The organism is Ruegeria sp. AF7 (assembly GCF_056541885.1).
Genome location: NZ_JBQFYX010000004.1, coordinates 110,773 through 223,263 on the forward strand (window position 1 = coordinate 110,773; position 112,491 = coordinate 223,263).

A 112,491-nucleotide genomic window follows, 5' to 3' on the forward strand; every position below is an offset into this window, starting at 1 on the left:
AACCAGATGTGGGGCGGCCGCTTTGCCGCCGGTCCAGACGCGATCATGGAGGCGATCAACGCCTCGATCGGGTTCGATCAGCGGATGGCAGCCCAGGACATCGAAGGCTCGCGCGCCCATGCGGCCATGTTGGCTGCTACAGGCGTCATAAGTGATAGTGATGCGCAGGCCATTCGGGAAGGGCTGCTCACCGTTTTGTCAGAAATCCAGAGCGGCACGTTTCAGTTTTCAACTGCGTTGGAAGACATACACATGAATGTCGAGGCGCGGCTGAAAGAGATCATCGGCGAGCCTGCTGGCCGTTTGCACACAGGGCGTTCGCGCAATGATCAGGTGGCGACGGATTTCAAACTGTGGGTCCGGGATCAGCTAGACGCGGCTGAAACTGGTCTGCTGGCTCTGATTCGCGCGCTTTTGGCACAGGCCGAAGCAGGCGCCGATTGGGTCATGCCCGGCTTCACCCACCTGCAAACTGCGCAACCCGTAACATGGGGCCACCACATGATGGCCTATGTCGAGATGTTCGGCCGCGACCTGAGCCGAGTCCGCGACGCCCGTGCCCGAATGAACGAATCCCCGTTGGGGGCCGCCGCACTGGCGGGTACATCTTTCCCCATTGATCGCCATATGACGGCGCAGGCGTTGGGCTTTGATCGCCCCGCCGCCAACTCGCTGGATGCCGTCAGCGACCGCGATTTCGCGCTGGAGTTCCTGTCGACCGCCTCGATCTGCGCTGTGCACCTGTCGCGCTTTGCCGAGGAGCTGGTGATTTGGTCGTCGGCCCAGTTCCGTTTCGTGTCCCTGTCCGACCGGTTTTCGACCGGCTCGTCGATCATGCCGCAGAAAAAGAACCCGGATGCAGCCGAACTGATCCGCGCCAAGGTTGGGCGTATCTATGGGGCCAATACCGCGCTGATGATGGTGATGAAGGGCCTGCCGCTGACCTATTCAAAGGACATGCAGGAGGACAAGGAACAGGTCTTTGATGCCGCCGACAACTGGATGCTGGCACTGGCTGCGATGGAAGGGATGGTCAAGGACATGACCGCCAACCGCGACAGCCTTGCCGCCGCCGCCGGCTCGGGTTTCTCGACCGCTACGGATCTGGCCGACTGGCTGGTGCGGGTGCTGGGCCTGCCGTTCCGGGATGCGCATCACGTCACCGGATCACTGGTGGCCATGGCCGAAGGCAAGGATTGTGATCTGCCCGACCTGACGCTGGATGATATGCAATCGGTCCATGGTGATATCTCGGATGATGTCTACTCTGTCCTTGGCGTCGACAATTCGGTAAACTCGCGGCAGTCCTACGGTGGTACCGCCCCCGATCAGGTGCGGGCCCAGATCGAACGATGGAAGGCAATGGTATGACAACCGCGCTACGTGCGATCCTGATTGCGGTTTCCGGTCTGGTGCTGGCCGGGTGCGGGGCTGATGGCGAGCCTGATCAACCAACTGCCCCTCAACCCACGGTCAGTGCCACCATTGGGGTTGGATCAAGCGGCGCGTATGTTGGCGGGGGTGTCGGCCTAAGCCGCGGACCGCTGGGCATTTATCTTGGATTCTGATCCTTTTGAATGTTGCGCCCATGGTCCCGGCACCTCATGTTGGGTCCACGTATCGATTACCTGTCACACAAAGAAATGGTATTGAAATGAAAATTCTGGGATTGGTTTGTGCTCTTGCTGTTTTGGCGGCTTGCGAGCCTTCGTCAGCGCGACGTCCGGAACCTGCGGCCGAACCAAAACAATCGGGCACCGGCATTTCAATCTCGGGCTATGGCCGAGTTGGTGTTTCAACGCAAAACTAAACCGGGACTAAGGATACAGAATCCATTGATCCGAAGTCCTTTTATGGTCTAAGCGCGCAAGCATGGATCACTTTTTGTACCGCGACGGCGCGCTTTACGCCGAGGATGTCCCCGTCTCCGAAATCGCAGCCGCGGTTGGAACACCGTTCTACGTCTATTCCACGGCTACATTGCTGCGGCATTTCAAGCTGTTCGATGACGCGTTGGACGGCACCGATCATCTGGTCTGCTACGCGATGAAGGCGGCCAGCAATCAGGCGATCCTTAAGACATTGGCCCAAGCAGGTGCGGGGATGGACGTGGTCTCGGGCGGAGAATATCTGCGTGCGAAGGCGGCTGGTGTTCCCGGTGACAATATCGTGTTCTCAGGTGTGGGGAAAACAGCGGACGAGATACGCATGGCGCTGAGCGGCGGCATTCGCCAGTTCAATGTCGAATCCGAGCCCGAAATGGAAGTGATCAACGCCATTGCGCTTGAGCTTGGCGTGATCGCGCCGATTACCGTCAGGGTGAACCCGGATGTTGATGCCAGGACGCATGCCAAGATTGCCACGGGCAAGTCCGAGAACAAGTTTGGCATTCCGATTGCCCGTGCCTCGGAAGTTTACGCCCACGCCGCCAGCCTGCCGGGGTTGGAGGTGATCGGCATCGACGTTCATATTGGTTCGCAATTGACCGAACTTGAACCGTATGAGCTGGCCTACACAAAGGTGGCCGAGTTGACCGAGCGCCTCCGCTCTGAAGGTCACAACATTAGGCGCCTCGACCTGGGCGGTGGTTTGGGCATTCCATACACCCGGTCGAACGACGCACCGCCCTTGCCGATTGAATATGGTGCGCTGGTCAAGAAAACACTGGGCCATCTGGGTTGTGAGATCGAGATTGAGCCGGGCCGCCTGATCGCGGGCAATGCCGGGATCATGGTCAGCAAGGTCATCTATGTGAAATCAGGCGAAGGTCGCGACTTTTTGATCCTTGATGGGGCGATGAATGACCTGATCCGGCCTGCAATGTACGAAGCGTACCACGATATCATAGCGGTGCAGGAACCGGCGGCTGGCGTGGAACAGCAAGCCTATGACATCGTAGGCCCGGTCTGCGAATCCGGGGATACCTTTGCCAAGCAGCGCAATATGCCACCGTTGAAATCGGGTGATCTGGTCGCATTTCGCAGCGCGGGTGCATACGGTGCGGTGATGTCCAGCGAATACAATACCCGTCCGTTGATCCCTGAAGTTCTGGTGAATGGCGATCAATTTGCAGTCATTCGTGAACGGCCAAGCTTTGACGAAATCATAAACCGCGATACCATACCATCGTGGCTTTGACGCGATAACCGCGCGGGCCCGTCCCGGAGGCCCGTCTTGACCAACAGAACGAACCTGCCCATTCCGCGCCTGTCCCTGTGGCTAACCCATCTCGGCATGGTGGCTGAACAGGTGCTGCGCGCGTTCTGGCCTGCGTTCTCGATTGTTCTGGCTTTGCTCGCCGCTCTGATTCTGGGGTTGCAGGATCATCTGCCCGTTGAAATCGTCTGGGGTGCTGGTGCGCTGTCGTTGATTTCTTTTGGTGTGGCATCCGTCCGGGGTGTCACGAAATTCAAACTGCCATCCCGCGCTGATGCGCTGGCGCGGCTGGATGAGGCTCTGCCTGGCCGGCCGATTCAGGCTTTGCTGGATGAGCAGGCAATCGGTGCCAATGATGGGGACTCGGTTGCCTTGTGGCAGGCGCACAAGGAACGCATGGCACAGCGTGCGGCCACTGCTGAGGCCGTGAAACCTGATCTTCGGCTTGCGTCGCGTGATCCGTATGCGCTGCGCTATGCCGCTCTGCTGGCATTTGTTGTGGCGCTGATCTTTGGTTCATTGTGGCGCGTGGGTTCAGTGGCGGACATGGCCCCGGGCACAGCCGTCGCTGGACAGGGCCCAACTTGGGAAGGATGGGTAGAACCCCCCAGATACACAGGTTTACCGACCTTATATCTTGCTGATCAGACAGGCGCGGCGCTTTCTGTTCCCAAGGGCAGTCGCATCACCTTGCGACTTTATGGTGAAGTTGGCGCACACAGTCTGTCCGAGAGCAGTTCTGCTAGCGGAACCGAGGCGGCAACAGACCCGGAACAGGAGTTTGTCGCCGAACGCTCGGGTCAGTTTCGCATTGATGGACCGGCGGGGCGGGAGTGGTCGGTGCAGGTCATTGATGACGTGGCTCCGAAGATCGAAGTTTCCGGTACCGCCAAGTCTGAAGCGGGCGGGCAGATGAAGCTGCCATTTTCCGCCAGCGACGATTACGGAGTGGTCTCGGGTCTGGCCCGGATCGAGCTGGATCTGGCGGCGATTGACCGTCGGTACGGACTGGCGGCCGAGCCAGAGCCGCGCGAGGTGATCGAAATCGAATTACCTATGCCGATCACCGGTGACAGGGCGGACTTTACCGAAGACCTGATCGAGGATTTCTCGCAGCATCCGTGGGCGCATCTGCCGGTCAGAATAACCTTGATGGCGACGGATGCAGCGGATCAGCAAACGTCTTCGGATCCCTATGCGACAGCATTGCCAGCCCGGCGCTTCTTTGATCCGCTGGCGGCAGCCGTGATTGAACAGAGGCGCGATCTGCTTTGGTCGCGATCAAATGCACCTCGTGTCTCGCAGGTCCTGAGGGCTGTGTCGCACCGCCCCGAGGATTTGTTTCGCTCTGACACAGCCTATCTGCGCCTGCGGGTTGTGCTGCGGCGATTGGAAACGTTTCACCGATACGGGTTGAAGCCCAAACAACAGGAAGAGATTGCGCAGGCCCTGTGGGACCTTGCCGTGCTGATCGAGGACGGGACGCTGGCGGATGCATTGGAACGGATGCGCCGCGCGCAGGAACGTCTGACCGAAGCGATGAAGAACGGGGCCAGCGATGAAGAAATAGCCGAACTGATGCAGGAGTTGCGCGAGGCGACGCAAGATTACCTTCAGCAACTACAACGCCTTGCACAGCAAGATGGCGAAGACGGCGAACGTCAGCCCGGCCAGAATGGTGATTCTTTGCAAATGACGCAGGATGACCTGCAGCGCATGATGGACCGCATTCAGGAACTGATGGAACAAGGCCGCATGGCCGAAGCCCAGCAGGCGTTGGAAGAATTCCAGCAGATGATGGAGAACATGCGTGTAACTCAGGGTCAGGGCCAAGGGCAGCAATCCGAAGGCCAGCAGGCCATGGAAGGTCTCGCCGAAACCCTGCGCGAACAGCAGGGTCTTAGCGATCAGGCCTTTCGTGATTTGCAGGAACAGTTCAACCCAGGCGCGCAATCAGGTGAAAGCCAAGGGAACGAAGGCCGCAACGGCGGGCAAGGTCGGGGGCAAAGCCACGAAGGTCAGGGCGGTCAGGGCGAAGGCTCGGATCAGGCTGGCGAAGGCCAGCAGGGTCAAGGCTCACTTGCGGATCGGCAGCAAGCGCTGAGAGATGAACTGAGCCGCCAGCAACAGGGATTGCCCGGTGCCGGCACGCCCGAAGGTGACGCCGCACGCGAGGCGTTGGATCGGGCCGGGCGCGCCATGGACGAGGCCGAGCAGGCCCTGCGTGGCGATGATCTCGCCGAAGCTATCGACCGCCAGTCCGAAGCGATGGAAGCTCTGCGCGAAGGGATGCGGTCGCTGGGTGAAGCCATGGCGCAGGAACAGCAGAACCAACCGGGGCAGGGAACGCAGGACGGCGATATGCAGGCCAACAACCGCGATCCGCTGGGCCGAAACCCAGGCGCTGCGGGTTCGATTTCAACCGATGAAAACCTGTTGCAGGGCGAAGACGTTTATCGCCGTGCGCGCGAGTTGCTGGATGAAATCCGCCGCCGGACCGGTGAAACAAACCGTCCCCAGATCGAGCTGGAATACCTCAAGCGGTTGCTGGAACGGTTCTAGCCCTCAGTTCTGCGCACCGGATCCTGCCTGAGTTTCGAGCCAGATTCGCGCCTGATCCACCAGCGACACATATGAGCTGAGCAGCGGATCGGCCTGTGGTACAGCCTCGCTGATCTGGCGGGCATTCCCGTAGATCAGGTACAGGACCACGCCGATGATCAGCATCAGCGCAAAACCGCGCAAGAACCCACCGGACTTGCCGGGCGCTTGCGCCTCATCTTCCGCCGGGTCGGAGCGCATGCTCGAGTTGATGGCATCGACATCCGGCAGTGCATCCTTTTGCCCGGCATCTACAGCGGTTTCCGAAGTTGCAGGGCGTTTGGGCCTGACCTTTGGCTCTGGCGGGGCTTCCAGGCCCAGATCGGGCTGGCTTTCCAGACCACCGCCTTCCTGCGCACGCAACTCCGCTTCTCGTGCGGCTTCTTCTTTCAGGATGCTGGCAACTGATGGGGCGACATTTCCTGTGGATGCCGCAGGTTTTTCAACCTCTGGCGCTGTTTTTTCTGCGGGCTCGGCGTCCTTCTGGGCCTCGACCTCGGTGTCCGATGTATCTGCCTCAACAGGCTTGTCCTCGGGCGCGTTCGGTTCATCCGTCTGCTCGGATGGATGCTTGGCCTGAAACCAAGTCTGATCGCAGTTCGAACACTGCACGTCGCGGCCTTCCTCGGGGATGACCTCGTCAGGAACTTCGTACTGCGCAGTGCAATTCGGACATGTAAGACGCATACTGCCTCCTCGGCCGGATGAAGGGCCGATAATAGTTTTTTCAGGGATGATATTCCGTTAAGACCCAACAGCAAAGGGCGTTTTCGGTTTCATAGGTCAAGTGTCACCAATTGGACTCGGTAGAGCCATTGAAACCGTCGCCCTGCTCGGGCAAGAAGAGCGGCAAAATATTGGGGGCACGTGTGATCGAGCTGGAAAATGTCAGCTATACCTACGGTGGCGGCGAGTTGCTGAGCGATGTCTCGGTTCAACTACAGCCGGGGTCGTTCCACTTTCTGACCGGTCCGTCAGGAGCGGGAAAGACGACATTGCTCAAGCTGTGTTACGGGGCACTGTTACCAACCTCTGGACGTCTTAGCGTATTTGATCAAGATATCTCGGCCCTTGATCGGGATCAGCTGGCCGTGCTCCGCCGACGCGTCGGCGTTGTTCATCAGGATTGCCAGTTCCTTGACCATATGACGCTTGCCGAGAATGTCGCCTTGCCACTGATGGTCTCCGGGCGCGGGGAGTCGTCTGGGCAAGACAATTTGACCGAACTGCTCAGCTGGGTGGGGCTTGGTGCACGTCTCGAAGCGCGGCCACCGGAATTATCCGGCGGTGAACGTCAACGGGCGGCTCTGGCGCGCGCTGTCATCCTGTCGCCTGATGTCATATTGGCGGATGAACCCACCGGCAATGTAGATTGGGAGATGTCGCAACGTTTGTTGCACCTGCTGGTCGAGCTGAACCGTATGGGAAAGACCGTTCTGATTGCCACCCATGACCTGAGCCTGATCCGCGCGGCAAAAAGTCATGTTCAGGCACGTGTTTTGCGGATTTCGCAGCGAAAGCTGCATCTGGCGGGGGCAGACCTGTGACTGGGGCTGATATCCGAAACTTGCTGCGCGGCGATACCCGTGCTGACCGTGTTGTTCCGCCAACCGGCTACACCGCGCATCTGACGCTGTTTGTCGCTGGTGCTATGGCATTTCTTGCTGTTTTTGCTTTGGCTTTGTCCCTCGCCTCTGGCCGCATCGCGGATCGGTGGGCCTCGGAACTGGCGGGCGCTGCAACCTTACGCATCAACGCACCGGCCGAGCAGCTTGCTGCCCAGACAGAAGCGGCATTGACCGTCCTCAGCCAGACACCCGGTGTCGCATCCGCCCGTTCGCTTAGCGCAGATGAACAAGCCGCGTTGCTGGCACCATGGTTCGGGCCGGACCTGCCGTTGGATACTTTGCCAATCCCGCAGCTGATCGAGATCATCGAGGGCGAACCGGGACTGGATGCGCTCGGGCTGCGATTGCGATTGGGGGCCGAGGTACCCGGCGCGGTTCTGGATGATCATACGCGATGGCGCGAACCGCTGGTTGATGCTGCGATGTCCCTGCGTCGTTTGGGGTGGATCTCTATCCTGCTGATCGGTGGCGCGACCGCTGCGATGATTACCCTTGCGGCCAACGCATCACTTGCGGCCAATGCGCAGATTATCGAGGTCCTGCGATTGGTTGGCGCACAGGATGGTTTCATCGCAGGTGCTTTTGTACGGCGGTTTACCTATCGCGCGTTTTTCGGCGCCTCGGTTGGGACCCTGCTGGGAATGACAGGTGTCTTGCTTTTGCCCGAAGCTTCGGACGCGGGCGGATTTCTGACCGGAGTTGGATTTCAGGGCAAAGACTGGGTATTGCCGGTTCTTATCCCCGTCCTTGGGGCAGCCGTTGCCTTTGTTGCCACATGGGCCGCGGCCCGACGCAAGTTGAAGGAGCTTTCCTGATGTTGACGGCAATTCAGTGGGTTCGTTCCCTCATCTTCATGATTGTGATCTATGCCTGGATGCTGATCCTTGGCATCGCGTTTCTGCCTTATGCGCTGTTTTCTAAAAACGGTGCGCTGAAAGCGTGCAAAACCTACGCCAAAAGCACCATGTGGCTGGCACGGTGGATGGTTGGTATCCGCTGCGAGGTGCGGGGCAATGCCCCAACGAATGAAGTGGTCATCGGGGCCAAACATCAGTCGTTCCTTGATATCATCATGATTTTCGACGCCATTCCGCACGGCAAATTTATCATGAAGCGCGAGCTGTTGTTCACACCTGTCATTGGCATGTATGCACGACGCCTTGGTTGTATCCCGGTCAATCGCGGCAAGCGCGGTGCGGCTGTGGCAAAAATGGTCAAGGACGTCTCAAAAGAGTTTTCCGAACCCGGACAGCTGGTGATCTATCCGCAGGGCACGCGTGTGGCGCCGGGTGCAAAGAAACCCTACAAGGTTGGTACAGCGATCCTGTATGAAGGCCTCGGTTTTCCATGCGTTCCGGTTGCGACGAATGCTGGCGTGTTCTGGCCCCGCACAGGCGTGATGCGTAAACCCGGCCTTGCCATTGTAGATTTTCTGGAGCCGATCAAACCGGGTGTTGCCCGCGATGAGTTCCTCGCGCGGTTGGAGGAAGTGATCGAAACACGTTCGAACGAATTGATGCGCGAAGTGGGGTTTGATCCTGATGGAATTCATTGAAAAAGTAGAAGATCTCGAGGCGTTGTACGGAACGCCGGGTGCTGCTTCGTTGCGAAAGGTCGTTCGACACTTAACTCCGCTCTATCGCAAGTGGATTGAAGCCGCGCGCCTTTGTGTTCTCAGTACAGTTGGTCCCGAGGGTGTGGACGGAAGCCCACGTGGGGACGACGGTGCTGTTGTGCGTGAGTTAAACCCAAAAACGCTGGCGTTGCCTGACTGGCGGGGAAACAACCGCCTGGACAGCTTGCGCAACATTGTTCGGGACCCGCGCGTTTCGCTGATGTTCTTTGTGCCGGGTTCTGACAATGTCGTTCGGGTAAACGGAACAGCCCGATTGACCGCAGACGCGGCATTGCGCAACCAGTTCGAAAAGGCTGGCAAGGTTCCGGCGACGGTTATCGTTGTGCAGATTGACGAGATTTACAGTCAGTGCGCGCGTGCACTGATGCGCGCCCGCACTTGGACTTGTGGCGACGAAAGCAAGGACCTTCCGACGATTGGGCAGCTTTTGTCGGAGGCGTCAGAGGGTGAAGAGGGCGGCGCGCAATATGACAAAGACTGGGCTGCACGCGCCGCCAAGACAATGTGGTAGGTAGCGGACGGTTGTTCAGTCAAGCTGCGGCGGCTCCGATTCTGGACACTTTTTTGATCCAGCGATCAACGCTGCCCGGTTTGGGATAGCTTGCGCCTGCAAAGTAAGTGAATCGCGTTGGTTTGAAGCCAACAAAACCGAGGATCTGGCCCCGAACCTGTCGAATAAGCGCTTGCCTGTACATCAGGCGCATGAACCAGCCCGGCGTATCTGAGGTCAGGATAACGCGTGCCGTGCGTCCGGTCAGCATCGGGGCTGGCAGGCCAGCCATCGTCGTGTTGCGGGTGTCGAATGTCCGCCCCGGTATGAACATCCGGTCAATCAATCCCTTGAGTTTTGCAGGCAGCCCGCCCCACCACATAGGTGTGGTCAGGACCAGATGGTCGCTCCATTCGAAGTCCTGCAACACGTGTTCCAGAACCGGTTCAAGCGGCTTGAAGTCGTGATAGTTGCCCTGACCGAAATCAAAATCGAATTGCAAGTCGCTCAGATGGACTATTCGGACATCATGTCCGTTTTTGCGGGCTGCCTCGCCATAGGTTTCTGCGAATGTGCGTGACAAGCTGCTTTCTGCCGGATGTCCATCGAGGATGAGGATTTTCTTGGGGTGCATTGGGGTTCTCCTGAAAATGACCGTGGTCAGTTTATAGAATCAAAAAATGACCACGGTCAATATAAAATTTGACCACGGTCAAAAAATGTGCGACTGAGCGGTATGCAAAAAACGATCCAGAAACGTACGATCAAGACCCGCGCCAAGCTTCTATCAGCTGCGGAAGAGGTTATCCGACATGGCGGATATGAAGCATTGCGGGTGGAAGAAGTTGTAAAGGCCGCGGGAGTTGCCAAGGGGACCTTCTTCGCGCATTTCCGCGACAAGGACGCACTGATGGAAATCCTGATCGCGGACAAGCTGAATGCCTGTCTGGATCAGGCCCAATCCGAAACTCCACCCAAAACGGTACCAGAGATCATCGCATCGCTGGAACCGGTCCACGAATTCATGACATCCGAACGGTACGTGTTCGATCTGTTGATCAGATACTCGGGGGCAACGGCCATCGCAGATATTGGGCCGATTGCCTATTGTTTTGAACGATATTTTCGGGTCGTGATGATGTGGCTTGAAACCGCAGAGGTACGCAAGGATGTACCATCCGAGCTGTTGGCAGAAGGCGTGCAGGCCTTTGCCATTCAGGCCATGTCCTTACAGTATTGTGCGTTGCATTCAGCGACAACGTTCACAGACAGGCTGGAAACATATCTGGATGCGTGGTTGACCCCGGCAGGCTGATCGCTGCCAGGGTCAAGGTTGTCAGCTGTGGATCGGGCCGTCCCCGCAGGCCAGGGCAGCCTCGCGCACCGCTTCGGAATACGTCGGATGCGCGTGGCAGGTGAGCGCCAGGTCCTCGGCAGAAGCACCGAATTCCATTGCCACACAGACCTCGTGGATCAGATCACCCGCGCCGGGGCCGATGATATGGGCACCCAGAATGCGATCAGTTTCCTTGTCGGCCAGAATCTTGACGAACCCGTCTGCCGCAAAATTCGCCTTGGCACGCCCATTGCCCATGAACATGAACTTACCGACCTTATAGGCACGACCCTGTTCCTTGAGCGTCGCTTCGGTTTCACCGACATTCGCGACTTCTGGCCAGGTGTAGATCACGCCCGGAATCACGCCGTAGTTCACATGACCGTGCTTGCCTGCAACCTGTTCGGCAGCGGCCATTCCTTCGTCTTCGGCCTTGTGTGCCAGCATCGGGCCTTCGGTCACGTCGCCAATTGCATAGATGCCCGGCACGTTGGTCTGCCAGTCGGCACCAACCTTGATCTGACCACGTTGGGTCATCTCGACGCCCAAAGCGTCCAGCCCCAGACCATCCGAATAGGGTTTGCGGCCTGTGGCAACCAGCACAGTGTCGGCGTCGATCACATGTTCACTGTCGTCTTTGAGCAGCTTGTAGGTAACTTTGGCCTTGGTCTTGGTCGCTTCGGTTTTCTGCACCGCTGCACCCATGATAAAGGTCAGGCCCTGTTTTTTGAGAATGCGCTGGAAGGTTTTTTGCACCTCAGGGTCCATGCCCGGCGTGATCTCCTTGAGGAACTCGATCACGGTAACTTCAGCGCCCAGGCGGCTGTAAACCGATCCCAGTTCCAGCCCGATCACACCCGCGCCGATCACAACCATTTTCTTCGGGACCTTGTTCAGCGACAAAGCACCGGTTGAAGTCACGACAACCTTCTCATCAACTTCAACACCGGGCAGCGAGGACGGTTCGGAGCCTGACGCAATGATGATGTTCTTGGTTTCATGGATTTCATCGCCGACCTGAACTTTGCCGGCCGCAGGGATCGAGCCCCAGCCTTTCAGCCAGTCGATCTTGTTCTTCTTGAACAGGAACTCGATGCCTTTGGTGTTGCTGTCGATGACCTCGTCCTTGTAGGCCTGCATCTGCTTCCAATCGACTGAAGGCGCTTTGCCCTTCAGGCCCATCTTGGCAAAGTTATGCTCGGCCTCGTGCAGCTGATGGCTGGCATGCAGCAGCGCCTTGGAGGGAATGCAGCCCACGTTCAGGCAAGTACCGCCCAGTGTTTCGCGCCCTTCGACCACGGCGGTTTTCAAACCCAGTTGAGCGCAGCGGATCGCGCAGACATAGCCGCCGGGTCCGGCGCCGATTACGATGACGTCATAATTTGCCATTACATTCTCCTAAATCGACCGGACGCACCGGCGCTTCCCCGACCCGATTTGGCGGGTCGGAAATAGTCATTGTCAAACAGGTTCCAGCAGCTTGATCGAGATATGGGCAATTCCGCCCCGCTCGTGATGCATCGCCAATTCTTCCGAACCAAAGAAGGCTTTGGCCTTGTCCAGGTTTGTAACCTCGAACATCGCGATGGCGTGGTCTTTTTGGTCGGGGTCGCGCCAGACGTGCAGGTCGCGGATACCCGCGGCCTTGCGCATCGGTTTGTCCTCGCGGAACACTTTCAGCCAAGCGTTGAAATCGGCCACGTCGGCTTGCCAAAGTACATGCGTTGCCATGCTTACAGGTCCATCAGCAGGCGGCGCGGGTCTTCCAGCGCCTCTTTCACACGAACGAGGAAGGTAACGGCACCTTTGCCATCGACGATCCGGTGGTCATACGACAGGGCCAGATACATCATCGGGCGGATCTTGATCTCACCATTGATGACCATCGGGCGGTCCTGGATCTTGTGCATGCCCAGAATACCCGACTGAGGGGGGTTCAGGATCGGCGAGGACATCAGCGAACCATAGACACCACCATTCGAGATGGTGAAGGTGCCACCCTGCATCTCAGCCATGCTCAGCTTGCCGTCACGGGCGCGCTTGCCCTTTTCGGCGATGGCTTTTTCGATCGCGGCAAAGGACATGCTGTCGGCATCACGGATCACGGGAACGACCAGACCCTGCGGCGTACCGGCGGCGACGCCCATATGCACGAAGTTCTTGTAGACGATGTCGGTTCCATCAATCTCGGCATTGACCTCGGGCACTTCTTTCAGCGCGTGGCAGCATGCCTTGGTGAAGAAGGACATAAAGCCCAAACGCACGCCATGCTTCTTCTCGAACTGGTCTTTGTACTGATTGCGCAGGGCCATGACCTCGGTCATGTCCACCTCGTTGTAGGTGGTCAGGATCGCAGCGGTGTTTTGTGCGTCCTTGAGACGTTTGGCAATGGTTTGGCGCAGGCGGGTCATCCGCACGCGTTCTTCGCGGGCCTCGTCCTCGGCAGCCACAGGGGCGCGTGGGGCTTGGGCCACAGGGGCGGGCGCAGCCGCCGCAGGTACCGGGGCTGAAACTGCTGCAACGGCTTTGGCTACGTCTTCCTTCATGATGCGACCGTCGCGGCCTGTTCCGGTGACCTGATCAGCCGACAGTCCGGCTTCGGCCATTGCTTTCTGGGCGGACGGTGCGTTTGCGACGTCTTTTCCGGTGCTTGTTGCTGCGGGCGCCGCCGCTGCTGCCTGGGCCGGCGCGGCTGCTGCACCAGCGGCAGCTCCGGAGATGACAGCCAGCTTGGCAGCCGCATCCACGGTCGATCCTTCTGGAGCAACGATTTCCGCAAGAACACCCGAAGTCGGTGCGGGAACTTCAACCGAGACTTTATCGGTTTCCAATTCGCACAGCATCTCGTCCTGCGCGACGTTGTCGCCAACCTTCTTGAACCACGTCGAAACGGTTGCCTCCGTCACAGACTCACCAAGTGTCGGAACCATCACGTCAACCGACCCACCTGATGCGGCAGGTGCCGCTGCCGGGGCTGCGGCTGGCGCCGGGGCTGCGCCTTCGCCCGCCGCAATCGTTGCCAGCAAGGCGTCAACACCAACGGTTTCGCCTTCGGCTGCCACGATTTCACCCATTACACCCGCTGCGGGAGAAGGAACCTCGACGGTGACCTTGTCTGTCTCCAGCTCACACAGCATCTCATCCATGGCGACCGCATCACCGGGCTTTTTGAACCAGGTTGCAACTGTGGCTTCGGTGACCGATTCGCCAAGCGTGGGAACACGAACTTCAATCGTCATCGCTTACTTTCCTTCAATGCTCAGCGCTTCGTTAACCAGCGCTTCTTGTTGGGCTTTGTGTTGGCTGGCCAGCCCCGTTGCGGGCGAGGCCGATGTGGCGCGACCGGCATAGGTCGGGCGAGTGTGTTTAGCATCGATACGGGACAGGACCCATTCGATGTTGGGTTCGATAAAGGTCCACGCACCCTGGTTCTTGGGCTCTTCCTGACACCAGACCATCTCGGCATTCTTGAACCGTTCGAGTTCGTTGATCAGTGAATGTGCCGGGAACGGATAGAATTGTTCGATCCGCATCAGGTAGATGTCGTCGATGCCACGCGCATCGCGTTCCTCCAACAGGTCGAAGTAGACTTTGCCGGAACACATGACGACGCGCTTGATCTTGTCATCGGCCACCAGCTTGGTGTCAGAGTTGCCCTTCTGCGCATCATCCCACAGCACCCGGTGGAAGCTGGAACCAGTGGTGAAGTCATCCGCCGTGCTGACGGCCAGCTTGTGACGCAGCAGTGACTTCGGTGTCACCAGGATCAGTGGCTTCCGGAAGGTCCGGTGCAACTGACGGCGCAGGATGTGGAAATAGTTCGCCGGTGTCGTACAATTCGCCACGATCCAGTTGTCCTGACCGCACATTTGCAGGAACCGTTCCAGACGCGCTGACGAGTGTTCCGGGCCTTGCCCTTCGAACCCGTGTGGCAGCAATGTGACCAGACCGGACATCCGCAGCCACTTGCTTTCACCCGAGCTGATGAACTGGTCGAACATGATCTGCGCACCGTTGGCAAAGTCGCCGAACTGCGCCTCCCACAGAACCAGAGCGTTCGGTTCTGCCAGCGAATAGCCGTATTCGAAACCCAGCACCGCGTATTCGGACAGCATCGAGTCGATAACATCGTATTGGGATTGCCCGGCACGGATGTTGTTGAGCGGGTAATACCGTTCTTCGGTTTCCTGATGAACAAACCCAGAGTGACGCTGGCTGAACGTGCCCCGCGTTGCATCCTGCCCGGCCAGACGCACGGGATATCCTTCGGTCAGCAACGATCCAAACGCCAGTGCCTCACCTGTGGCCCAGTCAAATCCTGCACCGGTCTCGAACATCTGCTTCTTATGTTCCAGCAACCGCCCAACGGTTTTGTGCATTGCGAAATCGTCAGGAGCTTTGGTCAGCGCGGCTCCGATTTCCGCCAGTGTCTCTGCCGAGATCGCTGTTTCACCCCGGACATAATCATCCTTGTTCTTGTCAAGATGCGACCAGCGCCCATCCAGCCAGTCGGCCTTGTTGGGTTTGTAGTCTTTCCCGGCCTCGAACTCGTCGTTCAGGTGGGCCTGAAAGGCGGCCTTCATATCTTCGATCTCACCCTCGGGGATCAGCCCGTCCTTGACCAGCCGCTCGGTATACAAGGAAAGCGTTGTCTTATGGGTCTTGATCTTCTTGTACATGATCGGGTTGGTGAACATGGGTTCATCGCCCTCGTTATGGCCAAACCGGCGATAGCAGAAGATGTCCAGAACCACGTCTTTATGGAACTTCTGGCGGAACTCGGTCGCCACCTTCGCGGCGTGAACTACCGCCTCGGGGTCGTCACCGTTCACATGGAAGATCGGGGCCTCGACCATCAGCGCGATATCGGTGGGATAGGGGCTTGAGCGGCTGAAATGCGGCGCGGTTGTGAACCCGATCTGGTTGTTCACCACAATATGCATGGTGCCTCCGGTTCTGTGCCCTTTCAGGCCGGACAGGCCAAAGCCCTCGGCCACAACACCCTGACCGGCAAAGGCCGCATCACCGTGCAGCAATATCGCCATGACCCTGGTACGGTCCGTGTCGCCCAGTTGGTCCTGCTTGGCGCGAACCTTACCCAGAACCACCGGGTTTACCGCCTCAAGGTGAGAGGGGTTGGCAGTCAGTGACAGGTGCACACTGTTGCCATCGAATTCGCGATCGCTAGAGGCGCCGAGGTGATATTTCACATCGCCAGAGCCATCCACGTCTTCGGGTTTAAAGCTGCCGCCCTGGAATTCGTTGAAAATCGCGCGATAAGGCTTGCCCATCACATTGGCCAGAATGTTCAGGCGACCCCGGTGCGGCATCCCGATGACGATGTCACTGAGGCCAAGTGCGCCACCGCGCTTGATGATCTGTTCCATCGCCGGGATAAGCGCCTCGCCACCGTCCAGACCGAACCGCTTGGTGCCCATGTACTTGACGTGCAGGAACTTCTCAAAGCCCTCGGCCTCGACCATTTTGTTCAGGATCGCCTTGCGGCCTTCTTTGGTGAACGCGATTTCCTTGCCATAGCCCTCGATCCGCTCCTTCAGCCACGCGGCTTCCTCGGGGTTCGAGATATGCATGTATTGCAGCGCAAAGGTGCCGCAATATGTGCGCTTCACGATCTCAACGATCTGCCGCATCGAAGCGACCTGCAGACCCAGCACGTTGTCGATAAAGATCGGGCGATCCATGTCGGCATCGGTGAAGCCGTAAGTCTTCGGGTCCAGCTCAGGATGTGTGCTGGCGGCGCGCATGCCCAGCGGGTCCAGATCTGCGGCCAGATGGCCCCGGATGCGATAGGCCCGGATCAGCATCAGTGCCCGTAAACTGTCCAGCACCGCACGCTTGATCTGGTCATCGCTGACCTCGACCCCCTTGTCAGCCGCCTTGTCCTTGATCTTCTTGCCCGCCGCTTTGGCGTCAATCTCGGCCCATTCCCCGGTCAGAGCGCCCGTGAGGTCATCTGCAGGCATCGGCGGCCAGTCGGTGCGCGCCCAGGACGGACCGTCGGCTTCGCGTTGAACATCAGGTGCGGCATCGCCCATGGCATCAAAGAACGCGCCCCATGCGGCATCCACCGCCCCGGGGTTCTTTGTGTATTGCGCGTAAAGCTGCTCCAGATATTCGGCATTATGCCCCTGCATGAAGCTTGAGGCATGAAAGGCGGAATTGGGCGAATGTTCGGTCATAGGGCTACCTCTGTTGGGTTGGGACCGTATTGATTGGTGCCTGGCTGGCTGGGGCGTGTCAGCCACCATAGAACCAGGAGGGGCGACACCACCAGTACCAGTAGTGTCGGAAGAACGATGAGCAACGTGGCGCGGGTGAACAGGATATCCAGCCTGCCGCCATGCTGGAAATGAGAGGCCAGGCCGATACCGAAAACGAGCACGGCTCCGGCGCCAAGGATCAGCAGGATCGGCAGCAGAGCATACAGCCCGCTGCGACCGGTATCGTGCATCCGCCGGAAAGCAACTGCCAGATGGGGAAAGAAGACGATCAGGCTGACGATGCCCTGCACTGGTTGCGAGGACGTGGCCAAAACGGATTTCGAGGTTTCGGTTTCCGTCACCGCGACCTGCGTGAAGAACTGCCAGTCGATGATCCCGGCAATGATGTTCCAGATCACGATGAACAGGAAAAAGAACCAGTATTCGGGGCGTGATGCGCGACCTGAGAAGGTGAAAAACTTGGAGAAGCAGGTGCGGATGGCGTCGGAGAAGGTCATGCGGTCACTTCTCCATTTGGTACACCAAACCGGTTGTTCCCCGGCTCAGACGCGACCAGCATCATTCCGATGATATTTGCTGTTACCATCACACTCGCGACGAGTGCCGCTAGAAACATCGGCCCAAGGGTCAGGAATGCCAAGATCAGCCACAAAATTGGCCCACCTATCAATAAACTGTACAACAAGAAGACCTGGTGCCCAATCCAGATGAGTATAATTGGCATGAAAGGATACAGGGCCTGGTGACCATCTTCTCCAGTCTCTTGTAACCGTCGGCTCATAGCCGCGAGCAAAGGGATAGAGGTTGCCATCACCACTATCAACCGCCCGATTCCCCAGCCGAAGGAAACACGCCAGTCAAGATGCAGAGTTACAATTATTGGCAGCATAGCCGCCAAAGGTGCGAACCACCAAAACTCGGCGCGCGTAGCCCTGCATGAAAAGACGAGTGCTTTTCGAATTCCAGTCGATATGGCTTGTTTCGGCCCCATTAACACTCACTTACTCGGCGGCACTGCCGGGGCAGCGCCCGACCGCCCCATGGGCGGGTGCGTTGCACCCACCCGCAGTCGGGCGCTGCCCTCTGCACACATGTGCGACCGGCAGCCATCACTTACCCAATCGCTTCCAACACAGCCTCACCCAGCTGCGCCGGGCTTTCGGCCACGACGATACCGGCTGAGCGCATGGCTTCGATCTTGTCCTCGGCACCGCCTTTGCCGCCGGCGACGATTGCGCCCGCGTGGCCCATGCGGCGGCCCGGAGGGGCCGTGCGGCCTGCGATGAAGCCTGCAACCGGCTTTTTGCGGCCTTTCTTGGCCTCATCTGCCAGGAACTGTGCGGCCTCTTCCTCGGCCGAGCCGCCGATCTCGCCAATCATGATAATCGACGTGGTTTCGTCATCTGCCAGGAACCATTCCAGCACGTCGATATGTTCAGTCCCTTTGATCGGGTCGCCGCCAATGCCCACACAGGTGGACTGGCCCAGTCCTACATCCGTTGTCTGTTTCACGGCTTCATAAGTAAGCGTACCCGAGCGGGAAACGACACCCACGCTCCCGCGTTTGTGAATATGGCCGGGCATGATGCCGATCTTGCAGGCGTCAGGCGTGATGACACCGGGGCAGTTCGGGCCGATCAGGCGCGACTTACTGCCTTCCAGCGCGCGTTTCACCTTCATCATATCCAGAACCGGGATACCTTCGGTGATGCAGACAATCACTTCCATCTCGGCATCAATCGCTTCGAGGATCGAGTCCGCCGCGAATGGGGGCGGTACGTAGATCACCGATGCGTTGGCTTCGGTCACGTGCTTTGCCTCGTGGACCGAGTTGAACACGGGCAGGCCTAAATGCTCCATCCCGCCTTTGCCGGGGGTTACGCCGCCAACCATCTTGGTGCCATAGGCAATGGCCTGTTCGCTGTGGAATGTACCTTGCGAGCCGGTAAAGCCCTGACAGATCACTTTGGTGTTTTCGTCGATGAGGACTGCCATTTTGTCCCTTTCTCTAGGCGGTGTTGGATTGATAGGGTTCTGCCGCTGGAAGAACCTGCGGCGCATAGGTAATTTTCTGAAGCGTGGCGCGACCAAGGACCAGGTTGGCCATCGTGCGCAGGCCGCTGCTGATTTCGGCGACACCGCGCCTGATTTTTTGTCGGACCAGCGGCCAGCCCGTAGGGCGTGCGCGGGGGGCACCCATCTGGATTTCGCCCGGCGCTTCGTTGCCTTGCTCGACCATCGCAGGAACCACCTGATAGACATTGACCCGACGCGCCGCAGCCGAGGCTGATGGGTTGAACAACAGGCCATCCAGCGTGATGTCATAGGGCTTTTGCGCCAGGAAATGTTCTGCCGCATTTCGGGTCAACGCATATGCGGCACCGCCGGGGTGGCGTGAGTGCATCAGGCGCAGTTCCCGACCCAGATGGGATGAGTTTTTGCGCTCAAGTGCGAGGTAAAGCTTTGTGCTGCGCCAGCGTTCGAACCGCACGATATCGGCATCCTCTGGCCACCAGGATGCATCGTTCAACCAATCCGCCAGTTCTGGCGACAGGAAAACATCATCCTCAAGTATCAAAGCCTGCTCCGCGCCAGAGGCGACAACGGCCTCCCACGCTTTAGCGTGACTGAGGGTGCAGGCCATGTCCTTGGTATGGAAATAACCCCAAGGTCCCTCAGACCGGCATTCACGCAGGAATTCCTCACGGGTGGCGGCGTCGCAATCAACAGCGTTGATGCGCGTTGCCGACAGGCCTGCCTTTTGCAGCTCCTGCGCCATCAAACGCGCCCGCCCGGTGGCGCGTTCTAGGCCTATGAGGAAGATGGGGATGGTCATGGGGTTACATTTCCAGTCAGATCAGGCAGTCTGTACCAACAGCGATTTGGTCCGCGAGCCGGTAGAGCCCTGACAGATCACTTTGGTATTTTCGTCGATGAGGACTGCCATTTTAGTGGCTCCTTCGCTTGCTATCTTATCTGTTGAAGTTCGATGGACGAGTATTGCTGTCCAGCGGGTTGTTTCGGAGGTTGCCCGGAGACGATGTAGACATTTCGCCCTGCAATGGGTTTGTCGGCTCTCAGCGTAGTTCTCGAAGAGCTTCTGGTCGTCTGATAAGTAGATGAACCATCGATGTGCTTTGCAGCCATCCGCTTTTGTATTTCTTCTACGTCAGTGGAAGTTAGGTTTTTCGACGCGATATAGCAGTAGTCATACTCGACCCTGCCCCTGGTTCCAAAATCAGAAGTTCTGGTTCCGGTGACTGCATAGATCCAATTCGGCTCACTGAAGAACCGAGTTCCTCCCTCGGACGTGTTAGAAATACGTTCAAGGCCTGAGTTCTCCAGCGTTTGAGTTGCTTGAGAAGGATTACCCAAGCTGGCCATGCAGACCGTTTCAAACAGCACACTCGCTTCTTCAATTGCACTGCTTCGTGTTACCGGCGCGTTCGTGCAACCAGCTAAAAGAATTGCGGTTGCCAAGGAGATCTTCTGGAAATTCATTCAATCGGCCTTTGAAAGTGATACTCATCCCGAGGACAGAGGAAGGTTTGCATTTCTGCAAATCTTCCTCCCACTCTGCTCAACCCTTAACCGCCTTCACGATCTTCTCGGCACCGTCTTTCAGGTTGTCCGCCGCGATCACGTCCAGACCCGAATTGTTGATGATCTCTTTGCCTTTCTCGACATTGGTGCCTTCCAGACGCACGACCAGCGGAACTTGCAGCCCGACCTCTTTCACCGCAGCCACCACGCCCTCGGCGATGACGTCACAGCGCATGATGCCGCCGAAGATATTGACCAAAATGCCTTTGACCTGCGGGTCCGAGGTGATGATCTTGAACGCTTCGGTCACCTTCTCTTTGGTCGCACCGCCGCCCACGTCGAGGAAGTTGGCAGGCTCGGCGCCATAAAGCTTGATGATGTCCATCGTGGCCATCGCCAGACCGGCACCGTTCACCATACAGCCAATCTCACCATCCAGTGCGATGTAGTTCAAGTCGTATTTGCTGGCTTCCAGTTCCTTGGGGTCTTCCTCGGTCGTGTCGCGCAGTTCAGCGATATCTGGGTGGCGGTAGACTGCGTTGCCATCAAAGCCAACTTTGGCATCCAGCACTTTCAGGTCGCCGCTGTCGGATACGATCAGCGGGTTGATCTCCAGCATCTCCATATCCTTCTCGACGAAGGCTTTGTAGAGGATGCCCATAAGCCTGACACATTGCTTGACCTGCGCGCCCTCAAGCCCCAGCGAAAACGCGATGCGGCGACCGTGGTAGGGTTGGTAGCCGGTGGCCGGGTCAACCGAGAAGGACAGGATTTTCTCGGGCGTCGCGGCAGCAACCTCTTCGATGTCCATACCGCCTTCGGTCGAGCAGACAAACGAGATACGGCTGGTCTGACGATCTACCAGCAGAGCCAGGTACAGTTCACGCTCGATGCCGGAACCGGCTTCGATATAGATGCGGTTGACCTGCTTGCCTGCCGGACCCGTCTGATGGGTGACCAGAGTGCGCCCCAGCATCTTCTTGGCTTCTTCTGCCGCTTCCTCGACCGATTTCGTCAGCCGGACACCGCCTTTTTCACCAGCATCGGCTTCTTTGAACGAGCCTTTGCCGCGGCCACCCGCGTGAATCTGCGCCTTGACGACCCAAAGCGGCCCATCCAGTTCACCGGCTGCGGTTTTGGCTTCCTCGGCGCGCAATACGGCGCGACCATCGGAGACCGGAGCGCCGTAGCTGCGAAGAAGAGCCTTGGCCTGATATTCGTGAATGTTCATCGAAATTGTCCCGTCTGACTGCGTTTAACCGTTATAGGCGTGTCTAGCGGGCAAATTTAAAGGGTTTTTTGACCTGCGACGGGAAATTGTCGAAGATTTTCGACATTTGTGATCACGGGTTTTTAGGGTGTGATCACAAAAATTCGAGTGTCATCAATTGATTCGATATTTCTGCACAGTTTTTTGAAATCACATTCGAAAAAAGGGATTTGGGACGTTTGCGCCAACATATGCGGCCGGGTTCCGCGGTGGCAAATGAAAACCGGCCCAGAATTGGGCCGGCCTCAAATTCGGATTGTCTGGCAGTTTTATGCCAGTGAACTGTCGATACCCTTGCAAGCCTCGATCAGGCCTTTCACGGCGTTGACCGAGTTGTCGAAGCCGGCTTGCTCGTCTTCGTTCAGCTTGATGTTCACAATGCGCTCGACGCCACCAGCGCCGATGACTGTCGGCACCCCGACATAAAGGCCGTTAACACCCAACTCACCGCTGCAGTACGCCGCACAAGGCAGAACACGCTTCTGGTCTTTCAGATAGGCTTCGGCCATTTCGATCGCCGAGGTGGCGGGCGCGTAATAAGCCGATCCGGTTTTCAGCAAACCGACGATTTCGGCGCCACCGTCACGGGTGCGCTGTACGATGGCATCCAGCTTTTCTTGCGAGGTCCAGCCCATTTCAACCAGATCAGGCAGCGGGATGCCAGCAACGGTCGAGTAACGAACCGACGGCACCATGGTGTCGCCGTGGCCGCCCAATACGAACGCGGTTACATCGCGCATCGAGACGTTGAACTCTTCCGACAGGAAATGCGCGAAACGTGCTGAATCCAGCACGCCAGCCATGCCGCAGACTTTGTTATGCGGCAGGCCCGAGAATTCGCGCAGCGCCCAGACCATGGCGTCCAGTGGGTTGGTGATACAGATCACGAACGCATCGGGCGCGTGTGCTGCGATGCCTTCGCCGACCGATTTCATGACTTTCAGGTTGATGCCCAGCAGGTCATCGCGGCTCATGCCCGGCTTGCGGGCTACGCCTGCGGTCACGATGCAAACATCCGCCCCGGCGATATCAGCATAGTCGCTGGTGCCTTTCATCGTTGCGTCAAAGCCTTCGGACGGGCCTGACTCGGCGATGTCGAGCGCCTTGCCCTGTGGCAGCCCGTCAGCGATGTCAAACAGGACAACGTCACCCAGTTCTTTGACAGCTGCAAGATGCGCAAGCGTGCCGCCGATGTTCCCCGCGCCGATCAGCGCAATCTTGGGTCTGGCCATTTGGAATATCTCCAGTCGGTTTTGAAATCGCGGCCGTGCTAGTCGCTAAAACGGCATTAAGCAAGAGTTCTGCGACGTGGCATACAACCGCATACCGTTTGCGAGACCCTATGTGGTTGCGCTAAAGGGCCTTTGAGACAAGCCAAAACCGGGACCGGTGCATGTTTGAATTAAACTTGATGTTTTTTGCAGTGGCGATCCCGGCGGTGATATTTGCGGGTATCTCAAAGGGCGGTTTCGGCTCGGGCGTGGCTTTTGCGTCATCATCGATTCTGGCCTTGATCCTAACGCCCGGGCAGGCCCTGGCCCTGATGCTGCCGATTCTGATGGTGATCGATGTGGCCACTTTGGGCCCTTATTGGAAGCGATGGAGCTGGAGGGATGCGCGCCTGCTGATCCTGGGTGCTGTACCCGGTGTGGCAATGGGGGCATGGCTTTACCGCTCAACGGATGATGACCTGCTGCGCCTGCTGATCGGCGGCATCTCGGTCGGGTTCGTGATCTGGCACATCGCACAGTCAAAAGGCTGGGTGCGCGGGTTTGCCAGACGGTTGCCACCCTCCGCTGGCCTGTTTGCAGGGCTGGTCGCGGGCTTCACCAGCTTCGTCAGCCATGCCGGAGGCCCTCCAGCTGCCGTTTACCTGTTGTCCCAACGGCTGACAAAGACCGAGTTTCAAGCCAGTACGGTATTGGTTTTCTGGGTGATTAATATCGCGAAGTTTGTACCCTACGCTTATCTGGGCATGTTCACGTGGCAGACGGCATGGGCCGATATGCTGTTAACACCGTTTGCTGTTCTCGGTGCGTGGCTGGGCGTCCGCGCACATTTCATGTTGTCCGAACGCCTGTTCTTTGGAATTGCTTATGTGCTGCTGACCCTCACAGGCAGTAAACTGATCTGGGACGCACTTACCTGATCAGGCGTTCGGGGGCAGCGCTTCGGCTACAGCCTCAAAAGCTTGCCCCGAAGCGACGAGACAGGTGACCCCGTTGGGCAAGGTCACCGTGATGGTCCAGCTGCCGCTTTGAGCTGAGGCGAAAAGTTCCATGACTGCGCCTTGCTGGGCCAGACCAAAGCCCCTGCGCGTTTCGCCATAAGTGTCGGTCAACCTTCTTAGCACATCCTCTCGCGGTGCGCAGTTTTGCCCCTGGGCCTGTGCCTGTTGTGCCGCCAGAACCATGATCCCAAGTCCCATCGTCATCTTGAACATTGTCTTTCGCATCCCGAATCCTTTCGGTTCCCTCTGCTGGTCAGGGTGCGGCGTAGGGGCCGAAATTCAGTTAAGGCAAAGCACGTTGCGCCCTGTTTGCTGCGGTGCGGCAATTTTGGGGTTGAACTTTCCGGTAAAAAATGCCCCATTCCGCGCAACTTTATTTCAATGGGAGTGGTCCATGGATCCTCGTCAGCGCCCCTATCGTTCGGTTCTCTATATTCCTGGGTCCCGGGATAGGGCTTTGGAAAAGGCCCGCACTCTGCCGGTAGATGCAATCATCTTCGATCTGGAAGATGCGGTCGCGGCCGACGAAAAGGACAATGCGCGCGAAACGCTTAAGGCGGCCTTGGCTGCCGGAGGTTACGAGTCACGCGTCAAGATTGTCCGGATAAACGGGTTGGACACCGAATGGGGCCGTGCGGATGCCGAGGCTGTGCGCGAAATGGATGCCGACGTAGTCCTGTTGCCTAAAGTGAATTCGGCGGCTGACGTGGATGCGCTGGCTGCGATCACCGGAGATTTGCCGATCTGGGCCATGATGGAAACCCCGCGTGGAATTCTGAACGCGGCAGAAATCGCCGCGCATCCGCTGATGGCCGGATTCGTGATGGGAACAAATGATCTGGCGAAAGAGCTGCAAACCCGCTTCCGCCCAGATCGCCTGCCTATGATGACCTCGTTAGGGCTGTGCTTGCTGGCCGCCAAGGCCGAAGGGCTGATTATCATCGACGGCGTTTACAACGCCTTCAAGGATGTCGAAGGTCTGACTTTCGAATGTGCGCAAGGCCGCGATATGGGCTTTGATGGTAAAACGCTGATCCACCCGGCCCAGGTCGAAGTGGCAAATACCGCCTTCGCGCCATCGGATGACGAGATCGACCTGGCTCGCCGCCAGATTTCGGCCTTTGAAGAGACCGAGGCCCTTGGCCAAGGGGTCGCTGTTGTCGATGGCAAGATTGTCGAAAATCTGCACGTTGTAACTGCCCGCGAAATTCTGGCAAAAGCAGAGGCGATATTAGCTTTGCAAGCGGGGTAGGCCAGCATGGGCTTTGTTCTTCTGATCTTGGGTGTGGCGCTGTGGTGGGGGGCGCATCTGTTCAAACGTGTGGCACCTGAACGCCGCGCCGCAATGGGTGACGCGGGTAAAGGCGCTGTTGCCCTGGCTTTGCTCGCGTCGATCCTTCTGATGATCTTCGGGTATCGCATGACCGACTTCATCCATGTTTGGGCGCCGCCAACCTTTCTGGTTCACGTCAACAACCTGTTGGTTTTGATCGCGATTTATATGATGAGCCCTGCGGGCACAAAAGGCCGGCTGCTGAACAAGCTGCGCCACCCGATGCTGGGCGGGTTCAAACTGTGGGCTTTTGCGCACCTGTTGGTGAACGGCGATCTGGCCTCGATCATTCTGTTTGGTGGCCTTCTGGCCTGGGCGGTGGTCGAAGTCATTGTAATCAACAAGTCTGAACCCGAGTGGACCCCGGCAGAGCCTGGCACTTACGGCAAGGATGCGATGTTCTTTGTGGCTTCGATCGTTCTGATGGGAATTATCGGATACATCCACGGGCTGGTTGGCCCATCTCCGTTCAGCTCATAAGGATTTGATTTGATGTCGAAACTTTATCGCTTGCTGACCGAAGAAGACACTTCGGCCTTCTGTCACAAGGTGTCCGACGCCCTGTCAAAGGGATGGGAGCTGTATGGCGACCCGGCTTACGCCTTTGATGCCAACGGCAACGTAATGCGTTGTGCGCAGGCCGTGACCAAAGAGGTCGAGGCCGACTATTCCCCCGACATGAAACTGGGACAGCAGTAATGGCGAAAACAAATCCGGGCCGATTTTTCGAGGACTATTCTGTGGGGCAGGTGTTGCAGCATGCAGTACCTCGCACCGTGACCGAGGGAGAGCGCGGCTTGTATCACGCGCTTTATCCCGCACGTCATGCGCTTTACTCTTCGGATGAGTTTGCTCGGGACTGTGGGTTGCCGGAAAGCCCGATTGATGATCTGGCCGCGTTCCACATCGTGTTCGGCAAAACCGTGCCTGACATTTCCTTGAACGCGGTTGCCAATCTTGGCTATGCCGAAGGCCGTTGGCTGAAGCCCGTTTATGCTGGCGATACGCTGCGATCCGTATCAGAGGTTATCGGCCTGAAGCAGAACTCCAACGGAAAAACCGGTGTTGTATGGGTTCGTACCCGCGGGTTGAACCAATTGGACGAGGTGGTTCTTGAATATGTGCGCTGGGTCATGGTGCGCAAGGCAAACATGGATGCACCCGCGCCCGAGACGGTTGTTCCTGATTTGAAGGCTGTACTTGATCCGCAGGACCTGACCGTGCCGGAAGGGCTCGATTTTGCAAACTACGATTTTGCCCTCGCGGGCGAGGTGCATCGCTGGGGCGATTATAAGATCGGTGAAACCATCGATCATGTGGATGGTGTCACCGTCGAAGAGGCCGAACATATGCTGGCCACACGTCTGTGGCAGAACACCGCCAAGGTGCATTACGACCTGACGTTCCGTCCGGAAGGCAGGCTCATTTATGGTGGGCATGTAATCTCGATGGCGCGGACATTGTCCTTCAATGGCCTTGCAAATGCACAGATGATTGTCGGCTTGAATGGTGGCGCCCATACTAACCCTTGTTTTGCGGGTGATACGATCAAGGCATGGTCCGAAGTTCTGGACAAAGCGGAAACCGGGGTACCCGGCATAGGCGCTGTGCGATTGCGTTTGGTCGCGACCAAAGGCGGTGATCCGTTCAAGCTGAAGAACGAAGAAGGGCGGTACCTGCCAGACGTTCTGCTGGATCTCGATTATTGGGCTTTGATGCCCAAATAGGTGATCTGACGGATATGTGACGCCACGGCTTGCAAGGCGTGATAGGTTTGCACAATGAACCTGCTACGCGCAATATTGGCCAGCGTCACTCTGGCACCGGCGGCTCAGGCCTGCGATCTGGCCTTGGCTTTAGCCGTGGATGTTTCTGGTTCAGTCGATAGCAGCGAATATCGCATCCAGATGGATGGGTTGGCCGCAGGTTTGCGCGACCCGATCGTGTCCGAGGCGCTGGTGCGGGGGCAGGCGCGGCTGATGCTGGTGCAGTGGACCGGCTCATCGCGCCAGCGGATCACTATTCCCTGGACCCGTATCGATAGCTTTGCCACGCTGGATCAGTTTTCAGACCAGGTCGCCGCCGATCCGCGCATCTGGCGGAATTTTTCGACGGCTATCGGCGAGGCGCTTCAAATGACCCTGAGTTCATTCGATTCGGTTTCCGACTGCCGACGGCATCTGATTGACCTGTCAGGGGACGGTGTGTCCAATGAAGGGATTGAACCGACGCGGGTTCATGCGGCCCTGCGCGCCGAAGGGATCGTTGTCAACGCGCTGGCTATTGAGGAAAGCGAACCGGACCTGACGGCATATTTCTTTGAGAATGTCATCGTGGGCGAAGGTGCCTTTGTCGTTTCTGCCACCGGGTTCGCTGATTACCCGGAACGAATTCGCCGAAAACTGCTGCGCGAAGTGACGCGGCAAACGGCAGACCTGAAATGACGGTTTGAGAGATTCGTGATCACATCTCTTTGGCCTTGAAAACGCTAACATTGACAGCGCGGAATGTGATATGTGATCACGAGATTATTTTGTGTGATCACATATTTGAATTATCCGTGTAATTGAGCGCAATTTGATGGTTTTTGCACTCGCAGCACGTGACAGTGTCGCAAAAACCAGTAAAACGTTCTGTAGCCAACCGAAAAGGAGCCGCCATGGCCGATGTAAATCGGGGCAATCGCCCACTTTCGCCGCATCTGTCGATTTATCGCCCGCAGCTGACGTCGATCACGTCAATCCTGACGCGCATCACCGGTAACGCCCTTCTGCTCGCAGCTCTGTTGATCGTCTGGTGGTTTCTGGCCGCAGCAACTTCGCCCGAGGCGTTTGCCGTAGCGAATGGGGTAATAACCTCGATGCTTGGAGACCTTGTGATGGCGCTGTCCGTTTGGGGGCTTTGGTATCACACGTTGGCCGGTGTGCGGCATCTGATCTGGGACAATGCGGTTGGTCTGGATATTCCGACGGCGACCAAACTGGGTTGGGCTGTTGTCATCGGATCGGTCGTTTTGACCCTTCTGACCCTTGTCCTCGTCGCGTGATTGGAGGCCTGACATGCGTTATCTGACCGACCGCAAACGCGCCGCTGGACTTGGCTCGGCGAAATCCGGCACTGCCCATTTCTGGGCGATGAAAGTCAGCTCGGTTGCGTTGCTGATCCTTGTGCCGTTGTTTGTATTCACCTTTGGTCCGATCCTGGGCCAGCCATTCGAAGTCGTTCTTGACTACTACTCGCGACCTTTCCCTGCCATCGTGGCAGCACTGACGCTGGCGGTTGGCTTTAAACACTTTGCGGACGGTGCGCAGGTGATGCTTGAAGACTATGTTCACGGCACGCTTGAGAAGGTCCTGATCATTCTGGTGACCTGCCTGTCCTACGGTGCGGCTGCGGCCGGCATCTTCGCCATCGCGCGCATTGCCCTTTAATTCCCGGAGCTGAAAGAAATGGCTGCATACGAATACGAAACGCATGAATATGACGTGGTCGTTGTCGGCGCCGGTGGGGCCGGTCTGCGGGCGACATTGGGTATGGCGGAGCAAGGTCTGCGCACGGCATGCGTGACCAAGGTTTTCCCAACCCGTTCTCATACCGTGGCCGCGCAGGGTGGCATTGCCGCGTCGCTGTCGAATATGGGCCCCGACCATTGGCAGTGGCACATGTACGACACTGTGAAGGGCTCGGACTGGTTGGGCGACACCGATGCGATGGAGTATCTCGCACGGGAAGCACCCAAGGCTGTTTACGAACTGGAACACTATGGCGTTCCGTTCAGCCGAACTGAAGAAGGTAAGATCTATCAACGCCCATTTGGTGGTCACACCACTGAATTCGGCGAAGGCCCGGCAGTACAGCGCACCTGTGCCGCTGCGGACAGGACCGGCCACGCGATCCTTCATACGCTCTATGGCCAGTCGCTGAAGAACAATGCTGAGTTTTACATCGAGTACTTCGCCATCGACCTGATCATGTCCGATGACGGCCAGTGTCAGGGTGTTGTCTGCTGGAAACTGGACGATGGTACGATGCATGTCTTCAATGCCAAGATGGTTGTGCTGGCGACCGGCGGTTATGGCCGCGCCTATTTCAGCGCGACCTCGGCCCATACCTGCACCGGCGATGGCGGCGGCATGGTGGCCCGTGCTGGGCTGGCCTTGCAGGATATGGAATTCGTTCAGTTCCACCCCACCGGCATCTACGGTTCGGGCTGTCTGATCACTGAAGGAGCGCGTGGCGAGGGTGGTTACCTGACCAACTCGGAAGGTGAACGGTTCATGGAGCGTTATGCGCCCCAGTACAAGGACCTTGCACCGCGCGATTACGTCTCGCGTTCGATGACCTTGGAAATCCGCGAAGGTCGTGGTGTCGGAGCGGAAGGGGATCATATTCACCTGAACCTCAGTCACCTGCCAGCCGAGGCTTTGGCAGAACGTCTGCCCGGCATCTCGGAAAGCGCCAAGATCTTTGCCGGTGTGGATGTCACCAAGGAACCGATCCCGGTTCTGCCAACCGTGCACTATAACATGGGCGGTATCCCCACAAACTATTGGGGTGAAGTTCTGAACCCAACGGCCGAGAACCCGACAGCTGTGGTGTCGGGCCTGATGGCAGTGGGCGAGGCAGGTTGCGCCTCGGTTCACGGCGCGAACCGGTTGGGCTCGAACTCGCTGATTGACCTTGTGGTCTTTGGCCGCGCGGCAGCGATCCGGGCTGGCAAAGTCGTAGATGCAGAAGCTGCGAACCCGGTTCTGAACCAGGCATCGATCGATAAGGCCTTTGACCGGTTCGACGCGGTGCGCAACGCCAGCGGTTCCATCCCGACCGCAGAATTACGGCTTGAAATGCAGAAAACCATGCAGGCGGATGCTGCCGTGTTCCGTACCGCCAAGACCATGGCCGAAGGCGTCGAGAAGATGACGGCAATCGCTGCCAAGATGGACGATCTGAAAGTCACCGACCGGTCGCTGGTCTGGAACAGTGACCTGATGGAAACGCTGGAGCTGACCAACCTGATGCCCAACGCGCTGGCCACGATCGTCGGCGCAGAGGCGCGCAAGGAATCCCGTGGTGCCCACGCGCACGAGGATTTCTCTGCACGTGATGACGAAAATTGGCGCGTCCATACGGTTAGCCGGGTCGAAGGCAACCAGGTCGAGCTTAGCTATCGTCCCGTGATCGTCGATCCGCTGACGACCGAAGACGAAGGTGGCATCAGCCTGAAGAAAATCGCGCCCAAGGCACGTACGTTCTAAAAGGCTCGGACAGCAGGCAATGGTGAGCAAGCGCCAAATACCCACGAAGACCGCAACGGCCATTGGCCAAGGGTCGGTCCGTGTCCGGTGTTTGTCATGACGGTCGAGGTCCTGCAATCCGGTTCAGGCGATCCCAAGATCATCCTGATCGGGCTGAACCGCTGTGCGACGACCTCGTTTCACAGGCTGTTTCAGAAAAGCGGGATACCGTCGGTTCATTGGGAAGATGACCAGGGTCGAAATCTTGCGCACCGCATGCTGACCAACATTGCCATGGGGCGACGACCACTGGACGGGTTCGGAGCGGTGCGGGCCTTCACTGACATCGCTTTTGTCAGTTCGCGCTTCATGTTGGACGGGGCGCGTTTCTTCCGTGAATTGCATGCTGCTTACCCGGATGCCTATTTCTTGCTGAACACACGGGACAAGGATGACTGGATTGTTTCGCGTGCCAACCATTCCGGTGGCGGGTATCTGGATCGGTGCTGCAAAGCCAATGGCCTGAGTGTGGATGAAGTGAAACACGGCTGGGCGCATATGTATGATGTGCACCATGCCGAGGTAGAAGCCTATTTTAACGGCAACCCGCGCTTCCTGCGCTTTGATATCGACTGTGATGATCCGCAACGCGTTGCGGACTGGCTCGCGCCGGATTTTGACGTGAACATCGCCCATTGGGGGCGTTATAACCAAGGGGCGTCCCAGCGCGCCCGGACAGGCTGAAAGGCGGCCTTGTGCTGAATGGAGAATTGACATGGTTCAACTGACCCTGCCCAAAAATTCCCGGATTACGACCGGCAAGACCTGGCCAAAGCCGGATGGCGCGACCAATGTGCGCAAGTTCCAGATCTATCGCTGGAACCCGGATGATGGTCAGAACCCCCGTGTCGATACCTACTTTGTCGATATGGACACGTGCGGGCCGATGGTTTTGGACGCGCTGATCAAGATCAAGAACGAAATCGACCCGACCCTGACATTTCGCCGTTCATGCCGCGAGGGTATTTGCGGCTCGTGCGCGATGAATATCGATGGGATCAACACGCTAGCCTGTATCTATGGCATGGATGAGATCAAGGGCGACGTGAAGATCTATCCGCTGCCGCATATGCCTGTGGTCAAAGATCTGATCCCTGATCTGACCCATTTTTATGCCCAGCATGCGTCGATCATGCCGTGGCTGGAAACCAAGACCAACCGTCCTGCAAAGGAATGGAAGCAGTCGATCGAAGATCGGAAAAAGCTGGATGGTCTCTATGAGTGTGTGATGTGCGCCAGCTGCTCGACCTCTTGCCCCAGCTACTGGTGGAACGGCGACCGGTATCTTGGCCCAGCTGCTCTGCTGCATGCTTATCGCTGGATCATCGACAGCCGGGATGAGGCCACGGGCGAGCGCCTGGACGAGCTGGAAGACCCGTTCAAGCTCTATCGCTGCCACACCATCATGAATTGCGCCAAGACCTGTCCCAAAGGCTTGAACCCGGCCAAGGCGATTGCCGAGATTAAGAAGATGATGGTCGAACGCGCGGTTTAAGCACCTGCGCCGCATTGCAGTAAGCGCATGTCGATCTTGCAAAATAAGGCGATGTAGCCCCGGCTGCATTGCCTTATTTTTTGGTCAGGGAGGAGTGATGAGTTCGAGTCAGGATCACTCCGATGAATACAAACACTTCCAAACAAAAAATCGACGCCAAAGAGGCCCTAAATCTGCTGGAGCGGGCATGGGCCTACTACACGCCGGAGCCGGTTAAAGCCGACAAAGAGCCCGAGCTGTTCGAATACGCAAACGCGGCCTGATCAAATACGACAGCCCTTGAAAAACTTTGGTCAATCGGCAAAGCAGAGGAATGCCTGTTCTTCTGCTTTTGTTGGCCGCCGCAGTGTTCGCCTATTTTTTCTGGCGCTCGCGCCATTCAACGCTTTCACGTGATTGTCGCTGGCGGCAGGACAGACGTCAGGGCATCTGGCGGTGCAGCTTTTGTGGAGCGGAAGACGCTGCGACGGACCAACCTATGCGCTGTTTTAAGGGAAGTGAGCGTTGAATAAAGGGCTTTTCGCGAGCCAGAGAATCCGCCACTCTGCACGCCATGACCGGTTCTGAGAATATTGCCCGCCCTCCCGAAGATGCCGAAGCCCGCCGTTCGGTCGCCCCTGTCATTTGTTATCCGAACGATGCATTGCCGCGACCAGATTTGCACTGGATGAGATCTGTGCGCCAACGGGCAGCCAAAACCGGCGAAGTCCTGGTTCCTCCGCGTGAGGCGCGCTGCTTTGATGTACCTGCCGGGCATTTCTTTCGCATCACATCGGTTGAAGGCCCGCAGGTTGGCGATTTGAATTTGTGGAACCGCAATGATTTGTCGGAGCGCTTTTATTCCGGAAAGACGCGGGCTCTGCATGGCACGCACCTGACCACCGGAGAGCGGATGTGGTCCAGTTTCCCACATCTGCGCCCGATGGCCATCATCATAGCGGATACACTGGAGTGGTACGGGATCGATGCCTACGGGGGATCAGTTCATGACGTGATAGGCACGCGTTGTGATCCATATACGGGCAACTTGTTGTCCGGCACGCAGTATCACCATTGTTGCCATTCCAACCTGACCCGCGCGCTGGCGGATCATCTGAATATCCCGATGGATGAGGCCGAACCCGCGGTGCACGACGTTCTGAACGTCTTCATGTGTACCGGCTTCACTCGGGATACAGGTCAGTATTTCATGAAAGCATCACCCGTTCGCCCCGGCGACTATCTGGAATTCTTTGCCGAGATCGATTTGCTTGGCAATCTCAGCGCCTGTCCGGGTGGGGATTGTTCCTCGGAACATTCCTCTGACACCGCCGCGTGTTATCCCTTGTTGGTCGAAACATTTGCCGCGACGGCCACAGACCTGGATGGCTGGGAAAGCCCGGCGCGCAATGGCTATGATCGCACGCACGGGCGTTAGGATCTGCGGGCACCCACCTTACTGCTAGTTGCCCGGGAATGCGGCCTGTAGCGCGATTTCCACCATGTCTCCAAAGCTGCTTTCACGTTCCGAGGATGGCAGAGCTTCTCCCGTCAGAAGGTGATCGGAAACAGTGAGAACTGCCAGAGCACGACATTTGTGGCGCGCTGCCAGGATATAGAGCTCGGCCGCCTCCATTTCGACGCCAAGAATCCCGTGACGCACCATCTGTTCATTCAGGTCCGGGCGCTCATCATAGAAAACGTCCGAAGAATAAATCCCACCGACATGGGTAGGAGTCCCTTTGGCAGCCGCCGCCTTTGCTGCCGCCTGCAACAAACTCCAATCGGCGCAGGGCGCAAAGTTCAGTTCTTTCATGATACCGCGTGACGGCGTGCTCAGCGTTGTCGAGGTCAATGCCAGAATGACGTCTCGAATTTTGACACTGTCCTGCATTCCGCCACACGACCCAATTCGGATCAGGGTTTTTGCACCGTAATCACGAATTAACTCATTTACGTAAATAGAGAGCGAGGGCATTCCCATGCCGCTACCCTGTATCGTTACAGGATTTCCCTTCCAATTTCCGGTAAACCCAAGCATTCCCCGGACGTTATTGACCTGTTTCACATCGTCCAAAAACGTCTCGGCTGCCCATTTCGCCCGATAAGGATCTCCGGGTAATAGGACAGTGTCTGCAATTTCGCCTTTTTCAGCGCCGATATGAATTGTCATTGTTTTGATCCGCCCTGATCAGATTTCAAGATCGGAGATATCGGTACCCGCCTGCAACGCATCGTGCACCCATTTCGGCTTGCGGCCGCGACCTGTCCAGGTTTGTTCCGGATTGGCAGGATTGCGGTATTTTTCTTTTGTTTTCTTCTGCTTGGATGCGCGGGGTGCGTCGCCTGAAAGCTCGGATAGCGAATACCCGAATTCCGCGGCGGCCTTTTCAGCGGCTTTCAATGCCTCACGGCGCTCGCGTTTTTCGGCTCCTACCAAGGCTTTTTCGACATCGTCACGCAGTGCCATAAGGTCTTTACGCGACATCTGTTCAAGATTGATCCCCATCATTCATCTCCGAAGGATATATTTACGGTGCACTTGAACGCGCACCGTAATTCTAACGAATGGTTTATTCCATCCCAAATATCCAATGGGAAGAAACGGAGAATTAGGAGTCTAAAACCTCAGTTACTCGGCTGCGAGGTTTTTGGGGTCTACCAGCGTTACGATATCGCTCATGATCGCATTAAGTTCAAAGTTTTTGGGGGTGTAAACCTTGGATACACCCATGGCTTTCAATTTTGCGGCATCTTCATCAGGAATAATTCCGCCGACAACCACGGGAATGTGAGACAGCCCAGCCTTTTGCAGCCGATCCATTACATCTTCTACCAACGGCAGATGGCTGCCGGACAGGATCGACAGCCCGATGACATGTGCGTCATCGTCACGGGCTGAGGTGACAATTTCTTCTGGGGTCAACCGGATACCCTCATAGCTGATATCCATGCCGCAGTCGCGGGCACGGAACGCGATTTGTTCAGCGCCGTTGGAATGGCCGTCCAACCCCGGTTTCCCAACCAGGAATTTCAGGCGCCGTCCCAGTTTGTCGCTGACGGCATCAACCGCCGTGCGCAGGTCCTCCAACCCTTCGGTCTTGTTCGAGACCGATCCGGAAACGCCGGTCGGGCCACGATAAGTGCCGAAGACCTTGCGCATCTCTTCGGCCCATTCCCCGGTTGTCACACCCGCCTTGGCAGCGGCAATGGACGGCTCCATGACGTTCGCTCCTGTCTGAGCAGCCTGGCGCAATGCGGCCAAGGTCGCTGCAACAGCCGCTTCGTCCCGCTCAACCCGCCACGCATTCAGGCGGTCAATCTGTTCCTGTTCCACGGCAGGATCTACGACCATGATGCCGCCATCTTCGGTCTGCAAGGGCGAAGCCTCGCCTTCCATCCATTTGTTCACGCCGACGACGACGGTTTCGTTGCGTTCGATCCGGTTCAGACGTTCAGCGTTGGAATCCACAAGGCGGGATTTCATATACTCGATTGCCGCAACCGCACCGCCCATCGAATCCAGGTTCGCCAGTTCTGCGAGTGCACCTGCTTTCAATTCTTCGACCTTGGCATCAACAGCCGGGTTGCCATCGAACAGATCATCGAATTCCAGCAGATCAGTTTCATAGGCCAGAATCTGCTGCATCCGCATGGACCATTGCTGATCCCAAGGGCGTGGCAGGCCAAGCGCCTCGTTCCAGGCGGGCAACTGCACCGCACGGGCGCGTGCATTCTTCGACAGGGTTACGGCCAGCATCTCGATCAGGATCCGGTAGACGTTGTTCTCAGGCTGTTGCTCAGTCAGACCCAGAGAGTTCACCTGCACGCCATACCGGAATCGGCGGAACTTCGGATTTTCAACACCATAGCGTTGTTGCAGAATCTCATCCCAAAGATCCACGAAGGCACGCATTTTGCACATTTCGGTGACAAAGCGGATGCCAGCATTCACAAAAAAGGAAATCCGGCCGCAGAGCGCCGGGAAATCCTCGGCAGGTACTCGTGGGCGCAATTCGTCTAGCACGGCGATGGCAGTGGCCAGGGCGTACGCGAGCTCCTGCTCTGGCGTCGCGCCCGCCTCTTGCAGGTGATACGAGCACACGTTCATCGGGTTCCATTTCGGAACATTGGTATAGCAATACTCGGCCACGTCCGCGATCATCTTGAGCGACGGTTTTGGCGGGCAAACATAAGTGCCCCGGCTCAGATATTCCTTGATCAGGTCGTTCTGAACCGTGCCCTGCAACTTGGAAACGTCAGCGCCCTGTTCCTCGGCAGCTGCGATGTAAAGGGCAAGCAACCAAGGGGCGGTGGCGTTGATCGTCATAGACGTGTTCATCTGTTCTAATGGAATCTGATCAAACAAAACTCGCATATCGCCCAGATGGCAAACGGGCACCCCGACCTTGCCAACTTCGCCACGTGCCAACGTGTGGTCACTGTCATATCCGGTCTGGGTGGGCAGATCGAAGGCAACCGAAAGACCGGTTTGCCCTTTGGCAAGGTTGCCACGATAAAGCGCGTTCGAGGCCTTGGCGGTAGAATGACCGGCATAGGTCCGGATGAGCCAGGGGCGATCTTTCTGCATCTGCGTCATGAAGGGGCCTCGCGTTTCGGTGGGCAATAAAATTACGTCTACGGGTTCTAAAGCGCAATTTTCGGGACATGTCAATTCGCTGCGTTGCGGCATCCTGCAATTGTTCAGATTGTGAGTAGCTGCGTTTGGTGGCAAGGTGCGGCCATGACGCAAACCGTGGAACTTCCGCTTTGGCTTTTTGTGCTGATCGTGGTCTTTGCCATGGTTACTTTCGCTTCACATTTCCTGTTCCCGTCAGTCCGGTGGTTCTTCCGCCGCCGGTTGGAACGTGCCGTGGCGCGTTTGAACCAGCGCCTGCAACGTCCGATCCAACCGTTCAAGCTGGCCCGTCGGCACGACATGATTCAACGGCTGATTTATGATCCACAGGTCGGAAAAGCGGTCCAGCATCACGCCCTTGAAACCGGAATACCCGAAGCTGTCGCGTCCGAGCAGGCACGCCGCTATGCCCGCGAGATCGTGCCGTCCTTTTCCGCCTTCGCCTATTTCAGTTTTGCGATCCGGCTGGCCCGGCTGCTAAGCAACACATTCTACGAAGTGCGGCTTAGCTACGAAGACGAAGACGCGGTCAGGACTATCGACCCTGATGCAACCGTTGTTTTTGTGATGAACCACAGAAGCAATATGGACTACGTGTTGGTTACATATCTGGCGGCCCCGCATTCTGCTTTGTCCTATGCAGTAGGGGAATGGGCGCGGGTTTGGCCGCTGAGCCGGTTGATCCGGGCAATGGGGGCTTACTTTATCCGACGCAAGTCGGGCAGCGAGCTCTACCGGCAGGTTCTGTCCACCTATGTGCGCCATGCGACCGAAGCCGGTGTGACGCAAGCCATGTTTCCAGAAGGTGGCTTAAGCCTGACAGGAGCGCTCGCCCGCCCAAAGCTTGGGTTGCTCAAATACATAATGGATGGGACGACGTCGCAGGGGCGTGATGTCGTATTTGTTCCCGTCGCTTTGAATTATGACCGTGTGCTTGAAGACACTATTCTTACCCGTGCGGCACTGGGAAAAGAGCGTCGTTTTCGGGCGCGGATCGGGGTCATCGCGCGATGGATTTTCAAGCAGTTCTGGCGGCGAGTAATCGGACGCTACAAGCGGTTTGGGCTGGCATCGGTCCGGTACGGAATGCCGATTTCCCTGAAAGAGTTCCGGGCCGAAGGCAGTGACGACATGATGACCGATCTGGCGCGCACATTGATGCAACGTATCCAGAACGCGATCCCGTTGGTTCCGGCCCCTGCGGCCTGTTTGCTGATACGTGACAATGGGCCGATGGCGGAACTGGATCTGCGGTCCTGTATTCAGACGATGATGGAACGCGACGGTAGGCAGACCCAAGACAATGCGCCGGCCATATCAAGCGCTTTGGACCAGTTGATTGAACGACGGATACTCAAGCGGCAGGGAGATATTCTTTCTGCATCTGGGCAACGCGGTGATCTGCTGGAGTATTATGCGGCATCTGTACCGGTTTCCGCGCGCCCCTAAAATTCTGCGTCTGCAAAATAATTTCTGCAACTGCTGGGTCATAAAATTACAATTTTTCACCGAAACAGGTTGCAATATTTCGCAGCGGCCAATATTTCATCTGATAAAGCACGCGATTCTGCGTCGCGGCAAAAGCATTGAAAAAGGAGGCCAGCATGGCTTTGGACACCGAAACCGGTATCGCGTCGTATGAGGCACCCGAAAAAGACCTCTATGAAATGGGTGAGATCCCTCCGATGGGATATGTCCCGAAACAAATGTACGCTTGGGCCATCCGAAAGGAACGCCACGGCGAGCCAAATACTGCAATGCAGCAGGAAGTGGTCGATGTACCCACGCTGGACAGCAATGAGGTGCTTGTTCTGGTGATGGCGGCAGGTGTTAACTATAATGGTGTCTGGGCTGCTCTGGGCCAGCCGATCAGCCCCTTTGATGGCCACAAGGCACCGTACCATATCGCTGGCTCTGATGCATCGGGCATCGTTTGGGCCGTTGGCGACAAGGTCAAGCGGTGGAAGGTTGGCGATGAAGTCGTCATCCACTGCAATCAGGACGATGGCGACGACGAGGAATGCAACGGCGGTGACCCGATGTATTCGACCAGTCAGCGGATCTGGGGTTATGAAACGCCTGATGGTTCGTTCAGCCAGTTCACGCGCGTTCAGGCTCAACAGTTGATGCCGCGCCCCAAGCACCTGACTTGGGAAGAAGCGGCCTGCTACACGCTGACACTCGCGACAGCTTATCGTATGCTGTTTGGTCACGAACCGCATGACCTGAAACCGGGTCAGAACGTTCTGGTCTGGGGTGCCTCGGGCGGTCTGGGATCTTATGCAATCCAGTTGATCAACACAGCCGGGGCAAACGCGATCGGGGTGATCTCGGACGAAAGCAAGCGTGATTTCGTCATGGGTCTGGGCGCAAAGGGGGTTCTGAACCGCCGCGACTTTAATTGCTGGGGTCAACTGCCCACGGTCAATACGCCCGAATACGCCGAGTGGTTCAAAGAGGCCCGCAAATTCGGCAAGGCAATCTGGGACATCACCGGCAAGGGCAACAATGTCGACATGGTGTTCGAGCATCCGGGCGAGAGCACCTTCCCGGTCTCGACTTTCGTGGTGAAAAAAGGCGGCATGGTTGTGATTTGTGCGGGGACGTCCGGGTTCAACTGCACATTCGATGTGCGTTACATGTGGATGCACCAGAAACGCCTGCAGGGTTCGCATTTTGCCCATCTGAAACAGGCGGCGGCGGCGAACAAGCTGATGGTCGAGCGCCGCCTGGATCCCTGTATGTCCGAGGTGTTTGCCTGGAACGACCTTCCGGAAGCACATATGAAAATGCTGCGGAATGAACACAAGCCGGGCAACATGTCTGTGCTTGTTCAGGCGCCGCGTACCGGGCTGCGCACTCTCGAAGAAGTTTTGGACGCAGGCTGATAAAGTTAAGGACGTTAGACAAAAACCACCCGCGAATCGCACTGCCGGTTCGCGGGTGGTTTGCTGTTTGCAGACCTTTTTCATGGTTTCAAATGCTTGCGATTCTTACTCCCGCTATTTTTGGGGAGTAGAAACCGGTGAATAGGTCGAAAAAGATCATACATGTTATGGTTGTGTTAACGCTTCGTTAACTGTTTCAGAGAGACCCTGATGGCGCAAAATGAGTGGATATTGGACGTACTATCGGACCTCAATGCGTTCGCCGTTGCGAATGGGTTGAGCGCGCTTGCAGAACAGCTTGATGATACAAGACTGATTGCCGCGGCCGAGATTGCGTCCCTGAAGAACGAGGCACGGGCGCCCGCGGATGGGAACGAAAACCGATTTGGGTCAAATCCTACAGGATTTGGAAAACACCAGCACGCTTGAAGAGCTCAGCATCGTTGCCGAGTGTCTGCGAGACACTTTGAAGGTCGCACATCTGACATATCATTGGGTTGACGGCGCGGGGGACCAATACGGCTATACGACATACTCAGACGCCTGGGATGAACGATACAGGGAAAAAAACTATCATCGTATCGACCCTGTAATTCTGGGGTGTTTCCAGCGATTTCACCCAGTTGACTGGAAGTCTCTGGACTGGTCCAGCAAGGTGGCCAAATCATTCCTTCAGGATGCCCACGACCATGGGGTCGGCAATCAGGGATACTCGATCCCGATCCGAGGGCCAAACGGTCAGTTCGCTCTTTTTACCGTTAACCACAGCTGCGACGATCAAACCTGGCAGACCTTCATCTCGACCTACGGGCGTGAGTTGATTCTTGTTGCGCACTACATCAACCGCAAAGCGCTGGAGTTTGAAAAGGACAGGCAACCGGATGCCACGCGCGGCCTGTCACCCCGTGAAATCGACGCCATTACCCTTTTGGCACTGGGTTACAGCCGTGCTCAGGTGGCGCATTCCCTGTCGATTTCCGAACACACGCTACGCGTTTACATTGAAAGCGCCCGGTCGAAACTCGGAGCCCTTAACACGACCCACGCAATCGCAACGGCACTCAGCCGGGGATTAATAGTCGTTTAAGGCCAGAGCGTCCTCAAAACGCAATATTAACCACGACTCTGTACCCCCTTCGTTCCTGCACAGGACGACAAGGGGAAAAGTCATGTTGCGTTATCTATATGCCGATGAGTTACACAGATTTCCGACTCTGGCTGAGGGGATGTTCAAGGATCGCGCAGATCAGTTCAAAACCCGGTTGGGGTGGGATGTCCATGTCAACAAAAAAGGAGAAGAGCGGGATGAGTACGACGACCTCAACCCGCTTTATGTCATCTGGGAAGAACCGGATGGCAGCCATGGCGGGTCGATGCGGGTATTGCCGACAACAGGCCGGGTAATGATCAATGACGTGTTTGGGCATCTCAACGGCGGCAAGCCGATTTGCAGCCCGCTGATCTGGGAGGTGACCCGGTTCTGCCTGTCCCGCACAGCCAGCCCGCACACTGCCGGGGCCATCATGCTAAGTGGGGGCGAGATGATGGAAGGCTTTGGCCTGACGCATATTGCCGGTGTTTTTGATGCCCGTATGATCCGGATCTATCGTCTGATCGGGTCGTCCCCCGAGGTTCTTGGAACCCAAGGCAAAGGGCGTGACCAGATCTCGGTTGGGTTGTGGCCCTATTCAGCGGATGATTGCAACCGCGTGGCTGAACGGGCAGGCATCCCGCGTGAGCTTTCGCGCATGTGGTTCAAGGCGGCTTTCGGGCGATCCAAACTGCACCGATTTGCCTTGTCTGCCTAAGGACCGGAAAACGCAATTCCGCATCTGGTGATGGTTGGCGCGGCCCTGTAGGGTCGCGCCATGTCTTTGCCCAACGTGACCTTCTCAGATGATCAGGCCGCCGCGTATGACAGCATCGCTGAGATGCTGCGCTCAGCCGGTGTCGACCTGGAGGACGATGCCCTTCTGAAACTGCCGGGGGCAGGGAAGTCTGGCGTGATGGCTGTCATCGGCAAGGCCGGGTCCGGCAAAACGTTGCTACTGGCCGAACTATATAAGGCGCTGGCTGAGACCGGTGTTCAGGTCGTGTCCGGCGATTACGAAAGCCGGAAATCCAGAGACAAGCGCAGCCTTGCCATTCTGGCCCCCACGAACAAGGCCGCAAGTGTTCTGCGCCTTCGCGGTGTTCCGGCAACTACTATTCACCGCATCCTTTATACGCCGGTCTATGACCCAGAATACGAGCGTATCGCCGAGTGGCTGGCCGGAAATGATGAACGCCCCGAGATCGAAGGTCTGACAGACGAAGCTTTGGACCGTGCTGCTGCGTTTTATCATAACAACAAATCGATACCCGGAGCGCTGGCCGCAGCCGGATTGCGCGGTTCAGATTTCATTACCGGTTGGAAACGCCGTGAGGAACCGCTGGATATCGGGTTTGTCGATGAGGCGTCGATGCTGGATGATCGTCAGTTCGAGGACCTGAAAGAGATATTCCCGACCCTTCTACTGTTCGGTGATCCCGCACAGCTGGCTCCGGTCAATCAGTCCGGCAGCATGGTGTTTGAAGCCTTGCCCGAACCGCGAAAGCTGACGCTTCAGCGTGTGCATCGGCAGGATGCAGATAACCCGATCCTGGATCTGGCGCACGCTCTTGCCGATCCGTCGATGGGATTTGAAGAATTTGAACGTCTGGTCGAAGACACTGCCCGGCGGGATGACAGGGTCGTTTGGGGGCAGCGGGTCGAAGTTGATCTGATGGCGCGCAGCCCGGTTCTGGTCTGGCGCAACGCCACGCGCATTCGTTTGATACAGGCGTTCAGGCAGGTTCATGGTGCACCGGATACGGAGCTTTTGGAAGGCGAGCCGCTGATCTGCGACGGGATCGAGTTGCCGTTGAAGCACCGCAAGAAGCGGTTGGATCTTGAGGCGCGCGGCCTGATCAAAGGGGCCCAGGTTGTCTATCTTGGTCCCGGTCGCAAACCGGGGTTTTCTCGCTTGCATGTGATGGGGGCCGAAGACCCTCAGGTCAGCGCCGCGTCGATTGTCCAGATCGAAAAACCGGATGAGGAAGAGCCCTTCATTCCTTTTGCTGCCCGTATGGGGGCGACGTTTTTGCACGGGGCTGCGGTGACGATACATAAGGCACAAGGATCACAGTGGGACACGGTTCAGGTGTTTGCCCCTGACATTTACGCCGCGGCCCGTATGGGCCGTTCCGAGGCCGGGCAACCTTTGTGGAAGCGTTTGGCTTATGTTGCGATCACACGCGCACAAGAGCGTTTGATCTGGGTGGTCCGTAACCGGCTGTCGAAACCCACCCACCCGTTGCAGATTGATGATTTGCGCGCGGTCCCCGCAGTTTCACTCACACTGGAGACAGAAGAGACATGGGTTCCATAATCGTAACTGGTGCAAGCTCTGGCATAGGTCGGGCCACCGCCGAGCTTTTTCTGGTGCAGGGCTGGACGGTCGGGCTGCTGGCGCGCAGCGCGGACAAGCTGAATGCCCTCGGGCAGGAATACCCGGCGGCCATAGCATTACCCGCAGATGTGACCGACCCGGACGCAGTCAAACAGGCGTTCCACGCCTTCATGGATCGGACAGGGCGACTTGATGTTCTGTTTAACAACGCTGGTATCTTTGCCCGCGGCGGCACAATCGACGAAATCGCGTTGGGCGATTGGTATCAAACCGTCAACGTCAACCTGAACGGTATGTTTCTATGCGCGCGCGAGGCCTTTGGGATCATGCGTCATCAAAGCCCGCAGGGCGGGCGGATCATCAATAACGGCTCGATTGCTGCGCATGTTCCGCGCCCGAATTCTGTACATTATTCGGCGACCAAACATGCCATTACGGGGCTGACGCGCAGCCTTTCACTGGATGGGCGATCCTTTGGAATTGCATGTGGTCAGATCGATATCGGCAACGCACGTACGCAGATGGTTCAGGATCTGGTGGATGCGGCGCAGGCGGCAGGCCAGACGCCGGACCCAACCATGGCGGTCGAGGATGCCGCGCGGTCTGTTCTGCATATGGCCACCCTGCCACCCGAAGCAAATGTGCAGTTCATGACGGTCATGGCCACGACCATGCCCTATATCGGCAGGGGGTGAGTGTCAGTTTTCCCGCAACAGACGGAACGCTGTCGACGCGCCCCAACCTGCTGCAATTGCGATAACCAATGACATCAGCCCGTACCAAACGGGTTGCTGACGGGACATATTGTACAGAAACCGCTCTAACCCGACTTTGCGAACATCGATTGTGGTTTCGTATTGCGATACAACCTCTCCTCCGCGGGTCAGGAAGATCCGGGCGGAATAATCCCCTTCGGTCAGGTCCGCGGGCATGTCGATTGACGTCCGGAACAAGGTTTGTTCGTCCACGGCCACTGTGTTCTCGCGGATGGAATACAACTGTTCAGATTCACGGATCCGGATTACGGCATCTGCAAAATCCTGAGCACCACGGATGTGCATCGCCGCTCCTACAGACCGGATCGCGCGTTCAATCGAAATGCGGTGACGCAGGTCTTCGGTATCGGTCAGTATTTGATCCAACGGTTCGCTGGTGGCAACTGCGTAGAAACTTGGTGCCAGGTCGACCAGCACGCTATCGGTGTTTACCCAAATCCCCAACTTTCGTTCCTTGCGGCGAACCGTGACGGGCTCGGACGGGCCAGCGACCGCGACGATAACTGCGACCGGTGGGCCTGGGGGAATGGGTGTTTCCCGTTTGATGGCCCCGAAAATGAGGATCTCAGACCCGTCAAAGTCGGCAGTGATCGCAACACGATCCTGGCTGAGGCCCAGGACGACCTGCTCTTCATCGGCTGCGGCGGGCAGGCAGAACAGGCACAAAGCGGCAAAGACATAGCGCAGCATTCTTAATGCCCCCCGCTGTTGCCAAGCGAATAAAGCTCGGATGGTTCAAGAAGCAGATCAAGGGCCAGCTTGCCGCAGACGACCAGAACCAGCGCCGCCAACAGAACGCGTAGTTGTTCTGCCGGCATGCGCGAACCGATTACGGTTCCGATCTGGGCGCCAATGACGCCCCCGACCAGCAGCAATACCGCCAGGACAATGTCCACTGTATAGTTGGTGGTCGCGTGCAGCATCGTGGTAAATGCGGTTACGAAGATGATCTGAAACAACGATGTGCCGACAACGACTTTCGTGGGCATTCCCAGCAGGTAAATCATCGCCGGGACCATGATGAAGCCGCCACCGACCCCCATAATCGCGGACAAGACCCCGACGCTTAGACCAACTACAACCGGTGGAATGACCGAGATATAAAGACCTGATGTGCGAAAGCGCATCTTGAAGGGCATCGAATGAACCCAGCCACGTTGGCGGCGCTTGGCTGGCGCTGCCCCGCCTTTCTTGGCTTTGCGCAGCGCCCTCAGGCTTTCGATGAACATCAGGCTGCCAATGATACCAAGGAAGACCACGTAACAAAGGGTTACCAGAAGGTCGACCTGGCCTAGGCTTTTTAGATAGTTAAAGACAACAACGCCCAATGCAGCCCCGACTAGACCGCCTGTCAACAAAACCGTACCCATCTTGAGGTCAACGGTCTTTCGTCGAAAATGGGCCAGCACCCCGGAAAAGGACGATGCAACAATCTGATTGGCCTCTGTCGCAACCGCAACAGCCGGTGGTATGCCAATGAAAAACAGCAGCGGCGTCATGAGAAACCCGCCGCCGACCCCGAACATCCCCGACAGAATTCCAACCATTCCACCCAGACCAAGGAGTAGAAATGCATTTACCGAGACTTCGGCTATGGGCAGGTAAATATGCATGATACCGTCACTTTGCGCTGGGTCTTGGCTTGCCTTCTATCAAACTCGAATTCAAGAGCGGTTATTGTCGCGTGGTACGGGGAAAACAACATCATACCCCTCCAGGCTCTGCCAGAGAAAAGATCTCCAACGGCGGCAATAGAAGGTCAAATCCGATCTTTCCGGCAACGCCTATGACCAGCAACGCCAACAAAATGCGCAGCTGTTCGGCTTTCAGACGTGCACCGATCTGCGTCCCCAATTGCGCGCCCAGAACGCCGCCAAGCAACAAGAACAGGGCAAGCACTATGTCGACGCTGAAATTTGTCGACGCATGTATCATGGTTGTGAAACCGGCGACGAAAATGATCTGGAACAGGGATGTCCCGATAACCACTTTTGTCGGAATGCCAAGAACATAGATCATCGCGGGTACCATGATGAACCCGCCGCCGACACCCATGATCGCCGACAGGATGCCAACACCAAACCCGACCAGTGCAGGTGGTATGACCGAGATGTACAGGCTTGATGCCCGAAACCGCATCTTGAAGGGCAGTGCGTGAACCCATGTGCGCTGGCGTCGCTTGGGGGCAGGTTGATTCCCGGACTTTCTGGCTTTTCGGATGGCGGCAAGGCTTTCAATGAACATCAGGGTTCCGATGGCCCCCAGAAACACGACATAGCAAATCTGTACAGCCAGATCGACCTGTCCGAGATGCTTGAGAAAATTGAAAACCACCATACCCAGGGCCGCGCCAAACAACCCTCCGGTCAGCAGAACGCTTCCCATTTTCAGGTCCACGGTCTTGCGCCTGAGATGCGCCAGCAATCCCGAAATGGAAGAAGCGACAACCTGATTGGCTGATGTCGCAACGGCAACCGCCGGGGGAATGCCGATAAAAAACAGCAGCGGAGTGATCAAAAATCCTCCGCCGACACCGAACATGCCAGATAAAACACCGACGACCCCACCGATCCCCAACAGCAGGAATGGGCTGACAGAAACTTCGGCTATGGGAAGGTATACGTGCATACCCTCTTAGAACGGTTGCGGCATGCAAAATCAACTCTGCATGCCGCCTTGCAGCGAACAGGACTGAAACTCCATTCGGAACTGGCCTTATCAGCGCTCTTTGATGTAGGGCTCTCCGCCTGCCCGTGGTGGCACGGCCTTGCCGACAAAACCGGCCAGAATAACAACTGTCAGGATATAGGGCAGGGCGTCCATCACCTGGACCGGAATCACTACGCCGCCAAGATCGATGTTTTGGAACCGAAGTGCTACCGCCTGAAGCAGGCCAAACAGCAAACAGGCCCACATGGCGTGCCACGGGCGCCATTTGGCAAAGATCAAGGCGGCCAGCGCAATAAAGCCACGACCAGCGGTCATTTCCTTGACGAACCCCGCCTGCAAAGCCGTCGCCAGATAAGCGCCCGCGATACCACAAAGTACGCCACAGATCGCGACGGCTGCGAAGCGCAGGCCAACCACGGATACACCCGCCGTGTCGACGGCTGCCGGGTTTTCACCCACAGCCCGCAGGCGCAGGCCGAACCGTGTGCGGAAAAGCACCCACCACGTTGCTGGAACCATCAGGAATGCCACATAAACAAGGATCGAATGGCCCGAGAGCAGTTCGGAATAGATAGGGCCGACAATCGGAACCCCTCCAAGCGCATCGGCAAATGGAAAGTTGATAGGCTCGAACCGGCCGCCACCAAAGAGCGAGGGCGTACGACCGCCCTGTTGGAACCAGCTTTGGGCGACAAGCACTGTCAGGCCCGAGGCGAGAAAGTTTATTGCAACACCCGAAATCAGCTGGTTGCCCCGGAAGGTTATCGATGCCAACCCGTGCAGCCCTGACAGCGCCAATGAGGATCCGATGCCAGCCAGCAAGCCCAGCCAGACTGAACCCGTAACCGCCGCGACAGCCGCAGAAAAGAACGCGGCCACCAGCATTTTGCCTTCCAGCCCGATGTCGAAAATGCCAGCCCGTTCCGAATACAGACCGGCCAAACAGGCCAGCAAAAGAGGCGTGGATAGGCGGATGGTCGAATCCAGAACCTGGATGAGGGTTACAAAGAAGTCCATTACTCTGCCCTCTTCCGCATACCAAGGAACAGTTTCTCAAGCGGCATCCGTACCATGTTGTCCAGCGCACCGGTGAACAGGATCACCAGCGCCTGAATGACCACGATCAGCTCGCGCGGGATCGATGCCCACAGTGCCAGCTCGGCCCCGCCCTGATACAGGAACCCGAACAAAAGCGCGGCCAGCAATACGCCGAAAGGATGTGAGCGCCCCATAAGGGCCACGGCAATCCCGATGAACCCAGCGCCTTCGGTCGAGTTCAGGACAAGGCGCTCCGCCTCGCCCATGACGTTATTGATGGCCATCAGACCTGCCAGCGCACCCGAGATCAGCATCGCAACAATAGTAATGCGAACCGGTGAGATACCGGCATAGACCGCGCCGGTTTCAGAGTGGCCATAAGCTCGGATTTCATAGCCCAGCCGGGTCCGCCAGATCAGCGCCCAGACGACGACACAGGCCAGCAACGCGATGAAGAATGTAATGTTTACCGGAGCCCCCCGGAACACCACGTTTTCTGCGGTCGAGAACATTGACTGGAAAGTTGGCAGATGGACGGATTCGGGGAACCGTGCGGTTGCCGGGTCCTGCGACCCTTGCGGGCGCATGACATTGACCAGCATGTAGTTCAGAAAGGCAGCGGCAATAAAATTGAACATGATCGTGGTGATCACGATATGGCTGCCGCGCTTGGCCTGAAGATAGGCCGGGATAGCGGCCCAAAGCGCGCCAAACAGCATTGATGCGGCGCAAGCTGCAAGCAATGCAACGCTCCAATGCGGCCAGTCGACGTAAAGGCAAACCATGGCCACACCAAGACCGCCCAGCATCGCCTGACCTTCGCCACCGATGTTGAACAAACGGGCGTGGAATGCGACGGCGACCGCAAGACCGGTAAACATGAAATTTGTCGCGTAATAGAGCGTGTAGCCCCACCCATAGGTTGACCCCAGCGCGCCCGAGACCATCAGCTTTACAGCTTCGACGGGGTTTTCTCCGATGGCGAGAATGACCAGCGCCGACAGGATAGCGGCCAGCATCAGACTGATCAGCGGGATCAGAACGACATCGGCCCATTTAGGCATTTTTTCCATCCTACGCGGCCTCTCCTGCAACACCGGCCATCAGCAGGCCAAGTTCTTTTTCATCTGTTTCATTGGGCAGGCGTTCACCCATGATATGCCCGTCAAACATCACTGCGATCCGGTCGGACAGCGAGAAGATCTCTTCCAACTCGACCGAAACCAGAAGGATCGCCTTGCCTTGGTCGCGCAGGGCCACGATCTGCTTGTGAATGAATTCGATTGCCCCGATATCAACGCCTCGTGTCGGCTGGCCGACCAGCAGCAGGTCAGGGTTTCGCTCGATTTCGCGGGCAACGACGATTTTCTGTTGGTTCCCACCCGAAAAGCTTTTGGCGGCAAGCCAAGGGTCTGGTGGCCGGACATCAAATTTCTCGATCTTGGCTTCGGTGTCAGCGCGCAGAGCGGAGTTGTCCATAAAGATGCCGTGTTTATAGGCCGGGTCGCGGTGATAGCCGAAGGCCACGTTTTCCCACGCGTGGAAATCCATAATCAAACCTTCGCGCTGACGGTCTTCGGGCACATGCGCGATGCGCTGTGCACGACGCGCCTGACCGTCTGATCCGGCACCGCTTAGGGCCAGCGGTTCGCCGTTCAGCTTGATCGAGCCTTGTCCCGGACGCATCCCGCCCAGAACCTCCAGCAACTCCGACTGTCCATTGCCCGCCACACCGGCAATGCCGACGATCTCACCGGCACGCACGGTCAGGTCGATGCCTTTTACCCGTTCAACTCCGGCGGAATCAAAAACACTCAGCTTTTCGATCTCAAGAATGGGTTTGCCCGGTGTCGCAGGCACCTTGTCGACTTGCAGCAAAACCTTGCGGCCTACCATCAGCTCGGCCAGTTCTTCCGGGCTGGTGTCCGAAGTTTTCACCGTAGCTGTCATCTGCCCACGGCGCATGACCGAAACGGTATCGGTGTTTTCCATGATTTCGCGCAGCTTGTGGGTGATCACAATGATCGTTTTCCCTTCGGCCCGCAGACGATCCAGGATACGGAACAGCTGGTCAGCTTCAGCCGGGGTCAGAACACCAGTCGGTTCATCCAGAATCAGAATCTCGGCCTTGCGATACAAAGCCTTCAAAATCTCGACGCGCTGCTGCATCCCCACACCGATCTCATCAATGCGTTTGTCGGGGTCAACGAACAGTTCGTATTCTTCTTCCAATTCTTTCAGTTCTTTACGCGCCTTGGCCAGAGACGGAGCCAGAAGGCCGCCATCTTCAGCACCCAGAACGATGTTTTCCAGAACCGTGAAATTCTCCACCAGCTTGAAATGCTGAAACACCATCCCGATGCCCGAGGCGATAGCCGCCTGGCTGTCAGGGATTTCGGTCTTTGTCCCGTTGATCCAAATTTCACCTTTGTCGGCTTTGTAAAAGCCGTAGAGGATGCTCATCAGCGTGGATTTGCCCGCACCGTTTTCACCGATAATCCCATGGATCGTACCGGGGGCGACGCTGATTGAGATGTCTTTGTTGGCCTGAACCGGCCCAAAGGATTTGGAAATCCCTTTGAGCTCAATGGCGGGGACGGTCATGTCTTACCCTCAACTGCCGAAAAGCCCATCCGGCAGGTGGCACGGATGGCAGAGTGGATGGCAGGGCGGAAGGGTTCCTTCCGCCCCGCGCGGTATCAGAACTGCAGTGCGGGGCAGCTGTCGTTCTCGTAATAGCTGACAACGGTGATATCGCCGTTGATGATGGCTTTGCGGGCTTCTTCCACCGCATCGTTCATTTGGGCCGAAACAAGTTCTTTGTTGTTATCGTCCATGGCGACGCCAACACCTTCCTCGGCCAGACCCATTGTGAACACGCCGGTTTCTACGGCGTCACCTGCTTTCATCGCGTCATACACCGCGACGTCCACACGCTTCAGCATCGACGTCAGGACCTTGCCCGGATGCAGGTGGTTCTGGTTGCTGTCCACGCCGATCGACAGGATGCCTTCGTCAGCTGCCGTTTGCAGAACGCCTACACCTGTACCACCAGCTGCGGCATAGATCACGTCAGCACCCTGGCTGATCTGTGCTTTTGTAAGTTCCGAACCTTTTACAGGATCGTTCCACGCCGCAGGGGTGGTGCCGGTCATGTTGGCGACAACATTGATGTCCGGGTTCACGGCTTTGGCGCCTTGTGCGTATCCGCAGCCAAAGTGGCGGATCAGTGGAATGTCCATACCGCCGATAAAGCCAACGGTGCCCGATTTCGATGCCATCGCTGCCATCATGCCAACCAGGTACGATCCTTCATGCTCGGCAAAGCCGATCTGGCGGATGTTGGGGATGTCCAGCCAGTTCACGTCGACAGCCACGAATTTGGTTTCAGGATAGTCGCCTGCAACGGCCGACAATGGATCAGCCATACCAAAGCCCATGGTGATGATCGGGTTTGCACCTGATTCTGCGAAACGGCGCAGAGCCTGTTCGCGCTGTGCTTCCGACTGGATCTCGATCTCGCGGTATTCGCCGCCGGTCTCATCGGCCCAACGCTGCGCGCCATTATATGCGGCTTCGTTGAAAGATTTGTCGAACTTGCCGCCCAGGTCAAAGATCAGCGCCGGTTCAGCGAAAGCTGCACCTGCGGTCAGAGCGACAGCAGCGGCAGCACCCATCAAGGATTTCATCAGGGTCATTTAAGTCTCCCATTTTTTTGTTGGCACGAGGTCAGATTAGCCCCGTTTACCCACTTTTAGCGAGCATAAGTGTTGTGATGGCGGGAATTAAGGACGTTTGCAACCGTCATGGTCAATTGATTTCTGACCAAATGGTCTAAAAAATCTTTGGTTGCCGTTAGGGCAGTGCGCGTTCCATCACAAGAGCATCGATATTTGGGCCTGTTTTTCTGGAATAATAACCTTTGCGCCGACCGCACTGGCGATACCCGCATCGCCCGTACAGCGCGATTGCTGCAACATTGTCGGCAGCCACGTCCAGAAATGCGCGGTTTGCCTGCAAAGTGACTGCCCGGTCGTGCCAGATGCGCATGGTCTGAAACCCGAGACCTTGTCTTTGAAACGTGGGGTGAGTCGCAATCGTCAGTAACTCTGCCTCACCCGCGATCACCTGAAAAAGGGCAAAGCAGCGGGCATTTCCAACGTAATCAGTGAACCGGTTTTCCATAAGGCCGGCGAATTCATCGGCAGTCCATGGGCGTGACTGGGTGAATGCCGCTGCATGTGTCGCTGCCATCTCGTAAGGCGTCATTGGTCCAGTAACACAGGCGGCACATCTCGGGATGGGGCCGCGTCCGCAGGTCTGACATATAGCGGGGCCGGAGGCGCACTGACGCTGTGCCATCGTTTTGCGGCAAGTCTGGCAACGGCTTGTATCTGCAATGCGGGGTCGGGGCAGACATACAATGGCCCATGCTTTTCGGCCTCGTCCAAAGGCAAAAGGCATGGGCCGGTTCCGGGAAGTTGTACATATACCTGTTCGCGCGGCGCAGGGATGGCTGGAAGTTGCCCCGCTTCTGCCAGTTCAATCAGAGCATCGAACCCAGAAACGCCCACCGCCGGGACGCCAAGGCCTAAGGCAAGGCCCCGGGCGGCAGAGACCGAGATGCGTATACCCGTGAAATTACCGGGCCCAATCCCAACACCGATAGCGTCCAGATCGGCCCATACGCAACCGGCCTCGGTCAGCACTTCTTGCAGCAAGGGCATCAATCGTTCGGCTTGACCCCGCGACATGCCTTCGACACGGGATACTGCGATCACACCGCCACGCAACAAAGCGGCCGCGCAATGCGCGGCCGATGTATCAAATGCCAGGATCGTCGGGTCAGACGGCAACTGGGCGAACCTCAGTCACTTCGGGGATGTAATGGCGTAGCAGGTTTTCGATACCCATCTTCAGTGTCAGGGTTGATGACGGGCACCCCGCGCAGGCACCTTGCATGTGCAGGTAGACGATGCCGCGATCAAAACCATGAAAGGTGATGTCGCCACCATCCTGTGCTACGGCCGGGCGCACGCGGCTGTCCAGCAGGTCTTTGATCTGATTGACGATCTCTGCATCTTCTCCGGTATGTTCGGCATGACCTGAGGCCGCTGCCGCGTCGGCACCCATGACGGGTTGGCCGGATTGATAGTGCTCCATCACTGCGCCAAGAATTGCAGGTTTGATGTGATCCCACTGAACATTGTCGGATTTGGTCACAGTGACAAAATCGTTTCCAAAGAACACACCGGTCACGCCGTTTACGGCAAAGATTCGTTTGGCCAATGGGGACTTGTCACCAGCCTCGGCTGTCGGGAAATCCGCGGTTCCAGCCTCAAGAACCGTTTGGCCGGGCAGAAATTTCAACGTGGCCGGGTTTGGGGTGGATTCGGTCTGGATGAACATGAGGCAGCTCCGTCTGAGGTGTTTCTGATATGCGCTCAGGGGTCGGAGAAGTCAATATTTGGAACGATTCTAAATCGTGACCGCGTAACGAATCGCGTCATCCAGCCGGTCATCTCCCCAAAACAGCTCTGTCCCAGCCACAAAACTCGGCGCACCAAACAGGCCAAGTGCTTTTGCGCGCGCAGATTGCTCGAACAGCGCAGCCTTGATGCTCGGATCTTTTGCGCGATTCATCACTGCCGTAGGCAGACCTGCCCTCTTCAGGCAATCCTCAAGCACACCTTCGTCAGAGATGTTCTTCCCGTCCCCGAATTCAGCGCTGAAAACAGCCTTTGCAAAGGCAGCCCGTTCTTCGCGATGCGCAAGGGCCAGAGCCAGGCGAGCTGCTGTGAGAGAGTTTTGCGGGAACGGGTCAGGCCGAACCAACGGCAGCCCGCGTGCGCCGCAAAGACGTTCCATGTCGCGCCACATATAGCGCCCTTTGGCCGGATAAAGGTTGAACGGCGACGTGCGCCATCCCTGATCCGCGAAAATCGGACCCAACAGAAAAGGCTGCCAGTCGACCGGGACGCCTTTGTCCTGCGCAGCCTGTTCGATCCGCATCGCGCTGAGATAGGAATAGGTCGAGGCGAAGTCGAACCAGAACTGCAACGTCTTCGCCATGTTCGATCCTCAGGTGATTTCTTCCAACTTTTCCTTGCTCAGGTCACCTGGAACAATCGTGATCGGGATCGGTAGGCTGCCAGAGTTTTTTGTGAGCTGGGTTACCAGCGGACCGGGGCCTTTCTTGTCAGTCCCCGCCCCAAGAACAAGAACGCCGATCTCAGGGTCAGACTGAACGTGTTCGATGATCTGCGGCACCGGATCACCTTCGCGAATGGCCAGTTCAGGTTCTACGTTCTGTTTGTCGCGCATCCATTTGGCGAAGACTTCGAAATGGGCATGGATACGTTCCCGGGCTTCTTCGCGCATGGTTTCGGCAACACCGATCCAGTGATTGAACTCGTCCGGCGGAATAACCGACAAGATCGTCACTCCGCCACCTGTATGCGCGGCACGCATCGCGGCGAACCGCATTGCGTTCAGGCATTCACGGCTGTCATCCAGAACAACTAAGAACTTACGCATGGGTGTCCTCTTCAATTTTAAGGGATCATGCCCGAGCGTTTGCGTGCTGGCAACTCGGACACGTTCATGTCGATGTACTAGCGTTCGCTTGCAGCCCAGTCCCAGTAAAGTGTGCGGGCACGGCGGGCAATGGGACCAACCTGAAACTGTGTGTCTTCCAGCGCAGTTACCGATGTGATCTTGCTCATATTGCCGGACATGAAAACCTCATCCGCCTGGTGAAAATCCTCGAAACCCAAGACCGTTTCATGAACTGTAACACCATCCTCGCGCAGATTCTTGATATGTCGCGCCCGCGTGATCCCTGCCAAAAATGTGCCGTTGGGGATCGGGGTAAAGACCTCGCCATCCTTGACCATGAAGATGTTGGCCGTTGCCGTTTCGGCCACATTGCCCATCGCGTCAGCGACCAGAGCGTTCGAGAATCCTTTGGAGCGTGCCTCTTGCAACATGCGCGCATTGTTGGGGTAAAGGCACCCGGCCTTGGCATTGACCACAGCCGATTCCAGTACCGGGCGACGGAATCGCGTGGTCGACAGCGTGGCCGAAGCCGTTTCTGGTGCCATTGGGATTTCTTCCAGACAGATGGCAAACCCTGTGCTGTTTTCCTGCGGAACGATTGCCGTGCTATCGCCGTCAATGCCCCAATACATCGGGCGGATATAGACAGCCGTGTCAGGGCTGTAGGCTTGCAACCCTTCATGTACCAATTCGACCATCTGCTCGGTTGTCATGGTCGGTGTCAGCATCAGGGCTTCGGCGGACCGGTTCACCCGAGCGCAATGCGCGTGCAGATCAGGGGCCAACCCGTCGAAATAACGGGCGCCGTCAAAGACCGAAGACCCTAGCCACGACCCGTGATCCGCTGCGCGCATGATGGGAGTATCCCCGTCATGCCATTGGCCTTGGAAATAGGTCCGGATGTTTTTGCCGGTTGCCATGACGCCCTCCTGTGGTTCAGGCAGACCCTAGGAGGGCGTCAGGCGAAGGTCCAGTGCATTCAGCGTGATGCCGATCCGACCATACCGACGATTTCATAGGTCTTTTGCAGGATCGGAGCGGCGATCTGGCGGGCGCGCTCGGCCCCATGAGCCAGAATCCGGTCAATCTCGGCCTGTTCTCCCATAAGACGCGACATCTCAGTCGAGATTGGGGCCAGCTTGGCGACTGCCAGATCAGCCAACATCGGTTTGAAATCACCGAACTGCTTGCCCCCAACTTCGGCCAGAACCTGCGCTATGCTCTGTTCGCTGAGTGCTGCGTAGATATTGACCAGATTGCGCGCTTCGGGGCGGCCCTCCAGACCTTCGACATCCGACGGCAAAGCGTTAGGGTCGGTCTTGGCCTTGCGGATTTTCTTGGCGATCGCATCGGCATCATCGGTCAGGTTGATCCGGCTCATGTCCGAGGGGTCGGAGGACGACATTTTGCGCGAACCGTCCCGCAGGTTCATCACGCGCGGGGCAGGGCCTCCAATCACGGGCTCAGTCACGGGAAAGAAGTCGACGCCGTAGTCGTGGTTGAACTTGATCGCGATATCGCGGGTCAATTCCAGGTGCTGCTTCTGGTCTTCACCCACAGGAACATGTGTCGCGTGGTAGACAAGAATATCGGCTGCCATCAGCGCAGGGTATGCAAACAGGCCAAGCGAGGCATTTTGCGCATTTTTGCCAGCCTTGTCCTTGAACTGCGTCATCCGTTGCATCCAGCCCATTCGGGCGACACAGTTGAAAATCCAGGCCAGCTGAGTGTGCTCGGGCACCTGGCTTTGGTTGAACAGGATTGATTTTTCTGGATCAAGACCCGCCGCGATAAAGCCCGCGCAAACCTCGCGTGTTTTTTCACGCAGACGATCCGGGTCCTGCCATACGGTGATGGCGTGCAAATCGACCATGCAATAGACGGTTTCGAATTCGGGGCCCTGCATATCGACAAATCGCTTGAGTGCACCAAGGTAGTTCCCTAGGTGCAGGTTTCCCGAAGGCTGGATGCCGGAAAACACGCGCGGCGTGAATTGGGACTCAGTCATCAAAGGGAACTCCTGTCTGGAAAAATCAGCCCCCGTCGCTTACCCATGAGGCAAAGGGACGTCAACTGCCGCGAAAGGCCAGCCCAATGAGCAGTGAACATTACACACCGCCTGTGAACCCTCTGCCACCTGCTGTGGTGGCGCTGGTTCTGTTCATCATCGGGATAGAAATTGCCTTCACGCTGGGATCACGCGGGCTGGTCGGAGGACCAGCAGCGGTGGGCTGGCGGCTGGATGCGATCCAGCATTATGCGTTTTCTGCGGATATTTTCGACTGGATGGTTCTGAACGGGCGCTGGCCATTCGAACATGTCATCCGCTTTGTTACCTATCCCTTTGTATCCGCCAATTTCACGCAGGCGATTTTCGTCTGTGTTTTCGTGCTGGCGATGGGCAAAATGGTTGGCGAAGTGTTCGGCGGTTTCCCGATGCTGCTGATTTTTGTCGTGTCGGGCATTGGCGGCGCATTAGTCTACGCTGCGTTACTGGACCCACGCTATCCGCTGATTGGAGGGTTCCCGCCGGTGTATGGTCTGATTGGCGCATTTACGTGGTTGTTGTGGCGCAAACTGTCACTTGTAGGTGCAAACCAAGCACGGGCATTTCAATTGATTGCCGTCCTTATGGGCATACAATTTCTTTTCGGCCTGATCTTTGGTGGCAACTGGGAATGGGTTGCTGATCTGGGTGGGTTTGCCACCGGTTTTGGCTTGTCTTTTCTTGTTGCACCGGGCGCGTGGTCACGGATCGTCGGACGCATTCGCCGGGATTGATCACGACCGGCGCAGGGCTTGCTTGAACTCCGACAGCTTGAAGGCGCCGAAGATATGGCCCAGAAGGAAATATGAGACGGCAGCGACCATGATCAGGACCAGCAATGCCAGATAGCGCCAGCCGGGAACATCCAAAGCCCACCCGAACAGGTAAAGCGCTGCGTATAAGATCGCGCCCATCCCAAGCGAAGCAGCCACAATCCGGCCTGCGCGCTTTCTGAACCGGACATCGAAGCGCGCCTCTTCACCCATTCGTCGTGCGCCAAGTGCCAGCAGAACGACCATCGCCCACCCGGCAGTCGATGCGGCAATTGCCGGCGCGATCCAGCCCACCAGTGGAAACAGACCAAACGCCAGAGCTGCGTTCACGATCATCGCAACAATCGCGTAGTGAAACGGGGAACGTGTATCCTCGCGCGCAAAAAACAGTGGTTGCAGCAATTTTTGCAACATGAAGGCCGGAAGCCCGACCCCGTAGATGGCAACCGCAAGGGCCGTGGCGGCCGTGTCCTCGGGGCCGAACTGGCCGCGTTCGAACAGCACCGACACGAGGGGGGTTGGCATAACCACGAAGGCCACAGTCGAAGGCAGCGTCAGCAGCAATGTGAACTCACCGGCCCGGGAAAAGGCATTGCGTGCGCCTTCTTTGTCATCCGCGCGCAAGCGGCGGGACAGGTCCGGCAACAAGACTATGCCGACAGCAATGCCTACCACTCCCAAAGGCAACTGGTAGAGCCTGTCTGCGGCAAACAACCAACTGACGGCCTTTTCGGTTTTCGATGCAACCAATTGCCCGACAACCAGATTGACCTGTGTGACCCCCATCGCCAGCGCGGCCGGGACCGCGATACGTACCATCCGCCGCATTTCGGGCGTCAGACGCGGCAGGCTGGGGCGAATGCGGATGTTGGCGCGTTCGGTTGCAACCCAGACCAACGCCAGTTGCGCGACACCGGCGACCGGAATGACTGAGATCAACCACCGGATCACCTCGCCGCCGGACATGGCACCTGCGATCAGGGCGGTGCAGGCGAAAATGTTCAGCAGAACAGGTGCGGCTGCCGCCGCTGCGAACCGCCCGGTTGCATTCAGAACACCTGAAAACAAGGCAGCCAGAGACATGAACAGGATATATGGAAATACAACATATCCATAGTCCACCGCCAGATCGAACCGTTCATCGCCATAAAACCCTTCGGCGGTCAGCCACACCAGACCGGGCATGAAAACCATGGCCAGCCCGACCAGCGCAAGAACAGCCACGGCCAAAAGATTGAACGCGTCCTGCGCAAAACCCTGAGGGTCTTCGTCTGCTTCCAGTCGTTTGGAAAACATCGGCACAAAGGCCGCGTTAAATGCCCCCTCGGCGAAAAAGCGGCGGAACATGTTGGGCAGGCGAAAGGCTGCAACAAAAGCATCCATCACTGGGCCCGGTCCGATATAGGCCGTCAGCAGTATTTCCCGTAGAAACCCCAGAATTCGGCTGGCGAGCGTCCAGAAGCCGACCGTGAACAGGCCCGAGAACAAGCGTATTTGCTTCATGAGGCCGCACGCTCGGCGCCTTCGGTGATTGCCGTGCGCAACTTGGCCTCAAGCCCGCGCTGCTTGCTTTCCGAGTAATATTTCAAGCCAAACATGTCCTTGACGTAGAACGTATCGACCACCTGTTCGCCATAGGTCGCGATCACGGCATTGGCGATATACACGTTCGCCGCGGCCAGGGTCCGGGTCAGATCAAACAGCAGGCCGGGGCGGTCGCGTGTGTCCACCTCGATGATCGTGTAGATTTCAGAACCCTCATTATCGAATGTGATATGCGTTGGTACGTTGAAAGCGCGTTCGCGTTTTTTGATTTTGTCACGCGACTTCAGCGCTTCCTTGGCGACGACTTCACCGCGTAGGGTCTTGTGAATCATCTGCGTCAGGCGTGGAAGGCGTGATGCCTCGAACGGGTGCCCTTCGGCATCCTGAATCCAGAATGCGTCCGTCACGTAACCGTCTTTGGTGGTATAGCTGCGGGCATCGACGACATTCGCGCCGACCAGGGCCAGTGCCCCGGCGATGCGGGCAAAAATACCGGGGTGATCGCCCATCGCAAAACAGGCCCGCGTCGCATCCCGGTCTTCATCAGGTTGCAGGCGAATTTCCATCGCGCCGGGATCGCCGCTTTGTTCCAGCGCGTGCAGCATCTCGGCAAACTCGATATGCGTCGCAAGATTCAGGCCCTGCCAATAAGGGGCGTAGTGGCGCCCGGTCTCGACCTTGAGGTCAGCTTTGGACCAGTTGTCCAAAGCACGGCGCAGCGCTGTTTTGGCTTCGGCCCCCCGGTTTGCCCGGTTCAGGTCTTCCATACCGGTTTCCAGTGCACGCTTTGTTTCAGCATGCAGGGCGCGCAGCAAGGTGGCCTTCCAGTTGTTCCAGGTGGTCGGGCCAACACCGCGAATGTCACAAACCGTCAGAACCGTCAGCAGATCAAGCCGCTTGGTTGTCTGAACGGCCTTGGCAAAATCGCGCACCGTCCGAGGGTCGGAGATATCGCGTTTTTGGGCCATATCGGACATTAGCAAGTGATAGCGCACCAGCCATTCGACGGTTTCGGAGTCCGATTTGTTCAGGCCGAGCCGAGGCGCCACCTTGCGCGCGATCTGCGCCCCCAGAATCGAGTGATCTTCGGGGCGACCTTTCGCAATGTCATGAAGAAGAAGCGCGACATACAGCACCTTTCGGTTCACCCCGCCTTTCAGAATCGATGACGCCAGAGGCAGGGATTCGACCAGCTCTCCGCGTTCGATCTGGGCAAGATTGACGATGCATTGGATCGTATGCTCGTCCACCGTATAGCTGTGATACATATTGAACTGCATCATCGCCACGATATGCTCGAACTCGGGCAGGAAAGCGGACAGTACGCCCAGCTCGTTCATCCTTCGCAATGCGCGTTCTGGGTTGCCGTGTTTCAACATCAGATCCAGGAAAATGCGCTGGGCTTCCTTGTCGCCGCGCATCTCGTCATCGATCAGATGTAGGTTCGCGCTGACCAGCCGCATAGCATCGGGATGGATCAGCATACCTGTCCGCAAACCTTCTTCGAACAGGCGCAGCAGGTTCACTTTGTCGGATAGAAATTTTTCAGGTTCCACCAGATCCAGACGGCCGTGAACCACCTTGTAACCTGCCTTGACCCGTCGACGTCTGCGGAAAATGCGCTCCAGCAACGGCGCACCTTTCATATGCAGCGATTCGAGTTTGGTCAGGAAGATGCGCGTCAACTCACCCACGCGGGTGGCTTCGCGGAAATACCGCTGCATGAACACTTCGACTGCGCGACGCCCGGCACGGTCCTCGTACCCCATGCGTGCGGCGACCTCGACCTGCATGTCAAAGGTAAGCTGCTCGGTCGCGCGACCGGTGACCAGATGCAGGTGCGAGCGCACAGCCCAAAGGAATTCTTCGGCCTGAACAAAGGTCTTGAACTCTTCGGGGGTGAACAAGCCCAAAGGCACCAGTTCGGCCACGTCCTGAACGCCATAGATATATTTCGCGATCCAGTAGAGGGATTGCAAATCGCGCAAGCCGCCTTTGCCTTCTTTCACGTTGGGTTCGACCATGTAACGCTCGCCTTGTTTGTGGTGGCGTTCATCACGTTCGTGCAACTTGGCTTCAATAAACTCGCGTTCGGTTCCCTTGAACAGTTCGTCTTTCAGCCGTCGGTCCAACCCGTCCGCCAGTGCCTTGTCACCGGCCAGATAGCGTTGCTCCAACATCGCTGTGCGGATCGTGAAATCCTCGGCACCCAACCGCAGACAATCTTTGATCGTGCGTGACGAATGCCCGACCTTAAGCCGCAAATCCCACAGGATATAAAGCATCGACTCGATGACGCTCTCGGCCCATGCGGTGATCTTGTAGGGGGTGAGGAACAGCAGATCGACGTCGGAAAACGGCGCCATTTCCCCGCGCCCGTAACCGCCAACAGCCAGAACGGCGATCTTTTCTCCTTGGGTGGGCGTTGCAAGCGGATGCAGGCGTGCGCTTGAGACCAGCATCGCCGTCCCAACCAGTTGATCCGTCAGGTATGTATATGAGCGCGTGAGTGCGCGCGCGTCGAAAGGACGTTCGCCAAATGCCTCTGCAATGGCCGCGCGGCCGGCCTTTTGAGCCTCGCGCAGAATGCGCACCGTCTCGGACCGCATTTTGGTGTTGTCCGGGCAGACCTCAAAGGCCTGAGCCAGCGCATCATTGACGGCAGTGCTGTCGAAAATGTCCCCGGCGGGGCAGATCAACGCGCTTTCGGGCACGTTGATCGCGCCCGTCAGATCAGAAACCGGCACCAGAGAAGCTTTGTGGGGCAGGGTCAATCACAACCACCTGTTTGTTCTGGATCGTGGCAACGGCCAGACCGCGTTCGTTGGTGCCGTCCGGGCGTAGGCGGAAGATGCCGCCAACACCCTGGAAACCGGCGTTCTGTGTCAGGGCCGAAGCGGTCAGGGCGTCAGATTTGCCCTGGCTGACCAAGGCACCAATTGCGGCGATGCCGTCATAGGCCAAGCCGCTGATCGGGTGCGGTGCTTCGCCGTAGGTTGCGTTGTAACGCTGACGGTAGGCTTGTGCCTTAGACGGGTCAGGCAACGCAAACCACCCCCCCTGAACCCCAGGAAGCTCCAGAGTTTGCGGAGGGATATCCCAACGTGTCAGGCCAATGAATTGCGTGGTTGCCGGAGAAACACCGGCCTCTGGCAGCAATTGCGAGAACAGCGGCAATGCCCCCGCCGTGGTCGCCGTCAGAAAGATCGAATCCGCGCCCGTCGAATCGACGGTGGCCTTGATCGTGGGAACCGCATTGATGACGCCCTGTTGCGACCGGTCGTATGCGACGGTCCCTGCATTGTTGACCCGACTGTTCGCTATGGCATTGGCGATTGCGGACCGGCCCAACTGTCCTGCGGCGTCGTTGCTGTGCACGACCACCGTGTTGACCTTGCCCTGACTGCCCGCATAATTCACCAGCCGGTTGGCCGTGTTGTCAAAGGTCGGGCCCAATACAAAGACGTTGCCGCCTGCAATGCTGGCGTTGTTTGAAAACGAAAGAACGTTGACGTTCTTGCTCAGCACCGCCAACCCGGCAGCATTTGCTGCCTGGGCATATACCGGACCAATGATGATTTTTGCTCCGTCCGCGACAGCCTGCTGTGCAACGGCCGTCGCCGTGTTCGGGTTTCCGGCCGTGTCATAAACGCGTAAGTCGATCTGGACATTCGGCAAATCCGACATCGCAAGACGCGCGGCATTCTCAAGGCTTTGCGCCAGCGCTGCATCACCAGATTGCGCAGATCCTCTGGGAACCAGCAAGGCGACAGGAACCGGTTTCGAGGTATTGATCGATGGACCTCCGCCAAGACCACTCGGTTCACAGGCAGCAAGAAACGCTGCGGTCGTCAGGGTAGCGGCGACTTTCGCCAGCTTGCTTACGGGCTTGCAAACGGTAAACATCTAAATGAAAACTCCCTGATCCGACGGCTGCGAATGCTTCTGTTCTGATGAGCCGCGATAATAAACGTCACGCTGTGAGGGTCCAGCTTTGAATTTCCAAAAGATCAAGTTGGCTGCGGGCCTGTATTTTGTTGCCACTCCGATTGGAACAGCACGCGACATTACGCTCAGAGCCCTGGATGTTTTGGCCTCAGCCGATGTGATTGCGGCAGAAGACACCCGCAGTTTACGTCGCTTGATGGATATACATGGCATCCCGCTGGAAGGTCGGCGAATCCAAGCCTATCACGACCACAGCGGCGCAGGCGCAAGCGGCAAAATCATGGAGGCGCTGGCGCAAGGGCAATCGGTGGCCTACGCGTCCGAAGCAGGAATGCCGCTAATTGCCGATCCGGGCTATGATCTGGGCAAGCAGGCCGCCGAAGCCGGGTATACCGTGACCTGCGCCCCCGGCGCATCAGCTGTTGTAACGGCCCTGACGTTGGCGGGGCTTCCCACCGATGCCTTCTTTTTTGCAGGCTTCCTTCCCAACGCATCCAAAGCACGCCGTACCCGTATCGAGGCGTTGAAGGACATCCCCGGCACATTGGTGTTCTACGAATCTCCAAAACGCGTTGCCGCCTGTCTGTCGGACCTGGCTGAGTGCCTTGGGCCTGAACGGCAGGCTGCGCTTTGTCGAGAGCTGACGAAAAAATTTGAAGAGGTCCGCCGCGGCAGCCTTTCCGATTTGGCAGAGGAGTATCGGGAAAAAACCGTCAAAGGCGAGATCGTCCTGCTGGTGGACCGCAGTCATTCGCAAAGTGTTAACGAATCCGATCTAGAAGAAGCTTTGAAACGAGCTTTGGAAAATCACTCGGTTCGGGATGCAGCGGATCTTGTCTCGGAAATGTACGACCTGCCGCGCCGACCGATTTACCAGAAAGCTCTGAAATTGGGCAAGGGATGACATGGGGCGGCGTGAACGACAGGGTTCGATCTCTTACCACGCCGGACAGGCCGCAGAGTCACAGGTCGCTGCAGATTACGAACGTCGGGGCTTTGCCATAGCGCATCGTCGCTGGCGGGGCGCTGGCGGAGAGATCGACCTGATTGCGCGCGACGGCGACGGGCTTGTGTTTATCGAAGTTAAGAAAAGCACCAGCTTTGAAAAAGCCGCTGCCCGGATCAGCCGCAAGCAGATCGAACGAATTTATGCCTCCGCCGCGCAGTTCTTGGAAAACGAGCCGGACGGGCAGCTGACAAACGTACGCTTTGACGCGGCACTTGTGGATGGCTCTGGCGCGGTTCAAATCATCGAAAACGCCTTTGGTTTTGGCTAAGCCCCATTGAACCCACAGGCGTGCTGGTCCATGTATCTGGCGGGAAACTGAGGGACATGTCATGAAAATCGCCTTTCAAATGGACCCGATCGGGGCCGTGAATATCAACGCCGACAGTTCATTCCGTCTGGCGGAAGAGGCACAGGCGCGCGGGCATTCCCTGTTTTTCTACGGTCCGGATCACTTGGCCTATCAGCAGGGTCGCATCACCGCACGAGGTCACGACATGACCGTGCAAAGGGTTGCCGGAGATCCTGCGGTTCTGGGCCCCGAACGTGAGGTGGATCTTGCCGATTTCGATGTCGTCTGGCTGCGCCAGGACCCGCCTTTTGATATGCACTACATCACGTCCACACATTTGCTGGATCGTCTCAAGGGTCAGACGCTGGTCGTCAACGATCCGTTCTGGGTGCGCAACTACCCGGAAAAGCTGTTGGTGCTGGATTTCCCCGACCTGACCCCGCCAACAACGATTGCGCGCGATTTACAGACGATCAAGGCGTTCAAGGAAAAGCACGGCGATATCATCCTCAAACCGCTTTACGGGAACGGCGGCGCGGGTGTGTTCCGGCTTGATGCCAATGACCGCAACCTGACTTCCTTGCATGAGCTGTTCACCGGATTCTCGCGCGAACCTCTGATCGTGCAGAAATTCCTGCCGGATGTCAGCAATGGCGACAAACGGGTGATCCTGGTGGATGGCGAAGCGGTCGGCGCAATCAACCGGGTACCCGCCGAAGGCGAAACGCGGTCGAACATGCATGTTGGCGGACGTCCGGAAAAGATCGGCTTGTCCGAACGCGATCTTGAGATCTGCGCGGCGATTGGCCCTCTGCTGAAGGAAAAAGGTCAGGTCTTTGTCGGAATTGACGTTATTGGCGACTATCTGACCGAGATTAACGTGACTTCACCGACTGGCATTCAAGAGCTGGAACGGTTTGATGGCGTAAATATTGCGGAAAAGATCTGGCAGGCCATCGAGGCCAGGCTTTAGGCCATAACCCGGGCAGAGATGCGAAAACTCAGTGCCTCGGCCACGTGTGGGCGGCGGATATCGGTCGCGCCGTCCAGATCGGCGATGGTGCGCGCCACCCTCAGGATTCTATGGAAGGCCCGAGCTGACAGGCCGAACCGATCCGCAGCTTTCAACAGCAGTTCTTTTCCTTCGGCATCGGGCGTGGCGATCTCTTCCAGTATTTTGCCTTCTGCGTCAGCGTTTTGTCGTAACTCCGGCGTGTCACGAAACCGGTCTGCCTGTATGGCACGCGCCCTTTCGACACGTGCTGCAACCGTCGACGAACTGTCGCCCGAAGGGGGCAGATCAAGGTCAATAAAGCCCACGGGCGGAACTTCGATCCGCAGATCGAACCTGTCCATCAAAGGGCCCGAGATTCGGTTCAGGTAATCTTCGCCACATCCCGGTGCCCGCGAACAGGCACGGGACGGATCGGTCAGATAGCCGCATTTGCAAGGGTTGGCGGCGGCCACCAGCATGAAACGACATGGGTATTTCACATGGGCGTTCGCGCGCGCCACCATGACTTCGCCGGTTTCAATGGGTTGCCGCAGGGTTTCCAGAACGGTGCGTGGAAATTCGGGGAATTCATCCATGAACAGCACACCATTATGGGCCAATGAGATTTCGCCCGGTTTGGCCCCTTTCCCGCCACCAACTATGGCCGCCACCGAGGCCGTGTGGTGCGGTTCGCGGAACGGGCGAGTGCGGTTTATTCCGCCTTCATCCAGTAACCCGCATAGCGATTGGATCATCGATGTTTCCAGGGCTTCCACGGCTGTAAGCGGCGGTAGAATTCCGGGAAGCCGCGCCGCCAGCATGGATTTGCCCGATCCCGGCGTGCCGATCATGATCAGATGGTGACGTCCGGCGGCGGCGATTTCCAGGGCGCGTTTGGCGCGCTCCTGCCCTTTCACATCGCGCAGGTCGCGGTTGGACGGTGTCAGGTTCACTTCGCCGGGTTGTGCCGCTGGCAAAGGGGATTGGCCTGAGAAATGGCGCACGACCTCTCCAAGCGATCCGGCACCGATCACCTGAGTGGCATCGACCCAGGCCGCCTCGGCGCTGGAGGCGCGCGGACAAAGCAATGTGCGGTCTTCTGACGCGGCCGTCATCGCGGCGGGCAAAGCACCAACAACGGGCACCAGAGAACCGTCGAGTGACAACTCCCCCAATGCAACGGTGCTTTCCGCGGCATCGGCAGGGATGATGTCGAGCGCGGACAAAAGCGCGACCGCGATGGGCAGGTCGAAATGGCTGCCTTCTTTAGGAAGGTCGGCGGGGGACAGGTTGATGGTGATCCGCTTGGACGGCAGCGCAATGGCCATCGCGTTCAGCGCGCTGCGGACGCGGTCACGCGCCTCGGACACGGCTTTGTCGGGCAGGCCCACGATGGAAAAGGCTGGCAGTCCGGGTGAGACTGCGCATTGCACCTCGACCGGGCGGGCATCAACGCCTTGAAAAGCAACGGTGTGGGCGCGGGCGACCATGGCAGTCCTGTTTTGGTTAACAGGACGTTGCTGCCACGGTTCTGGTTTAAGAGTCGTTAACGGCTGCGCGCATGGCCGCGAATTTGGGCCATGCTCCGGGGTCGGCCACAGTTTTGTTCCGGCAGAATGGGTTGCAGAACCCCCAGCATTGCCCGTCAAGCTCCAGGAAATCGGTGACAGGCTTGCCGGAATACGGGCAGGCGGCGTTGATTGACGGACCACCTGAAACCGGCTTCGCAGCAGAAACACCCCCGACTGGCCAAGGGCCGGACGGCAAGTCCTGCGCGTATGGGAAGGTGTCATACTCTACGGTCAATCCCATGGCGCGCCACTGTCTGACGATGGGATCAGAGAGCAGTTCCATGCAATAAGCCCGGTTCGCCTCTGACACCGGCAGCCCATATCCTATAATCCGCGCAGCAACGGGTGTGTAGAAGACGTCTGCCAGTGAATAGGCACCAAATAACGGGCCTTGGTCTGCCCCTGACACGCTCCTCGCATGTGCCCAGAGTGTTTCAATCCTCTCCAGGTCTGACAAAGTCGCCTCAGACGGCGTAAAGCCTTGCCACACGTTGCGCAGCTGCATGGCGCATTCTCCACGCAGGGCGCTGAATCCGGCTACCATTTCAGCGCATAGCCAGCGGGCCGTTGCCCGGGCTGCGGCATCCGAAGGCCACAACCCGGCATCGGGGTGGCGTTCGGCCAGTGTTTCGGCCATCGCCAGGCTTTCCCCCACAACCGTTCCATCCGGCATGCGCAGGGCAGGGACAAGGCGGGCAGGGGCCAGCGGTTCCATGTCTTGCGCCATAGTGCCGGAATAGAGGCCGATCATGTGGCTGCGATAGGGCAGGTTGAATTTCTCAAGCATCAACCAGCCGCGCATTGACCAGCTGGAGAAGAGGCGATCGCCGATATAAAGGTCATAAGTCATGCGCGGACGATGCCTCAGCTTTGCGGACCGGTAAATCAGTGATTTGTGTTGGACCTGTTCACGGAAGGTGATTGATCGACCCGACAGTCCACGCCCCGCCGTTGACAGCGATATCCGTCACCGAAAGGTTGTCGATCCGATGCGCAAAGGTCTGCTGCCCGTCCAGACCAAGGGCGCGCTGCACTTGTGTCAGGATCACGCCGAAATGCGCGACGATCACCAGATCGCGGCCCGTATGCGCGGACATAAGCGCGTCGATCGCGGAATCGACCCGGTCGCGGACCTCATTCCAGCTTTCACCTTGCGGTGGGCGGACATCACCGGGGTTGTCCCAATAGGCAAAAGCCAGCTCGGGGTCTTCGGCTTCAATATCGGCAAACCCGCGAAGCTCCCACTGACCGAAATGGATTTCCCGCAGGTCCGGGTGATGTGGCAGACGGTGACGCTGGCCCTGAATGGCCGAAGCAGTGTCAATTGCGCGCGACAGGTCGGACGAAATCACAAGTGCATCGAATGGCAAATGGTCGTGCAGGCGCTTCAGCGCCGCTGTATCGCTTAGATCAGCAGGCAGATCGGACCAGCCAACCATCGTCTTTGCATGCGTGGGCCCGTGGCGAACAAGATGCAGTCGTGTCACGGTAGCTGCCCTTTCAGGACCAACGGCAACCCGGCGGTCACTTGCACCACCAGATCAGCCTGCGCCGCAAGTGCGATGTTCAGCCGGCCCTGCGCTTCGCGAAAGCGGCGGGCAAGCGCGTTATCCGGAACAATACCGTGCCCGACTTCGTTCGACACGATCACAATCTGCGCGGGGCATGCGCGCAGCGACTTTAGCAGGTCAGTTTGGACCTCGCCCAGATCGGTTTCGGCCAGCAAGTGATTGCTGAGCCACATGGTGGCGCAATCGACCAGACAGACCTGATCCGAGGACAGGCTGGACAGCACCGGCTTCAGGTCTAGAGGCTCTTCAATCGTGGTCCACCCGCCGCCCCGCTGTTCCAGATGGCGATCAACCTTCTGCCGCATCTCGTCATCAAACACTTGTGATGTCGCTAGGTAAACTCGATTTTTCCCTGTGGAAACAACGAGGTTCTCGGCAAATGCCGACTTGCCTGAAGCAGCTCCGCCCAGAATTAAGGTTAAATCTGACGCCACAGTACTTACCTAAAGATGATCCAATTAGTGCTGTTTTGCGTATCGGTCATAGGTCGGCATGGCAAGCCCGGCCAACGCCTGCAAATCAGGGGGAGAGGTTTATGGCACTGGACAACGCGACAGATTTTTCGATGTCCCGGCAAGCGATGAAGGCCGAGTTGCTGGATGCGGAAACGGAACTGAGGCTGGCCTATGCCTGGCGTGACCAGCGTGATGAACAGGCGCTGCACCGCCTGATCACAGCGTATATGCGGCTGGCAATTTCGATGGCGGCCAAGTTCAAACGCTATGGCGCGCCGATGAATGACCTTATCCAGGAGGCCGGTCTGGGTTTGATGAAGGCCGCAGACAAGTTCGACCCTGATCGCGGGGTGCGGTTTTCGACTTATGCGGTGTGGTGGATCAAGGCGAGCATTCAGGATTATGTGATGCGGAACTGGTCCATGGTGCGAACGGGGTCCACCTCGGCGCAGAAATCGCTGTTTTTTAACATGCGTCGGGTTCAGGCCCGGCTGGAACGCGAGGCCGCGACCGAAGGGCTTGAACTGGACCGCCACCAGCTGCATCAGATGATCGCCACGGAAATCGGGGTTCCTTTGCGCGACGTTGAACTGATGGAAGGTCGGCTGTCAGGGTCGGATTTTTCACTGAACGCGGTGCAATCCGCCGACGAAGACGGGCGCGAATGGATCGATGCGCTGGAAGATGAACGCGAACAGGCCGCTGAAGCAGTTGAGCACACCCACGATACCGAACAATTGCGCCAGTGGTTGCTGATCGCGATGAACGCACTGAATGACCGCGAGCGGTTCATTGTGTGCGAACGCAAACTGCGCGAGCCTGCGCGGACACTGGAGAGTCTCGGCGTCGAGTTGGGACTGTCCAAGGAGCGGGTGCGACAGCTTGAGGCCGCAGCGTTCGCAAAAATGCGCAAGAACCTTGAAGCCCAGTCGAGCGAGGTGCAACACTTCATCGCATGAAACAGCTTGCGATTCTTGCGTGTGTTCTGGGCCTTATGGTCACAGCGGCGCGACCCGGACTGGCGGAAGATCTTATTTCCGATGATGTGGCTCTCGCGATGCGGGATGCAGATGTGGTAATTCTGGGTGAGGTTCACGACAATCCCCGCCACCACTTCATTCAAGCCGAAGCGATAAAGGAAATCTCACCCTCGGCCGTCGTCTGGGAGATGGTCACCGAAGAAGGCGCGCAACGGCTGGCGCAAAAAGCCGTCTCCAACCCGGAAGAGTTGAGCCGAATTCTGCAATGGGCAGAAAGTGGTTGGCCACCGCTCAGGCTGTATTATCCGGTGTTCAAAGCCTCAGGCGCGCCGGTTTACGGGGCCATGGTGCCGCGTGCTGCCGCGCGGGCTGCGATGGAACGCGGGGCCGCCACGGCGCTGGGTGCAGACGCGGCGCGCTATGGTTTGACTGTACCGCTGACGCCCGAGGAGCAGGAGGCGCGTGAGGCGGATCAAATGGCCGCGCATTGCGATGCTCTCCCACCCGAAATGTTACCCCAGATGGTCGCGATCCAGCGTTTGCGCGATGCGGTTCTTGCGCGCGCGGTGATACGCGCGATGGAAGAAACCGGCGGCCCGGTTGCCGTGATCACTGGGAACGGACATGCGCGCAAAGACCGAGGTATCCCGACATTTCTTGAACGCCTTCAACCCGGATGGAAGGTGGTCTCGGTCGGACAGTCCGAAGACGACATCATCGACGGTGACTTTGATATCGTAATCGACAGCCCCACAGTCGAGCGTGAAGATCCCTGTGCGGCGTTTCAGGTTCAGAATTAATCGCTGGAACAACCTGCTGGGCTTGCCTAATGTCGGGGCCGACCGGGACAGGAAGGGCTGAACATGCTGTCATCCAAACGCATTCTGCTGATCATCGGCGGCGGCATCGCGGCCTACAAATCGCTGGACCTGATCCGCAGGCTGCGTGAACGTGGCGCGGCCGTAACGCCTGTGCTGACGCGTGCGGCAGAGGAATTTGTAACACCTCTGTCCGTGTCTGCCCTTGCCTCAGAAAAGGTCTATGGTGACCTGTTCGATCTGACCGCCGAGGCCGAGATGGGTCATATCCAGCTGTCACGCTCTGCCGATCTGATCGTCGTGGCCCCCGCAACAGCGGACCTGATGGGCAAGATGGCGGGGGGGTTGGCAAATGATCTGGCATCGACCCTTCTGATGGCGACAGACACGCCTGTTCTGTGTGCGCCCGCGATGAATGTACGCATGTGGGAACACCCGGCGACGCGACGCAACCTGAAGCAGCTTCAAGCGGATGGCGTGCGCTTTGTTGGCCCAAACGAAGGTGATATGGCCTGCGGTGAATATGGGCCGGGACGCATGTCGGAACCGCTGGAAATCGTCGCGGCGGTTGAGGCGCAGCTTGCGGCAGGACCCTTGGTGGGAAAGCGCGTGCTGGTAACTTCGGGCCCGACGCATGAGCCGATTGATCCGGTCCGGTATATCGCGAACCGCTCTTCCGGGGCGCAGGGCTCGGCCGTGGCACAGGCGCTTGCGGATTTGGGGGCCGAGGTGATCTTTGTCACAGGCCCCGCAGACGTACCGCCTCCGGCGGGTGTGCAGGTCGTGCCGGTCGAGACCGCGCAACAGATGTCGGACGCGGTTGATGCGGCGCTTCCCGTCGACGCGGGCGTGTTTGCGGCTGCGGTGGCAGATTGGCGCGTGGCCAGTGCGTCGGACAAGAAGCTGAAGAAAAGCCGAGACGGGCTTCCGGTTCTGGAGTTTGCCGAGAACCCCGACATTCTCAAACGTGTCTCGCGGATGGAAAATGGGCGCCCACCTTTGGTTGTCGGCTTTGCGGCCGAGACCGATGACGTGATCGAACATGCTACCGCCAAGCGGCTGCGCAAAGGCTGTGACTGGATTGTTGCCAACGATGTCAGCCCTGCCACCGGGATCATGGGCGGGTCCGAGAATGCGGTTATCCTGATTTCGGACAGCGGAGCCGAGGAATGGCCGCGTATGGGCAAGGCCGAGGTTGCGCGGCGGTTGGCAAGCAGGATCGCGGACGCGTTGGCGGGCTGAAGGAAAGGCAAAACCATGGTTGCAATTCGAGTGATCCGCGAAGACGGGGCAGACCCCGCCGTGGCGCTTCCGTCTTACGAAACTGCGGGTGCTGCTGGCGCGGACGTGCGGGCCAACTTGCCCCAGGGGGCTTCGATCATGCTGGAGCCCGGACAGCGGGCGCTTGTTCCGACCGGTCTGCGCATTGAAATCCCGCAGGGATACGAGGTTCAGGTTCGTCCCCGCTCGGGCCTTGCACTGAAATACGGGATCACGCTGCCCAATACACCGGGCACTATCGACAGTGACTATCGCGGACCTCTGGGGGTAATCGTGATGAATGCCGGTCAGGAACCGTTCGAGATTGTCCATGGCGATCGTATCGCGCAGCTGGTAGTTGCCCCTGTCGTGCAGGCGGCATTCGAACTGGCTGAGGCATTGGGTGAAACAGATCGCGGGGCTGGCGGTTTCGGCTCGACCGGGCGCGGCTGATGTTGCTGGTTCTTGTTCTGGCAGCGGGGCTATGGGGCGTTGGCTATATCGCCGGCACGTCAAAAACCGCGCGCGTGGTGTCGGTGAGTGTGTTGTTGGTCGGGGTGATCCTGTCTCATCTGATCTTGCCGGATGGGCATCCTCTGCGCGAAGCAACCGGTGGGTCTGCGGCGCTGTGGCTGATCCTTGCAGGTTTCGCGGCCATCGTTTTGTTATATGGCCGTGTGCTGAAGGCCCTGCGTAACCGCGCAGTACAAGCATCCAAGCCGGAAACCACCATGCCCTCTGACCGTTTCACCGAAACCGAACTGAACCGGTATGCCCGTCACATTGTGCTGCGCGAATTGGGCGGGCCGGGTCAGAAAAAGTTGAAACAGGCCCGTGTTCTGGTGATCGGCGCGGGAGGTTTAGGCGCCCCGGCGCTGCAATATCTGGCGGCCGCAGGTGTGGGTACAATCGGGGTCATTGACGACGACATAGTCGAGAATGCGAACCTGCAGCGGCAGGTGATCCACCGCGATGCAGATATCGATATGCCCAAGGTCTTTTCCGCCCAGCAAGCTATGGAGGCGCAGAACCCGAATGTGGAGGTTCTGCCCTTTCATCGCAGATTAAGCGATGAAATCGCAGCAGATCTTTTTGCCGACTTCGATCTGATCCTTGACGGTACGGATAATTTTGAGACCCGGTACCTGGCAAACCGAACCGCCGCCGCGTTGGGCAAGCCACTGATTTCGGGGGCCTTGTCGCAGTGGGAAGGGCAGCTCAGCGTGTTTGACCCAGCCAATGGCAGCCCGTGCTATCAGTGTATCTTTCCCGAAGCCCCGGCCCCCGGTCTGGCCCCGTCCTGTTCCGAGGCTGGTGTGATTGGCCCATTGCCGGGCGTCGTCGGATCGATGATGGCGGTCGAGGCGATCAAGGTGATAACGGGCGCTGGCATGGCGCTGCGGGGCGAGATGCTGATCTACGACGCCCTGTACGGTGAAAGTCGCAAGATCACTCTGACCCGCCGTGCCGATTGCCCCATTTGTGGTGCCGCAAGCAATTAACCTTTCTTAATGTGGGCTGGGGGTTCTGGAACACCCGGCCATGGCGAACTAGCTATAGGATCAAAGGAGATCCGCATGACCAACCCGATCCTGTCCAACTGGACCACCCCATTCGAAATAGCCCCTTTCGCCGATATTTCGGATGAAGATTTTGCCCCGGCTTTGGATCAGGCGATGACTGCGCATAACGCGCAGATCGACGCGATTGCAGCAAATGCAGAGGCCCCTACTTTCGCGAACACGGTGGAAGCCCTTGAGGCTGCGGGCGAGCAGCTGGACAAGGTTCTGTCGGTCTTCTTCACCGTTGCAGGCGCAGACAGCAACCCCAAGCGGGAAGAGTTGCAGCGCGCGTTTTCCCCCAAGTTGTCGGCCCATTTCTCGGGAATTTCCTCGAACAAGGCGCTGTTTGAACGCGTTGCCGACCTTTGGGCGCGGCGCGAAAACCTGAACCTGACCGAGGAACAGGTACGCGTTCTGATGCTGACCCATCGAGGATTTGTTCGTGCAGGCGCGGCGTTGGACGGGGACGAAGACGCTCGTATGCAAGAAATCAAGTCGCGCCTAGCCTCATTGGGGACATCCTTTACCCAGAACCTGCTGGCGGATGAGCGGGATTGGTTCATGGACCTGACCGAACAAGATCTGCAGGGCCTGCCGGATTTCGTTGTGAATGCGGCGCGCGCTGCTGGTGCGGAAAAGGGTGCGGAGGGGCCGGTTGTTACCCTGTCCCGGTCGCTGATCGTGCCGTTTCTTCAGTTTTCACCTCGTCGGGACCTGCGCGAAAAAGCATATCGCGCCTGGGCTGCCCGCGGGGCCAATGGTGGCGAGACAGACAATCGCGACATCGCGGCTGAGATTCTGAGCTTGCGTGAGGAACGCGCCAAGCTGTTGGGCTATGACAACTTCGCGGATTACAAGCTGGAAACCGAGATGGCGCGCACGCCGGACCGGGTACGCGAGTTGTTGATGCAGGTGTGGGAACCAGCCAAGGTTCGCGCTGATGCGGACGCAGGAATCCTGACCCAGATGATGCAGGAAGACGGCGTCAATGGTCCGCTGGAAGCTTGGGACTGGCGCTATTACGCTGAAAAGCGGCGCAAGGCGGAACATGATCTGGATGAGGCGGAACTGAAACCCTACCTGCAACTGGACCGAATGATCGAGGCATCGTTTGCTTGCGCAAACCGCTTGTTCGGGCTGGAGTTCAAGCCTTTGAACGTGCCGCTTTATCACCCGGATTGCCGCGCGTGGGAAGTTACGCGCAACGGTCGGCACGTCGCCGTGTTCATAGGTGACTACTTTGCACGGGGGGCAAAGCGATCAGGTGCCTGGTGCAGCGCGATGCGGGCACAGGCCAGATTCCCGAAAGAACAGGCACCGATTGTCATCAATGTCTGCAACTTCGCCAAGGGTGATCCGGCGCTGCTGTCTTATGACGATGCACGCACCCTGTTCCATGAGTTTGGCCACGCCTTGCATCAGATGCTGTCCAACGTGACCTATGAAAGCATCTCGGGGACTTCGGTTGCGCGCGATTTTGTAGAACTGCCCAGCCAGCTTTATGAACACTGGCTGGAAGTGCCCGAAGTTCTGGCCGAGTTCGCCACCCATGCCGAAACGAACGAACCGATGCCGAAGGAGATGCTTGAAAAAGTGCTGAATGCCGCCAATTTCGACCAGGGGTTCCAGACGGTGGAATATGTCGCCTCGGCCCTTGTCGATCTGGCTTTCCACGATGGCGACGCCCCGGCGGACCCGATGGCAAAACAGGCCGAGGTTCTAGCCGGGTTGGGGATGCCGCAAGCCATTGGAATGCGCCATGCCACGCCCCACTTTGCGCATGTTTTCGCAGGCGATGGCTATAGCTCGGGCTACTACAGCTATATGTGGTCCGAGGTGATGGATGCTGACGCCTTTGCGGCCTTCGAAGAAGCAGGTGGTGCCTTTGATCCTGAACGGGCCAAAGCGCTGGAAGACAATATCTTGTCCACCGGCGGTTCGCGCGAGGCAGAGGATTTGTATCTGGCGTTCCGGGGGCGATTGCCGGGCGTGGATGCCCTGTTGAAAGGCCGCGGTCTGATTGCGGCGTGACTTCAGTAGCCCAGCGTGCGGTCGACAAGGTGCACAAAGGGCTCGCCGGATTCCCCGCGCCGGATGTTTTCGCAAATGACCTGTGCGGCAGTGATCGGGCGGGTCTCGGACGCGATATGCGGGGTCACGGTGACATTCGGATGCGCCCAATAGGGGTGATCGGTGGGCAAGGGCTCGACACGGAACACATCCAGCGTTGCGTGGCCCACCTGGCCCGAGTTCAGGGCATCCAATAGCGCATCATCATCAATCAGCGGCCCGCGTCCCGGGTTGATGATACGCGCACCTTTGGGAAGCAGGGCCAGCGTTTCCGCATTCAGCGCGTTTTCAGTGGCAGGTGTGTCAGGCAGCAACAAGACTACGATTTCGGCATGAGAAAGCGCCTGGCGCAGCCCTTCGGCACCATGCAGGCAGGTTACGCCGGGGATGTTCTTGGCTGTACGGCTCCAGCCTAAGACCCGAAACTCAAGCGCGGTCAGCGCGCGGGCCACGGCTTCGCCCAATGCTCCAAGCCCCAGAATACAAACGTTGCGCTCTTGGGCCAGCGGTGGGATATCTGGGGTCCAGACACCGTCCTGTACCGTGATGTGCCGGTCCATCCCCAGATGGTAGCGCAGAACGTGGCCAACCACCCACTCGATCATGCCTTGCGTCAGGCCGTGATCCACCATCCGCGCCAATGGAACGGTCAGTGTTTCGTTACCCACGATTTTTTCGACACCGGCCCAAAGGCTCAGCACCGCTTTCAGGCGCGTGAAAGGTCTGAAATCCTGTACCCCTCCGTTTGGGGCGTAAACAACGTAATCGACCTGATCCGGTTCGAACTCGGTTCCTAGCTGGACGTCCAGTCCCGCCTCATCAAGATATTGTGTCAGCAGCGGCTGATACACCGGCCAAAGGGCAGGGCGCGCGGAAAACAGGACGTTCACAGACATCAGAGCCCTTTCAGATCAACGGGGGCGGTGAATATGGGCGCTTTGGACGATGCCAAAGGCCGCCATCAGAACCAGCATGGCCGAGCCACCATAGCTGACCATTGGCAGTGGTACACCCACGACCGGGGCCATGCCCATCACCATCGACATGTTGACGGCAAAAAACAGGAAGAAGTTCAGCGCGATACCCAGCGTGACCAGAGATGAAAACCGGTCCTTGGTTGCCAGGGCCGTGACCATGCAGAAAACCAGAATCAAGGCATAAAGGGTCAACAGGGTCGTTCCCCCGACAAATCCGAACTCTTCGGCCAACGTCGTGAAAATGAAATCAGTATGCTTCTCGGGCAGGAAGTTCAGGCGGGACTGCGTGCCTTGCATGAAACCACGCCCGTTCCATCCCCCGGACCCCAAGGCAATCTTGGACTGGGTAATGTGGTATCCGGCCCCCAATGGGTCGGTGGACGGGTCCAGAAAGGTGTCGATGCGCCGAAACTGATAGTCCTTCAATAATTGCCAGTCGGTCCCACGGCTGTTGAACACAGCGGCGATCAGGCCCACGACAGCAGCAATAACGGCGGCAAAATAGGCCCAGTGAACCCCTGCCAGAAACATCAAACCACCTCCTGCGGCCAGAAGCAGGATGGATGTGCCAAGATCGGGCTGTTTCAGAACCAGCAAGGTAGGCAGGATGATCAGGACAACCGGGATAAGAACCCAAAGCGGACGAGACGTTTTGTGCGAGGGAAGCCAGTCGTAATAAGCTGCAAGCAACATGACCAGCGTGACTTTCATGACCTCTGAGGGTTGCAGGCGCATAAACCCAAGGTCGATCCAGCGCTGCGCACCCATGCCGATGGTGCCGAACAGTTCAACAAATACCAGCAATGCCACCGAGCCGAGATAGGCCAGCACCGACATGTTGCGCCAGAACCAGATCGGAACCAGTGCGATGATGAACATCACTGTCAGGCCAAGCCCGAAACGTTCCATTTGCGGCTCGGCCCAGGGCGTCCACGAACCGCCCGCAACAGAATACAGCATCAGAAAGCCCGCGCTGGCGGTGCTGATCAACAGCAATGTCAGCGGCCAGTTCATATACAGAAACTTACGAAACCCCGACGGCGTGGACTTGACGGCATATTCAAGATAGCTCATGCACGGTCCTTTTCATCCGGTCGCGCCTTGGGGCGCTTGTCACCCTCCAGCCGTTTTTGCTGTTCCTTGATGCGTTCGCGGTCGGCGACGGGGTAGGCTTCAAGCGGCGGTGTGCCGTCATAAAGAGCTTGCAGCATGATGTCGCGTGCAACCGGGGCTGCGGCTGTGGACCCGCCGCCGCCATGCTCAACAACCACGGCCACGGCGTATTTTGGGTTGTCATACGGTGCAAAGCAAACGAACAGCGCGTGGTCGCGACGCTCCCACGGCAAGTCCTCGTTTCGGATCACGCCTGCGGCCCGTTCTGCTTTGGTGATGTTTCGAACCTGGCTGGTTCCGGTTTTCCCCGCCATCCGGAACTCATCCGCGATGATGCGGCTTCGATATGCCGTTCCCCGCCTGTCATTCGAGACCGAGAACATGGCCTTGCGGACCTGTTCCAGATTGTAAGAATTAAGGCCCAGTGGTTCTCCGGCGCCCGAGGGTTGTTCAACACCGTCGATCGAGCGCACCAGGCGCGGCGTGACCGCGCGACCGGTGGCGATGCGGGCGGCCATCACAGAAAGCTGCAGCGGTGAAGCCAGCATGAATCCCTGGCCGATGGACGCGTTTGCCGTATCGCCCACAAGCCACTCCTGACCGTGCGCGCGCTGCTTCCATTCCTGATTGGGGGCCAGCCCATCCGCCACCGCCGACATCGGGATGTCATGCTTGACGCCCAGTCCCAAAGTGCGGGCCATGTCGGAGATCTTGTCGATGCCAACCCGCAGAGCCACGTCATAGTAATAGACATCGCAGCTGCGTTTCAGCGAGAGGTTGAGGTCAACCGTCCCGTGCCCACCACGCTTCCAGCAATGGAAGCGACGGCTGCCGACCTTCAGGTGTCCGGGGCAGTACACGGTGTTGCCGGGAGAGACTACGCCAGCTTCCAACGCGGCCAGCGCGGTGACCATCTTGAAGGTCGATCCCGGAGGATAAGTTCCTTGCACGGATTTATTCGCCAGAGGGCGGTACTTGTCTTCTGTCAATGCCCGGTAATCGGCGACCGAAATGCCACGTACAAACAGGTTCGGATCAAAACTGGGTGCCGAGGCGACCGCACGCAAGTCACCGGTCTCGCAGTCTATGACAACTGCGGCTGCACTTTCGCCTGCCAGTCGCGCCTGTGCATATTGTTGCAGATCAGCGTCGATGGACAGTTGCAGGTCTGCGCCGGGTTGTCCTTCCTGCCGGTCAAGCTCGCGCATGACGCGGCCCGTCGCGTTGACCTCGACCCGCTTTGCACCGGCCTTGCCGCGCAGTTCGATTTCCTGCTTGGCCTCAAGGCCAACCTTTCCAATCTGGAACCTTGGAATGCGCAATACCGGCTCAGGGTCTTCTATCTTGCTGAGGTCATAGTCGCTGACCGGGCCAACATAGCCGACGATATGTGCGAAATCCTCGTATCGTGGGTATTGCCGTGTCAGGCCGACCTCGGGCGTTACGCCCGGCAGCGCCGGAGCATTGACCGCAACCTTCGAGATATCCTCCCACGTAACCTGATCCGCCAGCGTCACCGGCAGAAACGGAGCCGAGCGGCGCATTTCAGTCCTCGCGCGCTCGATCTCATCTTCGTTCAGAGGGATCAGTTCCGACAGTTTGGCGATGACTTTTTCCACGTCATCGGCGTCTTCACGCACGATGACGATGCGATAGGAAGGTGAGTTCTGGCCGATGATCTGGCCGTTCCGGTCATAGATACGCCCACGGGTCGGCGGGATAAGCCGGATGTTGATACGGTTTTCTTCGGCCAACAGGCGGTATTCGTCGGCCTGTTCGACCTGCATGAACCGCATTCGTGCCGCCAGACCGCCTATGAACACCGCCTGTAGACCACCCAGCAACAGCGCTCTGCGTGGCAGGCGCTTATAGGCAAGGCCCTGGGATTTGGGTTTACGCTGTTTCATGCCCGGCTTCCCACAGCGCTGACATCAGCAGCGGATATGCGGCGAACCCCCAACGCGCTTTGGCTAAGCAGCACGACCAGCGGGTAGACAGCGACCGTCAGCACAAGCTGAATCACGACCGGCCCCAATGCGGCCTGTTGCACGGACATCACCGATAGTACGACCCTGTTCATCAAAATGACCGCCGTGATCACAATGCCGACAGACATCCATTCTCCGGCAAATCCCGCATCCCTCATACCCAACGCCGCTGACCGCAAATAGGCCGACCCGACTACGGTCAGCGCGGCCAAAAGGCCCGGTGGACGTTGCAGTAGAAAGTCGGCCATCAGCATGACAAGCGCAACCAATACAGTCGGGACGTAATCGGGCCGCCGCAGCACCCAGGCAAAAGTCAGGGCAATCAGGACGTCGGGAAAAGGCCAGCGATCGGGTTGAGCGTCCAACGGCAACAGATGCAGAAACAGTACAGCAAATGCCAGCAAGGCATAAAGGCTGCGCATGGCCCAGATTTGCGAGGCCGGTCTATCCATCGCTGACCTCATCCGGGGTCAGCGCTGCCTCTGGGCGGGTAGGCCCGACGATACTGCCCGGATCCTGAATGGGCGGAGCCGAGTGAAACCGCAGAACCCTAAGAAATTCGAGCCTTTCGAAATCTGCCGACAAGCGGACCCTCAGGCGCCCCCCGGGATCTGCCGCGATTTGACCGATCAGCAGGCCCGCAGGAAAAACGCCGCCATCACCCGAAGTGATCACCCGGTCGCCGGGGCGAACCAACTCGCGGTTTTCAAGAAACTCCACCGCGGGTGCGGGGTTGTTGTCGCCTTTGATCAAAGCGGTCTGGCCAGAAGGCTGAATGGTTGCGGGAATGGCGCTGGTGGCGTCCGTCACAAGGATCACGCGTGCCGTGTCAGGGCCAACACCTGATATCCTGCCGACCAGGCCAATGCCGTCCATCGTGGCCCATCCATCCACGATCCCGTCACGCTCTCCGACATTCAGCAGAACGGATTGCCGGAATGGCGACCCGCTGTCGGCCATGACAACGCCGGTGATGTAGGTCAGACGAGGGTCAAGGCGGACATTGTTCAGATCCAGCAGTCGCGCGTTTTCCTGTTCAAGCTGCAAAGCAGCCTCTTTCCAGGCGCGCATCAGGCGCAGTTCGCTACGCAGTTCCCGGTTCTGCTCGCTCAGGCGCTGATAGCTTTGGAAGTCACGCACCAGATTGACGGCGGCAGTCACGGGGACCATGGCCCATTCCATCGACGGTAAAACCGTATCCACGATTCGCGCGCGGAACCGTTCTACGCGCGGGCTGTCGATGCGCCACAGAAGGAAGATACCAAGCAGGCACAGCACAACGATCCCCAACAATAAGCGGCGCAGGGGGGTCGTATACTCATCGCGCTGTGATCGGTCTTTTGCCACAGGTTACCTTCCCGTGCTGCTCGTGCCGAATTCACCCAATGCTCAAAGGGTGCGCGCCTTAGCTTTCGTAGTCAATCGCGTGGCGCAGCTGTTTTTCGTATTCTAGCGCTTTGCCGGTACCCAAAGCCACACAATTCAGGCTTTCGTCCGCAATGGAAACCGCCAGGCCGGTCTGTTCGCGCAGAGCCAGGTCCAGATCGCCCAGCAGCGCGCCGCCACCGGTCAGCATCACACCACGGTCGACAATGTCCGCAGCCAAGTCGGGGGGCGTTGTCTCAAGCGCGGTCATAACCGCCTCGCAGATCTGTTGCACGGGCTCTGACAGCGCTTCGGCCACCTGGGCCTGGCTGATCTCGATTTCCTTGGGCACGCCGTTCAACAGGTCACGCCCCCGGATATGCATCGACTGACCGCGCCCATCGTCGGGCATCCGGGCGGTACCAATGGTTGTCTTGATACGCTCAGCCGTGGATTCACCAACCAGAAGATTCTGTTGGCGACGCAGGTAGGAAATGATGGCCTCGTCCATCCGGTCACCACCAACGCGGACCGAACGGGCATATACGATGTCACCCAGCGACAGAACAGCAACCTCGGTAGTGCCCCCGCCAATATCAACAACCATGTTGCCGGTCGGGTCGGTGATCGGCATGCCGGCCCCGATTGCGGCCGCAATCGGTTCGGCAATCAGGCCCGCGCGACGGGCACCTGCTGACAGGACCGACTGCCGAATTGCACGTTTTTCGACCGGGGTTGCGCCATGAGGAACGCAGACAATGATCTTGGGTTTCGAGAAGGTCGAGCGTTTGTGCACCTTGCGGATGAAGTGCTTGATCATTTCTTCGGCAGTATCAAAATCCGCGATCACACCTTCGCGCATGGGGCGGATGGCTTCGATCGAACCGGGCGTCCGACCCAGCATCAGCTTGGCATCTTCGCCAACTGCCAGAACTTTCTTCACACCGTCCTTGACGTGGTAGGCCACAACCGAAGGTTCAGACAGGATGACACCGCGCCCCTTGACGTAAACCAGCGTGTTTGCTGTTCCAAGGTCGATAGCCATGTCCGCTGTGAACAGGCCGCCCAGATTGCCAAAGATCCCCATGTTTTCCCTGATCCTGTAATGTCGGTTTTCTACTGCCCGCGACTCGACGGTTCCGGGACGGATGACTTATAGGGTGCCATCACGCCCGGTAAAAGGGCTGATTCCGCGACAATCAGCACCTTTCCGCCTTATTGAATGGGACTTTAGAAGGCAAAATGCTCTCTTATCAACACATTTACCACGCCGGGAATCTGGCGGATGTCCAAAAGCACGCTTTACTGGCGTGGGTGCTGGATTATCTGACACGCAAGGACAAGCCGCTCAGTTATATCGAAACGCATTCCGGGCGTGGGTTGTATCGGTTGGATGCAGACGAATCCATTCGGACAGGAGAGGCAGAGGCAGGGATCGGTCGCGCACAGCGGGAAGGGTGGTTCGGGCCCGACCACCCGATGGCGCAGGTCCTGAAGCAGGTAGAGGCCCGGTACGGCGACATGGCCTATCCAGGATCGCCGATGATTGCTGCGACTATGTTGCGGGAACAGGACAGTTTGCACCTCGCGGAACTGCACCCACAGGAATTTGCGGCCCTGTCGTTGGCGATGTCGCCGTTTGGGGCGAAAGTCTATCAGCAGGATGGGTTCGATCTGGCGCAGTCCTTGCTGCCTCCGGCCCCGCGCCGGGGCATGATGCTGATTGACCCCAGTTACGAGGTGAAAGCCGATTATGACCGCTTGCCCGGCATTATCGCCAAGCTGCACCGCAAGTGGAATGTGGGCGTGATTGCCCTTTGGTACCCGATCCTGACGGACAATCGACATGCTGGGATGACTGCGGCTCTCAAATCGCGAAACTACCCCAAAGCAATTTGCCACGAAGTGACATTCCCGCCTGCGCGTGAGGGGCACCGGATGATTGGGTCAGGTATGTTTGTTGTGAACGCGCCGTTCTGTATCGGCGACGAAATGAACCGCCTTTCCAAGCTTTTCGCGCAGCTTTAGCAGCAGACGAGACGCTGGTCGGGATAAAGCACCCAATCCATCACCGTGGGTCGTGTTGGATTTTCCGGGCAACCAAACTTGCGGTTGCCCGGATGATTTATGCAATCACGTCAGGTCTTTATAGCTGATCTCGCGCGCATCCGCGCCTGGTCCAGCTTTTTCACGGCGCACAATCAGGCGGTTGAGAGCGTGGATATAAGCCTTAGCTGACGCCACGACGGTGTCGGTGTTTGCCGACTGGCCGGTTGCGATCATTCCATCCTCTTCCAGGCGCACGGAAACCGTCGCCTGTGCGTCCGTGCCCTCGGTTACGGCATGAACCTGATAAAGCTGAAGGCGTGCCGTGTTGGGATAAATCGCACGGATCGCCTTAAAGGTCGCATCCACCGGGCCGTCGCCATGTTCAGTGGCGGTTTTGTCCACGCCTTCAACCTCCAGCTCGACCGTCGATTCCGCCTGACCACCCGTGCCGCAAGTCACCTTCATCGAAACCAGTTGCAGGTGGTCGTCAGCCTCGTCCAGCGTCATCAGTGCAATGAGATCGTCGTCGAACACCTCTTTCTTGCGATCTGCCAGATCCTTGAACCGGACAAAGATATCCTTGAGCTGGTTGTCGCCCACCTCAAACCCCAGCGTTTCGAGCTTGTCGCGCAAGGCTGCGCGGCCCGAATGTTTGCCAAGCGGCAAGGATGTTCCCGAAAGACCAATGTCCTCAGGACGCATGATTTCAAAGTTTTCGCGGTTTTTCAGCATCCCGTCCTGATGGATGCCACTTTCATGGGCAAAAGCGTTCTTGCCGACAATCGCCTTGTTGAACTGCACCGGAAAGCCCGAGACCGTCGCAACCCGACGCGAGATGTGCATGATCTTGGTGGTGTCGATGCCAGTGTGCCACGGCATGATATCGTTGCGCGTGCGCAGTGCCATGACAACTTCTTCCAGCGCCGTGTTGCCAGCGCGTTCGCCCAGACCGTTGATGGTGCATTCAATCTGGCGGGCACCACCTGCCACAGCGGCCAGCGAGTTCGCGGTCGCCATGCCAAGGTCATTGTGGCAGTGGGTGGCAAAGATCACGTCATCCGCCCCCGGCACCGTTTCGATCAGACGCTTGATCAGGTCCGCGCTTTCTACCGGAGCGGTATAGCCCACCGTATCCGGGATGTTGATCGTGGTTGCCCCGGCCTTAATTGCGATCTCGATCACCCGGCACAGGTAATCCCATTCGGTTCGGGTCGCGTCCATCGGAGACCACTGCACGTTTTCGCACAAGTTGCGCGCGTGGCTGACCGTTTCGTGGATCTTGTCTGCCATCTCGTCCATCGTCAGGTTCGGGATGGCGCGGTGCAGCGGCGAAGTGCCGATGAATGTGTGAATGCGGTTTTTCTCAGCGTGTTTTACCGCCTCCCAGCAGCGGTCGATATCGGCAAAATTTGCGCGGGCCAGACCGCAGATACGGCTGTTCTTTGACCGCTGTGCAATTTCGGTCACAGCCTTGAAATCGCCTTCGGACGCGATGGGGAAACCGGCCTCGATGATATCGACGCCCATGTCGTCCAGCAGCTCGGCGATTTCGAGCTTTTCGTCATGGGTCATGGTGGCGCCGGGGCTCTGCTCGCCGTCGCGCAAAGTGGTATCGAAGATCAAGACGCGGTCTTGGTCGGTCACGTTGGTCATGGGGTTCTCTTTCTTCTTCTGTCCTAAAGCCTATGGCGCGCTGGCGTCCTCCTCTGAGCGGGCGCGCCGGATGGCACGCTCAGAGGCGGATTAGGATCAGTAGGCCACGCAGCGACGCACCGCGAAGGGCGGTGTCGACACAAGGGATATCTGCGCGGTTGATCATGGGATTGAGGTTATACAGAGCCCGCCGGGAATGAAAAGAACCAATTTGCAATACGCGAACTTCTGGCAACTGCCCTTGTTTCGACCGCCTTGATTGTTTGCACAGCGCCGCTAGCTGATCATGGATGGAAACTGCATTGACAATTGGTGCTTCTGGCGGGATTGGCGCAGCTGTTACCAGGCGGCTGGTTGAGCAGGGCGTTTCGGTTACGCGTTTGTCCCGGTCGGAGGACGGCTTTGACCTGACCGATCCGGACGGGGTGATGCTGAAGCTTGAAAACCTACCAGGTCAGTTTGATCTGATTCTGGTGGCTTCGGGCGCCTTGGAGATAAACGGCGCAGTGCCAGAAAAAACCCTTCGGGCGATTTCAGCCAAAGCCATGATGGATCAGTTTGCGTTGAATGCCGTTGGTCCGGCATTGGTGCTAAGCCACGCGTATCATCTGTTGCCGCGACAAAGACGATCTGTATTCGCGGTGCTGTCGGCGCGGGTGGGATCAATCGGGGATAATCGAACAGGCGGCTGGATCAGCTACCGTGCGGCCAAGGCAGCGGTCAATCAGGTCGTCCGTACTGCCGCGATTGAATTGGCCCGAACACATAAACAGGCGATTTGCGTCGCCATTCACCCCGGCACAGTAAAAACAGAGTTCACGAAGAAATACCTGGGTCGTCATCCTGCCGTCGAACCTGAAGCAGCCGCCGATAACCTGTTGAACGTGATACGCGGGTTAACGCTCGCTGATACAGGAGGGTTCTATGATTGGGCCGGTAAGCGGGTCCCGTGGTGAGCCTTCACCCGTCCGAGGTTCCGGTTGCCTCAGTATTTGCATCAGGGTTGGGTTGCGGGGCAGGGGTGTCAGCGTCGCTCTGCTGGTCCGAGGTCTGATCTGGCAACACGCCGTTTTCCCAGACACCGGTTTCCTCCTGGCCGTTGGCATAGCGCATCGTCCCACTGCCCTGCCGTTTGTTGTCGACAAAGCTGCCCTCATACACGTCCCCGTTCGAGTAGGTGGCGGTACCCACGCCGTTGATTTTTCCGTCCGACCAGTCGCCCGTATACTTGAACCCGGCAGGGGTCACGATTTCCCCTTTGCCGTGCCGTTTTCCGTTCAGGAAATCACCGGTGTAGACCGTGCCATCGGAATAGGTCGCCTTGCCTTTGCCCTGACGCACGCCTTCAACCCAGTCGCCGTCATATACCGAGCCATCTGCGCGCGTAACCACACCCTTGCCGTGGCTTTGCGCGTTCTTGAACTGGCCTTTGTAGATCATACCATTGGTATAGGTGGCCGTGCCCTGACCCTCGATAACACCCGCGATCCATTCGCCTTCATAGGTCGATCCGTCCGGATAGGTGATGCTGCCGTTTCCTTCGGCCAGATCGGCAACGAAATCGCCGACATAGACAGAGCCATCCGGATAGGTCACTTCGCCAAGGCCTTCAATCTGCCCGGCGTTCCAGTCGCCGGTATACACAAAGCCGTCTGTTCCGGTGAACGTTCCTTTGCCGTGGCGGCGGTCGTCGACAAAATCGCCTTCGTACACATCCCCTTGGGCGTGGGTCACTTTGCCCTTGCCGTGACGGCGCCCTTCTAGAAGCTCGCCTTCGTATACGTCACCGTTGGAGTAGGTCAGGTTACCCATCCCGGTGATCTGGTCCCCGGACCAATCCCCTGAATACACCATCCCGTCTGGCATTGTCTGTGTGCCGGTGCCATCGCGCAAACCTGCGTTGACGTCGCCGTCGTAAACGCTGCCGTCGGCATATGTGATCTTTGCTTTGCCCTGCCGTTCACCGTCGACCCAGTCGCCATCATAGATGTATCCGTCGGGAAAACTCAGCACGCCTTTGCCATGTCGCTGGGCGTTCCTGAATTCACCCTCATAGCGCGTGCCGTTCGCGAATTCAGCAATGCCGGTGCCGTTGATTGATCCGTTCGACCAATCGCCATCGTAGCTGCTGCCATTGGCATAGATGATCTTGCCGCGCCCTTCGGGTTGACCCTTGGCGAACATGCCTTCGTAGACTGACCCGTCGGGGTAGTGTGTGGTACCCTGACCCTGAATTTCGCCTTCTACCCATTGCCCGGTGTATTCAAATCCGTTCGGCAGCCGATACGTTCCTGTCCCGTGCCGCAACCCGTTCTCATAAGTGCCTTCATAGACACCGCCAACTTCATCATCCTTGACGATGACGGTCCCGTCCTGCGCGAAAGCAGTGGCCGCTGTCAGGCTCATCCCCGCCGCCAAAATTGAGTTTCGGATCACGTTCATTTCTGGTCCTGTCTGCCCGGTCGTCGCTGGTGATATCTCTTTCGCAAAACTAAGGTACCGTTGCGGGCAGAGCAACGGCTTTTGCCGCATTGGTCTTTTACTCGCGCGGTGATCTGCTAAATGGCAATAGGACTTACGAGGCAAGAGGGCAGCATGGCCGACCGTTTCCGCATCACTCTGGCGCAACTGAACCCGACCGTTGGCGATATCGAAGGCAACGCGGCAAAGGCCGTTGCGGCATGGGAACAAGGCAAAGCAGCGGGCGCGAATCTGGTGGCCTTCCCCGAGATGTTCATCACCGGCTACAACACGCAGGATCTGGTTCTCAAACCGGTATTCCACCGCGCAGCCATGGCTGCGGTCGAAGCGCTGGCCGCAAAATGCGCTGAAGGTCCTGCAATCGCCATTGGTGGTCCCTGGGTCGACGATGGAAAGCTGTACAACGCCTACCTGATCCTGAAGGGTGGCCGGATCACCAGCAAGGTTCTGAAGCACCACTTGCCGAATGAGACGGTGTTCGACGAAGTGCGCTTGTATGATGCGGGTCCATTGGGTGGGCCGTATTCGGTAGGGAATTTCCGGATTGGCAGCCCGATCTGCGAAGACAGCTGGCACCCGGACGTGGCAGAAACGCTGGAGGAAACCGGGGCCGAGTTTTTGTTGATCCCCAACGGGTCGCCTTATTTCCGGGATAAATACGATGTGCGACTGAACCATATGGTCGCGCGCGTGGTCGAAACCGGCTTGCCGCTGATCTACTTGAATATGGTTGGCGGGCAGGATGATCAGGTCTTTGACGGTGCCAGCTTTGGCCTGAACCCGGGCGGGGAACTGGCGTTCCGGATGCCTGTTTTTGACGAACTGCTCTCGCAAGTCGATCTTGAGCGCGGCGAAGACGGCTGGCGGATCGCATCAGGTGAAATCGTGCCTCAACCGGATGAGTGGGAGCAGGATTATCGCGCAATGGTGCAGTCCCTTCGCGACTATATGGGAAAAACCGGTTTCAAGAAGGCGCTGCTGGGCTTGTCCGGCGGGGTCGATTCCGCGCTGGTTGCGACCATTGCGGTCGATGCCATCGGGGCCGAAAATGTCCGCTGCGTGATGCTGCCGTCGGAATACACCAGCCAGGCCTCGCTTGACGATGCCGAGGCGGTCGCCAAAGCGCTGGGCGTGCATTATGACTACGTGCCGATCTCGGACAGCCGCGCAGCCGTCACCAGCACTTTGGCACCGCTGTTTGCAGGGCTGGATGAAGGGTTGACCGAAGAAAACATTCAATCCCGCCTGCGCGGGTTGCTGTTGATGGCGATCTCGAACAAGTTCGGCGAAATGCTGTTGACCACCGGCAACAAATCCGAGGTCGCCGTGGGCTATGCCACGATCTATGGCGACATGAACGGCGGCTATAATCCAATCAAGGATCTGTACAAGACCCGTGTGTTCGAAACCTGCCGCTGGCGCAATGCCAATCACCGAGACTGGATGATGGGCCCTGCAGGCGAAGTGATCCGTCCCTCTGTCATCGACAAACCGCCCAGTGCGGAACTGCGCGAAGATCAGAAAGACAGCGACAGCCTGCCGGATTACCCGGTGCTGGACGGAATACTTGAGATCCTGGTCGATCAGGACGGATCGATCGCGGATTGCGTCGCCGCCGGGTACAACGAAGCAGATGCGCAGCGGGTCGAACATCTGGTCTATATCAGCGAGTATAAACGGTTTCAGTCCGCCCCCGGTACGCGCCTGAGCAACCGCGCGTTCTGGCTGGACCGGCGGTATCCGATTGTGAATCGCTGGCGTGATCGCCCCTGATTGCCGCAATTCGTGCGCTGACTTGGAAACAGTAAAGTTTCCCTCCCTTTGATTGTTTTCCGATTTCTCGTTATGGGCCTGCCACGGGCGCGAAAACCGGCCTCTGACTTGTCGCAGTGACAACTTTCTGCCACATTTTAGCTTGAAAATTGCCCTATGTGGGGCGGGTGCGACGCAATTCTCAAAGTCGCGAGTTGATTTTGATGAAGTGTGACGCATCCGGGGTTGGATGTCTGAGTAAATGGTTTGGTTTTGACATGTATGAGGAATATCAAGGATCGCATCATGCTCTTTTGAAACGGCGGACGATGGAATCTCCGCCGCAGGAGCTGGATGAGGAAAAGCTGGAAGCGGCGATTGCCGGTGTCCTGAATGAACAGCGGCTGTCCGACGAACAGGCAGCGGCGTCGCTTCGGGCTGAGTTTCCAAGCTTGTTGCCGCAGAAGGACGTAACCGCGCAGACCGTGCAAAAAGACACCGGATTGACCGCGAAGCTGCGTCAGAAATGGGCGGAACTGTCCGGCGCAGCGTGATGTGCTGAGGATTTTCGTTGCCATTGGCGTCTGGGCCACAGGCGTAAAAATAGTGCCGACGTTGTGACAATTCGTGTTGCCAAACTTCTGGGTCTTGGTCCCCATACGGGTTCAGGCGACAGAGTATTGCGTATTTATGACGGCACCAAAACCGAACCCCGTAGAATCCGATCTTGCCCTTCCCAAATCTGTTGATGTTGTCGTTGTTGGCGGCGGCATAATCGGCGTTTCAACCGCGCTGGAACTGGCTGAACGCGGCGCTTCCGTCCTTTTGTGCGAAAAGGGGCAGATTGCAGCTGAACAAAGCTCGCGCAATTGGGGGTGGGTGCGTTTGGGCATGCGTGACCCCCGCGAAATTCCCCTGATGCAAGAGGCGTTGCGGATCTGGCAGACCCTTGATGCCCGCCTGGATGGCAATACCGGCTATGCGCAATCCGGCATTCTTTTCGGCGCGTCCGGCAAGCGGGGAGAAGTCAACCTGAAGCGTTGGATGTGCCATGTGGAAGGATTGCAGACCGGGGCAAAAATGGTGTCGGGACGCGAGTTGGCAGAGTTGTTGCACGGGCACGAAACCGGCCTGACATCTGCTCTGTACATGCCGCAGGACGGGCGGGCTGAACCGCAATGGGCCGCCCCGGCCATTGCCGAAGCCGCACGTCGTCTAGGTGCTGTGATCATGACAGGCTGCGCTGTGCGAAGTGTGGACATTCAGGATGGGCGTATTGCTGGTGTATTCACCGAACGCGGCAAGGTCGCCTGCGGGCGCGTGGTTTTGGCGGGGGGTGCGTGGTCGCGTCTGTTTGCGGGTAATGCAGGTATCAACCTGCCGCAGCTTAAGGTTCTGAACACAGTTCTGCGGACCTCTCCGGTGAAAGATGGGCCCGAAACTGCGCTGTGGTCGGATGATTTTGCGATCCGAAAGCGCGCAGATGGCGGGCACACCATCGCGTCGGGACATCAGAACACGGTCGATATCGTGCCAGACAGTTTCCGGCTGGGGTTGCAGTTTCGTTTTGCCTTTGCGCAGGAATGGAAATCCCTGCGTTTTCGCTGGTCAAAACAGTGGGCTATCGAGGCCCGTCAGAACAGAAAATGGTTGCCGACCGACGTGACCCCGTTCGAGCTGTGCCGGGTTTTGGATCCTGAACCTTCGCAGAAGTTTTTGCGACAAGCCTGGGCCAGTGCACGAAAAGGGTTCCCTGCCTTGCAGGACAGTGAAATCGTCCAAAGTTGGGCGGGTATGATTGATGTTACCCCCGACGCCATTCCCGTAATCTCGGGCGTGGATGACATGCCGGGTATGTATATCGCCACGGGCTTTTCCGGCCACGGCTTTGGCATCGGGCCCGGCGCCGGCCGCCTGACGGCTGACCTTGTCACTGATTCAACCCCTTGTGTGGATCCGACCGCGTTCCGCCTGTCTCGGTTCACCGACGGCTCAAAGGTGCGACCGGATCCGGGTTACTAGGGGCTTAGCCCATCATCTGATAGCTGACCGGAACAAAGCGGAAGCCCTCGCCTCGTGTCTCGACAAAGCCCGCGGCAGGGAAGGGCATGTGATAGCCGACCATCGGCACCTTGTCGGCTGCCAGCATGCCAAGAACATTACGGCGCGCGGCTGTCGCGGCGGCCTTGTCCATGTCAAACCGAACCTCCCATTCCGGATGGGCAAAGGACCACACGTAATGGTTGGCCAAATCCGCTGTCAGCAGAAGGCGCTGTCCGTTGCTCTCCAGATGATAGACCGTATGGCCCGGAGTATGGCCGTGGGCCGCAACCGCAGTTATGCCCGACGCCACTTGCTCTCCATCACCGATAAAGCTCATCTTCTCGGCCAGCGGCGTGACTTTTGCGGCCACAAGATCACCGACATTGTTTCCGGCCTCTTGCGCGGACCAGAAATCGTATTCCGTTGCCGAGGTCACATAGCGTGCGTTGGAAAAGGTCGGTGCGCCATCCGTTGTCATGCCGCCAATATGGTCTGGATGCATATGGGTCAGCACGACAACGTCGATCTGATCCGGGCTGACACCTGCATCGGCCAAAGCGGCCTGAATGCCACCCTGCCCCAGACCGGTGTCGAACAACACCAGTTCCGATCCGGTGTTGACCAGTGAGGGGGTGAAGAAGAACTGGGCGGTGTCGGCGGGAATAAAGTTCTCTGCCGAAACCTTTGCGAAGTCTTCATCAGACGCGCCACCGCCAAAGATATCCTTGGCGCCGTCGCGCGGCAGGCTGCCATCCAGCAGGGTCGTGACGGTAAAGTCGCCGACCTTGAAGGATTTGGCGATGGTCGAGTTGGCCTTGGCGTCAGAGCCTGCGGCCAAAACCGGCGCTGCTGCCGTGGCAAACGGCAAGGCGGCAGCAGTTCCCAAGGCGGCACGGCGCGTAAGTTTGATTGTCATTATCGTTCTCCCTGTCAGAACACCTTTAGAAAAACTAGAACGTTGTGAGATTCTGACCAGATGTTACGACATCCACGTAGGGTGCATGGATGAACAATACGTGTTAATTTTTGTTCATGTCGCGATCGCAGAACAAAACCGTTCCAACAGATCAAAGTGTAGAAGATTTCCTTAACTCGGTCCAATCAGAACGTCGGGCCGAAGAGGCGCGCGCTCTGGATGAACTGTTTCGGGCCACCACCGGGTTTGATCCGGTCATGTGGGGCCCGTCGATGATCGGGTATGGCCGTTATCACTATCGCTACGCCTCGGGCCGAGAGGGCGATTTTCTTGCAACCGGGTTTTCCCCGCGCAAGTCGGCGCTGGTGATCTATATCATGCCGGGTTACGCGGATTTTGGCGGCATTCTGGCCCGGTTGGGCAAGCACAAGCTGGGCAAGTCCTGCCTGTACGTGAACACGCTGGCGGATATCGACATGCAGGTTCTGTCGGAACTCATCCGCGCCGGGTTGACCGACCTTGGCAGGATATGGCCCGTGGAACCGCGTTGAATCACCTGATGGATCAAGCGGCGGCTGGACAAAAACGCGCCCATGTGACAAGAGCCGCGCCAACAGGAGACACCCATGAAAACCACCCGTTTTGCCCCGTCGCCCACCGGTTACATCCATGTGGGCAACCTGCGCACCGCCCTGATGAACTATCTGATCGCCCGCAAAGCAGGCGGTACGTTCATCCTGCGCATCGATGACACCGACCCCGAACGCTCGAAAGAGGAATATGTCGATGCCATCAAACAGGATCTTGAATGGCTGGGTTTGCACTGGGATCGTGTTGAGCGTCAATCCGAGCGTTTGGACCGCTACGCCGAAGCGGCTGACAAGTTGCGCGCGATGGGGAGGTTCTATGAAGCGTTTGAGACACCGACCGAGCTGGACCTGAAGCGCAAGAAACAGCTGAACATGGGCAAGCCGCCGGTTTATGACCGTGCCGCGCTGAACCTGTCGGATGCCGAGAAGGATGCGCTGCGCGCCGAACGTGGCAACGGTGTCTGGCGTTTCAAGCTGGATCACGAACGGATCGAGTGGACCGACGGTATTTTGGGCGACATCTCGATCGATGCGGCCTCGGTTTCTGATCCGGTGCTGATCCGTGGTGATGGGCAGGTTCTTTATACTATCGCTTCGGTGGTAGACGACACTGAAATGGGCGTGACTGATGTCGTGCGCGGCTCGGACCACGTGACCAACACTGCGACCCAGATTCAGATCATCAAGGCACTGGGCGGGGATTGCCCGCGCTTTGCGCATCACTCGCTGCTGACCGGCCCGCAGGGCGAAGCTCTGTCGAAACGCCTGGGTACGCTGGCCCTGCGCGATCTGCGCGAACAGGGCGTGCAACCGATGGCACTGCTGAGCCTTATGGCGCGTCTGGGTTCGTCCGATCCGGTCGAACTGCGCTCGGAAATGGCCGAGTTGATCGACGGCTTTGACGTGAGCCGGTTTGGTGCCGCGCCGACCAAGTTCGACGTGCAGGACCTGTTCCCGCTGACCGCGAAATACCTGCAATCGCTGCCGCTGGCGAATGTGGCCGATGCTGTCGCGGATGCCGGGGTGCCTGCTGAGTTGGCCGAGCCGTTCTGGGCCATGGCGCGGGAAAACATTACCACTTTAGCCGACCTTAAAGGGTGGTGGGACCTGTGCCGTGATGGTGCCGAGCCGTTGGTTGCGGAAGAAGATCGCGAATTCATCGCTAAAGCCATGTCGCTGCTGCCCGAAGGCCCGTTTGATGGCGACACCTGGGGAGCCTGGACCAATGCCGTGAAAGAGGCAACAGGGCGCAAGGGGAAAGGTCTGTTCATGCCGCTGCGCAAGGCGTTGACCGGTGCCGAGCGTGGCCCTGAAATGGCTGCGTTGCTGCCACTGTTGCAGGTGATCCGCGCGCGCGGGTAAATCGATACTATTCCAGCAAAAAGGGTCGTGCACAGGCGCGGCCCATATTTATTCCGGCTGTTCAATCCGGGCCGACAATCTGATCAGTCGATCATCAACGAAGTCACGTTCGGCTGGTTTCAGTTGTTGATGTCGTGGGTAACGGGGCTCGGCCCGGTCGTTCAGGATCGGGGCATCCCAGCCGATGGTTGTTGCAAAGAACCGGTCTGCCCCTTCCTCTCCAAATGCCCGTAGATAGCCTTGCACGACAACGTCGATATAACTGAGCAACAAGGGATGGCGGTTGCTGGGCTCGTTATGCCGATCCTGCGGGACGGCGTAGACCGCAATTTCAACTTCATGTGTCAGTGGATGTGAAATCGAATGCGTCGCAGGAATTCGGTCGTACGCCCATTCCCGTTCATCCAGTGCGGCCCAGTCGTTCTTTGGGACATGCGCGATCATTCCCTCAATTTCAGACTCCGGGTCCGGGACAGCTGTCAGGAACGCGACCGGACGCAGATCGGTATGACGCCATGCGCGTTTCCAACCTTTCAGCTTTGCCGGGCGGGGGTCGGGGAAATCATGTGTGGCGAGGTTCACAAGGCTTCCATAGCCAAAGAAATAGGGGTCGGCCATGCGAGAGGTGTCCTTTGGGTCGATTGATGTATGTCAAACCGCTTTTTTCCGCGACATGCAATAAGGCTTCATCTTTTATTCAGGGAGGCCCTCATGCGGATTACCAAACGGACGAATATCGCTGTGCGCCTGTTGATGTATTGCGCCGCACACCCGGACCGGCTGGTCACCAAAGCCGAGATCGCCGAAGTCTGCAACATCTCGGAAAACCATCTGGCTCAGGTGATCAACCAGTTAAGCCAGTTGAATTACCTGAGCACTCAGCGCGGCCGCAACGGCGGTATGTCGTTGGCACGCCCGGCAAGTCAAATCCGGATCGGCGCGGTGTTTCGGCATGTCGAAGGGGCCTTGCCCATCGCCGAGTGTTTTGCGGATGCGGATAACACCTGTCCTTTGACCGATGCCTGTAGGCTGCGGCTGGCATTACAGGATGCGGCGGAAGTTTTTTATGCGTCTCTGGACGAAGTGTCGTTGGATGCGCTGGTTTGTGACAACGACCCGTTGCTGAAGCTGTTGCAGCCGGTGGCCTGCGTACGCTGACCTTAGTCGCTGGCCCGCAAAATGCGGGCTGGCCGGGCCGAGAGAGGGCGCAGTGCGAAGGCGAAACCTGCGCAGAGCGTAACGCCGATACCGGCCAGAACAATGCCAAAGGCCGAAGACCAGATCACAGTAAAACCTGTGTCGAAGATGTACGTGGCCACAGCCCAGCCGCCCAGGATGCCGACCAGCAAGGCGACGCAGCCCGCCGCGGTGCCCAGCAAGACCGAGCGCAGCCCAAAACTGCGCAGGATGCGGCTACGGTCAGCCCCCAACGTCTTGAGGATTGCCGCCTCGTATCTGCGGGCGGGTTCACCGGCGGCTGCCGCCCCGATCAGAACCAGAAATCCGGTCAATAACGACACGCCCGCGCCATACGAGGTTGCGGCGGCAATTCCTGCCAAAAGGCCCGAAACCCGGTCAATGGCATCGCGCACTCGGATGGCCGTGATGTTGGGGAACTGGCCTGCAAGATCTCGCAGAATGGCGGCCTCGGCCTGTTCTTCTGCATATACCGTCGCAATAAAGCTGTGTGGCGCGCCCGCCAGCGCCGACGGGTTCATCGACATGACAAAACCCATACCCGCTGTGGAAAAATCCACCTCTCGGGTTGAGGTCAGCTCTGCGGTGATATCCCGCCCCAGGATGTTGACAGTTATCTGATCACCGAGTTTCAGACCCATCTCTTCGGCTTCTTCGGCTGCAAAGCTGATCTGTGGTGCACCAGAATAATCCTCTGCCCACCATTCCCCCGCTGTCACCCGTGCATTTGCCGGGGGTCGGGCTGAATAGGTAACGCCGCGATCTCCCTCCAGGACCCAATGATCTCCGGCCACCTCGCGCGCAGGGCGACCGTTTATCTGAGTGATGATCCCTCGCAGCATTGGTGCGCTTTCAATGCGGCTGACAGCCGGATCGGTTTGCAGCCGTTCGGTAAAACCTGGCATCTGGTCTTTTTGAATATCGACAAAGAAGTATGAGGGCGCGACATCCGGCAGATTGCCGGAGATCGCATTGCGCAGCGTGCCGTCGATCTGCCCAACCGCTGCCAGCACTGACAAACCCAGACCAAGTGACAAAACCACCGACCCCGCGCCTTCACGCGGATCAGAGATGGCGGACAAGGCCCATCGCAGGGCAGGGCGGCCCCGCGCCAAAGGTGTTCCGACCCGCGCCAGATTGCGAATGGCATAGGCTGCGAGCGCCAGCAAGATCAGTGCGCCCGCAAGTCCGCCACTGGTCCACAGGGTTAGGCGAGTAGAGCCGCTGAACCAGGACGCAATCACGATCAGGGACGCCAATCCAATCCCGGTTGCCACGACATAAATCGCGCGTGGGATGGGACGAGCCGCACTCAGTGCATCGCGAAACAGAGTTGCGGCGCGCACATCTTCGGTTCTGGCCAGCGGCCAGAGTGTGAACAGAAACGCTGTCAGCAGGCCATAAAGTGCGGCCTCGATCAGCGGTCGCGGATAGAGCGAGAACACCGCCGGAACCGGCAACCGGTATTCCAGCAGCGGCGCCAGCAAAAGCGGAGCCACCCCACCCAGTAGCAGTCCAATTACAATGCCAGTCAGGGACAGCACCCCGATCTGAATCATGTAAGTTTGAAAAATGGTGGAGCGATCCGCGCCCAATGTCCGCAATGTCGCAATGGTTTCCGTTTTCTGGCTCAGATAGGCCCGCACGGCGGCGGACACACCGATGCCACCGACGGCAAGCCCCGACAACCCGACAAGGACCAGAAAGGCACTCAGGCGGTTGACGAATTCCGATATGCCCGGCGCGCCGTTGCGCGCGTCGCTCCAGCGCATCCCCGAGCCTTCAAGCGCCGCGCTGGCACGTGCGGCTACCTCCGACAGGTTCACGTCTTGGGGCAAGGTCAGCCGGTACCTGGTCGAAAAAAGCGTTCCGGGTTCCAGCAGGCCAGATGCCTGCAACGCTTGGGTACGCACCATTGTACGTGGCCCCAAGGCAAAACCAGCCGCGGCGCTGTCGGGTTCATTCCGAAGTGCGGCCATCAGAATGAACTCTTGCGTGCCTAGCGCGAAGTGATCACCGACCGACAAACCAAGCCGGTCGATCAGAACGGGTTCCATAACGGCACCGGGTAATCCGGCCCTGCCATTCAGGGCGTCGCTCAGCGTGATATCCGGCTCCAGCTTAACCGATCCGACCAGCGGGTAAGCCTTATCCACAGATTTGACCTGGGTCAGCGCACGTTCCGGCCCGGTGTCGCGGGGTACAACCGCCATCGAGCGGAAATCGACAATCTCGGACACCTGCTCGGATGCCTGTTGCATCCAGAGGCGCTCGGCCTCAGTGGCAAAACGATAAGTGAACTCAAGCTCGGCATCGCCGCCCAGCAGGGATGCCCCTTCGCGGGTCAGCCCGGTCTGAATCGCATGACGCACCGATCCGACGGCTGCGATGGCTGCGACGCCCAAGGCCAGACAAGCCAGAAAGATGCGAAACCCGCGCAGGCCCCCGCGCAGCTCTCGACGGGCCAGCCGCGCGGCGAGCCGAAGGCTCATTCTGCGGCCTCCTGCCGGGTCTCGTCGGCAATCCTGCCGTCGCGCAGCCGGATCACACGGTCACATCGTTCAGCCAGCGAACGGCTGTGCGTTACAAGAACCAGCGTTGCATCATATTTGCGCCGAAGCCCGAACAGCAGATCGACAATCGCGGCACCGTTTGTTTCGTCCAGATTCCCGGTCGGTTCATCCGCCAGCAAGATCTTGGGGCGTGGTGCCGATGCGCGCGCCAGGGCAACTCGTTGCTGCTCGCCACCCGACAACTGTGCTGGGTAATGATCGCGGCGATGCGATAACCCCACGGCATTCAGTTCAGTTTCGGCCCGGTGAAACGCATCTTTGTGCCCTGCCAGTTCCAGCGGTGTCGCCACGTTTTCCAACGCGGTCATCGTTGGGATCAGGTGGAAATTCTGAAACACCACGCCCATGTTGTCGCGCCGAAACCGCGCCAGGGCGTCCTCGTCCATGCTTGTCAAATTCTGATCCAAGGCCAAGATTTGACCGCTTGTTGCCTGTTCCAACCCACCCATCAGCATCAACAGCGACGATTTTCCCGACCCCGATGGCCCGATCAGCCCCAGCGTTTCCCCCCTGTTCACGGTCAACGTAATGTCATGCAAAATATCGACCCGCCCGGCATTGCCATCCAGCGATAAAGCGGCATTCTGAAGAGCGAGAACAGCAGGCGTCATGGGTCTTCCCGATAAAGGAGCGGTTTTTGGGATATGGAGTGATCACCGTATTGCGCAAGGTTTTGATGGCAAGTCCATTTGTTTTCTGCGGTTTTGCGGCCACAGCCGAACAGGTGGCGATTGCAGCCCTTGGGGATTCGCTGACGCAAGGCTACGGGCTGGTGGAGGAGAACGGGTTTGTTCCCCAGCTTGACCGTTGGTTGCAGGCGCAGGGCGCAGATGTCCGGGTTATCAACGCCGGTGTCTCGGGCGATACAACGGCGGGTGGTGCCGCACGGGTGCAATGGACCCTGACACCGGATGTGGACGGAATGATCGTTGCCTTAGGCGGGAATGACGTGTTGCGCGGGATCGATCCTGCTGTTTCGCAAGCCAATCTGCGCAAGATCCTTGAGGTTGCACGCGATGCGAGGGTTCCGGTCTTGTTGATCGGAATGCAGGCGCCGGGCAACTACGGAGCTGAATACAAGCAGGCGTTCGATGGCATGTACCCCGCACTGGCGCAGGAGTTTGAAGTTCTGTTTTTCAGCAGTTTCTTCGAGGGGCTTGCAGCGGAGGGCGATCCCGCAGCCGTATCGCAATTCATGCAATCGGACGGCATTCACCCAAATGCGGCAGGGGTGGCGAAGATCGTCCAAGCGCTGGGTCCGTCCGTGCTGCAACTCGTGACGCAGGCGGGCGGGGAAGGTTAGCATCCCCGTGATAGCGATCAGACGACCGTAACAACCGTTCCGATGGGGACCCTGTTATACAGATCGATGACATGTTCATTCAGCATCCGAATGCACCCGTTTGACACCGCCCTGCCTATGGTTTGTGGCTGTGTCGTGCCGTGGATTCGGAAATAGGTATCGACACCGTTCTGGAACAAATACATCGCACGCGCGCCGAGGGGGTTATCCCCACCTCCCGGCTGGACATAGTCATTGTCCTTGAATTTTGCATAGGCCACCGGATCGCGTTGGATCATCTCTTGGGTCGGGCGCCAGGTCGGCCATTCCTTTTTCACATCAATGGTAGCGGTGCCGGTGAATTCCAGACCAGCCTTGCCGACGCCGCAGCCATAGCGGATCGCTTTGCGTGGTTCGGTGACATAGTAAAGATAGAATGAACGGGGGGCGACCAGCAGCTGCCCGGGCAGGAACTGCTTTTTGATGCGCACGAATTGCGGTGTCGGATCATACTCGACCGCTTTCTTTGCGCTGGCGATGCCTGGCAGCAGCGTGGCCGCTGTTCCGGCCAGAAAAACTCGGCGTGTAAACATCGAAACCCTCATCAATTGACCAATGAAACCTAAGAGTCAGTTTCATCATGATATGTTATTTGGTCAATTCTGGGGCAAGCATCACGCATCCGTGATGTGATCAAACAGCCACCGAAACGGCAGCGGTTGAACAAAAGGATGAGGGGTTTCCCTCATCCTTTCAATAGCTTATGCAAGCTGGATGTTGTCGGCGCTTTCGCGGCCGTCACGACCCGAACGCAGTTCGTACGTGACTTTCTGGTTGTCGGCCAGACCGGTCAGGCCCGAGCGTTCGACGGACGAGATGTGGACGAAGATGTCCTTGCCGCCATCTTCGGGCGCGATAAAGCCGTAGCCTTTGGTGGTGTTGAACCATTTTACGGTGCCTGCTGGCATATCCGTGTCTCCTGTTTGGTGCTGCCCACGGAGTTGCGGCAGCCTGGCGTCGTAGGTCTGGATCGATAGACTGAGCGCCGTAGAAGGAGACAGTAGGTCGAAATAGAAAAACGTTAGCACCTTGCATATGGCATTGAGGTAAGCCTGTGGCAAGAGTGGATTGTACGGATTGTACAGGGGTCAGAGGGCAGAAAGCCCAATTTGTACAAGAATCCGCTGACGGGTTTGACGCCGTTTGATGGCATCCCGGGTGCTCTGATCACCCTGTCTGTTGATACGCGACGGTAGTGAAAAACCCGGACCCACACTTTTCCGGTCGGCCATGCGGAGCGGTCACCGCGTGCCATACCTGCGCGGGAGAGTGACACTTTTCTTGGTTGCAGGCACGTGGTCAGGACCAGTGTCATTCTGGCCGGTTGCGCGGGGGGTCTTCTCACAACCGACGGTTTTTATTCATTAATCACTATGTTTGGAAATTTCGCTATCCGGTGCTATACTATTTGGCAGCTGTGGGGGCGGATATGAAAGTTGTCTGTACGATAACCTTGTTGTGCTGGGCCGGAGCCGCGCAGGCCCTGACTGTTCCAAATGGGACAGAGGGTTCGATGCCGGGCGCGCGTGAAGGCGGGCTCAAATTCTACAACATGTTCGAATTTGAACACGAGCTGAAGGCTCCGGTCTTCGCGAAAGAGAACCCGCGCCGTAATGAAAGACGTCGTCGTCTTGTCGAGCTTGGAGGACCCAAGCATTTGCCCGAGATACTGACTGAACGGACAGAGGTCGTGGAGGAATCCGGGCCTGAGTTCTGCGAGCTGTGGTGCAATGAGCCCGGGTCCGAAGAAACGCCGGTGGACGTGAACGTCTCGGCCGTGCCGCTTCCGGCCAGTTGGCTGCTGCTGCTTGGTGCGCTGACGGGGCTGTTCGGTGTCGGACGGCTGCGTGGCAACCGGTTCGGGTAAGCGCCGCGTCTGCAACCATCCTTGAATGCTGTGATATGGGACACCGGGGGTCGGTGGAGCATGCGACCTGCGGCAGTTGCCTGCAAAGGCGCGTGTTAACCACTTGGTAGTCATACCTGCGCCACCTTGCGCGCATGAGTGATTATCGCCGCGTCCGCATTCCCGGAGCCAGATATTTCTTTACGGTTTCGCTGGCCGACCGGTCGTCAGACCTGTTGATCCGCGAGGTTGCACATCTGCGCGCGGCTTTTGCCGAAGCGCAGCGGGAGCGTCCGTTTTGGTGCGATGCGCTTGTGGTGTTGCCCGATCATCTGCACGCGGTGTGGACCTTGCCGCCGGGCGATGCGGATTATTCCACGCGGTGGGGTGCGATCAAGGCGCGGTTCACCATGGATGTGAACAAGACAAACCGTAGGCCGGGCTTCAGCCCGGCACCGGTACCGACAGTTTTGCCCGTTGTGACATCCGGCAGATATGCCGGGCTGAAGCCCGGCCTACGGGCCAACAAACGCGAAGGGGCGGTTTGGCAGCGTCGGTTTTGGGAGCATACCATTCGGGACGAACGGGATTATCGTAATCATATGGCGTATTGTTGGGGGAACCCGGTCAAGCACGGGTTGGTGGAGCATCCAACCGATTGGCCGTATTCGTCGATTCATCGTGATATCCGCGCAGGCCGGGTTGATCCGGAATGGAGCGGCGGTGTGACAGACGGCGCATTCGGAGAGCCGTGATACAAAGAACACCCCCGTAGGCCGGGCTTCAGCCCGGCATCCACCATTCCCCTCAGATCGATTGAAGGGTTTTGAGGACATTCATCGGTGGATGTTGGTAAAGGTGTGGGTGTTTCGAGGGGTGCCGGGCTGAAGCCCGGCCTACCAGTTGGCGTCAGGGGTGCGAGTGCTCATCTTACGTTTGCTATCACGTCTTGAATTGCAATGCGCTGTTAGCCATCTGACTGGTGAGATCAGCAGAATCATGGAGTTATCTATTGAAAGAGAAAGATTATTTGGCGAAAGGTCATGCCCGTCAAATCGTTGAGGAGTGCCAGTTGTTTGAAGGCGATTTCCTTAGGTTTTCAGAAAAAATAATGAGAAAATTGAATTGGAAGGACAACAGCCAACGAGACCGAAAGAGATTGGTTTTGTCTCTAAGGAGACCTTTTCAAGACGAAATATTTGGATTTCAATGCCAAAAAAACTATCGCAAACTTAGATTTATGGTTGCGCACCAAGAACAGGGGGATTTTCCACGTTTAGTTTTGCGAAATCACTTTTTTGACCAAGAAACTTTGGGCCGTTGGACGCATTGCGAAAGCCCACATTCTGTCATTTCAAATCACGCGTTGCAGCGATTGTATCTAAGGGGTGGCGCAAAATCACTTAGGGAGGTTAGGGGATTTATCAGAAAAATTTCTGGATGGGTTTCAACTATAAACCTTCTAGGTCATCAGTCGACGGTGCCAATACCAACATTGGATGGTATATTCTTTGTAAGGTTTGGGGGAAAGCAAAGTATACTAGTAACATTTATCTCAAGAGAAAAATTGTATGGAAGAACATTGAAAATTTGGGAGGATATACATGGAGATGAAGATTTCAATTCGATTTCGCCGGATCTTTTTTCTCGAAGCGTCGAGGGCAAGAGGCCATCAGAAATCGCGCGGGCCTTTCAACTTAGTACTGTCGGGTTCCTTGGGGACATGATCAAGGAACTCGACAGGATAGTGTATGAGGAAGGACTTATGCTACATGCTGAGCTAGGCAGAAGCTAAATAGTCGAACCATCAGTACTCAAAAAGCGGCAACGGAAGGCCCAGATTTAACATCATAGTTCGTGTAGGTGGGTTTAATCGGTGTGGTCGAAGCCTACTCACTCCTGTCCTTAGAGATGTGGTTCAAACCCTCATCGCACAAACTTCTTATGCTTCAACCGCTTGGGCTCCAGTGCGTCCGGCCCGAGCCTCCGCTTTTTGTCCTCTTCGTAATCCTCGAAGTTGCCCTCGAACCACTCCACATGCGCGTCTCCTTCGAACGCCAGAATGTGCGTGCAAATCCGGTCGAGGAAGAAGCGGTCGTGTGAGATAACGACGGCGCAGCCGGCGAAATCGACCAGCGCGTCTTCCAGTGCGCGCAAGGTTTCGACGTCGAGGTCGTTGGTGGGTTCGTCGAGCAGCAGGACGTTGCCGCCCTCTTTCAGCAGGCGGGCCATGTGGACGCGGTTGCGCTCACCGCCCGATAGCAGCGAGACCTTTTTCTGCTGGTCGCCGCCCTTGAAGTTGAAGGACGAGCAATAGGCGCGGGAATTGACCTGCGCGTCGCCCAGTTGGATGATCTCGGCGCCGCCGGTGATCGCCTCCCACACGGTGTCGTTGTCTTTCAGGTCGTCGCGGGACTGATCGACATAGGACAGCTCAACCGTGTCGCCCAGTGTGATGGTGCCGCTGTCGGGTTGTTCCTGCCCGGTCAGCATCTTGAACAGGGTCGATTTACCGGCACCGTTGGGGCCGATGACGCCGACGATGCCGCCGGGGGGCAGGGCAAAGTCCAGCCCTTCGATCAGTTGCTTGTCGCCCATGTGTTTCGACAGGCCCTCGACCTCGATCACTTTGCCGCCAAGGCGCTGGCCATTGGGGATGACGATCTGGGCGCGGGCTAGCTTTTCGCGCTCGGACTGGTCTGCCAGCTCGTTATAGGCGTTGATCCGGGCCTTGGATTTGGCCTGACGGGCCTTCTGGCCCTGCCGCATCCACTCCAGCTCGCGCTGCAGGGTCTTCTGCTTGGACTTGTCCTCGCGGGCTTCCTGTTCGAGCCGTTTGGCTTTTTGTTCCAGCCATGCGGAGTAGTTGCCCTCGTATGGAATGCCGCGGCCGCGGTCGAGTTCGAGGATCCACCCGGTGATGTCATCGAGGAAATAGCGGTCGTGGGTGACGATCAGAATGGTGCCCTTGTAGTCGATCAGGTGCTGTTGCAGCCAGGCGATGGTCTCGGCGTCCAGGTGGTTGGTCGGTTCGTCGAGCAGCAGCATGTCGGGCGCTTCGAGCAGCAGTTTGCAGAGCGCCACGCGGCGTTTCTCACCCCCCGAGAGGTTGGCGATGTTGGCATCGTCCGGCGGGCAGCGCAGAGCCTCCATCGAGACATCGATCTGGCTGTCCAGATCCCACAGGTTTTCCGCGTCGATCGCGTCCTGCAGGGTGGTCATTTCCTCCATCAGCTCGTCCGAGTAGTTCTCGGCGATCTCCATGGCAATCTCGTTGAAGCGGTCGACCTTGGCCTTTTTCCCGGCCACGCCCAGCATGACGTTTTCGCGGACGGTGAGACTTTCATCGAGTTGCGGTTCCTGCGGCAGGTATCCGACCTTGGCGCCCTCGGCGGCCCATGCCTCACCGGTGAAATCGGTATCCAGACCGGCCATGATCTTCATCAGCGTCGATTTACCCGCGCCGTTGACGCCGACAACACCGATTTTCACGCCGGGCAGAAAGCTCAGGTGGATGTTTTCAAAGCACTTCTTGCCACCGGGATAGGTCTTGGAGACACCCTGCATGTGGTAGACATATTGATAGGCGGCCATGTCGCGTCCTCTGGGTCGGAAAATTAGGTTGGGCGGTGTGATAGCGGATGCGGTGGGTGGGGGCAATGATGTGGTTCAACGATTGTAGCTTGGTTGGAAATGCTCCAAGTACTGGTTGATTAAAGTGGGAAGAAGCTCAGTGCGCGGCACGCCGTGTAAGTCATCTGGAACAAGATCTTGCTCAAAATTAAATGCAGTTTCACCAAAGTCAGATTGGATTCCAAATTCAGCGTCCAAGTAGTACTGCCAAACCACTGTTAAAAGGTCCTGTTGGGTTTTGATGTTAATGGCTTGCCCATCGAACGCGTCGTCTGTCAGCCCGAACCACTCCAAAACCTCATCTTTTGAGAATTTCCCAACCCTAAGCTCGGAATACACCTTTGGATTTTTAACTTTCAGTATGAGGAGACCGGGAATAAGCCACTTCGCATATTTACCACCCCATTCAGTATCCAGCCGAGGAGTAACTATGGCCAAGGTTGAAAGCCGTTCCAAGTCACGAAGGCTCAGGCTGCGCACAACTCTCTCTTTCTTAGTGTAGAGGTTAAGCAATTCAATGCCTTGAGTGTTTTTACAGTCTATACTGTCCGATATGTTTTGTAGATATTTTTGTAGTGTGGAATTTGACGACATTCGCGTTTCAATTGGTAGTTCAAACTGAAGATTAAAAAACTTTTGCAGATACCCGTTAGAGTTTGTCTGTTCGCCATAACGGGCCCGAACACAGTTCTGCAGTTCGGTCAAATTCACACCAAGTATGAAATGCACGCCGGCGACATCGAAGAAGTGTTTTATTGTCTCTAGAAGAGATAACGCATAGTCGGGACGACAGCGGTCCAACTCGTCCACAACAATCACTAGTTTTTTAGTGGGTACTGCTTCAGCTCCGTTTGATGATTTGGGTTCAGTCAGATCGATGAGCGCGCGTCGAAATGCGTTCATCGCAGCGCGTTTTCCGTTCTCTCGTTTCCAGAAATCGGCCACAGCTCCGTCTAACTCGCCGGAAACGGTGTTGATAGCGGCCTCTGCCAAATCATCCGCTTTGGTGACTAGGCCTGCTGTGGCCACCGAAACCCCAGTGCGCACTAGCGCGCGGCCAAGGGCTGGAGCGACCTGCTTGGCCTGTTTCCAAGCTTTCTGAGCCGTTTTGTCATCTGCTTCTTCGAATCGTTCGGCAATGGCCCCGGTCAAGGCAATCAAAGGATCATCTAGAAAATCATGTTTGAAGGCATCGAAATAAACGGTTTGAGTCGTATTGCCTTCTCGTTTCAGATGCTGGCCGACCCAACATTTCAGGAAGAAAGACTTACCAGAGCCCCACGCTCCATCCAAAGCAATCACGAGTGGGTCGTCGATCCGTTCGACTAGTTCTGACAGTTTGTCTCCGGTTGGTTTGCGTGAGAGTTTGTCGTGCTCGTCAAACCCGTCTTCGTAGAGTTTGATTTTGGGTTCAGGGATGGTCAGGCGCATGTTTGGCTCCAATTCACAAATCAATCAGCATTACTTTTAGCGGCTGCCTCGGGAACGGCCAGACTGCTAGATGAGGGAAGTGCTAAATTCTCGGAGCCTTCGATGTCTTTGAAAGATCTCATTGCTGGTTGGGCGAAGCCAGGACGTGTCGAATGGATAGGCGTCCGGCCCGAGCGGCGGGTTGGGGTGGAGGTGGTGAGGGAGGCGGTGGTCTCGGCCGATGGGCTGGAAGGCGACCGGGGCCATGCGGGCAAGCGGGCGGTTTCTTTGATCCAGCAGGAGCATCTGGCGGCGATTGGGTCTTATCTGGGGCAGGGACCCGTGGCCCCGGAAACCCTGCGGCGCAATCTGGTGGTTTCGGGGATCAATCTTGCCGCGCTCAAGGGGCGCGAGGTGCAGGTGGGTGAGGCCGTTTTGCGCTTTACCGTGATCTGTGCGCCGTGCAGCCGGATGGAAGAGGCGCTGGGCAAGGGCGGCTATTCTGCCGTGCGGGGGCATGGGGGATGGTGCGCCGAAGTTGTCAGGCCGGGGCGGGTTGCGCTGGGCGACGCCGTGCAACCGATTGATTGACAACGCGGCCCGGTTCTGAACATCAGCAGGGTATGGAGCGATACGACATCCCATACGCGCGGCCCGGGCAGGTCGTTGGGCTGTTCGGCGGGTCATTCGATCCGCCGCATCGGGGCCATGTGCATGTAACGCGTGAGGCGATGAAGGCCTTTGGGCTGGATCGGGTGTGGTGGCTGGTGTCACCCGGCAATCCGTTGAAAGAGCGGGGGCCTGCGCCGATTGCGCGGCGGATGGTGGCGGCGCGGCAGGTGATGCAGCATCCGAAGGTGGATGTGACGGATATCGAGGCGCTGGTCGGCACGCGGGCGACTGCGGACACTCTGACAGCGCTCAGGCGGCTTTACCCGCAGGTACGGTTTGTCTGGCTGATGGGCGCGGATAATCTGGCGCAGTTTCATCGCTGGAAAGACTGGCGGCTGATCATGGACACTGTGCCGGTGGGCGTGGTGGCGCGGCCGGGCGAGCGGATCTCGGCCCGGATGTCACCTGCGGCGCGGGTCTATGCGAAGTACCGGATCGACGGGCAGGCGCGGCACCTTTTGGGGCAGGCACTGGCCCCGGCGTGGTGTTTCGTGAACGTGCCGATGATCGATGTAAGTTCGACCGAACTCCGGACGCGCGGCGAATGGGGCGCAGAAGTGTTGCCGGAATAGCCCCAACGGGCGCATAATCTAACACAGTGGTTGTGTGCTTTTGATCTGTGGGATTTTAATTCGGCTATGGCTGGTCGTTTTTCACGTCGTTTGTTTCTGGGGGGATTGGGGGCGTCCCTGATCCCGGCAGCGGGCCTTGCGCAGGCGCCGCTTGTATCGCTGAGACCGCAGGCGCGTGGGGTCATATTAAGCGGTGCCGAGCGATTGGTGGCCGCAGCAGGCCTGAAAGGCGAAGTTGTGTTTGCGGTTGCGGATGTGGCGACCGGGGCGCAACTGGAAGTGTTTGGTGAGGGCGCAAGTCTGCCCCCGGCCAGCGTTGGAAAGGCAATGACCGCGCTTTATGCGCTGGATGTTCTGGGGCCGGAACACCGGTTCGAGACCCGCCTGGTGGCGGATGGCCGGATCGAGAAGGGCGTTCTGCACGGCGATTTGTTTCTGGTTGGGGGCGGCGACCCGCTGCTGGATACGGATGCGCTGGCCTCGATGGCGGCCAATTTGCGCGAGGCCGGGATTATCGAAGTGCGCGGCGCGTTCAAGGTTTATGACGGGGCGTTGCCTTATGTGTTCAGCATCGATCCCGAACAGCCGGATCATGTGGGCTATAGCCCGGCCGTCAGCGGCATTTCCCTGAACTTCAATCGTGTCCATTTCGAATGGAAACGCGCAGGCAATGGCTATGACATAACCATGGATGCCCGCAGCGCGCGTTATGTGCCTGCGGTGGATGTCTCGGCCATGCGGGTCGAGGATCGCAGCCTGCCGATCTATACCTATCAGGCAAGCGCGCGGCAGGATCGCTGGACCGTGGCCAAGGGTGCGCTGGGCAATGGCGGGGCCCGCTGGTTGCCGGTGCGCAAGCCCGCTTTGTATGCGGGCGATGTGTTTCGCACCTTGGCGCGGTCGAACGGAATCGTTTTGAAGCGTGTTCAGGTGACACGCCAGAGCGTGCAGGGTGTCGATCTTGTTGTGCATCGCAGCGACAGATTGGATCATATCCTGCGCGGGATGCTGAAATACTCGACCAACCTGACGGCCGAGATGGTCGGGCTGGCCGCGACCAGGGCGCGCGGTGTTGACCCGCACACCCTGGCGGAATCGGCAGCCGAGATGAACCGGTGGGCCGCCAGTCGTTTCGGCGTGACCGGGATCGCCATGGTCGATCATTCGGGCCTGAGCGATGCCTCTCGCATGGTACCGGCGGATTTGGTTGCGGCCCTTGTTGCAACGCAGAAGTCGGGGATGTTGCGGCCCCTGATGAAACCTTTTGCACTGACCGACCGGAACGGGCGGCCCGTCAAGAACCACCCGATCAAGGTTGATGCCAAGACCGGAACATTGAACTTTGTATCCGGGTTGGGCGGTTTCCTGACAACTGCGGACGGGGTCGATCTGGCATTCGCGATATTTACCGCCGACGTGGATCATCGCGCCACGATCCCACGCGCGCAGCGTGAACGCCCGGATGGTGCACGCAGCTGGAACAGCAGATCACGGAAATTGCAGCGCGCCTTGCTGGAGCGCTGGGGGTCACTTTACGGAAGCTGAAACCTGAAACCGGCCTGAAGCAGGCGTCAGACAGTATGGCGCGCCCGGGCCCCACGCTCGATCGCGGCCGCGTGCAGGCGGTCGATGTCCAGCTCGTACCGGATTTCTTCCAGCAGGCGCAGTTCGGATTCTGCCAGCGTTCCGTCAGCGGCAGCGACGTCACAGGCCAGGGCATAGGCCGTTTCGTTCAGGCGTTCGGGCAGGTTGTCCCGGATCAGGCCAAACAGCGCATCCAGCCCGTCTTCCTGTTCGAACAGGTCAAACACGACCTGCGACACGTGGCGCATCCGGTCGATGTCGTACCCGGCGAAGACCGGCAACATGTTCACGGCGACCTCGATCTTGACCAACTCGGCGGTTCGGATGGTTTCGTCGGAGGCCGAGATCGCAACCATGATCGCCACAAGGCAATCCTGTGGGGACATCGGGTGGGGAACTTGCTCGGTCATTCGGGGCATCCTGCTTGGGGTTCGTCAATGGCGCAGGATAGAAGGGGGGCAGGGCAGGTTCAACATCTTGTTTTGCCCCAACTGTGCGGCAGGTTGAACCGGTCAGGTGTTCATTATCGCCATACCGCTGAGCAAAAGGCCCGCCCCGATCCAATAGCGCAGCCCCAGCGTTTCCCCGACGAACAGCCACGAGGCGAGGGGGACCAGTACGAAGCTGAGCGCCATGAAGGGATAGGCCTGCGACAGCGGCACATGCCTGAGGACGTAAATCCAGAGTATCGTTGCTGTGCCGTAAATCGCCAGAGCGACGAGCAAGAAAGGATCGAGCAGGGTATGCAACACCCCCATCGCCCCGGTCGCGGTGCGGCCGTCGATCCGCCCGCCGGCAAGTTTGAACAGCACCTGTCCGACCGAAATCATGACAGGTGTCAGAAGCAGCCCGGTCCAGATCAGCGCTGTGGGTGCGGTTGCGCTCATGCAGCCTGATCCTTGAGGGGCTTTTCGGTGGGTTCCTCGGCCGGGCGATCCTCGCAGTAATAGATGTCACGCCCGATATCTTCGCAGGTGTGAAACCTGGGGCTGGGATGCACGGCGCGCAGAAAGCTGTGGGTGTAGGGAAAGAAATTGAAATGCGGGTTGAAGCTGTAGCGATATTCCCGTTCGCGCGGGACCACGATGATGACCCGCTTGCGCGCGACCCGGCGCAATTCAGCGATGGCGCGGCGGTAATCCAGCAGATGTTCGATCACATGGGTGCAGATAACCGTGTCGAAACTGTTGTCCTCAAAAGGCAGGTCTTCGATCCGGGCGGCAACATATCTGATGTTTTCGATGGCTTCAGCGTCATCGACAACGAAATCGACGCCGGTCATGGCCGTGATGTCCGGGCGTAGGGAGCGGATGCGTTGCAGCAGGGCCCCGGTGCCGCAGCCGACGTCGCAGATGCTGTCGCCAACAATGTCGCTGGCGATCCGGTCGATGCAGGCGTCGGAATTGTCGGTTCCGTCATGCACGCGCGGGTGTTCCCGGTAGAGCGTTTCGTATTCTTCGTCTGTCAGAAAAGGCGCGCGTTCGCGGAACGCCGCCAGCCGGGTAATGTGTTCCCCCCAGACACGGCGCGCAAGCCAGTGAAAGGCGGCGCTGTCGCGCAGGATCGGCGGGACGATATCCTCGAGCACAAAGCGGATCAGGTTGGTGGTTTCGCGTCGCATCTCGTTTCCTTTGGACCGGGGAGGTTTCCCGGCGTCTGTCTATCGTAGCACCGCTGTGCAAACACGCGAAATATCCGGGTCAGGTCAAAGCCTGTCGCCCGTGTCTTTTATGTTTCGCGCGCCAAATCCACCCCATGAGTGTGGCTGGAGTAAGGCCTGCGGATGGAAAAACCGGTGCGGGATGGCGGACGCAGGGGGCGTGGATCAGAGGCTGAGGGCGGGCAGAACAGTCAATTAGCGGCAAAACCCCGTGACAAAGCGGTTTTCCAGGGTTCCGGGCAGTGAAAACACCGGTGCTTTATTGACTCATGCTGCACTGGCACAATAGGAGGGGCCGGTCGGGTTGCGTGGTGCAGCCGCGACCGTTTCCCCAATGGAGCACATTGAAATGTCTGAACTGCGCGAAACCGCGATGTCGTCCAAGGCCTGGCCCTTTGAAGAGGCGCGCCGGTTGCTTAAACGCTATCAGAAAGGTGCTCCGGAAAAAGGGTATGTGCTGTTTGAAACCGGATACGGCCCGTCGGGCCTGCCGCATATCGGCACGTTCGGCGAGGTGGCGCGGACCACGATGGTCAAGCGCGCCTTTGAAGCGCTGTCGGACATCCCGACCAAGCTGATCTGTTTTTCGGACGATCTGGACGGGATGCGCAAGGTTCCCAGCAACGTGCCGAACCCCGAGGCGCTGGAAGAGCATTTGCAGCGCCCGCTGACCTCGGTTCCTGATCCGTTTGGCGAGTATGACAGTTTTGGCGAGCATAACAACGCGATGCTGCGCCGGTTCCTTGATACCTTTGGGTTCGAATACGAGTTCTACTCGGCGCGCGACTTTTATCGCTCGGGCCAGTTCGACGAGATTCTGAAGCGTGCCGTCGAGAAATATGACGACGTGATGGCCATCATGCTGAAAAGCCTGCGGGAAGAACGCCAGCAGACCTATTCGATCTTCCTGCCGATCCACCCGGAAACCGGGCGGGTTCTGTATGTGCCGATGAAAAAGGTCTGCGCCGAGACCTATACCGTCACCTTCGATGATGAAGACGGCAAGGAATGGACCGTTCCCGTCACCGGCGGCAACGTAAAGCTGCAATGGAAGCCGGATTTCGGGGCGCGCTGGGCGGCACTGGGCGTTGATTTCGAGATGTACGGCAAGGAACACGCGACCAACGAAAAGATCTATGACGGGATCTGCCGGGCCTTGGGTGGCCGCGCGCCCGAGCATTTCAGCTATGAGCTGTTTCTGGACGAGAACGGACAGAAGATTTCGAAATCGTCGGGCAATGGTGTCTCGATTGACGAATGGCTGACCTATGCGCCGACCGAGTCGCTGGCTTATTTCATGTACCAAAAGCCCAAGACGGCCAAGCGGATGCATTTCGACGTGATCCCGAAAGCCTATGATGAGTATCATCAGCAGCTGCGCGCCTATCCGGGGCAGGACCTGAAGGCGCAGTTGAACAACCCGGTCTGGCATATCCACGGCGGCGACGTGCCGGAATCGACCCTGATCGTTCCCTTTGCGATGCTGCTGAATCTGGCATCGGTTTCCGGTGCCGAAGACAAGGAGGCGCTGTGGGGCTTTATTCGCCGCTATGCGCCCGAGGCAACGGCAGAGAGCCATCCCGATCTGGACAAGGCGGCCGGTTTCGCCGTGCGGTACTTCAACGATTTCGTCAAGCCGACGCGCACGCATCGCGCGCCGACGGATCAAGAGCGCGAGGCGCTGGAAGCGCTGAAGGCGGCGCTTGAGGCATATGATGGCCCGACCGAGGATGAGGCGTTGCAATCGGTGGTCTATGCCATCGGACGCGAGCGGTTTGATCCGATGAAAGGGTGGTTCTCGGCGCTTTATGAGGTGCTGCTGGGGGCCTCGCAAGGGCCGCGTTTCGGGGGCTTTATCGCGCTTTACGGCGTGCCCGAGACCATTGCGCTGATCGACAAGGCACTGGCCGGAGAGCTGGTCTGATTTGACCTGAACCGGCATGGGGCTATCCTTGGAACAGGAGGTGGCCCCATGCGTCGACTACTGCTTGCATTATCCCTGAGCGCCGGGCTGGCGTCGGGCGCATTTGCGCAGAGTGCCGAGATCGAGGCCAATATCGCGGCACAGATACAGGCCTTCCGGGCGGATGACTTTGCGACCGCCTTCACCTTTGCCAGCCCCAGCATCCAGCGTCTGTTCCGAAACCCCGACAATTTCGGCGCGATGGTGCGCAATGGCTATCCCATGGTCTGGCGCCCCGCCGATGTGCGTTTTCTGGAACTGCGCGAGGTCGATGGCGCGCTATGGCAGAAGGTGATGATTACGGACGGTAACGGGCGGGTGCATCTTCTGGACTATCAGATGATCCCGCTGACGGAAGGCTGGAAGATCAACGGGGTGCAACTGTTGGGTGCCGCCGACCCTGCGGCCTGAGGCAACACCACCGTCACGGTGAGATGAGCCGTGGTTAATTCCTTTTCGATATCCAGACTGTCGCGTTCGGGGCGGACCTGAACACGGGGTTTGAACGCGTCGCCGGATTTGCGCGGCGCGATTGGGAAAGGGTTTTCAATGAACAAGGCAATCACCGACGGCATCGTGTTCATGCCGCCTCAATTCGCGAATGGTCTGACCGTCTGGTCTGCGG

The 112,491-nt window shown here is 57.9% G+C and carries 113 protein-coding genes (2 of these 113 cut by a window edge); 56 read left to right on the forward strand and 57 right to left on the reverse strand.

The window, feature by feature from the left end; genetic code table 11:
* The 4 genes from argH to ACR0AP_RS10510 all read left to right on the forward strand — a co-directional run.
* Positions 1-1,371 carry the 3' portion of an argininosuccinate lyase gene (gene argH / locus ACR0AP_RS10495; RefSeq protein WP_480486632.1) on the forward strand. It extends 18 nt beyond the left edge of the window, so only the last 1,371 of its 1,389 coding nucleotides appear in the window; its start codon lies off the left edge, out of view; the stop codon is at positions 1,369-1,371.
* Positions 1,368-1,568, forward strand: coding sequence for an argininosuccinate lyase (locus ACR0AP_RS10500; protein ID WP_480486634.1), 201 nt, complete (start codon positions 1,368-1,370; stop codon positions 1,566-1,568). Before argH ends, ACR0AP_RS10500 begins: the two co-directional genes overlap by 4 nt.
* Positions 1,569-1,872: 304 nt before the next feature.
* Positions 1,873-3,138: a diaminopimelate decarboxylase gene (gene lysA, locus ACR0AP_RS10505; protein ID WP_480506716.1), complete on the forward strand. Its 1,266-nt coding sequence runs from the start codon at positions 1,873-1,875 to the stop codon at positions 3,136-3,138.
* 96 nt (positions 3,139-3,234) lie between these two features.
* On the forward strand, positions 3,235-5,718 hold the full coding sequence (locus tag ACR0AP_RS10510; RefSeq protein ID WP_480506821.1) for a TIGR02302 family protein: 2,484 nt from the start codon (positions 3,235-3,237) through the stop codon (positions 5,716-5,718).
* Between the two features lie 3 nt (positions 5,719-5,721).
* Here ACR0AP_RS10510 and ACR0AP_RS10515 read toward each other — a convergent pair whose 3' ends face one another.
* Positions 5,722-6,444, reverse strand: a complete 723-nt coding sequence (locus ACR0AP_RS10515; RefSeq protein ID WP_480506718.1) for a zinc-ribbon domain-containing protein — start codon at positions 6,442-6,444, stop codon at positions 5,722-5,724.
* A gap of 182 nt (positions 6,445-6,626) precedes the next feature.
* On the opposite strand from ACR0AP_RS10515, the gene ACR0AP_RS10520 reads away from it, so the two are divergent.
* From ACR0AP_RS10520 to ACR0AP_RS10535, 4 genes are read left to right on the forward strand one after another with little or no spacing between them, the layout of a single operon-like run.
* A complete protein-coding gene (locus ACR0AP_RS10520) occupies positions 6,627-7,304 on the forward strand; it encodes a cell division ATP-binding protein FtsE (protein ID WP_209506709.1) in 678 nt (225 codons plus the stop codon).
* Entirely contained in the window at positions 7,301-8,200 is a 900-nt protein-coding gene (locus ACR0AP_RS10525) for a cell division protein FtsX (protein ID WP_480506720.1), read from the forward strand. The genes ACR0AP_RS10520 and ACR0AP_RS10525 overlap by 4 nt, the downstream gene beginning before the upstream one ends.
* Complete coding sequence (locus tag ACR0AP_RS10530; RefSeq protein WP_480506722.1) at positions 8,200-8,940, forward strand: lysophospholipid acyltransferase family protein; 741 nt, start codon at positions 8,200-8,202, stop codon at positions 8,938-8,940. Before ACR0AP_RS10525 ends, ACR0AP_RS10530 begins: the two co-directional genes overlap by 1 nt.
* Complete coding sequence (locus tag ACR0AP_RS10535) at positions 8,927-9,532, forward strand: pyridoxamine 5'-phosphate oxidase family protein (protein ID WP_480483127.1); 606 nt, start codon at positions 8,927-8,929, stop codon at positions 9,530-9,532. Before ACR0AP_RS10530 ends, ACR0AP_RS10535 begins: the two co-directional genes overlap by 14 nt.
* 19 nt (positions 9,533-9,551) lie before the next feature.
* Here ACR0AP_RS10535 and ACR0AP_RS10540 read toward each other — a convergent pair whose 3' ends face one another.
* Positions 9,552-10,145: an NAD(P)H-dependent oxidoreductase gene (locus ACR0AP_RS10540; RefSeq protein ID WP_480483129.1), complete on the reverse strand. Its 594-nt coding sequence runs from the start codon at positions 10,143-10,145 to the stop codon at positions 9,552-9,554.
* A 102-nt stretch (positions 10,146-10,247) separates the two neighbouring features.
* Between ACR0AP_RS10540 and ACR0AP_RS10545 the strand changes: the two genes are divergently transcribed.
* On the forward strand, positions 10,248-10,826 hold the full coding sequence (locus tag ACR0AP_RS10545) for a TetR/AcrR family transcriptional regulator (protein ID WP_480506724.1): 579 nt from the start codon (positions 10,248-10,250) through the stop codon (positions 10,824-10,826).
* A gap of 21 nt (positions 10,827-10,847) precedes the next feature.
* Here the strand turns inward: ACR0AP_RS10545 and lpdA are convergent, their stop codons facing one another.
* The 11 genes from lpdA to mdh all read right to left on the reverse strand — a co-directional run bounded on the left by lpdA (position 10,848) and on the right by mdh (position 23,134).
* Positions 10,848-12,236: a dihydrolipoyl dehydrogenase gene (lpdA, locus tag ACR0AP_RS10550; protein ID WP_480506726.1), complete on the reverse strand. Its 1,389-nt coding sequence runs from the start codon at positions 12,234-12,236 to the stop codon at positions 10,848-10,850.
* Positions 12,237-12,308: 72 nt separating this feature from the next.
* On the reverse strand, positions 12,309-12,578 hold the full coding sequence (locus ACR0AP_RS10555) for a hypothetical protein (RefSeq protein ID WP_480483134.1): 270 nt from the start codon (positions 12,576-12,578) through the stop codon (positions 12,309-12,311).
* Between the two features lie 2 nt (positions 12,579-12,580).
* Positions 12,581-14,086, reverse strand: a complete 1,506-nt coding sequence (gene odhB, locus ACR0AP_RS10560; RefSeq protein WP_480506728.1) for a 2-oxoglutarate dehydrogenase complex dihydrolipoyllysine-residue succinyltransferase — start codon at positions 14,084-14,086, stop codon at positions 12,581-12,583.
* Positions 14,087-14,089: 3 nt separating this feature from the next.
* Positions 14,090-17,047, reverse strand: a complete 2,958-nt coding sequence (locus ACR0AP_RS10565; RefSeq protein ID WP_209598649.1) for a 2-oxoglutarate dehydrogenase E1 component — start codon at positions 17,045-17,047, stop codon at positions 14,090-14,092.
* Positions 17,044-17,586, reverse strand: a complete 543-nt coding sequence (locus ACR0AP_RS10570; protein ID WP_209598648.1) for a DUF805 domain-containing protein — start codon at positions 17,584-17,586, stop codon at positions 17,044-17,046. Before ACR0AP_RS10570 ends, ACR0AP_RS10565 begins: the two co-directional genes overlap by 4 nt.
* The gene (locus ACR0AP_RS10575; RefSeq protein ID WP_480506730.1) at positions 17,583-18,080 is read right to left on the reverse strand and encodes a DUF805 domain-containing protein; all 498 of its coding nucleotides are present in this window, start codon (positions 18,078-18,080) and stop codon (positions 17,583-17,585) included. Before ACR0AP_RS10575 ends, ACR0AP_RS10570 begins: the two co-directional genes overlap by 4 nt.
* A 122-nt stretch (positions 18,081-18,202) precedes the next feature.
* Entirely contained in the window at positions 18,203-19,084 is an 882-nt protein-coding gene (sucD, locus tag ACR0AP_RS10580) for a succinate--CoA ligase subunit alpha (RefSeq protein ID WP_209506539.1), read from the reverse strand.
* Positions 19,085-19,097: 13 nt separating this feature from the next.
* On the reverse strand, positions 19,098-19,925 hold the full coding sequence (locus ACR0AP_RS10585) for a glycosyltransferase family 25 protein (RefSeq protein WP_480506732.1): 828 nt from the start codon (positions 19,923-19,925) through the stop codon (positions 19,098-19,100).
* A 131-nt stretch (positions 19,926-20,056) separates the two neighbouring features.
* Positions 20,057-20,590: a hypothetical protein gene (locus tag ACR0AP_RS10590; protein ID WP_480506734.1), complete on the reverse strand. Its 534-nt coding sequence runs from the start codon at positions 20,588-20,590 to the stop codon at positions 20,057-20,059.
* A gap of 79 nt (positions 20,591-20,669) precedes the next feature.
* Positions 20,670-21,863, reverse strand: a complete 1,194-nt coding sequence (gene sucC / locus ACR0AP_RS10595) for an ADP-forming succinate--CoA ligase subunit beta (RefSeq protein WP_267363198.1) — start codon at positions 21,861-21,863, stop codon at positions 20,670-20,672.
* Between the two features lie 308 nt (positions 21,864-22,171).
* Positions 22,172-23,134 carry a malate dehydrogenase gene (mdh, locus tag ACR0AP_RS10600; RefSeq protein WP_209506532.1) on the reverse strand — a complete coding sequence of 321 codons (963 nt, stop codon included), beginning with the start codon at positions 23,132-23,134 and terminating at the stop codon, positions 22,172-22,174.
* A 161-nt stretch (positions 23,135-23,295) separates the two neighbouring features.
* On the opposite strand from mdh, the gene ACR0AP_RS10605 reads away from it, so the two are divergent.
* On the forward strand, positions 23,296-24,051 hold the full coding sequence (locus ACR0AP_RS10605; RefSeq protein ID WP_267363195.1) for a sulfite exporter TauE/SafE family protein: 756 nt from the start codon (positions 23,296-23,298) through the stop codon (positions 24,049-24,051).
* Here the strand turns inward: ACR0AP_RS10605 and ACR0AP_RS10610 are convergent, their stop codons facing one another.
* Positions 24,052-24,357, reverse strand: a complete 306-nt coding sequence (locus ACR0AP_RS10610; RefSeq protein WP_480486649.1) for a hypothetical protein — start codon at positions 24,355-24,357, stop codon at positions 24,052-24,054. It lies immediately after the preceding gene.
* A 169-nt stretch (positions 24,358-24,526) separates the two neighbouring features.
* Between ACR0AP_RS10610 and ACR0AP_RS10615 the strand changes: the two genes are divergently transcribed.
* The 12 genes from ACR0AP_RS10615 to ACR0AP_RS10670 all read left to right on the forward strand — a co-directional run bounded on the left by ACR0AP_RS10615 (position 24,527) and on the right by ACR0AP_RS10670 (position 33,671).
* Positions 24,527-25,384, forward strand: a complete 858-nt coding sequence (locus tag ACR0AP_RS10615) for an HpcH/HpaI aldolase/citrate lyase family protein (protein WP_480506736.1) — start codon at positions 24,527-24,529, stop codon at positions 25,382-25,384.
* 6 nt (positions 25,385-25,390) lie between these two features.
* Complete coding sequence (locus tag ACR0AP_RS10620) at positions 25,391-25,945, forward strand: NnrU family protein (protein WP_480506737.1); 555 nt, start codon at positions 25,391-25,393, stop codon at positions 25,943-25,945.
* Between the two features lie 12 nt (positions 25,946-25,957).
* Positions 25,958-26,164 (forward strand): DUF1737 domain-containing protein, encoded by a 207-nt coding sequence (locus tag ACR0AP_RS10625; protein ID WP_209506521.1) that lies wholly within the window; start codon positions 25,958-25,960, stop codon positions 26,162-26,164.
* On the forward strand, positions 26,164-27,192 hold the full coding sequence (locus ACR0AP_RS10630; RefSeq protein WP_480506738.1) for a MaoC family dehydratase: 1,029 nt from the start codon (positions 26,164-26,166) through the stop codon (positions 27,190-27,192). Before ACR0AP_RS10625 ends, ACR0AP_RS10630 begins: the two co-directional genes overlap by 1 nt.
* A gap of 54 nt (positions 27,193-27,246) precedes the next feature.
* Positions 27,247-27,909, forward strand: a complete 663-nt coding sequence (locus ACR0AP_RS10635; RefSeq protein ID WP_480506739.1) for a DUF1194 domain-containing protein — start codon at positions 27,247-27,249, stop codon at positions 27,907-27,909.
* A gap of 215 nt (positions 27,910-28,124) precedes the next feature.
* On the forward strand, positions 28,125-28,511 hold the full coding sequence (sdhC, locus tag ACR0AP_RS10640; RefSeq protein WP_209506515.1) for a succinate dehydrogenase, cytochrome b556 subunit: 387 nt from the start codon (positions 28,125-28,127) through the stop codon (positions 28,509-28,511).
* A 13-nt stretch (positions 28,512-28,524) separates the two neighbouring features.
* Positions 28,525-28,896 (forward strand): succinate dehydrogenase, hydrophobic membrane anchor protein, encoded by a 372-nt coding sequence (gene sdhD, locus ACR0AP_RS10645; RefSeq protein ID WP_209506513.1) that lies wholly within the window; start codon positions 28,525-28,527, stop codon positions 28,894-28,896.
* Positions 28,897-28,914: 18 nt separating this feature from the next.
* Complete coding sequence (gene sdhA / locus ACR0AP_RS10650) at positions 28,915-30,720, forward strand: succinate dehydrogenase flavoprotein subunit (RefSeq protein WP_480483158.1); 1,806 nt, start codon at positions 28,915-28,917, stop codon at positions 30,718-30,720.
* A 96-nt stretch (positions 30,721-30,816) separates the two neighbouring features.
* On the forward strand, positions 30,817-31,443 hold the full coding sequence (locus ACR0AP_RS10655; RefSeq protein ID WP_480506740.1) for a sulfotransferase: 627 nt from the start codon (positions 30,817-30,819) through the stop codon (positions 31,441-31,443).
* A 31-nt stretch (positions 31,444-31,474) separates the two neighbouring features.
* Positions 31,475-32,254, forward strand: a complete 780-nt coding sequence (locus ACR0AP_RS10660) for a succinate dehydrogenase iron-sulfur subunit (protein ID WP_152456842.1) — start codon at positions 31,475-31,477, stop codon at positions 32,252-32,254.
* A gap of 122 nt (positions 32,255-32,376) precedes the next feature.
* Positions 32,377-32,517, forward strand: coding sequence for a hypothetical protein (locus ACR0AP_RS10665; protein WP_480506741.1), 141 nt, complete (start codon positions 32,377-32,379; stop codon positions 32,515-32,517).
* A gap of 290 nt (positions 32,518-32,807) precedes the next feature.
* Positions 32,808-33,671: an urea carboxylase-associated family protein gene (locus ACR0AP_RS10670; protein WP_480506742.1), complete on the forward strand. Its 864-nt coding sequence runs from the start codon at positions 32,808-32,810 to the stop codon at positions 33,669-33,671.
* 24 nt (positions 33,672-33,695) lie between these two features.
* Here ACR0AP_RS10670 and deoD read toward each other — a convergent pair whose 3' ends face one another.
* The 3 genes from deoD to ACR0AP_RS10685 form a co-directional block, all read right to left on the reverse strand.
* The gene (gene deoD / locus ACR0AP_RS10675; protein ID WP_480506743.1) at positions 33,696-34,406 is read right to left on the reverse strand and encodes a purine-nucleoside phosphorylase; all 711 of its coding nucleotides are present in this window, start codon (positions 34,404-34,406) and stop codon (positions 33,696-33,698) included.
* Positions 34,407-34,424: 18 nt separating this feature from the next.
* Complete coding sequence (locus ACR0AP_RS10680; RefSeq protein WP_209506499.1) at positions 34,425-34,742, reverse strand: H-NS histone family protein; 318 nt, start codon at positions 34,740-34,742, stop codon at positions 34,425-34,427.
* 123 nt (positions 34,743-34,865) lie between these two features.
* A complete protein-coding gene (locus tag ACR0AP_RS10685) occupies positions 34,866-36,926 on the reverse strand; it encodes a methylmalonyl-CoA mutase family protein (protein ID WP_480506744.1) in 2,061 nt (686 codons plus the stop codon).
* A 51-nt stretch (positions 36,927-36,977) separates the two neighbouring features.
* Here ACR0AP_RS10685 and ACR0AP_RS10690 point away from each other — a divergent pair, with 51 nt between their 5' ends.
* From ACR0AP_RS10690 to ACR0AP_RS10715, 6 genes are all read left to right on the forward strand, one after another.
* On the forward strand, positions 36,978-38,321 hold the full coding sequence (locus tag ACR0AP_RS10690) for a 1-acyl-sn-glycerol-3-phosphate acyltransferase (RefSeq protein WP_480486660.1): 1,344 nt from the start codon (positions 36,978-36,980) through the stop codon (positions 38,319-38,321).
* Positions 38,322-38,476: 155 nt separating this feature from the next.
* Positions 38,477-39,760: a crotonyl-CoA carboxylase/reductase gene (gene ccrA, locus ACR0AP_RS10695; protein WP_209506493.1), complete on the forward strand. Its 1,284-nt coding sequence runs from the start codon at positions 38,477-38,479 to the stop codon at positions 39,758-39,760.
* 367 nt (positions 39,761-40,127) lie between these two features.
* A complete protein-coding gene (locus tag ACR0AP_RS10700; protein ID WP_209506490.1) occupies positions 40,128-40,847 on the forward strand; it encodes a helix-turn-helix transcriptional regulator in 720 nt (239 codons plus the stop codon).
* A gap of 82 nt (positions 40,848-40,929) precedes the next feature.
* Positions 40,930-41,568 (forward strand): acyl-homoserine-lactone synthase, encoded by a 639-nt coding sequence (locus ACR0AP_RS10705; protein WP_480506745.1) that lies wholly within the window; start codon positions 40,930-40,932, stop codon positions 41,566-41,568.
* 60 nt (positions 41,569-41,628) lie between these two features.
* Positions 41,629-43,170 carry an ATP-dependent DNA helicase gene (locus ACR0AP_RS10710; protein ID WP_480506746.1) on the forward strand — a complete coding sequence of 514 codons (1,542 nt, stop codon included), beginning with the start codon at positions 41,629-41,631 and terminating at the stop codon, positions 43,168-43,170.
* On the forward strand, positions 43,158-43,886 hold the full coding sequence (locus ACR0AP_RS10715; protein ID WP_480506747.1) for an SDR family oxidoreductase: 729 nt from the start codon (positions 43,158-43,160) through the stop codon (positions 43,884-43,886). The genes ACR0AP_RS10710 and ACR0AP_RS10715 overlap by 13 nt, the downstream gene beginning before the upstream one ends.
* Before the next feature lie 3 nt (positions 43,887-43,889).
* Here the strand turns inward: ACR0AP_RS10715 and ACR0AP_RS10720 are convergent, their stop codons facing one another.
* The 14 genes from ACR0AP_RS10720 to trpS all read right to left on the reverse strand — a co-directional run bounded on the left by ACR0AP_RS10720 (position 43,890) and on the right by trpS (position 56,241).
* Positions 43,890-44,657, reverse strand: coding sequence for a TIGR02186 family protein (locus ACR0AP_RS10720; RefSeq protein WP_480506748.1), 768 nt, complete (start codon positions 44,655-44,657; stop codon positions 43,890-43,892).
* Positions 44,658-44,659: 2 nt separating this feature from the next.
* The gene (locus tag ACR0AP_RS10725; RefSeq protein ID WP_480475128.1) at positions 44,660-45,580 is read right to left on the reverse strand and encodes a sulfite exporter TauE/SafE family protein; all 921 of its coding nucleotides are present in this window, start codon (positions 45,578-45,580) and stop codon (positions 44,660-44,662) included.
* Between the two features lie 91 nt (positions 45,581-45,671).
* Entirely contained in the window at positions 45,672-46,595 is a 924-nt protein-coding gene (locus ACR0AP_RS10730; RefSeq protein ID WP_480506749.1) for a sulfite exporter TauE/SafE family protein, read from the reverse strand.
* 90 nt (positions 46,596-46,685) lie between these two features.
* The gene (locus tag ACR0AP_RS10735; RefSeq protein ID WP_480475132.1) at positions 46,686-47,654 is read right to left on the reverse strand and encodes an ABC transporter permease; all 969 of its coding nucleotides are present in this window, start codon (positions 47,652-47,654) and stop codon (positions 46,686-46,688) included.
* Positions 47,654-48,748 (reverse strand): ABC transporter permease, encoded by a 1,095-nt coding sequence (locus ACR0AP_RS10740; protein WP_480506750.1) that lies wholly within the window; start codon positions 48,746-48,748, stop codon positions 47,654-47,656. The genes ACR0AP_RS10735 and ACR0AP_RS10740 overlap by 1 nt, the downstream gene beginning before the upstream one ends.
* A 1-nt stretch (position 48,749) precedes the next feature.
* Positions 48,750-50,279, reverse strand: coding sequence for an ABC transporter ATP-binding protein (locus ACR0AP_RS10745; RefSeq protein ID WP_480506751.1), 1,530 nt, complete (start codon positions 50,277-50,279; stop codon positions 48,750-48,752).
* A gap of 95 nt (positions 50,280-50,374) precedes the next feature.
* Positions 50,375-51,373: a BMP family lipoprotein gene (locus ACR0AP_RS10750; protein WP_480483186.1), complete on the reverse strand. Its 999-nt coding sequence runs from the start codon at positions 51,371-51,373 to the stop codon at positions 50,375-50,377.
* Positions 51,374-51,530: 157 nt separating this feature from the next.
* A complete protein-coding gene (locus ACR0AP_RS10755; protein ID WP_480506752.1) occupies positions 51,531-51,944 on the reverse strand; it encodes a GNAT family N-acetyltransferase in 414 nt (137 codons plus the stop codon).
* A complete protein-coding gene (gene tsaB, locus ACR0AP_RS10760; RefSeq protein ID WP_480506753.1) occupies positions 51,941-52,531 on the reverse strand; it encodes a tRNA (adenosine(37)-N6)-threonylcarbamoyltransferase complex dimerization subunit type 1 TsaB in 591 nt (196 codons plus the stop codon). The genes ACR0AP_RS10755 and tsaB overlap by 4 nt, the downstream gene beginning before the upstream one ends.
* The gene (locus ACR0AP_RS10765) at positions 52,521-53,084 is read right to left on the reverse strand and encodes a NifU family protein (protein ID WP_480483192.1); all 564 of its coding nucleotides are present in this window, start codon (positions 53,082-53,084) and stop codon (positions 52,521-52,523) included. Before ACR0AP_RS10765 ends, tsaB begins: the two co-directional genes overlap by 11 nt.
* 69 nt (positions 53,085-53,153) lie before the next feature.
* On the reverse strand, positions 53,154-53,747 hold the full coding sequence (locus ACR0AP_RS10770) for a DsbA family protein (RefSeq protein ID WP_480506754.1): 594 nt from the start codon (positions 53,745-53,747) through the stop codon (positions 53,154-53,156).
* Between the two features lie 9 nt (positions 53,748-53,756).
* Positions 53,757-54,212: a universal stress protein gene (locus ACR0AP_RS10775; RefSeq protein WP_267366250.1), complete on the reverse strand. Its 456-nt coding sequence runs from the start codon at positions 54,210-54,212 to the stop codon at positions 53,757-53,759.
* A 77-nt stretch (positions 54,213-54,289) separates the two neighbouring features.
* Positions 54,290-55,153 carry a branched-chain amino acid aminotransferase gene (locus tag ACR0AP_RS10780; RefSeq protein WP_480486675.1) on the reverse strand — a complete coding sequence of 288 codons (864 nt, stop codon included), beginning with the start codon at positions 55,151-55,153 and terminating at the stop codon, positions 54,290-54,292.
* Positions 55,154-55,212: 59 nt separating this feature from the next.
* A complete protein-coding gene (gene trpS, locus ACR0AP_RS10785; protein ID WP_480486677.1) occupies positions 55,213-56,241 on the reverse strand; it encodes a tryptophan--tRNA ligase in 1,029 nt (342 codons plus the stop codon).
* An 86-nt stretch (positions 56,242-56,327) separates the two neighbouring features.
* Here trpS and ACR0AP_RS10790 point away from each other — a divergent pair, with 86 nt between their 5' ends.
* Positions 56,328-57,014 (forward strand): rhomboid family intramembrane serine protease, encoded by a 687-nt coding sequence (locus ACR0AP_RS10790; protein ID WP_480506755.1) that lies wholly within the window; start codon positions 56,328-56,330, stop codon positions 57,012-57,014.
* Here ACR0AP_RS10790 and murJ read toward each other — a convergent pair whose 3' ends face one another.
* From murJ to ACR0AP_RS10805, 3 genes are read right to left on the reverse strand one after another with little or no spacing between them, the layout of a single operon-like run.
* Positions 57,015-58,556, reverse strand: a complete 1,542-nt coding sequence (gene murJ, locus ACR0AP_RS10795; protein WP_480506756.1) for a murein biosynthesis integral membrane protein MurJ — start codon at positions 58,554-58,556, stop codon at positions 57,015-57,017. It abuts the gene before it with no gap.
* Positions 58,553-61,372, reverse strand: coding sequence for a [protein-PII] uridylyltransferase (locus ACR0AP_RS10800; protein ID WP_480506757.1), 2,820 nt, complete (start codon positions 61,370-61,372; stop codon positions 58,553-58,555). Before ACR0AP_RS10800 ends, murJ begins: the two co-directional genes overlap by 4 nt.
* Complete coding sequence (locus ACR0AP_RS10805) at positions 61,332-62,504, reverse strand: penicillin-binding protein activator (RefSeq protein WP_480506758.1); 1,173 nt, start codon at positions 62,502-62,504, stop codon at positions 61,332-61,334. The genes ACR0AP_RS10800 and ACR0AP_RS10805 overlap by 41 nt, the downstream gene beginning before the upstream one ends.
* Before the next feature lie 88 nt (positions 62,505-62,592).
* Between ACR0AP_RS10805 and rsmI the strand changes: the two genes are divergently transcribed.
* From rsmI to gshB, 3 genes are all read left to right on the forward strand, one after another.
* The gene (rsmI, locus tag ACR0AP_RS10810) at positions 62,593-63,450 is read left to right on the forward strand and encodes a 16S rRNA (cytidine(1402)-2'-O)-methyltransferase (RefSeq protein ID WP_480506759.1); all 858 of its coding nucleotides are present in this window, start codon (positions 62,593-62,595) and stop codon (positions 63,448-63,450) included.
* A 1-nt stretch (position 63,451) separates the two neighbouring features.
* Positions 63,452-63,823, forward strand: a complete 372-nt coding sequence (locus tag ACR0AP_RS10815; RefSeq protein WP_480483210.1) for a YraN family protein — start codon at positions 63,452-63,454, stop codon at positions 63,821-63,823.
* Positions 63,824-63,884: 61 nt separating this feature from the next.
* Positions 63,885-64,817, forward strand: coding sequence for a glutathione synthase (gshB, locus tag ACR0AP_RS10820; RefSeq protein WP_480506760.1), 933 nt, complete (start codon positions 63,885-63,887; stop codon positions 64,815-64,817).
* On the opposite strand, the gene ACR0AP_RS10825 is transcribed toward gshB, so the two are convergent.
* From ACR0AP_RS10825 to cobU, 4 genes are read right to left on the reverse strand one after another with little or no spacing between them, the layout of a single operon-like run.
* The gene (locus ACR0AP_RS10825) at positions 64,814-66,328 is read right to left on the reverse strand and encodes a YifB family Mg chelatase-like AAA ATPase (RefSeq protein ID WP_480506761.1); all 1,515 of its coding nucleotides are present in this window, start codon (positions 66,326-66,328) and stop codon (positions 64,814-64,816) included. The genes gshB and ACR0AP_RS10825 overlap by 4 nt on opposite strands.
* 46 nt (positions 66,329-66,374) lie before the next feature.
* Positions 66,375-67,259, reverse strand: a complete 885-nt coding sequence (locus tag ACR0AP_RS10830; protein ID WP_480506762.1) for a glutathione S-transferase — start codon at positions 67,257-67,259, stop codon at positions 66,375-66,377.
* A 58-nt stretch (positions 67,260-67,317) separates the two neighbouring features.
* Positions 67,318-67,896 (reverse strand): histidine phosphatase family protein, encoded by a 579-nt coding sequence (locus tag ACR0AP_RS10835; RefSeq protein ID WP_480506763.1) that lies wholly within the window; start codon positions 67,894-67,896, stop codon positions 67,318-67,320.
* Positions 67,893-68,414, reverse strand: coding sequence for a bifunctional adenosylcobinamide kinase/adenosylcobinamide-phosphate guanylyltransferase (cobU, locus tag ACR0AP_RS10840; protein WP_480506764.1), 522 nt, complete (start codon positions 68,412-68,414; stop codon positions 67,893-67,895). The genes ACR0AP_RS10835 and cobU overlap by 4 nt, the downstream gene beginning before the upstream one ends.
* 101 nt (positions 68,415-68,515) lie before the next feature.
* Between cobU and ACR0AP_RS10845 the strand changes: the two genes are divergently transcribed.
* From ACR0AP_RS10845 to ACR0AP_RS10870, 6 genes are all read left to right on the forward strand, one after another.
* Positions 68,516-69,394, forward strand: coding sequence for an RNA polymerase factor sigma-32 (locus ACR0AP_RS10845; RefSeq protein ID WP_480506765.1), 879 nt, complete (start codon positions 68,516-68,518; stop codon positions 69,392-69,394).
* Entirely contained in the window at positions 69,391-70,215 is an 825-nt protein-coding gene (locus ACR0AP_RS10850) for a ChaN family lipoprotein (RefSeq protein WP_480506766.1), read from the forward strand. Before ACR0AP_RS10845 ends, ACR0AP_RS10850 begins: the two co-directional genes overlap by 4 nt.
* A gap of 63 nt (positions 70,216-70,278) precedes the next feature.
* Positions 70,279-71,475, forward strand: coding sequence for a bifunctional phosphopantothenoylcysteine decarboxylase/phosphopantothenate--cysteine ligase CoaBC (gene coaBC, locus ACR0AP_RS10855; protein WP_480506767.1), 1,197 nt, complete (start codon positions 70,279-70,281; stop codon positions 71,473-71,475).
* Positions 71,476-71,490: 15 nt separating this feature from the next.
* Positions 71,491-71,946, forward strand: coding sequence for a dUTP diphosphatase (gene dut, locus ACR0AP_RS10860; RefSeq protein ID WP_480486699.1), 456 nt, complete (start codon positions 71,491-71,493; stop codon positions 71,944-71,946).
* On the forward strand, positions 71,946-72,995 hold the full coding sequence (locus tag ACR0AP_RS10865; RefSeq protein ID WP_480486701.1) for a HesA/MoeB/ThiF family protein: 1,050 nt from the start codon (positions 71,946-71,948) through the stop codon (positions 72,993-72,995). Before dut ends, ACR0AP_RS10865 begins: the two co-directional genes overlap by 1 nt.
* Before the next feature lie 75 nt (positions 72,996-73,070).
* On the forward strand, positions 73,071-75,086 hold the full coding sequence (locus ACR0AP_RS10870; protein WP_480506768.1) for a M3 family metallopeptidase: 2,016 nt from the start codon (positions 73,071-73,073) through the stop codon (positions 75,084-75,086).
* A 2-nt stretch (positions 75,087-75,088) separates the two neighbouring features.
* Here the strand turns inward: ACR0AP_RS10870 and ACR0AP_RS10875 are convergent, their stop codons facing one another.
* Genes ACR0AP_RS10875 through ACR0AP_RS10900 form a run of 6 tightly spaced genes read right to left on the reverse strand, consistent with a single transcriptional unit; the run spans position 75,089 to position 81,655 of the window.
* Positions 75,089-76,021, reverse strand: a complete 933-nt coding sequence (locus tag ACR0AP_RS10875) for a 2-hydroxyacid dehydrogenase (RefSeq protein ID WP_480483233.1) — start codon at positions 76,019-76,021, stop codon at positions 75,089-75,091.
* 15 nt (positions 76,022-76,036) lie between these two features.
* Positions 76,037-77,176 carry a rod shape-determining protein RodA gene (gene rodA / locus ACR0AP_RS10880; protein ID WP_209506418.1) on the reverse strand — a complete coding sequence of 380 codons (1,140 nt, stop codon included), beginning with the start codon at positions 77,174-77,176 and terminating at the stop codon, positions 76,037-76,039.
* Positions 77,173-79,122, reverse strand: coding sequence for a penicillin-binding protein 2 (gene mrdA, locus ACR0AP_RS10885; protein ID WP_480483236.1), 1,950 nt, complete (start codon positions 79,120-79,122; stop codon positions 77,173-77,175). The genes rodA and mrdA overlap by 4 nt, the downstream gene beginning before the upstream one ends.
* Positions 79,119-79,655, reverse strand: a complete 537-nt coding sequence (locus ACR0AP_RS10890) for a rod shape-determining protein MreD (RefSeq protein ID WP_480483238.1) — start codon at positions 79,653-79,655, stop codon at positions 79,119-79,121. Before ACR0AP_RS10890 ends, mrdA begins: the two co-directional genes overlap by 4 nt.
* Positions 79,648-80,550 carry a rod shape-determining protein MreC gene (gene mreC / locus ACR0AP_RS10895; RefSeq protein WP_480506769.1) on the reverse strand — a complete coding sequence of 301 codons (903 nt, stop codon included), beginning with the start codon at positions 80,548-80,550 and terminating at the stop codon, positions 79,648-79,650. Before mreC ends, ACR0AP_RS10890 begins: the two co-directional genes overlap by 8 nt.
* Before the next feature lie 58 nt (positions 80,551-80,608).
* Complete coding sequence (locus ACR0AP_RS10900) at positions 80,609-81,655, reverse strand: rod shape-determining protein (protein WP_039523195.1); 1,047 nt, start codon at positions 81,653-81,655, stop codon at positions 80,609-80,611.
* Positions 81,656-81,810: 155 nt separating this feature from the next.
* Here ACR0AP_RS10900 and ACR0AP_RS10905 point away from each other — a divergent pair, with 155 nt between their 5' ends.
* Positions 81,811-82,596: a 23S rRNA (adenine(2030)-N(6))-methyltransferase RlmJ gene (locus tag ACR0AP_RS10905; RefSeq protein WP_480486707.1), complete on the forward strand. Its 786-nt coding sequence runs from the start codon at positions 81,811-81,813 to the stop codon at positions 82,594-82,596.
* Between the two features lie 105 nt (positions 82,597-82,701).
* Here the strand turns inward: ACR0AP_RS10905 and ACR0AP_RS10910 are convergent, their stop codons facing one another.
* Positions 82,702-84,270 carry a 2-isopropylmalate synthase gene (locus ACR0AP_RS10910; RefSeq protein WP_267365497.1) on the reverse strand — a complete coding sequence of 523 codons (1,569 nt, stop codon included), beginning with the start codon at positions 84,268-84,270 and terminating at the stop codon, positions 82,702-82,704.
* 290 nt (positions 84,271-84,560) lie between these two features.
* Here ACR0AP_RS10910 and ACR0AP_RS10915 point away from each other — a divergent pair, with 290 nt between their 5' ends.
* A complete protein-coding gene (locus tag ACR0AP_RS10915; protein WP_480506770.1) occupies positions 84,561-85,226 on the forward strand; it encodes an SDR family NAD(P)-dependent oxidoreductase in 666 nt (221 codons plus the stop codon).
* A 4-nt stretch (positions 85,227-85,230) separates the two neighbouring features.
* On the opposite strand, the gene ACR0AP_RS10920 is transcribed toward ACR0AP_RS10915, so the two are convergent.
* Positions 85,231-86,712: an MORN repeat-containing protein gene (locus ACR0AP_RS10920; protein WP_480506771.1), complete on the reverse strand. Its 1,482-nt coding sequence runs from the start codon at positions 86,710-86,712 to the stop codon at positions 85,231-85,233.
* Between the two features lie 153 nt (positions 86,713-86,865).
* Here ACR0AP_RS10920 and ACR0AP_RS10925 point away from each other — a divergent pair, with 153 nt between their 5' ends.
* The 3 genes from ACR0AP_RS10925 to ACR0AP_RS10935 all read left to right on the forward strand — a co-directional run bounded on the left by ACR0AP_RS10925 (position 86,866) and on the right by ACR0AP_RS10935 (position 90,525).
* Complete coding sequence (locus ACR0AP_RS10925; RefSeq protein WP_480506772.1) at positions 86,866-88,524, forward strand: NAD+ synthase; 1,659 nt, start codon at positions 86,866-86,868, stop codon at positions 88,522-88,524.
* 308 nt (positions 88,525-88,832) lie between these two features.
* Positions 88,833-89,057, forward strand: coding sequence for a hypothetical protein (locus tag ACR0AP_RS10930; protein ID WP_245220582.1), 225 nt, complete (start codon positions 88,833-88,835; stop codon positions 89,055-89,057).
* Positions 89,058-89,193: 136 nt separating this feature from the next.
* Positions 89,194-90,525 (forward strand): NAD(P)/FAD-dependent oxidoreductase, encoded by a 1,332-nt coding sequence (locus ACR0AP_RS10935; RefSeq protein WP_480483250.1) that lies wholly within the window; start codon positions 89,194-89,196, stop codon positions 90,523-90,525.
* 4 nt (positions 90,526-90,529) lie between these two features.
* On the opposite strand, the gene ACR0AP_RS10940 is transcribed toward ACR0AP_RS10935, so the two are convergent.
* A complete protein-coding gene (locus ACR0AP_RS10940; protein ID WP_480483251.1) occupies positions 90,530-91,462 on the reverse strand; it encodes an MBL fold metallo-hydrolase in 933 nt (310 codons plus the stop codon).
* Between the two features lie 116 nt (positions 91,463-91,578).
* Between ACR0AP_RS10940 and ACR0AP_RS10945 the strand changes: the two genes are divergently transcribed.
* Positions 91,579-92,013 (forward strand): DUF1801 domain-containing protein, encoded by a 435-nt coding sequence (locus ACR0AP_RS10945; RefSeq protein WP_480506773.1) that lies wholly within the window; start codon positions 91,579-91,581, stop codon positions 92,011-92,013.
* Positions 92,014-92,088: 75 nt separating this feature from the next.
* A complete protein-coding gene (gene gltX, locus ACR0AP_RS10950) occupies positions 92,089-93,414 on the forward strand; it encodes a glutamate--tRNA ligase (RefSeq protein ID WP_480506774.1) in 1,326 nt (441 codons plus the stop codon).
* Positions 93,415-93,462: 48 nt separating this feature from the next.
* Here the strand turns inward: gltX and ACR0AP_RS10955 are convergent, their stop codons facing one another.
* A complete protein-coding gene (locus ACR0AP_RS10955; protein ID WP_480506775.1) occupies positions 93,463-94,032 on the reverse strand; it encodes a gamma-glutamylcyclotransferase family protein in 570 nt (189 codons plus the stop codon).
* A 93-nt stretch (positions 94,033-94,125) separates the two neighbouring features.
* On the opposite strand from ACR0AP_RS10955, the gene ACR0AP_RS10960 reads away from it, so the two are divergent.
* Complete coding sequence (locus ACR0AP_RS10960) at positions 94,126-94,572, forward strand: RrF2 family transcriptional regulator (protein ID WP_267366061.1); 447 nt, start codon at positions 94,126-94,128, stop codon at positions 94,570-94,572.
* A 2-nt stretch (positions 94,573-94,574) separates the two neighbouring features.
* Here ACR0AP_RS10960 and ACR0AP_RS10965 read toward each other — a convergent pair whose 3' ends face one another.
* Positions 94,575-97,103 (reverse strand): ABC transporter permease, encoded by a 2,529-nt coding sequence (locus ACR0AP_RS10965; RefSeq protein WP_480506776.1) that lies wholly within the window; start codon positions 97,101-97,103, stop codon positions 94,575-94,577.
* Positions 97,100-97,795 carry an ABC transporter ATP-binding protein gene (locus tag ACR0AP_RS10970; protein WP_480506777.1) on the reverse strand — a complete coding sequence of 232 codons (696 nt, stop codon included), beginning with the start codon at positions 97,793-97,795 and terminating at the stop codon, positions 97,100-97,102. The genes ACR0AP_RS10965 and ACR0AP_RS10970 overlap by 4 nt, the downstream gene beginning before the upstream one ends.
* A gap of 65 nt (positions 97,796-97,860) precedes the next feature.
* Here ACR0AP_RS10970 and ACR0AP_RS10975 point away from each other — a divergent pair, with 65 nt between their 5' ends.
* Positions 97,861-98,487, forward strand: a complete 627-nt coding sequence (locus ACR0AP_RS10975) for an arylesterase (protein ID WP_480506822.1) — start codon at positions 97,861-97,863, stop codon at positions 98,485-98,487.
* Positions 98,488-98,504: 17 nt separating this feature from the next.
* Here ACR0AP_RS10975 and ACR0AP_RS10980 read toward each other — a convergent pair whose 3' ends face one another.
* Together ACR0AP_RS10980 and ACR0AP_RS10985 are read right to left on the reverse strand one after the other, a co-directional pair.
* Positions 98,505-99,059, reverse strand: coding sequence for a L,D-transpeptidase (locus tag ACR0AP_RS10980; RefSeq protein ID WP_209506382.1), 555 nt, complete (start codon positions 99,057-99,059; stop codon positions 98,505-98,507).
* A 168-nt stretch (positions 99,060-99,227) separates the two neighbouring features.
* Positions 99,228-99,434 carry a cold-shock protein gene (locus tag ACR0AP_RS10985; RefSeq protein ID WP_209506380.1) on the reverse strand — a complete coding sequence of 69 codons (207 nt, stop codon included), beginning with the start codon at positions 99,432-99,434 and terminating at the stop codon, positions 99,228-99,230.
* 521 nt (positions 99,435-99,955) lie between these two features.
* On the opposite strand from ACR0AP_RS10985, the gene ACR0AP_RS10990 reads away from it, so the two are divergent.
* The 3 genes from ACR0AP_RS10990 (at position 99,956) to ACR0AP_RS11000 (ending at position 102,167) form a co-directional block, all read left to right on the forward strand.
* Positions 99,956-100,393, forward strand: a complete 438-nt coding sequence (locus ACR0AP_RS10990; protein WP_480486720.1) for a hypothetical protein — start codon at positions 99,956-99,958, stop codon at positions 100,391-100,393.
* A gap of 134 nt (positions 100,394-100,527) precedes the next feature.
* Positions 100,528-101,127 (forward strand): REP-associated tyrosine transposase, encoded by a 600-nt coding sequence (locus tag ACR0AP_RS10995; RefSeq protein WP_480475230.1) that lies wholly within the window; start codon positions 100,528-100,530, stop codon positions 101,125-101,127.
* 257 nt (positions 101,128-101,384) lie between these two features.
* A complete protein-coding gene (locus ACR0AP_RS11000) occupies positions 101,385-102,167 on the forward strand; it encodes a hypothetical protein (RefSeq protein ID WP_480506778.1) in 783 nt (260 codons plus the stop codon).
* A 131-nt stretch (positions 102,168-102,298) separates the two neighbouring features.
* Here the strand turns inward: ACR0AP_RS11000 and ettA are convergent, their stop codons facing one another.
* Positions 102,299-103,966: an energy-dependent translational throttle protein EttA gene (ettA, locus tag ACR0AP_RS11005; RefSeq protein ID WP_480506779.1), complete on the reverse strand. Its 1,668-nt coding sequence runs from the start codon at positions 103,964-103,966 to the stop codon at positions 102,299-102,301.
* A gap of 75 nt (positions 103,967-104,041) precedes the next feature.
* Positions 104,042-105,436, reverse strand: a complete 1,395-nt coding sequence (locus ACR0AP_RS11010; protein ID WP_480506780.1) for a KAP family P-loop NTPase fold protein — start codon at positions 105,434-105,436, stop codon at positions 104,042-104,044.
* A 102-nt stretch (positions 105,437-105,538) separates the two neighbouring features.
* Here ACR0AP_RS11010 and ACR0AP_RS11015 point away from each other — a divergent pair, with 102 nt between their 5' ends.
* From ACR0AP_RS11015 to dacB, 3 genes are all read left to right on the forward strand, one after another.
* Positions 105,539-106,006, forward strand: a complete 468-nt coding sequence (locus ACR0AP_RS11015) for an MOSC domain-containing protein (RefSeq protein ID WP_480506781.1) — start codon at positions 105,539-105,541, stop codon at positions 106,004-106,006.
* Positions 106,007-106,038: 32 nt separating this feature from the next.
* On the forward strand, positions 106,039-106,659 hold the full coding sequence (locus ACR0AP_RS11020) for a nicotinate-nucleotide adenylyltransferase (RefSeq protein ID WP_480506782.1): 621 nt from the start codon (positions 106,039-106,041) through the stop codon (positions 106,657-106,659).
* Between the two features lie 66 nt (positions 106,660-106,725).
* Complete coding sequence (dacB, locus tag ACR0AP_RS11025; RefSeq protein ID WP_480506783.1) at positions 106,726-108,204, forward strand: D-alanyl-D-alanine carboxypeptidase/D-alanyl-D-alanine endopeptidase; 1,479 nt, start codon at positions 106,726-106,728, stop codon at positions 108,202-108,204.
* A gap of 26 nt (positions 108,205-108,230) precedes the next feature.
* Here dacB and ACR0AP_RS11030 read toward each other — a convergent pair whose 3' ends face one another.
* The 3 genes from ACR0AP_RS11030 to ACR0AP_RS11040 all read right to left on the reverse strand — a co-directional run bounded on the left by ACR0AP_RS11030 (position 108,231) and on the right by ACR0AP_RS11040 (position 109,864).
* Complete coding sequence (locus ACR0AP_RS11030) at positions 108,231-108,653, reverse strand: tellurite resistance TerB family protein (RefSeq protein ID WP_209598583.1); 423 nt, start codon at positions 108,651-108,653, stop codon at positions 108,231-108,233.
* A gap of 102 nt (positions 108,654-108,755) precedes the next feature.
* Positions 108,756-109,130 (reverse strand): EamA family transporter, encoded by a 375-nt coding sequence (locus ACR0AP_RS11035; protein ID WP_480506784.1) that lies wholly within the window; start codon positions 109,128-109,130, stop codon positions 108,756-108,758.
* Positions 109,127-109,864 (reverse strand): class I SAM-dependent methyltransferase, encoded by a 738-nt coding sequence (locus tag ACR0AP_RS11040; protein WP_480506785.1) that lies wholly within the window; start codon positions 109,862-109,864, stop codon positions 109,127-109,129. Before ACR0AP_RS11040 ends, ACR0AP_RS11035 begins: the two co-directional genes overlap by 4 nt.
* A gap of 388 nt (positions 109,865-110,252) precedes the next feature.
* Between ACR0AP_RS11040 and ACR0AP_RS11045 the strand changes: the two genes are divergently transcribed.
* The 3 genes from ACR0AP_RS11045 to ACR0AP_RS11055 all read left to right on the forward strand — a co-directional run.
* On the forward strand, positions 110,253-111,827 hold the full coding sequence (locus ACR0AP_RS11045; RefSeq protein WP_480506786.1) for a lysine--tRNA ligase: 1,575 nt from the start codon (positions 110,253-110,255) through the stop codon (positions 111,825-111,827).
* Positions 111,828-111,875: 48 nt separating this feature from the next.
* Positions 111,876-112,277: a DUF4864 domain-containing protein gene (locus tag ACR0AP_RS11050; RefSeq protein WP_480475250.1), complete on the forward strand. Its 402-nt coding sequence runs from the start codon at positions 111,876-111,878 to the stop codon at positions 112,275-112,277.
* A 138-nt stretch (positions 112,278-112,415) separates the two neighbouring features.
* Positions 112,416-112,491, forward strand: the start of a protein-coding gene (locus ACR0AP_RS11055; RefSeq protein WP_480506787.1) for a glycosyl hydrolase family 28-related protein. 2,213 nt of this gene lie beyond the right edge of the window; the window shows 76 of its 2,289 coding nt (coding positions 1-76); its start codon is at positions 112,416-112,418; its stop codon lies off the right edge, out of view.

Bases quoted from the DNA above. Each gene is read 5' to 3' on its own strand.
- rodA (WP_209506418.1), bottom strand. From the start codon at position 77,176: ATGAGCTATCTTGAATATGCCGTCAAGTCCACGCCGTCGGGGTTTCGT.
- ACR0AP_RS10990 (WP_480486720.1), top strand. From the start codon at position 99,956: ATGAAAGTTGTCTGTACGATAACCTTGTTGTGCTGGGCCGGAGCCGCG.
- ACR0AP_RS10900 (WP_039523195.1), bottom strand. From the start codon at position 81,655: ATGGGGATCTTTGGCAATCTGGGCGGCCTGTTCACAGCGGACATGGCT.
- ACR0AP_RS10775 (WP_267366250.1), bottom strand. From the start codon at position 54,212: ATGCGTAAGTTCTTAGTTGTTCTGGATGACAGCCGTGAATGCCTGAAC.
- ACR0AP_RS10875 (WP_480483233.1), bottom strand. From the start codon at position 76,021: ATGTCTGTGAACGTCCTGTTTTCCGCGCGCCCTGCCCTTTGGCCGGTG.
- ACR0AP_RS10825 (WP_480506761.1), bottom strand. From the start codon at position 66,328: ATGGTCGCCCGCGCCCACACCGTTGCTTTTCAAGGCGTTGATGCCCGC.
- mrdA (WP_480483236.1), bottom strand. From the start codon at position 79,122: ATGAAACAGCGTAAACCCAAATCCCAGGGCCTTGCCTATAAGCGCCTG.
- ACR0AP_RS10780 (WP_480486675.1), bottom strand. From the start codon at position 55,153: ATGGCAACCGGCAAAAACATCCGGACCTATTTCCAAGGCCAATGGCAT.
- ACR0AP_RS11035 (WP_480506784.1), bottom strand. From the start codon at position 109,130: ATGAGCGCAACCGCACCCACAGCGCTGATCTGGACCGGGCTGCTTCTG.
- ACR0AP_RS10705 (WP_480506745.1), top strand. From the start codon at position 40,930: ATGTTGCGTTATCTATATGCCGATGAGTTACACAGATTTCCGACTCTG.
- dut (WP_480486699.1), top strand. From the start codon at position 71,491: ATGGTTGCAATTCGAGTGATCCGCGAAGACGGGGCAGACCCCGCCGTG.
- ACR0AP_RS10935 (WP_480483250.1), top strand. From the start codon at position 89,194: ATGACGGCACCAAAACCGAACCCCGTAGAATCCGATCTTGCCCTTCCC.
- ACR0AP_RS10915 (WP_480506770.1), top strand. From the start codon at position 84,561: ATGGAAACTGCATTGACAATTGGTGCTTCTGGCGGGATTGGCGCAGCT.
- ACR0AP_RS10680 (WP_209506499.1), bottom strand. From the start codon at position 34,742: ATGGGGATCAATCTTGAACAGATGTCGCGTAAAGACCTTATGGCACTG.
- sdhD (WP_209506513.1), top strand. From the start codon at position 28,525: ATGCGTTATCTGACCGACCGCAAACGCGCCGCTGGACTTGGCTCGGCG.
- ACR0AP_RS10960 (WP_267366061.1), top strand. From the start codon at position 94,126: ATGCGGATTACCAAACGGACGAATATCGCTGTGCGCCTGTTGATGTAT.
- ACR0AP_RS10850 (WP_480506766.1), top strand. From the start codon at position 69,391: ATGAAACAGCTTGCGATTCTTGCGTGTGTTCTGGGCCTTATGGTCACA.
- ACR0AP_RS10625 (WP_209506521.1), top strand. From the start codon at position 25,958: ATGTCGAAACTTTATCGCTTGCTGACCGAAGAAGACACTTCGGCCTTC.
- ACR0AP_RS10925 (WP_480506772.1), top strand. From the start codon at position 86,866: ATGGCCGACCGTTTCCGCATCACTCTGGCGCAACTGAACCCGACCGTT.
- coaBC (WP_480506767.1), top strand. From the start codon at position 70,279: ATGCTGTCATCCAAACGCATTCTGCTGATCATCGGCGGCGGCATCGCG.
- ACR0AP_RS10590 (WP_480506734.1), bottom strand. From the start codon at position 20,590: ATGAATTTCCAGAAGATCTCCTTGGCAACCGCAATTCTTTTAGCTGGT.
- ACR0AP_RS10630 (WP_480506738.1), top strand. From the start codon at position 26,164: ATGGCGAAAACAAATCCGGGCCGATTTTTCGAGGACTATTCTGTGGGG.
- ACR0AP_RS10845 (WP_480506765.1), top strand. From the start codon at position 68,516: ATGGCACTGGACAACGCGACAGATTTTTCGATGTCCCGGCAAGCGATG.
- dacB (WP_480506783.1), top strand. From the start codon at position 106,726: ATGGCTGGTCGTTTTTCACGTCGTTTGTTTCTGGGGGGATTGGGGGCG.
- ACR0AP_RS11015 (WP_480506781.1), top strand. From the start codon at position 105,539: ATGTCTTTGAAAGATCTCATTGCTGGTTGGGCGAAGCCAGGACGTGTC.
- ACR0AP_RS10805 (WP_480506758.1), bottom strand. From the start codon at position 62,504: ATGTTTACCGTTTGCAAGCCCGTAAGCAAGCTGGCGAAAGTCGCCGCT.
- ACR0AP_RS10750 (WP_480483186.1), bottom strand. From the start codon at position 51,373: ATGACCCTGATGAAATCCTTGATGGGTGCTGCCGCTGCTGTCGCTCTG.
- ACR0AP_RS10765 (WP_480483192.1), bottom strand. From the start codon at position 53,084: ATGTTCATCCAGACCGAATCCACCCCAAACCCGGCCACGTTGAAATTT.
- ACR0AP_RS10565 (WP_209598649.1), bottom strand. From the start codon at position 17,047: ATGACCGAACATTCGCCCAATTCCGCCTTTCATGCCTCAAGCTTCATG.
- ACR0AP_RS10725 (WP_480475128.1), bottom strand. From the start codon at position 45,580: ATGCATATTTACCTGCCCATAGCCGAAGTCTCGGTAAATGCATTTCTA.
- ACR0AP_RS10660 (WP_152456842.1), top strand. From the start codon at position 31,475: ATGGTTCAACTGACCCTGCCCAAAAATTCCCGGATTACGACCGGCAAG.
- ACR0AP_RS10890 (WP_480483238.1), bottom strand. From the start codon at position 79,655: ATGGATAGACCGGCCTCGCAAATCTGGGCCATGCGCAGCCTTTATGCC.
- ACR0AP_RS10770 (WP_480506754.1), bottom strand. From the start codon at position 53,747: ATGGCGAAGACGTTGCAGTTCTGGTTCGACTTCGCCTCGACCTATTCC.
- lysA (WP_480506716.1), top strand. From the start codon at position 1,873: ATGGATCACTTTTTGTACCGCGACGGCGCGCTTTACGCCGAGGATGTC.
- ACR0AP_RS10655 (WP_480506740.1), top strand. From the start codon at position 30,817: ATGACGGTCGAGGTCCTGCAATCCGGTTCAGGCGATCCCAAGATCATC.
- ACR0AP_RS10985 (WP_209506380.1), bottom strand. From the start codon at position 99,434: ATGCCAGCAGGCACCGTAAAATGGTTCAACACCACCAAAGGCTACGGC.
- ACR0AP_RS10955 (WP_480506775.1), bottom strand. From the start codon at position 94,032: ATGGCCGACCCCTATTTCTTTGGCTATGGAAGCCTTGTGAACCTCGCC.
- ACR0AP_RS10865 (WP_480486701.1), top strand. From the start codon at position 71,946: ATGTTGCTGGTTCTTGTTCTGGCAGCGGGGCTATGGGGCGTTGGCTAT.
- ACR0AP_RS10615 (WP_480506736.1), top strand. From the start codon at position 24,527: ATGGATCCTCGTCAGCGCCCCTATCGTTCGGTTCTCTATATTCCTGGG.
- ACR0AP_RS10720 (WP_480506748.1), bottom strand. From the start codon at position 44,657: ATGCTGCGCTATGTCTTTGCCGCTTTGTGCCTGTTCTGCCTGCCCGCC.
- ACR0AP_RS10815 (WP_480483210.1), top strand. From the start codon at position 63,452: ATGGGGCGGCGTGAACGACAGGGTTCGATCTCTTACCACGCCGGACAG.
- ACR0AP_RS10690 (WP_480486660.1), top strand. From the start codon at position 36,978: ATGACGCAAACCGTGGAACTTCCGCTTTGGCTTTTTGTGCTGATCGTG.
- ACR0AP_RS10610 (WP_480486649.1), bottom strand. From the start codon at position 24,357: ATGCGAAAGACAATGTTCAAGATGACGATGGGACTTGGGATCATGGTT.
- ACR0AP_RS10700 (WP_209506490.1), top strand. From the start codon at position 40,128: ATGGGAACGAAAACCGATTTGGGTCAAATCCTACAGGATTTGGAAAAC.
- sucC (WP_267363198.1), bottom strand. From the start codon at position 21,863: ATGAACATTCACGAATATCAGGCCAAGGCTCTTCTTCGCAGCTACGGC.
- ACR0AP_RS10635 (WP_480506739.1), top strand. From the start codon at position 27,247: ATGAACCTGCTACGCGCAATATTGGCCAGCGTCACTCTGGCACCGGCG.
- ACR0AP_RS10755 (WP_480506752.1), bottom strand. From the start codon at position 51,944: ATGACGCCTTACGAGATGGCAGCGACACATGCAGCGGCATTCACCCAG.
- ACR0AP_RS10715 (WP_480506747.1), top strand. From the start codon at position 43,158: ATGGGTTCCATAATCGTAACTGGTGCAAGCTCTGGCATAGGTCGGGCC.
- ACR0AP_RS10830 (WP_480506762.1), bottom strand. From the start codon at position 67,259: ATGACTTATGACCTTTATATCGGCGATCGCCTCTTCTCCAGCTGGTCA.
- ACR0AP_RS10745 (WP_480506751.1), bottom strand. From the start codon at position 50,279: ATGACCGTCCCCGCCATTGAGCTCAAAGGGATTTCCAAATCCTTTGGG.
- ACR0AP_RS10570 (WP_209598648.1), bottom strand. From the start codon at position 17,586: ATGACCTTCTCCGACGCCATCCGCACCTGCTTCTCCAAGTTTTTCACC.
- ACR0AP_RS10510 (WP_480506821.1), top strand. From the start codon at position 3,235: ATGGTGGCTGAACAGGTGCTGCGCGCGTTCTGGCCTGCGTTCTCGATT.
- ACR0AP_RS10730 (WP_480506749.1), bottom strand. From the start codon at position 46,595: ATGCACGTATACCTTCCCATAGCCGAAGTTTCTGTCAGCCCATTCCTG.
- ACR0AP_RS10665 (WP_480506741.1), top strand. From the start codon at position 32,377: ATGAATACAAACACTTCCAAACAAAAAATCGACGCCAAAGAGGCCCTA.
- ccrA (WP_209506493.1), top strand. From the start codon at position 38,477: ATGGCTTTGGACACCGAAACCGGTATCGCGTCGTATGAGGCACCCGAA.
- lpdA (WP_480506726.1), bottom strand. From the start codon at position 12,236: ATGGCAAATTATGACGTCATCGTAATCGGCGCCGGACCCGGCGGCTAT.
- sdhC (WP_209506515.1), top strand. From the start codon at position 28,125: ATGGCCGATGTAAATCGGGGCAATCGCCCACTTTCGCCGCATCTGTCG.
- ACR0AP_RS10735 (WP_480475132.1), bottom strand. From the start codon at position 47,654: ATGGACTTCTTTGTAACCCTCATCCAGGTTCTGGATTCGACCATCCGC.
- ACR0AP_RS10540 (WP_480483129.1), bottom strand. From the start codon at position 10,145: ATGCACCCCAAGAAAATCCTCATCCTCGATGGACATCCGGCAGAAAGC.
- ACR0AP_RS10740 (WP_480506750.1), bottom strand. From the start codon at position 48,748: ATGGAAAAAATGCCTAAATGGGCCGATGTCGTTCTGATCCCGCTGATC.
- ACR0AP_RS10995 (WP_480475230.1), top strand. From the start codon at position 100,528: ATGAGTGATTATCGCCGCGTCCGCATTCCCGGAGCCAGATATTTCTTT.
- ACR0AP_RS11030 (WP_209598583.1), bottom strand. From the start codon at position 108,653: ATGACCGAGCAAGTTCCCCACCCGATGTCCCCACAGGATTGCCTTGTG.
- ACR0AP_RS11045 (WP_480506786.1), top strand. From the start codon at position 110,253: ATGTCTGAACTGCGCGAAACCGCGATGTCGTCCAAGGCCTGGCCCTTT.
- ACR0AP_RS10930 (WP_245220582.1), top strand. From the start codon at position 88,833: ATGGAATCTCCGCCGCAGGAGCTGGATGAGGAAAAGCTGGAAGCGGCG.
- ACR0AP_RS10965 (WP_480506776.1), bottom strand. From the start codon at position 97,103: ATGAGCCTTCGGCTCGCCGCGCGGCTGGCCCGTCGAGAGCTGCGCGGG.
- odhB (WP_480506728.1), bottom strand. From the start codon at position 14,086: ATGACGATTGAAGTTCGTGTTCCCACGCTTGGCGAATCGGTCACCGAA.
- ACR0AP_RS10910 (WP_267365497.1), bottom strand. From the start codon at position 84,270: ATGACCAACGTGACCGACCAAGACCGCGTCTTGATCTTCGATACCACT.
- ACR0AP_RS10515 (WP_480506718.1), bottom strand. From the start codon at position 6,444: ATGCGTCTTACATGTCCGAATTGCACTGCGCAGTACGAAGTTCCTGAC.
- ACR0AP_RS11040 (WP_480506785.1), bottom strand. From the start codon at position 109,864: ATGCGACGCGAAACCACCAACCTGATCCGCTTTGTGCTCGAGGATATC.
- ACR0AP_RS10945 (WP_480506773.1), top strand. From the start codon at position 91,579: ATGTCGCGATCGCAGAACAAAACCGTTCCAACAGATCAAAGTGTAGAA.
- gltX (WP_480506774.1), top strand. From the start codon at position 92,089: ATGAAAACCACCCGTTTTGCCCCGTCGCCCACCGGTTACATCCATGTG.
- ACR0AP_RS10670 (WP_480506742.1), top strand. From the start codon at position 32,808: ATGACCGGTTCTGAGAATATTGCCCGCCCTCCCGAAGATGCCGAAGCC.
- ACR0AP_RS10790 (WP_480506755.1), top strand. From the start codon at position 56,328: ATGAGCAGTGAACATTACACACCGCCTGTGAACCCTCTGCCACCTGCT.
- ACR0AP_RS11050 (WP_480475250.1), top strand. From the start codon at position 111,876: ATGCGTCGACTACTGCTTGCATTATCCCTGAGCGCCGGGCTGGCGTCG.
- ettA (WP_480506779.1), bottom strand. From the start codon at position 103,966: ATGGCCGCCTATCAATATGTCTACCACATGCAGGGTGTCTCCAAGACC.
- ACR0AP_RS10585 (WP_480506732.1), bottom strand. From the start codon at position 19,925: ATGACCATCCCCATCTTCCTCATAGGCCTAGAACGCGCCACCGGGCGG.
- ACR0AP_RS10605 (WP_267363195.1), top strand. From the start codon at position 23,296: ATGTTTGAATTAAACTTGATGTTTTTTGCAGTGGCGATCCCGGCGGTG.
- ACR0AP_RS10535 (WP_480483127.1), top strand. From the start codon at position 8,927: ATGGAATTCATTGAAAAAGTAGAAGATCTCGAGGCGTTGTACGGAACG.
- ACR0AP_RS10920 (WP_480506771.1), bottom strand. From the start codon at position 86,712: ATGAACGTGATCCGAAACTCAATTTTGGCGGCGGGGATGAGCCTGACA.
- ACR0AP_RS10940 (WP_480483251.1), bottom strand. From the start codon at position 91,462: ATGACAATCAAACTTACGCGCCGTGCCGCCTTGGGAACTGCTGCCGCC.
- ACR0AP_RS11010 (WP_480506780.1), bottom strand. From the start codon at position 105,436: ATGCGCCTGACCATCCCTGAACCCAAAATCAAACTCTACGAAGACGGG.
- ACR0AP_RS10970 (WP_480506777.1), bottom strand. From the start codon at position 97,795: ATGACGCCTGCTGTTCTCGCTCTTCAGAATGCCGCTTTATCGCTGGAT.
- ACR0AP_RS10545 (WP_480506724.1), top strand. From the start codon at position 10,248: ATGCAAAAAACGATCCAGAAACGTACGATCAAGACCCGCGCCAAGCTT.
- murJ (WP_480506756.1), bottom strand. From the start codon at position 58,556: ATGAAGCAAATACGCTTGTTCTCGGGCCTGTTCACGGTCGGCTTCTGG.
- mdh (WP_209506532.1), bottom strand. From the start codon at position 23,134: ATGGCCAGACCCAAGATTGCGCTGATCGGCGCGGGGAACATCGGCGGC.
- sdhA (WP_480483158.1), top strand. From the start codon at position 28,915: ATGGCTGCATACGAATACGAAACGCATGAATATGACGTGGTCGTTGTC.
- ACR0AP_RS10500 (WP_480486634.1), top strand. From the start codon at position 1,368: ATGACAACCGCGCTACGTGCGATCCTGATTGCGGTTTCCGGTCTGGTG.
- ACR0AP_RS10620 (WP_480506737.1), top strand. From the start codon at position 25,391: ATGGGCTTTGTTCTTCTGATCTTGGGTGTGGCGCTGTGGTGGGGGGCG.
- ACR0AP_RS10870 (WP_480506768.1), top strand. From the start codon at position 73,071: ATGACCAACCCGATCCTGTCCAACTGGACCACCCCATTCGAAATAGCC.
- ACR0AP_RS10555 (WP_480483134.1), bottom strand. From the start codon at position 12,578: ATGGCAACGCATGTACTTTGGCAAGCCGACGTGGCCGATTTCAACGCT.
- gshB (WP_480506760.1), top strand. From the start codon at position 63,885: ATGAAAATCGCCTTTCAAATGGACCCGATCGGGGCCGTGAATATCAAC.
- ACR0AP_RS10530 (WP_480506722.1), top strand. From the start codon at position 8,200: ATGTTGACGGCAATTCAGTGGGTTCGTTCCCTCATCTTCATGATTGTG.
- ACR0AP_RS10905 (WP_480486707.1), top strand. From the start codon at position 81,811: ATGCTCTCTTATCAACACATTTACCACGCCGGGAATCTGGCGGATGTC.
- ACR0AP_RS10685 (WP_480506744.1), bottom strand. From the start codon at position 36,926: ATGCCGCAACGCAGCGAATTGACATGTCCCGAAAATTGCGCTTTAGAA.
- ACR0AP_RS11020 (WP_480506782.1), top strand. From the start codon at position 106,039: ATGGAGCGATACGACATCCCATACGCGCGGCCCGGGCAGGTCGTTGGG.
- ACR0AP_RS10575 (WP_480506730.1), bottom strand. From the start codon at position 18,080: ATGGGGCCGAAACAAGCCATATCGACTGGAATTCGAAAAGCACTCGTC.
- sucD (WP_209506539.1), bottom strand. From the start codon at position 19,084: ATGGCAGTCCTCATCGACGAAAACACCAAAGTGATCTGTCAGGGCTTT.
- ACR0AP_RS10980 (WP_209506382.1), bottom strand. From the start codon at position 99,059: ATGTTTACACGCCGAGTTTTTCTGGCCGGAACAGCGGCCACGCTGCTG.
- deoD (WP_480506743.1), bottom strand. From the start codon at position 34,406: ATGACAATTCATATCGGCGCTGAAAAAGGCGAAATTGCAGACACTGTC.
- ACR0AP_RS10710 (WP_480506746.1), top strand. From the start codon at position 41,629: ATGTCTTTGCCCAACGTGACCTTCTCAGATGATCAGGCCGCCGCGTAT.
- trpS (WP_480486677.1), bottom strand. From the start codon at position 56,241: ATGACTGAGTCCCAATTCACGCCGCGCGTGTTTTCCGGCATCCAGCCT.
- ACR0AP_RS10975 (WP_480506822.1), top strand. From the start codon at position 97,861: ATGGCAAGTCCATTTGTTTTCTGCGGTTTTGCGGCCACAGCCGAACAG.